The organism is Neisseria sp. 27098_8_112 (genome assembly GCF_041433235.1).
In the GTDB taxonomy this organism is placed as follows: Bacteria; Pseudomonadota; Gammaproteobacteria; order Burkholderiales; family Neisseriaceae; genus Neisseria.
The window spans coordinates 114,143-206,056 of sequence record NZ_JAPWBB010000002.1 but is presented as its reverse complement, the minus strand read 5'-3'; the positions used below and the strand labels follow the sequence as shown (position 1 = coordinate 206,056).

At 49.0% G+C, this 91,914-nt stretch carries 86 protein-coding genes, 2 tRNA genes and 2 riboswitches (1 of these 90 running past the window's edge); of the genes, 41 read left to right on the top strand and 47 right to left on the bottom strand.

Annotated features, from left to right (window positions below; translation table 11 throughout):
- The 3 genes from O3682_RS02585 to orn form a co-directional block, all read right to left on the bottom strand.
- Positions 1 to 156, bottom strand: a 156-nt coding sequence (locus tag O3682_RS02585) for a DUF1304 family protein (protein WP_371508246.1), incomplete at its 3' end; no start/stop codon positions are given.
- A 73-nt stretch (positions 157 to 229) separates the two neighbouring features.
- A complete protein-coding gene (gene queD, locus O3682_RS02580) occupies positions 230 to 652 on the bottom strand; it encodes a 6-carboxytetrahydropterin synthase QueD (protein WP_003748900.1) in 423 nt (140 codons plus the stop codon).
- Between the two features lie 63 nt (positions 653 to 715).
- Positions 716 to 1,273, bottom strand: coding sequence for an oligoribonuclease (gene orn / locus O3682_RS02575; protein WP_371508233.1), 558 nt, complete (start codon positions 1,271 to 1,273; stop codon positions 716 to 718).
- Positions 1,274 to 1,406: 133 nt separating this feature from the next.
- Between orn and dxs the strand changes: the two genes are divergently transcribed.
- From dxs to O3682_RS02560, 3 genes are read left to right on the top strand one after another with little or no spacing between them, the layout of a single operon-like run.
- Entirely contained in the window at positions 1,407 to 3,296 is a 1,890-nt protein-coding gene (dxs, locus tag O3682_RS02570; RefSeq protein ID WP_371508232.1) for a 1-deoxy-D-xylulose-5-phosphate synthase, read from the top strand.
- Positions 3,297 to 3,331: 35 nt separating this feature from the next.
- Positions 3,332 to 4,342 carry a glycosyltransferase family 2 protein gene (locus tag O3682_RS02565; RefSeq protein WP_371508231.1) on the top strand — a complete coding sequence of 337 codons (1,011 nt, stop codon included), beginning with the start codon at positions 3,332 to 3,334 and terminating at the stop codon, positions 4,340 to 4,342.
- Positions 4,343 to 4,377: 35 nt separating this feature from the next.
- Positions 4,378 to 5,778, top strand: a complete 1,401-nt coding sequence (locus O3682_RS02560; protein ID WP_371508230.1) for an L-serine ammonia-lyase — start codon at positions 4,378 to 4,380, stop codon at positions 5,776 to 5,778.
- A 79-nt stretch (positions 5,779 to 5,857) separates the two neighbouring features.
- Here O3682_RS02560 and O3682_RS02555 read toward each other — a convergent pair whose 3' ends face one another.
- On the bottom strand, positions 5,858 to 6,079 hold the full coding sequence (locus tag O3682_RS02555; RefSeq protein WP_004519529.1) for a hypothetical protein: 222 nt from the start codon (positions 6,077 to 6,079) through the stop codon (positions 5,858 to 5,860).
- Positions 6,080 to 6,087: 8 nt separating this feature from the next.
- Positions 6,088 to 6,717 carry a C40 family peptidase gene (locus tag O3682_RS02550; protein ID WP_128582693.1) on the bottom strand — a complete coding sequence of 210 codons (630 nt, stop codon included), beginning with the start codon at positions 6,715 to 6,717 and terminating at the stop codon, positions 6,088 to 6,090.
- A 260-nt stretch (positions 6,718 to 6,977) separates the two neighbouring features.
- Here O3682_RS02550 and hslO point away from each other — a divergent pair, with 260 nt between their 5' ends.
- Positions 6,978 to 7,874: an Hsp33 family molecular chaperone HslO gene (gene hslO, locus O3682_RS02545; RefSeq protein WP_371508229.1), complete on the top strand. Its 897-nt coding sequence runs from the start codon at positions 6,978 to 6,980 to the stop codon at positions 7,872 to 7,874.
- 171 nt (positions 7,875 to 8,045) lie between these two features.
- Here the strand turns inward: hslO and tyrS are convergent, their stop codons facing one another.
- From tyrS to ppc, 5 genes are all read right to left on the bottom strand, one after another.
- The gene (gene tyrS / locus O3682_RS02540) at positions 8,046 to 9,341 is read right to left on the bottom strand and encodes a tyrosine--tRNA ligase (RefSeq protein ID WP_063069041.1); all 1,296 of its coding nucleotides are present in this window, start codon (positions 9,339 to 9,341) and stop codon (positions 8,046 to 8,048) included.
- A gap of 75 nt (positions 9,342 to 9,416) precedes the next feature.
- A complete protein-coding gene (locus O3682_RS02535; protein WP_285071401.1) occupies positions 9,417 to 11,276 on the bottom strand; it encodes an acyltransferase family protein in 1,860 nt (619 codons plus the stop codon).
- A gap of 484 nt (positions 11,277 to 11,760) precedes the next feature.
- On the bottom strand, positions 11,761 to 12,852 hold the full coding sequence (gene ychF, locus O3682_RS02530; protein WP_107857353.1) for a redox-regulated ATPase YchF: 1,092 nt from the start codon (positions 12,850 to 12,852) through the stop codon (positions 11,761 to 11,763).
- Positions 12,853 to 12,976: 124 nt separating this feature from the next.
- Positions 12,977 to 13,366 (bottom strand): hypothetical protein, encoded by a 390-nt coding sequence (locus O3682_RS02525; RefSeq protein WP_314511115.1) that lies wholly within the window; start codon positions 13,364 to 13,366, stop codon positions 12,977 to 12,979.
- 355 nt (positions 13,367 to 13,721) lie between these two features.
- The gene (gene ppc, locus O3682_RS02520) at positions 13,722 to 16,424 is read right to left on the bottom strand and encodes a phosphoenolpyruvate carboxylase (RefSeq protein WP_308881722.1); all 2,703 of its coding nucleotides are present in this window, start codon (positions 16,422 to 16,424) and stop codon (positions 13,722 to 13,724) included.
- A gap of 187 nt (positions 16,425 to 16,611) precedes the next feature.
- On the opposite strand from ppc, the gene O3682_RS02515 reads away from it, so the two are divergent.
- From O3682_RS02515 to O3682_RS02490, 6 genes are all read left to right on the top strand, one after another.
- Positions 16,612 to 17,076: a cyclic pyranopterin monophosphate synthase MoaC gene (locus O3682_RS02515; RefSeq protein ID WP_004519536.1), complete on the top strand. Its 465-nt coding sequence runs from the start codon at positions 16,612 to 16,614 to the stop codon at positions 17,074 to 17,076.
- A gap of 49 nt (positions 17,077 to 17,125) precedes the next feature.
- A complete protein-coding gene (locus tag O3682_RS02510) occupies positions 17,126 to 17,872 on the top strand; it encodes a HesA/MoeB/ThiF family protein (protein ID WP_371508245.1) in 747 nt (248 codons plus the stop codon).
- Positions 17,873 to 18,058: 186 nt separating this feature from the next.
- Complete coding sequence (locus O3682_RS02505) at positions 18,059 to 18,403, top strand: CidA/LrgA family protein (RefSeq protein ID WP_049343552.1); 345 nt, start codon at positions 18,059 to 18,061, stop codon at positions 18,401 to 18,403.
- Positions 18,403 to 19,101: an LrgB family protein gene (locus O3682_RS02500; RefSeq protein ID WP_371508244.1), complete on the top strand. Its 699-nt coding sequence runs from the start codon at positions 18,403 to 18,405 to the stop codon at positions 19,099 to 19,101. The genes O3682_RS02505 and O3682_RS02500 overlap by 1 nt, the downstream gene beginning before the upstream one ends.
- 42 nt (positions 19,102 to 19,143) lie before the next feature.
- Positions 19,144 to 20,364, top strand: a complete 1,221-nt coding sequence (gene argJ / locus O3682_RS02495; protein ID WP_070460366.1) for a bifunctional glutamate N-acetyltransferase/amino-acid acetyltransferase ArgJ — start codon at positions 19,144 to 19,146, stop codon at positions 20,362 to 20,364.
- A gap of 77 nt (positions 20,365 to 20,441) precedes the next feature.
- Positions 20,442 to 21,812 (top strand): chloride channel protein, encoded by a 1,371-nt coding sequence (locus tag O3682_RS02490; protein ID WP_371508243.1) that lies wholly within the window; start codon positions 20,442 to 20,444, stop codon positions 21,810 to 21,812.
- A gap of 74 nt (positions 21,813 to 21,886) precedes the next feature.
- Here the strand turns inward: O3682_RS02490 and ubiB are convergent, their stop codons facing one another.
- Positions 21,887 to 23,398 carry a ubiquinone biosynthesis regulatory protein kinase UbiB gene (gene ubiB, locus O3682_RS02485; RefSeq protein ID WP_371508228.1) on the bottom strand — a complete coding sequence of 504 codons (1,512 nt, stop codon included), beginning with the start codon at positions 23,396 to 23,398 and terminating at the stop codon, positions 21,887 to 21,889.
- A 207-nt stretch (positions 23,399 to 23,605) separates the two neighbouring features.
- Positions 23,606 to 23,703, top strand: a riboswitch (glycine riboswitch).
- Positions 23,704 to 23,913: 210 nt separating this feature from the next.
- On the opposite strand from ubiB, the gene gcvT reads away from it, so the two are divergent.
- From gcvT to O3682_RS02400, 17 genes are all read left to right on the top strand, one after another.
- Positions 23,914 to 25,014: a glycine cleavage system aminomethyltransferase GcvT gene (gcvT, locus tag O3682_RS02480; RefSeq protein ID WP_371508227.1), complete on the top strand. Its 1,101-nt coding sequence runs from the start codon at positions 23,914 to 23,916 to the stop codon at positions 25,012 to 25,014.
- A 147-nt stretch (positions 25,015 to 25,161) separates the two neighbouring features.
- Positions 25,162 to 25,701, top strand: a complete 540-nt coding sequence (locus O3682_RS02475) for a hypothetical protein (protein WP_371508242.1) — start codon at positions 25,162 to 25,164, stop codon at positions 25,699 to 25,701.
- Between the two features lie 36 nt (positions 25,702 to 25,737).
- Positions 25,738 to 26,136: a glycine cleavage system protein GcvH gene (gene gcvH / locus O3682_RS02470; protein ID WP_036492952.1), complete on the top strand. Its 399-nt coding sequence runs from the start codon at positions 25,738 to 25,740 to the stop codon at positions 26,134 to 26,136.
- Between the two features lie 107 nt (positions 26,137 to 26,243).
- Positions 26,244 to 26,795, top strand: a complete 552-nt coding sequence (locus tag O3682_RS02465; RefSeq protein WP_371508226.1) for a DNA-3-methyladenine glycosylase I — start codon at positions 26,244 to 26,246, stop codon at positions 26,793 to 26,795.
- 54 nt (positions 26,796 to 26,849) lie between these two features.
- Positions 26,850 to 29,702: an aminomethyl-transferring glycine dehydrogenase gene (gene gcvP, locus O3682_RS02460; RefSeq protein WP_371508225.1), complete on the top strand. Its 2,853-nt coding sequence runs from the start codon at positions 26,850 to 26,852 to the stop codon at positions 29,700 to 29,702.
- 224 nt (positions 29,703 to 29,926) lie between these two features.
- On the top strand, positions 29,927 to 30,736 hold the full coding sequence (thiD, locus tag O3682_RS02455; RefSeq protein ID WP_371508241.1) for a bifunctional hydroxymethylpyrimidine kinase/phosphomethylpyrimidine kinase: 810 nt from the start codon (positions 29,927 to 29,929) through the stop codon (positions 30,734 to 30,736).
- A gap of 111 nt (positions 30,737 to 30,847) precedes the next feature.
- Complete coding sequence (locus tag O3682_RS02450) at positions 30,848 to 31,267, top strand: OsmC family protein (RefSeq protein ID WP_003679886.1); 420 nt, start codon at positions 30,848 to 30,850, stop codon at positions 31,265 to 31,267.
- Positions 31,268 to 31,527: 260 nt separating this feature from the next.
- A complete protein-coding gene (locus O3682_RS02445; RefSeq protein WP_004519550.1) occupies positions 31,528 to 32,241 on the top strand; it encodes a GntR family transcriptional regulator in 714 nt (237 codons plus the stop codon).
- A gap of 72 nt (positions 32,242 to 32,313) precedes the next feature.
- Positions 32,314 to 33,093, top strand: a complete 780-nt coding sequence (locus O3682_RS02440; RefSeq protein ID WP_063068458.1) for a DeoR/GlpR family DNA-binding transcription regulator — start codon at positions 32,314 to 32,316, stop codon at positions 33,091 to 33,093.
- 105 nt (positions 33,094 to 33,198) lie between these two features.
- On the top strand, positions 33,199 to 34,887 hold the full coding sequence (locus O3682_RS02435; protein ID WP_371508224.1) for a glutamine--tRNA ligase/YqeY domain fusion protein: 1,689 nt from the start codon (positions 33,199 to 33,201) through the stop codon (positions 34,885 to 34,887).
- Between the two features lie 74 nt (positions 34,888 to 34,961).
- Positions 34,962 to 35,717 carry a BPSS1780 family membrane protein gene (locus O3682_RS02430; protein ID WP_070460349.1) on the top strand — a complete coding sequence of 252 codons (756 nt, stop codon included), beginning with the start codon at positions 34,962 to 34,964 and terminating at the stop codon, positions 35,715 to 35,717.
- A 57-nt stretch (positions 35,718 to 35,774) separates the two neighbouring features.
- Positions 35,775 to 36,677: a DMT family transporter gene (locus tag O3682_RS02425; protein WP_371508223.1), complete on the top strand. Its 903-nt coding sequence runs from the start codon at positions 35,775 to 35,777 to the stop codon at positions 36,675 to 36,677.
- Positions 36,678 to 36,921: 244 nt separating this feature from the next.
- Positions 36,922 to 38,181 (top strand): transcription termination factor Rho, encoded by a 1,260-nt coding sequence (gene rho, locus O3682_RS02420; RefSeq protein ID WP_003680905.1) that lies wholly within the window; start codon positions 36,922 to 36,924, stop codon positions 38,179 to 38,181.
- Positions 38,182 to 38,237: 56 nt separating this feature from the next.
- Complete coding sequence (locus tag O3682_RS02415; protein ID WP_049336415.1) at positions 38,238 to 39,596, top strand: deoxyguanosinetriphosphate triphosphohydrolase; 1,359 nt, start codon at positions 38,238 to 38,240, stop codon at positions 39,594 to 39,596.
- Positions 39,597 to 39,728: 132 nt separating this feature from the next.
- Positions 39,729 to 39,805: transfer RNA gene (locus O3682_RS02410), tRNA-Arg, on the top strand.
- A gap of 12 nt (positions 39,806 to 39,817) precedes the next feature.
- Positions 39,818 to 39,892 (top strand) — tRNA-Glu (locus O3682_RS02405).
- Positions 39,893 to 40,284: 392 nt separating this feature from the next.
- On the top strand, positions 40,285 to 40,842 hold the full coding sequence (locus tag O3682_RS02400; RefSeq protein WP_371508222.1) for an ACP-like domain-containing protein: 558 nt from the start codon (positions 40,285 to 40,287) through the stop codon (positions 40,840 to 40,842).
- Between the two features lie 83 nt (positions 40,843 to 40,925).
- Here the strand turns inward: O3682_RS02400 and O3682_RS02395 are convergent, their stop codons facing one another.
- From O3682_RS02395 to O3682_RS02385, 3 genes are all read right to left on the bottom strand, one after another.
- A complete protein-coding gene (locus O3682_RS02395) occupies positions 40,926 to 42,236 on the bottom strand; it encodes an NCS2 family permease (protein WP_371508221.1) in 1,311 nt (436 codons plus the stop codon).
- Positions 42,237 to 42,464: 228 nt separating this feature from the next.
- Positions 42,465 to 43,787 (bottom strand): tRNA (N6-isopentenyl adenosine(37)-C2)-methylthiotransferase MiaB, encoded by a 1,323-nt coding sequence (gene miaB / locus O3682_RS02390; RefSeq protein ID WP_371508220.1) that lies wholly within the window; start codon positions 43,785 to 43,787, stop codon positions 42,465 to 42,467.
- A 75-nt stretch (positions 43,788 to 43,862) separates the two neighbouring features.
- Complete coding sequence (locus O3682_RS02385) at positions 43,863 to 44,258, bottom strand: hypothetical protein (RefSeq protein WP_049333912.1); 396 nt, start codon at positions 44,256 to 44,258, stop codon at positions 43,863 to 43,865.
- Positions 44,259 to 44,456: 198 nt separating this feature from the next.
- On the opposite strand from O3682_RS02385, the gene hemL reads away from it, so the two are divergent.
- A complete protein-coding gene (gene hemL / locus O3682_RS02380; RefSeq protein WP_371508219.1) occupies positions 44,457 to 45,740 on the top strand; it encodes a glutamate-1-semialdehyde 2,1-aminomutase in 1,284 nt (427 codons plus the stop codon).
- 78 nt (positions 45,741 to 45,818) lie between these two features.
- Here the strand turns inward: hemL and O3682_RS02375 are convergent, their stop codons facing one another.
- A complete protein-coding gene (locus tag O3682_RS02375) occupies positions 45,819 to 46,283 on the bottom strand; it encodes a universal stress protein (RefSeq protein WP_003680896.1) in 465 nt (154 codons plus the stop codon).
- Positions 46,284 to 46,469: 186 nt separating this feature from the next.
- Here O3682_RS02375 and O3682_RS02370 point away from each other — a divergent pair, with 186 nt between their 5' ends.
- The 6 genes from O3682_RS02370 to rpmG all read left to right on the top strand — a co-directional run bounded on the left by O3682_RS02370 (position 46,470) and on the right by rpmG (position 50,713).
- Positions 46,470 to 47,246 (top strand): tRNA threonylcarbamoyladenosine dehydratase, encoded by a 777-nt coding sequence (locus tag O3682_RS02370; RefSeq protein ID WP_371508218.1) that lies wholly within the window; start codon positions 46,470 to 46,472, stop codon positions 47,244 to 47,246.
- Positions 47,247 to 47,256: 10 nt separating this feature from the next.
- Positions 47,257 to 47,724, top strand: a complete 468-nt coding sequence (locus O3682_RS02365; protein ID WP_371508217.1) for a hypothetical protein — start codon at positions 47,257 to 47,259, stop codon at positions 47,722 to 47,724.
- A gap of 92 nt (positions 47,725 to 47,816) precedes the next feature.
- Positions 47,817 to 48,713: a segregation and condensation protein A gene (locus tag O3682_RS02360; RefSeq protein WP_371508216.1), complete on the top strand. Its 897-nt coding sequence runs from the start codon at positions 47,817 to 47,819 to the stop codon at positions 48,711 to 48,713.
- Position 48,714: 1 nt separating this feature from the next.
- Positions 48,715 to 50,043, top strand: a complete 1,329-nt coding sequence (gene brnQ / locus O3682_RS02355; RefSeq protein WP_371508215.1) for a branched-chain amino acid transport system II carrier protein — start codon at positions 48,715 to 48,717, stop codon at positions 50,041 to 50,043.
- 250 nt (positions 50,044 to 50,293) lie between these two features.
- Entirely contained in the window at positions 50,294 to 50,527 is a 234-nt protein-coding gene (gene rpmB / locus O3682_RS02350; RefSeq protein WP_002216391.1) for a 50S ribosomal protein L28, read from the top strand.
- 30 nt (positions 50,528 to 50,557) lie between these two features.
- Positions 50,558 to 50,713 carry a 50S ribosomal protein L33 gene (gene rpmG / locus O3682_RS02345; RefSeq protein WP_003684373.1) on the top strand — a complete coding sequence of 52 codons (156 nt, stop codon included), beginning with the start codon at positions 50,558 to 50,560 and terminating at the stop codon, positions 50,711 to 50,713.
- Between the two features lie 224 nt (positions 50,714 to 50,937).
- Here rpmG and nqrM read toward each other — a convergent pair whose 3' ends face one another.
- From nqrM to O3682_RS02255, 18 genes are all read right to left on the bottom strand, one after another.
- The gene (gene nqrM, locus O3682_RS02340; protein WP_003680888.1) at positions 50,938 to 51,159 is read right to left on the bottom strand and encodes a (Na+)-NQR maturation NqrM; all 222 of its coding nucleotides are present in this window, start codon (positions 51,157 to 51,159) and stop codon (positions 50,938 to 50,940) included.
- Between the two features lie 17 nt (positions 51,160 to 51,176).
- Complete coding sequence (locus O3682_RS02335) at positions 51,177 to 52,244, bottom strand: FAD:protein FMN transferase (protein WP_371508214.1); 1,068 nt, start codon at positions 52,242 to 52,244, stop codon at positions 51,177 to 51,179.
- A gap of 132 nt (positions 52,245 to 52,376) precedes the next feature.
- Positions 52,377 to 53,594, bottom strand: coding sequence for an NADH:ubiquinone reductase (Na(+)-transporting) subunit F (gene nqrF / locus O3682_RS02330; RefSeq protein WP_371508213.1), 1,218 nt, complete (start codon positions 53,592 to 53,594; stop codon positions 52,377 to 52,379).
- 13 nt (positions 53,595 to 53,607) lie between these two features.
- On the bottom strand, positions 53,608 to 54,201 hold the full coding sequence (gene nqrE, locus O3682_RS02325) for an NADH:ubiquinone reductase (Na(+)-transporting) subunit E (protein WP_003684365.1): 594 nt from the start codon (positions 54,199 to 54,201) through the stop codon (positions 53,608 to 53,610).
- Positions 54,202 to 54,204: 3 nt separating this feature from the next.
- The gene (locus O3682_RS02320; protein WP_371508212.1) at positions 54,205 to 54,831 is read right to left on the bottom strand and encodes an NADH:ubiquinone reductase (Na(+)-transporting) subunit D; all 627 of its coding nucleotides are present in this window, start codon (positions 54,829 to 54,831) and stop codon (positions 54,205 to 54,207) included.
- Positions 54,831 to 55,607 (bottom strand): Na(+)-translocating NADH-quinone reductase subunit C, encoded by a 777-nt coding sequence (locus O3682_RS02315; protein WP_004519571.1) that lies wholly within the window; start codon positions 55,605 to 55,607, stop codon positions 54,831 to 54,833. The genes O3682_RS02320 and O3682_RS02315 overlap by 1 nt, the downstream gene beginning before the upstream one ends.
- On the bottom strand, positions 55,600 to 56,832 hold the full coding sequence (locus tag O3682_RS02310) for an NADH:ubiquinone reductase (Na(+)-transporting) subunit B (RefSeq protein WP_371508211.1): 1,233 nt from the start codon (positions 56,830 to 56,832) through the stop codon (positions 55,600 to 55,602). Before O3682_RS02310 ends, O3682_RS02315 begins: the two co-directional genes overlap by 8 nt.
- A gap of 2 nt (positions 56,833 to 56,834) precedes the next feature.
- Positions 56,835 to 58,178 (bottom strand): Na(+)-translocating NADH-quinone reductase subunit A, encoded by a 1,344-nt coding sequence (locus O3682_RS02305; protein WP_371508210.1) that lies wholly within the window; start codon positions 58,176 to 58,178, stop codon positions 56,835 to 56,837.
- Between the two features lie 337 nt (positions 58,179 to 58,515).
- Positions 58,516 to 59,934, bottom strand: coding sequence for a sodium:proton antiporter (locus tag O3682_RS02300; RefSeq protein WP_371508209.1), 1,419 nt, complete (start codon positions 59,932 to 59,934; stop codon positions 58,516 to 58,518).
- Between the two features lie 442 nt (positions 59,935 to 60,376).
- On the bottom strand, positions 60,377 to 60,736 hold the full coding sequence (locus O3682_RS02295; protein ID WP_070632654.1) for a YbaN family protein: 360 nt from the start codon (positions 60,734 to 60,736) through the stop codon (positions 60,377 to 60,379).
- Between the two features lie 14 nt (positions 60,737 to 60,750).
- Positions 60,751 to 61,347, bottom strand: coding sequence for a DUF1415 domain-containing protein (locus O3682_RS02290; RefSeq protein ID WP_371508208.1), 597 nt, complete (start codon positions 61,345 to 61,347; stop codon positions 60,751 to 60,753).
- Positions 61,348 to 61,464: 117 nt separating this feature from the next.
- Positions 61,465 to 61,947, bottom strand: a complete 483-nt coding sequence (locus O3682_RS02285; RefSeq protein WP_003684427.1) for an Lrp/AsnC family transcriptional regulator — start codon at positions 61,945 to 61,947, stop codon at positions 61,465 to 61,467.
- Between the two features lie 390 nt (positions 61,948 to 62,337).
- Positions 62,338 to 62,796: a pilin gene (locus O3682_RS02280; RefSeq protein WP_371508207.1), complete on the bottom strand. Its 459-nt coding sequence runs from the start codon at positions 62,794 to 62,796 to the stop codon at positions 62,338 to 62,340.
- A 119-nt stretch (positions 62,797 to 62,915) separates the two neighbouring features.
- A complete protein-coding gene (locus O3682_RS02275) occupies positions 62,916 to 63,419 on the bottom strand; it encodes a pilin (RefSeq protein WP_371508206.1) in 504 nt (167 codons plus the stop codon).
- A gap of 790 nt (positions 63,420 to 64,209) precedes the next feature.
- The gene (gene glnD / locus O3682_RS02270) at positions 64,210 to 66,771 is read right to left on the bottom strand and encodes a [protein-PII] uridylyltransferase (protein ID WP_371508240.1); all 2,562 of its coding nucleotides are present in this window, start codon (positions 66,769 to 66,771) and stop codon (positions 64,210 to 64,212) included.
- A gap of 16 nt (positions 66,772 to 66,787) precedes the next feature.
- A complete protein-coding gene (locus O3682_RS02265) occupies positions 66,788 to 67,084 on the bottom strand; it encodes a helix-turn-helix domain-containing protein (RefSeq protein ID WP_003680870.1) in 297 nt (98 codons plus the stop codon).
- 438 nt (positions 67,085 to 67,522) lie between these two features.
- Positions 67,523 to 67,963 carry a TIGR01244 family sulfur transferase gene (locus O3682_RS02260; protein ID WP_371508205.1) on the bottom strand — a complete coding sequence of 147 codons (441 nt, stop codon included), beginning with the start codon at positions 67,961 to 67,963 and terminating at the stop codon, positions 67,523 to 67,525.
- Positions 67,964 to 68,041: 78 nt separating this feature from the next.
- Positions 68,042 to 69,793, bottom strand: a complete 1,752-nt coding sequence (locus O3682_RS02255) for a M61 family metallopeptidase (RefSeq protein ID WP_371508204.1) — start codon at positions 69,791 to 69,793, stop codon at positions 68,042 to 68,044.
- Between the two features lie 332 nt (positions 69,794 to 70,125).
- On the opposite strand from O3682_RS02255, the gene ccoN reads away from it, so the two are divergent.
- Genes ccoN through ccoP form a run of 4 tightly spaced genes read left to right on the top strand, consistent with a single transcriptional unit; the run spans position 70,126 to position 73,743 of the window.
- On the top strand, positions 70,126 to 71,559 hold the full coding sequence (gene ccoN / locus O3682_RS02250; protein ID WP_188209933.1) for a cytochrome-c oxidase, cbb3-type subunit I: 1,434 nt from the start codon (positions 70,126 to 70,128) through the stop codon (positions 71,557 to 71,559).
- 24 nt (positions 71,560 to 71,583) lie between these two features.
- Positions 71,584 to 72,195: a cytochrome-c oxidase, cbb3-type subunit II gene (gene ccoO / locus O3682_RS02245; RefSeq protein WP_063075589.1), complete on the top strand. Its 612-nt coding sequence runs from the start codon at positions 71,584 to 71,586 to the stop codon at positions 72,193 to 72,195.
- Between the two features lie 4 nt (positions 72,196 to 72,199).
- Positions 72,200 to 72,397: a cbb3-type cytochrome oxidase subunit 3 gene (locus O3682_RS02240; protein ID WP_003748776.1), complete on the top strand. Its 198-nt coding sequence runs from the start codon at positions 72,200 to 72,202 to the stop codon at positions 72,395 to 72,397.
- Positions 72,397 to 73,743 carry a cytochrome-c oxidase, cbb3-type subunit III gene (gene ccoP, locus O3682_RS02235; protein ID WP_371508203.1) on the top strand — a complete coding sequence of 449 codons (1,347 nt, stop codon included), beginning with the start codon at positions 72,397 to 72,399 and terminating at the stop codon, positions 73,741 to 73,743. Before O3682_RS02240 ends, ccoP begins: the two co-directional genes overlap by 1 nt.
- A 152-nt stretch (positions 73,744 to 73,895) precedes the next feature.
- Here ccoP and ubiT read toward each other — a convergent pair whose 3' ends face one another.
- The 12 genes from ubiT to O3682_RS02175 all read right to left on the bottom strand — a co-directional run bounded on the left by ubiT (position 73,896) and on the right by O3682_RS02175 (position 86,722).
- Positions 73,896 to 74,342 (bottom strand): ubiquinone anaerobic biosynthesis accessory factor UbiT, encoded by a 447-nt coding sequence (gene ubiT / locus O3682_RS02230; RefSeq protein ID WP_036493042.1) that lies wholly within the window; start codon positions 74,340 to 74,342, stop codon positions 73,896 to 73,898.
- Complete coding sequence (locus tag O3682_RS02225; RefSeq protein ID WP_049330725.1) at positions 74,329 to 75,246, bottom strand: U32 family peptidase; 918 nt, start codon at positions 75,244 to 75,246, stop codon at positions 74,329 to 74,331. Before O3682_RS02225 ends, ubiT begins: the two co-directional genes overlap by 14 nt.
- A 10-nt stretch (positions 75,247 to 75,256) precedes the next feature.
- Positions 75,257 to 76,264 (bottom strand): ubiquinone anaerobic biosynthesis protein UbiU, encoded by a 1,008-nt coding sequence (gene ubiU / locus O3682_RS02220; protein ID WP_003748766.1) that lies wholly within the window; start codon positions 76,262 to 76,264, stop codon positions 75,257 to 75,259.
- A gap of 334 nt (positions 76,265 to 76,598) precedes the next feature.
- Complete coding sequence (locus O3682_RS02215) at positions 76,599 to 77,219, bottom strand: DUF2238 domain-containing protein (protein ID WP_371508239.1); 621 nt, start codon at positions 77,217 to 77,219, stop codon at positions 76,599 to 76,601.
- 108 nt (positions 77,220 to 77,327) lie between these two features.
- A complete protein-coding gene (locus O3682_RS02210; protein ID WP_371508202.1) occupies positions 77,328 to 78,317 on the bottom strand; it encodes a phosphatidate cytidylyltransferase in 990 nt (329 codons plus the stop codon).
- Positions 78,314 to 79,021: a lysophospholipid acyltransferase family protein gene (locus O3682_RS02205; protein ID WP_371508201.1), complete on the bottom strand. Its 708-nt coding sequence runs from the start codon at positions 79,019 to 79,021 to the stop codon at positions 78,314 to 78,316. Before O3682_RS02205 ends, O3682_RS02210 begins: the two co-directional genes overlap by 4 nt.
- Positions 79,022 to 79,084: 63 nt before the next feature.
- On the bottom strand, positions 79,085 to 79,459 hold the full coding sequence (locus tag O3682_RS02200; protein ID WP_371508238.1) for a hypothetical protein: 375 nt from the start codon (positions 79,457 to 79,459) through the stop codon (positions 79,085 to 79,087).
- A 2-nt stretch (positions 79,460 to 79,461) separates the two neighbouring features.
- On the bottom strand, positions 79,462 to 80,748 hold the full coding sequence (locus O3682_RS02195; RefSeq protein WP_371508200.1) for a dual specificity protein phosphatase family protein: 1,287 nt from the start codon (positions 80,746 to 80,748) through the stop codon (positions 79,462 to 79,464).
- A gap of 65 nt (positions 80,749 to 80,813) precedes the next feature.
- Positions 80,814 to 82,556 carry a bifunctional alpha/beta hydrolase/class I SAM-dependent methyltransferase gene (locus tag O3682_RS02190; RefSeq protein WP_371508199.1) on the bottom strand — a complete coding sequence of 581 codons (1,743 nt, stop codon included), beginning with the start codon at positions 82,554 to 82,556 and terminating at the stop codon, positions 80,814 to 80,816.
- Positions 82,557 to 82,669: 113 nt separating this feature from the next.
- Positions 82,670 to 84,613: a DUF262 domain-containing protein gene (locus tag O3682_RS02185; RefSeq protein WP_371508198.1), complete on the bottom strand. Its 1,944-nt coding sequence runs from the start codon at positions 84,611 to 84,613 to the stop codon at positions 82,670 to 82,672.
- Complete coding sequence (locus tag O3682_RS02180; protein WP_371508197.1) at positions 84,600 to 85,928, bottom strand: DUF262 domain-containing protein; 1,329 nt, start codon at positions 85,926 to 85,928, stop codon at positions 84,600 to 84,602. Before O3682_RS02180 ends, O3682_RS02185 begins: the two co-directional genes overlap by 14 nt.
- 41 nt (positions 85,929 to 85,969) lie before the next feature.
- Positions 85,970 to 86,722 (bottom strand): PP2C family protein-serine/threonine phosphatase, encoded by a 753-nt coding sequence (locus tag O3682_RS02175; protein WP_371508196.1) that lies wholly within the window; start codon positions 86,720 to 86,722, stop codon positions 85,970 to 85,972.
- 231 nt (positions 86,723 to 86,953) lie between these two features.
- Here O3682_RS02175 and O3682_RS02170 point away from each other — a divergent pair, with 231 nt between their 5' ends.
- Positions 86,954 to 87,238, top strand: a complete 285-nt coding sequence (locus tag O3682_RS02170; RefSeq protein ID WP_371508195.1) for a PepSY domain-containing protein — start codon at positions 86,954 to 86,956, stop codon at positions 87,236 to 87,238.
- A gap of 154 nt (positions 87,239 to 87,392) precedes the next feature.
- The gene (locus O3682_RS02165) at positions 87,393 to 89,255 is read left to right on the top strand and encodes a Pycsar system effector family protein (protein ID WP_371508194.1); all 1,863 of its coding nucleotides are present in this window, start codon (positions 87,393 to 87,395) and stop codon (positions 89,253 to 89,255) included.
- Between the two features lie 125 nt (positions 89,256 to 89,380).
- Here O3682_RS02165 and O3682_RS02160 read toward each other — a convergent pair whose 3' ends face one another.
- A complete protein-coding gene (locus O3682_RS02160) occupies positions 89,381 to 89,980 on the bottom strand; it encodes a CDP-alcohol phosphatidyltransferase family protein (RefSeq protein WP_371508193.1) in 600 nt (199 codons plus the stop codon).
- 71 nt (positions 89,981 to 90,051) lie between these two features.
- Positions 90,052 to 90,097: riboswitch (PreQ1 riboswitch) on the top strand.
- Positions 90,098 to 90,100: 3 nt separating this feature from the next.
- Here O3682_RS02160 and queC point away from each other — a divergent pair.
- The gene (gene queC / locus O3682_RS02155; protein WP_070712246.1) at positions 90,101 to 90,760 is read left to right on the top strand and encodes a 7-cyano-7-deazaguanine synthase QueC; all 660 of its coding nucleotides are present in this window, start codon (positions 90,101 to 90,103) and stop codon (positions 90,758 to 90,760) included.
- A 95-nt stretch (positions 90,761 to 90,855) separates the two neighbouring features.
- Here the strand turns inward: queC and O3682_RS02150 are convergent, their stop codons facing one another.
- Positions 90,856 to 91,914, bottom strand: partial view of a L,D-transpeptidase gene (locus O3682_RS02150; RefSeq protein WP_371508192.1) — the 3' portion only. The gene runs 3 nt beyond the window's last position; 1,059 of the gene's 1,062 nt are visible here — the last part of the coding sequence; its start codon lies beyond the right edge, outside the window — the gene reads right to left on this strand; it ends in the stop codon at positions 90,856 to 90,858.

Genomic DNA, 91,914 nt, shown 5'->3' with positions numbered 1-91,914 from the left:
AAACAGGGTTTGTACGCGTTTTTGTTCCATAAATTCGTAAGGCATATTGAACAGCTCTGACGCTTTTTCGCTTGGGATTTGCGTCATTTCGAGCCAGGCGATGTAGAAATGTTCGACAGCGACGAAGAGGACGAGGAGGGTGGAGATGATTTTCATGAAGATTCCTTTTGATGTTTAGCGGATGGGCGTGTTTGGGGAACAGGCCGTCTGAAAAATACAAAATGCCGGTTTATTCCCCTTCATATTCCGCACACGACGTCGGCGTTTCCCATAATTTTACGCTGCATACTTTGACACCGGCGTTTTTCAGACGGCCATACATTTCTACGCTCATGTTTTCGGCGGTGGTGCGGCAGGGCAGGCGCAGGGTTTTCATGTTCCAGCCTTCCAAAAGCGCGGCGATTTGGCTTTCGCGTTCGTTGTTGCCGTGATAGATGAAGGCATGGTCGAACGGGTCGGTGATGTGTTGTTTGACAATGGCTTTCAGGTCGGTAAAGTCCATCACCATGCCGTCTTTTGCGCCGCCTTGGATAACGGGAGCGGAGACGGTGATTTCGAGTTTGTAGGTGTGGCCGTGCAGGTTTTGGCATTTGCCGTCATGCCCATCGAGCATGTGCGAAGAATCGAAGGTAAAGATTTTGGTGATTTTCATGAGATGAGGGAAGCCGATGAGGCCGTCTGAACGGTGTAAAACCGGTTTCAGACGGCCTTGGAATTATTGTTCGGAAGGGAGTTTGAGGAAATGCTCGCGATAATGGCGCATTTCTTCGATGCTTTCGAGGATGTCGTCCAATGCCTTGTGCGAACCGCGTTTGACCACGCTTTTGGCGACGGCCGGATTCCAGCGTTTGGCCAATTCTTTCAGCGTGGATACGTCTAAGTTGCGGTAGTGGAAATAGGCTTCCAAATGCGGCATGTATTTGACCATGAAGCGGCGGTCTTGATGGATGGAGTTGCCGCACATGGGCGTGGATTTCTCGGGTATCCATGCGGACATGAAGTCCAACAGGTTTTGCTCGACTTCGGCTTCGGTCAGTTTGGATTCGCGCACGCGTTGGGTCAGGCCGGTGCGGCCGTGGGTGGCGGTGTTCCACTCGTCCATGCCGTCGAGCAACTCATCGCTTTGATGGATGACGTAAACGTCCGATTGCGCCAGTACGTTCAAATCGGAATCGGTAATGATCATGGCGACTTCGATAATGCGGTCATGTTCCGGGTTGAGGCCGGTCATTTCCATATCGAGCCAGCAGAGATTGTTTGCGTTTGGGGTCATTTCAGACGGCCTTGTGTTTTTAGTTGGCAGTATTATAAAGGATAAAGGTTCGGGCCGTCTGAAAGCATTTGTAACAAGTTGTGCAATCTCTTGATATAATCGTCCGTTACACAAAAAATCACCGCCAAAAATCATGAACCCAAGCCCTTTGCTCGATATTATCGATACGCCTCAGGATTTGCGCCGTCTGGAGAAAAAACAGCTGCCGCAAGTCGCCGCCGAATTGCGCGAATTTCTGTTGGATTCCGTCGGTAAGACGGGCGGCCATTTCGCCAGTAACTTGGGCGCGGTCGAGCTGACGGTGGCGCTGCATTATGTGTACGACACGCCAGAAGACCATTTGGTCTGGGATGTCGGCCATCAAAGCTATCCGCACAAAATCCTCACCGGCCGCAAAAATCAAATGCACACCATGCGCCAATACGGCGGTTTGGCCGGTTTCCCGAAACGCAGCGAGTCGGAATACGACGCGTTCGGCGTAGGCCATTCTTCCACATCCATCGGCGCGGCATTGGGCATGGCCGTTGCGGACAAACAGTTGGGCAACAACCGCCGCAGCGTCGCCATCATCGGCGACGGCGCCATGACGGCGGGTCAGGCGTTCGAAGCCCTGAACTGCGCAGGCGATATGGATGTCGATTTGCTGGTCATCCTCAACGACAACGAAATGTCGATTTCCCCCAATGTCGGCGCGCTGCCGAAATACCTTGCCAGCAACGTCGTGCGCGATATGCACGGCCTGTTGAGCACCATCAAAGCCCAATCAAGCAAAGTATTAGACAAATTGCCCGGCGCGATGGAGCTTGCCCAAAAAGTCGAAAACAAAATCAAAACCTTGGCAGGCGAAGCGGAACACGCCAAACAGTCGCTGTCTTTGTTTGAAAACTTCGGTTTCCGTTATACCGGCCCGGTGGATGGCCACAACGTTGAAAATCTGGTGGACGTATTAAAAGACTTGCGCGGCCGCAAAGGCCCTCAGTTGTTGCACGTCATCACCAAAAAAGGCAACGGCTACAAATTCGCCGAAAACGATCCTGTCAAATATCACGCTGTTGCCAAGCTGCCGAGCGAAGTGCCTGCGCCGGAAGTGAAACCTGCCGCGGCCAAACCGACTTATACGCAAGTGTTCGGCCAATGGCTGTGCGACCAAGCAGCGGCGGATGAGCGTTTGGTTGCCATCACGCCTGCCATGCGCGAGGGCAGCGGCTTGGTTGAGTTTGAACAGCAATTCCCCGACCGCTATTTCGACGTCGGCATCGCCGAGCAACACGCCGTTACCTTTGCCGGCGGTTTGGCATGCGAAGGCATCAAGCCTGTCGTGGCGATTTACTCCACTTTCCTGCAACGCGCTTACGACCAGTTGGTACACGACGTTGCCTTGCAAAACCTGCCTGTTTTGTTCGCCATCGACCGTGCCGGTATTGTCGGCGCAGACGGCCCGACCCATGCCGGTTTATACGACTTGAGCTTTTTGCGTTGCGTTCCGAACATGATTATTGCCGCACCAAGCGATGAAAACGAATGCCGCCTGCTGCTCTCAACTTGCTATCAGGCAGACTCTCCGTCTGCAGTCCGTTATCCGCGCGGTACAGGCACGGGCGCAACCATTTCAGACGGCCTGGAAACCGTTGAAATCGGCAAAGGCATCATCCGTCGCGAAGGCGGAAAAATTGCCGTTATCGCCTTTGGCAGCATGGTTGCCCCATCATTGGCCGCTGCCGACAAGCTGAACGCGACCGTTGCCGATATGCGCTTTGTCAAACCGATAGATGAAGAGCTGATCGTCCGTCTCGCCCGAAGCCATGACTACATCGTTACTGTCGAAGAAAATGCCGAACAAGGTGGCGCAGGCAGCGCGGTGTTGGAAGTGTTGGCGAAACACGGCATCTGCAAACCGGTATTGCTGCTGGGTGTAGAAGACAAAGTTACCGAACACGGCGACCCGAAAAAACTCTTAGCCGATTTGGGGCTGAATGCCGAATCCGTTGAAAAACGGATTGCCGGTTGGATAGAGGCCGTCTGAAAAATATTAAAATATCTCAATACATTGCGTAATTTATGGGAAAAAAATTAATCAGCATCAGTATGGTGCGCAACGAAAACGACGTTATCGAATCGTTTGTCCGTCATAATCTCAAGCTGATGGATGAAATGCACATCATCGATCATGGCAGCAGCGATGGCACAAGGGAAATCCTGATTCAATTGAAAGAAGAAGGTTTACCGGTATTTATCTATCAATATCAAGCGCTCAAGTTCAATCAAGACCAATTGGTAAACCTGCTTATGAAGCAGCTTGTAGCAAAAGATGAAGCGATAGATTTCGTTTTTCCGCTGGATGCGGACGAATTTATTTCATGTCCTAGCCGTACCATGCTGGAACAACTCTTGGATGTCATCGGCGAAAACAGGATCGGCATGTACCTTTGGCGCGGCTATTTGCCGACATCGTTGCAATACAACCCCGATTTCACCACACAATTTACCGAGCAACGCCTCGAAACGCTCTTTACCCCCAAAGTCATTATTCCCAGATGGGCTGCCGAATCTTGCAGCGTGATTATCGGCTGCCATTACATGTTGGATAAAGATGGCAACAAGGTTAAATCAACCCTGTTTCATTCGCCGGATTATCGAGGTTTACATTCCTGGTTTATCGAGCAGTTTTCCGCCCAATTTGCGGAGACCGATTTGTTGTGGCTGGGGCATTTCCCAATCCGCTCCTTGAACCAGCACATCAAAAAAATCCTCGAAAAGTCCATCTTGATTGCCATTAAAGACGGAAGCAACGATATTGCCTGGGAAAACCAGTTGCGCGAATTGCTGGACAACGGCATGAAGATGGACTTGAACGATTTACGGCTGTTGGCATACAGATACCGCGCCGGTTCTACAAGTTTGGAAGACCCGCATTGTAAAGTCAGCCATTACGAACCCTTGCGTAAAAAACCGCTGACGCTGAAATACACATCGCCGGAAGCAGGCGATCCTTTGATGACTGTCGGACATTTGGTACTTGCATTGGCAAGCGGTGCAAAAGATTCCTCTTTAGGCCTTAAGGCCGTCTGAAAAACACAGCCCGTGCACACAATAATAGGAAAGTTATGATCAGCATCTTTGATATTTTCAAAATCGGCATCGGCCCGTCCAGCTCGCACACCGTCGGCCCGATGAAGGCCGCGGCCGCTTTTGCTGATTTGCTGAATGCCGAAAACTTGGATACACAAGTGGCGCGCATTGTCATTGAAGTGTACGGCTCACTTGCTTTGACCGGCATCGGACACGGTACATTCGACGCATTATTGCTCGGTTTGGAAGGCAGCCTGCCGCACGATATCCCGCTTGCGGACATCCCTCAACGCTTGGAACGTATCCGCACGCAGCACGTTTTAAAACTCAACGGCCGTGAAATGGCCTTCAATCCTGAAAAAGATTTGGATATCCGTGGCGACAAAGTGTTGCCCAAACATCCGAACGGTTTGAACTTTATCGCCTACCATTCAGACGGCCAGAAGCTGAAAGAGCAGATTTATTATTCGGTCGGCGGCGGTTTTATCGTAACAGACGAAGGGTTTGCACAAGAGGCGCAGGAAAATGCCGATGTGCCGTATCCTTACAAAAACTGCGACGAGTTGTTGGCACAATGCCGTCTGAACCAGTTGAATATTTCCGAAGTTGTGTTGGCCAATGAAGCAGCGTTGGCAGGTTGCGATGAAGGGGAAGTGCGCCGCCGTGTGGCTGCCGTGGCCGATGTGATGGAAAACTGCATCAAACGCGGCTTGGGTGCGGAAGGGCAGCTGCCTGGCGGCTTGAACGTCCGCCGCCGCGCGCCGCAGTTGGCAGCCAAACTCAAAGTCCTGCGCGAGAGCGAAATCGTCAATACCCAACTTTGGCCGATGGTGTACGCCATGGCGGTCAACGAAGAAAATGCCGCCGGCGGACGCGTTGTAACCGCGCCGACCAACGGCGCGGCAGGCATTATCCCTGCCGTCTTGCACTATTTCCGCAAATTTAATCCGCACGCCAACCAATCGCGTGTCGAGGACTTCCTGCTGACTGCCGGCGCCATCGGTATTTTGTATAAAACCAATGCGTCGATTTCCGGCGCGGACGTCGGCTGCCAAGGAGAGGTCGGCGTAGCGTGTTCCATGGCGGCGGGTGCATACGCCGAAGTTATCGGCGGCACACCTAAACAAGTGGAAAACGCCGCCGAAATGGCCATGGAACACCACTTGGGTTTAACCTGCGATCCTGTCGGCGGTTTGGTGCAAATCCCCTGTATCGAGCGCAATGGCATCGCCGCCGAAAAAGCCCTCAAGCTCGCCACCCTTGCGCTTTTGGAAGACGGCACAGATAAAAAAGTTTCACTCGATGAAGTGATTCAAACCATGCTGCAAACCGGCCGCGACATGAAGGCAACTTACAAAGAAACCTCACTCGCCGGCCTGGCTATCACCTTGCAGAAAAAAGCCATACCGGTATCCGTGCGCGTGGTGGAATGTTAGCAATAGGGTAGGGGATCTGCCCGATAAAAAAGGCCGTCTGAAAAACTTTCAGACGGCCTTTTTTGTATGGATTGAAGAACTAACCGTTTTTTTGATAAGGGTTTTCCAGCCCGGCCATTAAGTCGCGAAAGTATTCGCGCAACTGTTTTTCAGAGCAACCCATCAGCAGCGCGTCTTCAAATGCGTCCTGCGCTATTTGGTACAGTTCGTTCAAGTTTTCGGTCATGACTTTGACTTTTTCGGTGCAGGAAACGATCTGACCGTCGTCGTCATACCATTTGGGCATTTGCGGCATTGCCATAGCTCACCTTAATTTAAGAAACGGGAAGGGTCGTTTTTCTTCACACGGCGGCCGAAGGCGTATTTCGCGCTCCAATATTTGTGGCCGAGGCTGGTAATTTCGATACGTTTCCCCGTTCTCGGTGCGTGAATGAAATTGTTGTTGCCGATGTAAAGGCCGACGTGGGAAATACGGCCGCGGCCCATGGTGCGGAAAAATACCATGTCGCCCGGCTGCAATTCGGAACGACTCACGGCAACGCCCATTTGCGCCTGTTCGGCAGAGGTGCGCGGCAGGTTTACGCCCATGGCGCGTTTAAAGATGTGTTGCATGAAGCCGCTGCAGTCAAAGCCGGTAGAGGCTGATGTGCCGCCGTAGCGGTAGGCCACGCCGAGCAAGCCCATGGCGCTGCCGATTAACTCATCTGCATTGCCCGAAGGTGCGCGTGTATTGTTGCTTGCGGCAGGATAGGTATTGGTGGGATGGACAGGGGTTGCCTGACGCGTATTGCCGTAAACGTTGGCGTTGTCGTTGAATTGGTTTAAAACACGCTGACGGGTGGTAATCAGGTTTTCCAAATCATCGGCGTAAGAAAAATTGACGCTCGCGAGCATGGCGACCGAAGTCCAAACTGCTGCGAGCCGGAGTAAAAAATTCATTATAAAAACTTCCGTTTCAGAAGGCATTCCCTGCCGATTGCAGGCACATTGCCGGTTTCTGAGATGTTATCCCGTATCATTCTCTTGTTATCTGCTTGATTGTATTCAAAAACCGTCTTTTTGGCAAAAAAACTGCTGTTATTTTGCGTTAAACCCTTGTTTCCAAACAAACTAGAAAAACATCAAAAGCGGTTTCGCTTGATTTATCCGACGCTGCAACCATATAAGCGGCATTCATTGATTTATTTTCAGAGACTGACATGACACAAAATCACAGCGATATCCGTACACGCTTTATCTTCGACAATATGCCTATCCGCGGCATGCACATCCGCCTTGAAAAGGTTTGGCACCACATTGTCAACCAAAAACATTATCCTGTCGCCATCCGTCGTGCATTGGGCGAATTGCTGGCTGCCGGTTCTTTATTGTCTGCCAACCTTAAAAACGAAGGCACGCTGATTGTTCAGGTTCAAGGTCAGGGCCGTCTGAAAATGTTGGTGGTGGAAGCGACTTCTGAAAATACTGTCCGTGCCACCGCGCGTTGGGACGAAACTGCTGAAATCCGTGATGACGAAAGCCTGACTGCGCTGTTGGGCGAAAACAGCGTGTTTGTTTTGACCCATCAGCCTAAAGATGCCGATCCATGGCAAGGTGTTGTCCCACTGGAAGGCGACAGCATTGCGCAAATGTTGGTCAACTATATGAAACGTTCCGAGCAGCTTGATACCTATATTACGCTTGCCGCTGACGATCAAGCCGCAGGCGCATTATTGCTGCAACGTCTGCCGGAAGAAGAATTGGATGATGCCGCTTGGGAGCATGTGACCACGCTTGCGCAAACGCTTACTCCGCAAGAATTGACCGGTTTGGATGCGCATCACGCCCTTTACCGCCTTTACCATGAAACCCCGTCCCGCGTTTTTGAACCGGAGGCCATCGAGTTTGCCTGCACCTGCTCTCGCGGCAAAGTCAGCGATATGCTGTTGATGCTTGGCGGTCAGGAAGTCGGCGGCGTGGTGGCAGAACAAGGCAGCATTCAAATCGATTGCGATTTCTGCCATAGCAAGTATGTGTTTGATGAAACCGATGTCAACGCTTTGTTTGGCGCGGATGTGGTAAATGCCGTCCGTCAAGAAAATGAGCGTTTGCAGTAAGCAGGGGATAAAAGTTTCTTAAGGAAATTGGCTTTATAGAAGGGCAGGTGTAATACCTGTCCTTTCTTTTTGGGAAAACTGAATATCATCAATAGAAAATGCCGTCTGAAAAAAGCGTGGCTGATTTCAGACGGCATGATTGTTTTAAACGATGCATTTAATGTTTAAAGATTATTTCCAAACCAACAAAGCGTGGTTGCGTTTGCCGCGGCGGACGATGGTGTATTTGCCGAAACGTTTATGTTCATCGGTCAGCATATAGGCATCGTCAGGTTTTTCAGCGGCATGGTTCGGATTGTTGGCTTCGGCAGGTTTGCCGTTGAGCAAAACCGCTTTGCTGTTTACAAAGCCGCGCGCTTCTTTGTTGGAAGACGCCAAACCGGTTTTTACCAAAGTCTCAACTACGTTGAGGCTCTCGGAAACTTCAAAAGTCGGCAGGCCGTCGAGTGCCAGCTGCTCGAAGTCGCTTTCGGTGAGATGGCTTTGGTCTTCGGCAAACAGGCTTTCAGAAATACGTTGGGCGGCGGCAAGGGCTTCTTCGCCGTGAATCAGGCGGGTCATTTCCTCGGCAAGAATGCGTTGCGCTTCTGGCTTGGTGCCGCTGGCTTTGTCTTTGGCTTCGATGGCATCAATTTCTTCGATAGACAGGAAGGTAAAGTATTTCAGAAATTTATACACATCGGCATCGGCCACTTTCAGCCAGAATTGGTAGAACTGATACGGAGAAGTTTTCTTCGCGTTCAACCATACCGCGCCGCCTTCGGTTTTGCCGAATTTGGTGCCGTCTGATTTGGTTACCAAAGGCAGGGTCAGGCCGAATACTTGTTTTTGGTGCAGACGGCGGGTCAAGTCGATACCGGCAGTGATGTTGCCCCATTGGTCGGAACCGCCGATTTCCAAAACTGCGCCATGGCGTTTGTTCAATTCGGCAAAGTCGTAGCCTTGCAGCAGGGAGTAGGCGAACTCGGTAAAGGAAATACCCACATCGTCGCGCTCGATACGCTGTTTGACGGACTCTTTGTTCAGCATGGCATTGACGGAGAAATGCTTGCCGATGTCGCGCAGGAAGTCGAGGCAGTTCATGCTGCCGAACCAGTCGGCGTTGTTCGCCATAATGGCTGCGTTGTCGCCTTCAAAGCTTAAGAAAGGGGTCAGTTGGTTGCGGATGCTTTCAACCCAGCCGGCAACGGTTTCGGCAGAATTCAAGCTGCGTTCGGCGGCTTTAAAGCTTGGGTCGCCGATCATGCCGGTCGCGCCGCCTACCAAAGCAATCGGCGTATGGCCAGCTTGTTGGAAACGGCGCAATGCCAATACAGGCAGCAAGTGGCCGATGTGTAGGCTGTCGGCTGTCGGGTCAAAACCGCAATAGAGGGAAATTTTTTGTTCGTTTAGCAAAGCGTCTAAGGCTTCGATGTCGGTAGTTTGGGCGATTAAGCCACGCGATTGTAGGTCTTTGATGACGCTCATTGTTATCTTCCAAAAAAATTAGCAGTTTTACAAACTGCTAATTGTAACAAATTTCATCGGATGAATGGCTATGGCTTACTGAAGAAGCGTGTGTTTTTCAGAAAAACGCTTGGCCAGTTCTCTGCCGCCGTAAGGGTTGATGTGGTCTCTATCGGAATAAACCGGCAATCCGTTTATTTTGAAGTTCTCCGGAATATAGGCAGTGGCATCGACAATGTGCACATTGGCATATTTTTCCGCCAAATTTTTGATGCGTTCATTTCCTTTTGAAGTAACTGTTTCATCAATGGCAAGATTCTGACTAAATCCCGGTATGCGGTAAGACAGGATATAGGCGCGCAAGCCGTTGTATGACAGATTAGGGTTGTCTATCATCAGGTAAACCGCTTGTTTTTCCGAAGAAAGTTTTTGCAACATGAGGTCGAATTTTTTGAAAAAATCGGCATCGTAAGCAAGGGAGTGGCTGTTTTCAGGCATTTGGCTGCCCCAGCGCATGGCCAAAAGCACTTTTGAGTATTGGGGCAGATGCTCTTTGGCGTACTCATAAACGGCACGGCAGGAGGCGTTTTGCTTGAATACGGGCGCGGCATAATCTTCTACATAGGCACAACTGTCCGCAGAAACCATCGCTGCCGACCAGTTTTCTTTTTTGCCGACGGTATCAAAAAACGTTTTATATTGGTCGGCATGCGAATCGCCTAGAATCAGTAATTCCGGCTGTTTGTCGGTATCGCCCCAAATACACTGTTTGTCGGTATTGTTGTGACAAGAAGTGTAGGAACGTGCCAATCCCATACGGTCGTATTGCTGCATAAACGGGAGCTTCATGGCAAGAAAAGGCGTAATGGCCAAAACAAGCATGGGGACGGCATAAACCCATGTCACAGATTGGGCAAAAGAGCCTTTCCAGTTTTTAAACGGCTTCTCGACAAAATAATAAGAAAGCAGAGAGAGTGCAAACATTAAGACAATCGCGACCGCAGTCGAATAAGAAGGCAGATTATTTGAACCGATGTATCTCATAAAAGCCAATACAGGCCAATGCCACAGATACAGTGAATAGGAAATCAAGCCTATGCCGACAGTAATCTTCCATTGGAAAAATTTTTTCAGCCGGTGTTCAAATTGATTGAAATAAATGAATGCGGCGGCGGCCAAACAAGGAATCATGGCGGCAGGCCCCGGGAAATAGGCAGTTTTTTCTGTATAGGTAAACAGGCAGGCAAACAGTACGCATAAGGAAAGTAATGCGCCTGCCGCCGCATATTGTTTGCCGGTATCCAGCCCTTGTTGTTGCCGATATTGCATCCACACTGCCGTCAACGAGCCGATCAGCATTTCGCAGGCGCGCAGATGGGGAAGGTAATATTTATCCAGTGCAGTCGGCATAAAAGAAGCCAAAATACTGAATACGCATAGCGTGATGAGGAAGGCAAACTGGGTGCGCCAGCTTTTGCGGACAACCAATAACAGCAATATCGGGAAGACGAAATAATATTGTTCTTCGACCGATAAAGACCAAATGTGAAGCAAAGGTTTTTCTTCTTGTATGGGATCGAAATAGCCCTGACCCTTGGCAAAAAAGATATTGGAGATGAACCCCAAGGTGGACAGGGCTGTCCTCCATAAAAGGGAAAAATCATCTTTGGTGAATAAAAGAAAGCCGCATATCAGCGTTACCGTCAATACGGTAAAAAATGCGGGCAGTATCCGCTTGATACGGCGGATGTAAAACTTTTTGAACGAAAAAATCCCACTGCTCATTTCACGATGGATAATCATCGTGATCAGAAAGCCGGAAATAACAAAAAAGATATCAACACCAAGAAAGCCGCCAGGCAGCCAGTTTTTTTCAATATGGAAAATGACAACGGATAGAACAGCAACGGCACGCAATGTATCAATATCTGGGCGGTAAGATAAAACTTTGCTCATAATATTTTGATTTTAATTAGTTTATTTTAATGGCGTCGTCTGAAAAGTGATTCCTGCCGAGAATGGCAGCATTTCGGAGGTCGGCCATCGTTTGTCAGTACTGGGCAGTTTGTTTGCCTTCTTAGAATGATTGCTGATGATATGCGTTTGAATAGTAATAGATTAGAGTAGGGATACAGTTGATAGTTTCAACATAATATTTAATATGTTGTTTTTATAATGAATCAATACGATGTGGTATTGTTTAATTTTTTATTGTCATATCAGTGGTATTGTTATTGATGATGTAACCTTGCGCTATTTTTAGGTGAAGCGTCGATAAGAAATGGGAGATTTTAAGAGAGAAAAATTACGGACCATGCCCGCATTTATTATGGAGATGATGTCTTGTTTTGTTGATATTTCAAGACATGAGGCCGGCTGAAAATAAATTCAGACGGCCTTAATCTTAGAAAAGGCCGTCTGAAAAGGCGTTTTGCTGGGTTTAGACGTTAAAGAGGAAGTGCATCACATCGCCGTCTTGTACGACGTATTCTTTGCCTTCTACACGCATTTTACCTGCTTCTTTGGCTTTGGCTTCGCCGCCTAAAGCGATGAAATCTTCGTAGGAGATAACTTGGGCGCGGATGAAGCCGCGTTCAAAGTCAGTGTGAATCACGCCGGCGGCTTGTGGGGCTGTGTCGCCTTTGTGGATGGTCCAAGCGCGGACTTCTTTGACACCGGCGGTGAAGTAGGTTTGCAGGCCCAAGAGGTCGTAGCCGGCACGAATCAGGCGGTTCAGGCCCGGTTCTTCCAAGCCCATTTCAGCGAGGAATTCGGCTTTTTCGTCGTCTTCCAATTCAGCGATTTCGCTTTCCATTGCAGCGCATACTGCCACAACCGGCGCGTTTTCTTTTGCAGCCAATTCTTTCAGGCGGTCGAGGTGCGGGTTGTTTTCAAAACCATCTTCGGAAACGTTGCCGACGTACATGGCGGGTTTGGCAGTCAGCAAGAACAGCGGCTTGAGCATGGCGAGTTCTTCTGAGTCCAAACCGAAGGAGCGTACAGGCTTGCCTTCGTCCAAATGCGGCAGCAGTTTTTTACACAGATCGACCAGTTTTTGCGCGTCTTTGTCGCCTGAGCGGGCGCGTTTTTCTTCGCGGACAATGGCTTTTTCGACGCTGGCCAAGTCAGCCAGTGCCAACTCGGTGCCGATGGTTTCGATGTCGGCGATCGGATCGACTTTGCCTGCAACGTGAACGATGTTGTCGTCGTCAAAGCAACGCACGACGTTAACAATTGCGTCAGTCTCGCGGATGTTGGCGAGGAACTGGTTGCCTAAGCCTTCGCCTTTGCTCGCGCCTGCAACTAAACCGGCAATGTCGACAAATTCGACGATGGCGGGCTGCATTTTTTGCGGATTGACGATTTTTGCCAATTCGGCCATACGCGGATCTGGGACTTCAACGATGCCGACGTTGGGTTCGATGGTACAGAAAGGATAGTTTGCCGCTTCGATACCCGATTGGGTCAGCGCGTTAAAGAGGGTGGATTTGCCGACGTTGGGCAAACCGACGATGCCGCATTTCAAGCTCATGGTTTTTCCTGAAAAGATAAAAGTTTAACGGCGGATTATAGCATATTGTGAAGGTACTCAAAACAGCCGCAATGCTGGTGTGTTCTTATGATAAAAGGCCGTCTGAAAAAAGAGGGGTAGACATTCAGCTTATTGTTCTTCCGAAGAATGAGTAAATGAATAAAGCCGTTAAATAAAACAATTTTTCAGACAGGAGGCTTAAGATCAAACCCAAAAGAATGCCCAGTACCCAATAAATCATCTGCCGGTATTTCGGGTCGGATGCGGTACGCAACATTTTAAAATACAAAACCAGACAGCCGAACATGCAGATTGTTTGAAACAGAATGAGGGGGAGGCTGTCAATGGCTCCGGAAATCGAATCATGAACGATGATTGTTCCTATGCGTATGCATAAATAAATTAAAGCCGAGCCTGCCGCCGAATGCCCAAAAGGGACGGGCGTGTCGGATGAATCGGGCGTTTTGTGGGGCTGAAGCCTGCCGAATAACAAGATAAATACAATGTCAAACATATTGATAGTTGCCTTGGTGTGAGATGTTTTTGTTTTTCAGACGGCCTCAGGGTTGTCTGAAAGCTTATTGTGCGGCGATATGGGGCAGTGCCGCGGTAAGGTATGTCAGTAGGTCAACCATCCACCATGCTGAAGTGGTTGCCATAATTAAGTTAATAATTTGATTTTTCAGTGTATTATCTGCTGTTGCCAGTAATGGTTTGAAATACAGGGCAAGTTAAATGAATAGAGGGGAAGAGGGGTAAGTAGGTTGAAAAACGGTATGGGGTTTCGTGGGTAAAGCCTTTGCCGTGGTTCGCAGTTAATTTAAAGGCCGTCTGAAAACTGTTTCAGACGGCCTTTTTTCCGTACTGCCTTAACCGGTATTACGCAAACCTTGCGCCACGCCGTTGATGGTCAAGTGAACCATCAGCAGGGCGTGCGGATTGTCGGGCTCTTTGCGCAGGCGTTTGAGCATGGCGACTTGCAGGCCGTTGAGGGCGTTCAGGTATGGAATCCTCAAGGCAAGCGAACGGGCGAGGCTGCGGTTGTCGCGCAGGAGCTCTTCGGTTTGCAGCAGGTCGAGCAGTGCTTTGCGACTGCGTTGGTATTCTTCCTTGATCATGCCGAAGATGACTTTTGCTTTATCGGGCGATTCGCTCAAGCCGGCATAGTTTTCCGCCAAAGTGATGTCGGTTTTCGCCATCACTTGCTCCATATTGGAGAGCATGGCTTGGAAGAACGGATTGCTTTGAGCATGTTCGCGCAGGGCGGCCAGTGTGTCGGGATTACCTTCGCACAAGGTTTCCACTGCGCTGCCAAAACCGTACCAAGCCGGCAGCATGAGGCGGTTTTGCATCCATGAGAATACCCACGGAATCGCACGCAAGTCCTGAATCCGCGCCAAGGTTTTGCGGCTGGCGGGGCGGCTGCCGAGGTTGAGGGTGGCGATTTCCTGAATCGGGCTGGTTTGCAGGAAGTAGTCGATGAAGTCGGGGTGGGTAATCAGTTCGCGGTAGTATTTGAACGATACGTCCGACAAATCCTGCATCAGTTTGGCATCAGGGTCTTTTTTATCCGGCAGGATGCTGGCTTCCAAAGTCGCGGCAACCAAGGTTTCCAAGTTGCGTTGGGCATTGCCCGGGTCGGCGTATTTGGCGGTAATGACTTCGCCTTGCTCGGTAATGCGGATTTGTCCGGCAACGCTGCCTGCAGGTTGAGCCAAAATGGCTTGATAAGATGGGCCGCCGCCGCGACCTACGCTGCCGCCGCGGCCGTGGAACAGGCGCATGCGGACATCGTATTTTTTGAAGAGTTCGACCAAGCCCAATTCGGCCTGATACAGACACCATGAGCTGGTAACGTAGCCGCCGTCTTTGTTGGAGTCGGAGTAGCCCAGCATGATTTCTTGGATATTGCCGCGGCTTTCGAGCAGGGCGTCATACCAGTCGAGGCGGAACATGGTTTCCATGACCGGACAGGCATTTTCGAGTGCTTCGATGGTTTCAAACAGAGGCACGATATTGATGCGGCTGTGCGGTTTGCCGTTTTCAACCACCAATAGGCCGCTTTCTTTCAGCAGCAATGCCAAGGCGAGCAGGTCGCTGGGTTGTTCGCAGTTGGAAATAATGCTTTGTGTAACGGCATCTTCGCCAAATTCGTCTTTGATTTTGCGCGCTTCGTTGAAAATCGCCAGTTCGTGGCGGGTATGGTCGCTGTATGTGATAAACGGGCTGTACAGCGGACGTTGATGGCTCAATTCGCGCAACAGGGCGGTTTGTTTTTGCTCTTCGTTCAGGCTGTTGTAGTCTTCCAAGCCTGCGTGTTGGAAAAGCTCGGCAACCACATCGGCGTGTTTGCCTGCGTGTTGGCGCAGGTCGAGCGGCATCATGTGGAAGCCGAACACGGATACGCTGCGGATAATGTCGGCCAGACGGCCTTCTGCCAGCAGTTGGCTGCCGTTCTCGTGGAGCGAGCGTTGCAGTTTTTTCAGGTCGTTGAGGAACTCTTCGACCGTGGCATAAGGCTCGAGGAAGCCGAATTTGCAGCCCATGCCCAAACCGAGTGAGCGTGCTTTGCCCATGGCGCGTGCCATGATGTAGGCGATGGCGCGGCGGTAGGGTTCTTCGGTGCGGGCGATTTCTTCGTCAGGCGAGAGGGCGGCCAGTGCCATCACATCGTCGTTGACTTTGACGCGGCGGATGGAGAGTGGCAATTCGCGGTAAAGTTTGTCGAGTTCGCCGCGATAGAAACGGAACACTGCGTCGGCATGCCGTCTGAACGCAAAACGCAAGGTTTCGGCAGAAACGAATGGGTTACCATCGCGGTCGCCACCGATCCAGCCGCCGATTTTAAGGATATTCGGAACGCGGACGCCGGGATAAGCCGTCTGAAAATCGCGTTCCATTGTGCGGTAGAGTTTAGGCAGGGCTTCAAAGAAGCTCATTGGGAAAATGGATACACCGTTGTTAATTTCGTCGTTGACGCTGAGTTTGTGGCGGCGCGTTTCGCTGGTCTGCCACAAGCCCAAAAGCACGGTGTCGATTTCGCGGCGCAACTGAGCCAGCGCATCAGGATTGGTGCAGCGTTCGCGTTGCGGCAGCAGCGCGCGGATGCGGCGGTTGAAGCTCAAGACGGTTTGGCGTTGCACTTCGGTCGGGTGCGCGGTCAAAACGGCGGTAACGACTGTATTGTCCAGTTGTTGTTGCAACGCTTTGCCGTTGACTTTTCCGGCTTTGAGTTTACGCACGGTTTCCGTCAGGCTGCCTTCGGCACTGTTGTGTCCGGCCTCTTCGTGGATTTGGCGGCGGCGTTCGTGGTGCACGTCTTCGGCGATGTTCAAAATCTGTGCGAACAGGCCGCAGGCCAGGGTTAAATCGTGGGTTTGTTGTTCATCTAATTGCGGCAACACCTTTTCAATCAAGGCAGCGCTGTCGTCTGAAGTCGATAATAACTTAACGGTTTCGACCACCAAAGGCGACGCTTCCTCATGCAGCAGATTGAAAAGAGACTGTTTTAAAAATTCCGCATCCGCCGCCAGAGCGGCATCTTTTGGATTATTTAAGATATGCAGTTGCATGATTTTTCTCTTATTTAAATGTTAATTTGGGTGTATCGTGAATCCATTGTATAGCAAATTTTTGTAAACTGCCAATGCTGCCGTCCGATACATTTCAAACCGGAAAACAGCCGTCCGTATCCGCTGCGTGGTCGCTGTCTGTAAAATGCCGTAAAATATTGCCCATCAAAACAGAGGCGAGAAACCCATGATTGAATTTCCCAACCAGCCCGATTTTCCTGAACAACACACCGCCGTCGCCGTCGGCACCGTCAACATGAGCCAGCAGGCGATACGGGTGTTGATAGAGAATGCCACCGAAAAGGCAAGTATCCTGACCATCGCCCGCGTTGCCGCCATTCAGAGCATCAAACAGACCGCCAACCTGATTCCGCTGCACCTGCCTGGTCGCATCATCGGCGTGCAGGTTGATTTCGATATTAACGTCGAGCTGGCCTGCCTGAAGGCCACGCTGACCGTCCAAGCGAACAGCAACGGTAGCATTGCCACCGAAGCCCTGACTGGCCTCAATTTGGCGCTCTTGAGCGTTTACGACATGATGAAAGACGTTGACCGCAATATGATGCTCAGCGGCATCCGCCTCGAATCCGAGACCAGCAGCGAAGGCCGTCCTTTCCTGTTTGACAACGCCTACGAAAATATTAATTTCTAAATCACTCAGGCCGTCTGAACATTGGGTTTCAGACGGCCTTATTGTTATGATGAACGATCAACAACTTTTGCGGTTCAGCCGCCATATCCTGCTTGATGAAATCGGTATTGAAGGCCAAGAAAAACTTTTGGCCGCCCATGCGTTCGTTGTCGGTTGCGGCGGGCTGGGTGCGGCGGCCTTGCCGTATCTTGCCGCCGCCGGCATCGGCCGCCTGACGATTGCCGATGCCGATACCATCGACGAGACCAACCTTCAACGCCAAATCACGTTTACTGAAGCCGACATCGGCAAAAACAAGGCTTTGGTCATGCAAGGCCGTCTGAAACAAATCAACAGCCAAACACACATTGCCGCCATGGCCGAATTTCTCGATGAGGCCAAGCTTGTCGAATTGGCAAACACCACCGACATCATCCTTGATTGTTCCGACAATTATCCCACGCGCCAGGCGGTCAACCGCGCCGCCGTTGCCACGCGCACGCCTTTGGTTTCCGCCGCGGCCGTCGGCTTTGACGGACAAATCGCCGTGTACCGTCCCGATCTTCCCGATACGCCCTGCTATGCCTGCCTGTTTGACGGCGAACAAGCCAGCGACGGCGCTTGTGCATTGTTCGGCGTTTTTTCGCCCTTGGTCGGCGTTATCGGAACGACCCAAGCCGCCGAAGCGCTTAAAGTGCTGCTCGGTATCGGCACGCCGTCGCACGGCAAACTTTCTACCTACAACGCGTTGAGCGGAAAATGGCAGCAATACGGGGTGAGACACAATCCCGAATGCCCGGTTTGTGGCGGCTGTTAAAGACAAAAAGCAGGGTAGGGGTTTCGACATTGCCTAAGCCAATCCGCTAGAGTAATCATACTTATCTTTCATTAAACTTGTAGGAAGGCGTTTCTTCCCTTTTCAGACGGCCTGTGGCACGATATGATTCAATGATTAATAAATTTTTTAAGGCCGTCTGAAAAAGGATAAGGAGAAACCGGCTTAATGAATATTATTCGTGCCTTATTGGTGGTATTGGGTTGCCTGGCTTTGGGCGAGGCAACCGTTTGGATTTTGGGGTTGAAGCTGCCGGGCAGTATTGTCGGCATGGCTTTGCTGTTTGCCGCGCTTCAGGCCGGCTGGGTCAAATTGTCTTGGGTGGGAGAGCTGGCGGACATTTTGATGGCGAACCTGACTTTGTTTTTGGTGCCGCCTTGCGTGGCCGTCATCAGCTATTTGGATGTGATTGCAAACGACTGGTTTTCGATTCTGACGGCCACAATCGGCAGTACGATCTGCGTATTGTTGGTGACTGGCAAAGTGCATGAGTGGGTCAGGAGGTGGATGTGATGAATATAGACGGGCTGTTGCGCATGCCCTCGGTCATGCTGTTCCTGACTTTGGCCGTATATGCTTTGGCAGTGCAGATTCGGGCGCGCACGGGGAATGTGCTGTGTAATCCGGTATTGATCAGTACGCTGGTGTTGATGGGGTATTTGAAGGTATTTGCCATCGATTACGAGCTGTACCATTCTGCTTCGCACTTTATTGATTTTTGGTTGAAACCGGCAGTCGTGTTGCTGGCCGTGCCGCTTTATCGCAATTGGGACCGTATCCGCAGCCAGTGGTTGCCGGTGGTGTTGTCGCAGTTGGCGGGCAGCGTGACAGGCATTGTTACAGGCGTGTATTTTGCCAAATGGCTGGGCGCTTCGCGCGAAGTGATTCTGTCGCTGGCTTCCAAATCCGTGACGAATCCGATTGCGATTGAAATCACGGCGTCTATCGGCGGTATTCCGGCGATTACGGCGGCAACGGTGATTATCGCCGGACTTTTTGGACAGATGGCCGGATATAAAGTGTTGAAAGGGGCGTTGTATATGCCTTCTTCAGTGGGAATGTCTTTGGGTACGGCCTCACATGCGATGGGTATTGCGGCGTCTTTGGAATACGGCCGCCGTATGGCCGCATATGCCGGCTTGGGTTTGACGCTCAACGGCGTGTTGACGGCGATATTGGTACCTATCTTGATTCCCTTATTGGGCGTATAGCGTTTAGGCCGTCTGAAAATAGTGTAAACAGGAGAAAATGATATGGCTGTAAATTTGACTGAAAAACGTGCAGATGAATTGTTGGAAATCGACGGCATCCGTCTGTTTACAGGTCGTGCCGGCATCAAGCAACAAGACCGCGACGATTTAACGCTGATGGTGTTAGGCGGCGGACATACGGTGGGCGCGGTGTTTACGCAAAACCGTTTCTGCGCCGCACCGGTGCATATCGCCAAGTCGCATCTGTTTGACCAAGACGGCGTGTGTGCCTTAGTCATCAACACGGGCAATGCCAATGCAGGTACCGGCGCACAAGGCCGTCTGGACGCGATTAAAGTGTGCGCGGCGGCGGCGGAACAGGTCGGCTGCCAATCCAATCAGATTATGCCGTTTTCGACCGGCGTGATTTTGGAGCCGTTGCCTGTGGATAAAATTGTGGCCGCTTTGCCGCAAGTGCGCCCTGCATTCTGGTCGGACGCGGCGCGTGCCATCATGACGACGGATACTGTACCGAAAGCCGCTTCACGCACAGGCTTGGTCGGCGAGAAACACACAGTCCGCGCCACCGGCATCGCCAAAGGCTCGGGCATGATTCATCCGAATATGGCGACCATGTTGTCGTTTATCGCTACCGATGCCAAAGTGTCCCAACCGATTTTGCAGCTGATGACCCAAGAAATCGCAGACGAAAGTTTCAATACGATTACCGTGGACGGCGATACCAGCACCAACGACAGCTTCGTGATTATGGCGACAGGCCGTTGCGGTCAGAGCGAAATCGACAATACTGCCGATCCGCGCTATGCGCAGCTCAAAGCCTTGCTCGGTTCGCTGGCTTTGGAGTTGGCGCAGGCGATTGTCCGTGATGGCGAGGGTGCGACCAAGTTCATCACGATTGAAGTGCAAAATGCGAAAACCCGCGAAGAGGCGCGCAAAGTGGCTTATGCCGTCGCCCATTCGCCTTTGGTGAAAACCGCTTTCTTTGCCTCCGACCCGAACTTGGGCCGTCTGTTGGCAGCAGTCGGCTATGCCGGTATTGAAGACTTGGACGTCGATGCTTTGAAAATGTGGCTGGATGACGTGTTGGTGGCTGAAAACGGCGGCCGTGCGGAAAGCTATACCGAAGAAGCAGGACAAGCCGTGATGAATCGTCCGGAAATTACCGTCCGCATCGATTTGCAACGCGGCGATACGACGGCGGCCGTCTATACCTGCGATTTGTCGCACGAGTATGTGTCGATTAACGCGGATTACCGTTCTTAAAAACCTTTATCCTTGTTTTCAGACGGCCTTTGAGAAAAGTATCAAGGCCGTCTGAACACATTGACTGCGTGTTTATGATGAAATTTCCCCAGACTTGGGCGGCGCGCCTCGCCCACAAAATCCGCCAAACCAAACGCCTGTCCAAAAAGAGCATTGCCTTTCTGTTTTTGCTGGCAGGATCGGCACTGGTTGCCCTGACGGCTTTGATGTTTGCGTACTTGGCGGATTTGGCTTTGGAATGGAACGCTTTGTTGGTGGGAAAATATCCGTGGTTCGCATGGGTGGCTTTGCCGCTGGGTTTGCCGCTTTTGGCATGGTTTACGCGTAAATTTGCGCCGTACACTTCCGGCAGCGGTATTCCGCAGGTCATCGCTTCATTGTCTTTGCCTTATGGTGCGCAGAAAACCCGTCTGATTCGTTTGGGCGAAACCTTTTTTAAGATTCCGCTGACGTTTTTGGGCATGATTTTGGGGGCGTCAATCGGCAGGGAAGGGCCGTCTGTACAAGTGGGCGCGGCGGTCATGAACGCTTGGGGCGCGTGGTGTAAAAAGCACGGGCTGGCGTTTAGGGGCATGCAGGAAAACGATTTGATTGCCGCAGGCGCGGCCGGCGGTTTGGCGGCGGCGTTTAATGCGCCTTTGGCCGGCGTGGTCTTTGCCATCGAAGAGTTGGGGCGCGGCGTGATTTTGCGTTGGGAACGCCAAATCTTGATGGGCGTGTTGGCGGCCGGTTTCATTCAAGTGGCGATACAGGGCAACAACCCGTATTTTTCAGGGTTTCAAGGGCATGAGCTGCCAAACATGCTGATGTGGGCCGCGGTGTCGGGCATTGTCTGCGGCGTGGCAGGCGGATTGTTCGGCAGCTTTTTGTATCGCGGTGCGGCGGCATTCGCACCGGTACGCTGGCGCAGTTTCATCCGCCGTCATTTGTTGGTGGTCGCTTTTGTGATGGGTATCTTGCTGGCGCTGCTCGGTACGTTTTATCAAGGCAAAACCTATGGCACGGGCTATCACGAAGCCGCAGCCGCTCTTAAAGGCGCGTATGAAGCGCCGTTCGGCTTGGCCGCCGCAAAATGGGCGGCAACCGTGTTCAGCTATTGGGCAGGCATTCCCGGTGGCATCTTCACGCCGTCGTTAACCATCGGAGCGATGATAGGTGAACACATGGCTTCTTTCGCGCAACTGGGCGACGCGTCCAATGTCGCGGTTTTGCTCTGCATGGCCGCATTCCTTGCCGCCGCGACCCAATCGCCGTTGACCGCCGCTGTGGTGGTAATGGAAATGACGGGCGGACAGAATTTGTTGTTTTGGATGCTGCTGACGTGCATCTTCGCTTCGCAAGTCTCGCGCCAATTCTCGCCGCATCCGTTTTACCATGCCGCAGGTTTGCGCTTCAGACGGCATATCGAAGCCGAAAGCGGACATGTTCAGCACGAGAAAAAAGAATAGGTCGGCATATAAAAGGCCGTCTGAAAATCGATTTCAGACGGCCTTTATTATGTCGTTTAAAGCTGTATTTCAGTTTACTTAAACAGCAAAATCAGCAACAAAACAACCGCAATCACACCCAGCCACAGGCTTTGGCGTTGCTGTACTTTGACCAGATGCACATAGGCATCGCGCATTTCCTGTTGGCGGTTTTCATCAACCAGCGCGCTGATTTTGCGCGGCAGGGAAGGGATGATTTGCGCCCAGTCGGGGGCTTCGTTTTTGAGATTGCGCCAAAGGGCTTTGGGGCCGACCTGTTCGTTCATCCAGCGCACCAAAAACGGTTTGGCGGTTTTCCACAAGTCCAAATCGGGATCAAGCTGTCGTCCCAAGCCTTCGATGTTGAGCAGGGTTTTTTGCAGCAACACAAGCTGCGGTTGGATTTCGACATTGAAGCGGCGGCTGACTTCAAACAGGCGCATCAGTACCAAGCCGAAGGAAATTTGCGAAATCGGTTTGTTGAACACAGGCTCGCACACGGCGCGGACAGCCGCTTCCAATTCTTCCGCCCGCGTGTCGGCAGGTACCCAGCCCGATTCGATGTGGGCGGTAGCGACGCGGTGGTAATCGCGGTTGAAGAATGCGAGGAAGTTGATGGCGAGATAGCGTTTGTCGTAGTCGGTCAGCGTGCCGACGATGCCGAAGTCGAGGGCAATGTAGCGGTTGTCGGCGGCGACCAAAATATTGCCGGGGTGCATATCCGCATGGAAAAAGCCGTCGCGGAAAACTTGCGTGAAGAAGATTTCCACACCGTAATCGGCAAGTTTGTGCAAATCAATGCCGTCGGCTTTGAGTTTGGCAATATCGGATACCGGAGTGCCGTCCATCCATTCGATGGTCAGCACGTCGCTGGTGCAGTAGTCGTAAAACACCTTCGGCACAATCAGCATATCGCTGTTTTGGAAATTGCGACCGAGCTGGCTGGCATTGGCGGCTTCGCGCATCAAGTCCAATTCGTCGTGCAGGTATTTGTCAAATTCGGCCACTACTTCGCGCGGCTTCAAACGCTTGCCGTCTGAAAACAAACGCTCCACCCAGCCTGCACCAAAGCGCATCAGCGACAAATCCTGTTCGATAATGGGCAAAAGGTTGGGGCGCAAGACTTTCACTGCAACCTGTTCGCCCGAATGCAGGCGGGCTTTGTGTACCTGGGCGATAGACGCGCTGGCGACAGGCTCGGTTTCAAATTCCGCGTATAAAATGTCGATGGATTGACCTAGCGATTTTTCGATTTGCGAGCGCGAAAGCTGCGCGTCAAACGGCGGCACTTTGTCTTGCAGCCTTGCCAATTCGACCGCGTAATCATGCGGAATCAAATCGGGACGCGTCGATAATACCTGTCCGAATTTGATGAAAATCGGCCCCAGGCTTTCCAACGCCAAACGCAGGCGCACGGCAGGCATCTCGTGTTTGAACTTGGACGACTGCGGCAGCATATTGAGGAAAGTCCGCGCCCAACCCGGACGGACCAGCGAGGCAATCAGCTCGGCAAGGCGGTAGCGGTAGAGTGTGCAGAGGATGGTTTTAATGCGTTTGAGGCGGTTCATGATGGACGCAGATAAATCGAAAAAACAGAATTATATAGGAAAAACGGGTAAGGGCTTCAGACGGCCTGAGACTTTTGCAAAAAACATTTGCCGCATAGCTAACAATTTTATAAGGGCTCAGGTTTTGCCGCCCCAATAAAAAGACGGATATTCACATCATAAATATTCGTCGGCTACTTGCCCAAACTGCCGATTCAAGACATAATCGGGAAATGTGCAGGAGAGTGTTACACCCAACTACAATGTAACCACCGAAGGCGCAGACACCCTTAAATCGCTCAGGTATCAGGGACTGCACATTGAAACAAACAATCTGGAGAGCGGCGTTAGAATAACGTCCACCGAAGGGGAGAAGGCCGTCTGAACCACCATTCAGACAACCGCGCAAAGCAGTGAGCAGACTGGTTTGTCATCATGCGGATACGGCCGAAAATCTCAGGTTCAAGGACAGATAGGGTCATCCGCGCACAGGTGCGCGGGCGGCATCTGAACAAAAAATCCGGAGAAACTTGAGAATGACTGCTCTGAAAACCACCCCATTTCATCAAGCCCATCAAGATGCAGGCGCGAAGCTGGTAGATTTTGCCGGCTGGGAGCTGCCCATCCATTATGGTTCACAAATCGCCGAACACGAAGCCGTGCGCACCGACGCCGGTATGTTTGACGTATCCCATATGCTCGTTACCGACGTAGCAGGCGCAAATGCCAAAGCCTTTTTCCGCAAATTGATTGCCAACGATGTCGCCAAACTCGCTTTTGTCGGCAAAGCCCTTTATTCCGCTTTGCTCAACGACAACGGCGGTGTGATTGACGACTTAATCGTTTACCGCACCAATGAAGCCGAAACCCAATACCGCATCGTGTCCAACGGCGCGACCCGCGAAAAAGACACGGCGCAATTCCACAAAGTTGGACAAGAGTTCGGCGTTGCCTTCAATCCGCGCTACGACCTCGGCATGCTCGCCGTACAAGGCCCGAAAGCCATCGAAAAACTCCTGACCGTCAAACCTGAATGGGCGGACGTGATTCACAGCCTCAAACCGTTCCAAGGTGCAGACTTGGGCAATGACTGGTTTGTCGCCCGTACAGGCTATACCGGTGAAGACGGCGTCGAAGTCATCCTGCCGGGCACTGAAGCCGTCGCATTCTTCAAAGCCCTGCAAGCAGCAGGCGTACAACCTTGCGGTCTCGGCGCACGCGACACCCTGCGCATGGAAGCCGGTATGAACCTCTATGGCAACGATATGGACGATGAAACCAGCCCACTCGAAGCAGGCATGGGTTGGACGGTTGACTTGAAAGACGAAAGCCGCGATTTCGTCGGTAAAGCCGCATTGGTGGCATTGAAAGAAAAAGGCGTTGCCGTCAAACAGGTTGGCTTGTTGCTCGACAAAGGCGGCATCCTGCGCGCGCATATGGAAGTGTTGACCGACAAAGGTCAAGGCGAAACCACCAGCGGCGTATTCTCTCCAAGCCTGAAACAATCCATCGCCATCGCCCGCGTACCGAAAGATTTTGACGGCGATACCGCCAAAGTGCTGATGCGCGGAAAAGAAGTGGACGTACGCGTACTGAAGCTGCCGTTTGTGCGTAATGGGCAGAAACAGTTTGATTAATATCGGTTCAGACGGCCTTTATTTGTTAAGGGCCGTCTGAAAGCAGGTTTTAAGGAATTGTTGTTTCCTATGAAAGCAACCTTTGGCAGTTTATTGTTGTTATTGATGTTATCGGCTTGCGCTTCGTCTGCCGGCGAGCGCGGATTGATGTTTTTCGATACAGAAGGAAAATCCCGTACCGCAACATTTATGAAAACCGTTGGCGGCAATGGAAAGATGGCCGGCGAGGTGACGATAGATGGGGAATATGCTCTTGATATTATCCGCATGAATGATGATTTGAGTATTGCCGTGCAAGATAGTAAGGGTAGAAGCCGTGCTTCCAACCTGAAATCATTGTCGCAAGCGAAATCATTTACCCTGTTTGCGTTCAGCCGTTATGCAGGAACAGTTGAAGTGGATAAAGTATCGGCTGTTACAGGCATTTGTGCAGATTACCGCAGCAAGGGTCTGAAGGTTGCCGTTGCAGACAATATGAGGTCCAAACAAGGAATCGTTGTATTCCGCGCAAGCGGCGTAATGGCAAGTAACAAGCGCAAGATAAACGAAGCATATTTGGATTATTCTGCATCCCCTAAACTTCCTTCCGCCCAAAAGCAAAAATTGGAACAAGATAAAAACAATATGATTGCCGTCCATTACGGACGCTTGGAAGAATTAATCGCACGAGGTATCTGTGCACGCTAAGCTGAGCAGATGCCGTCTGAAAATAACCCCCTATCAATGGAGTATCAAACCATGAGCAACATCCCAGCAGAACTGAAATACGTTGCCAGCCACGAATGGCTGCGCCTTGAAGAAGACGGTACCATCACCGTCGGCATTACCCATCACGCGCAAGAGCTGTTGGGCGACATCGTGTTTGTCGAGCTGCCTGAAGTCGGTGCAAACCTGGCTGCCGAAGAGCAAGCCGGTGTGGTTGAGTCTGTGAAAGCAGCGTCCGACGTGTACGCGCCGATTGCAGGCGAAGTCGTTGCCGTCAACGAAGATTTGCCAAGCGCGCCGGAAACTGCCAACAGCGACCCTTACGGCGCAGGCTGGTTCTTCAAAATCAAACCTGCCAACCCTGCCGATTACGACGGTCTGCTGACTGCCGAACAATACGCAGGCGAAGTAGCTTGATTTTTGCAAACATCCAAACAGGTTTTGCGCCTGTTTGATATTGCAGGTCTTAGGTCGTCTGAAAAATGCTTTCAGACGGCCTTTGTTTCAATTTTTCCTCAGCAAACATGAATTACTGCGAATTTGTCGACACGCTTCCCGACGATACGGACAACCCCAACAAACATTATCACGACACGCAATACGGTTTTCCGATTGAGGACGACAATGAATTGTTTGAGCGGCTGGTGTTGGAAATCAATCAGGCAGGATTGAGCTGGACGCTGATGCTGAAGAAGCAACAGGCATTTCAGACGGCATTTAAAGGTTTCGATATCGATACGGTCGCCGCATTTGACGAAGCCGATATTGAGCGGCTGCTTGCCGATGCAGGCATCGTCCGCAACCGCCTGAAAATCAACGCAGCCATCTATAACGCGCGACAAATTAAACGAATACAGCAAGAATACGGTTCATTCAAAAACTGGCTGGATACACACCATCCGCTCGACAAGGCTGAATGGGTGAAGCTGTTTAAAAAACATTTCAAATTTGTCGGCGGCGAAATCGTCGGCGAATTTCTGATGAGTACCGGCTACCTGCCCGGCGCGCATGTGGAAACCTGTCCGGTTTATAGGGAAATATTGGCATGTCGTCCAAAGTGGGCGGAGGCCGTCTGAAACAACATCTGCAAGAAAAACAGTGTTGATATCGATAACACCGAAGGAGTAGAAATGAAACTATCTGAATTGTTCAACCCGAACGAATTTTCCGCGCGCCATTTGAGTTTTGGCGACGAGGCTGCGCTTTTGGAAGCGCTCGGCGAGAAGAGCATGGACGAATTTGTCGGCAATACCGTGCCGCAAAGCATCCGTATGCCGTCCGAACTCGATTTGCCCGAGGCTTTGACCGAGGCGGACGCGTTGGCGAAATTGAAAGGCATCGCGTCGAAAAACGTGATCAACAAATCCTATATCGGTTTGGGCTATTACCCGACCCGCGTGCCGAACGTGATTTTGCGTAACGTATTGGAAAATCCGGGCTGGTACACCGCCTACACGCCGTATCAGGCGGAAATTGCCCAAGGTCGTTTGGAAGCTTTGTTGAACTTCCAACAAGTGTGTATCGATTTGACCGGTTTCCCTGTGGCAGGCGCGTCTTTGCTGGACGAGGCGACTGCCGCCGCTGAAGCGATGGCGATGGCGCACCGAGTGGGCAAAGTGAAATCCGAGCGTTTCTTTGTGGATGCGCGCGTGTATCCGCAAACTTTGGACGTGATGAAAACCCGCGCCAAATATTTCGGCTTTGAACTGGTGGTCGGCGATTTTGCCCAAGCCGACGAGGGCGAATACTTCGGCGCGCTGTTCCAATACGTAGGCAAAGACGGCGACGTGCAAGACTTGCAGGACGTTGTTGGCCGTCTGAAAGCAAAAGGCACAATCGTGGCTGTTGCCGCCGACATTATGAGCTTGGTTTTGCTGAAGTCTCCGGCTGAACTGGGCGCAGATATTGCTTTGGGCAACACCCAACGCTTCGGCGTGCCTATGGGCTTCGGTGGTCCGCACGCCGCTTATTTCGCGTTTAAAGATGAGTTCAAACGTTCCGCTCCGGGCCGCATCATCGGCGTATCCAAAGACGCATCGGGCAAACCTGCCTTGCGCATGGCTTTGTCCACCCGCGAACAACACATCCGCCGCGAAAAAGCGACATCCAATATTTGTACGGCACAAGCATTGCTGGCGAACTTGGCCGGTATGTATGCCGTTTACCACGGTCCTGAAGGCGTGAAACGCATTGCCAACCGTATCCACGCGCTGGCTTCTGCTTTTGCCGATGCGCTGGTTTCAGACGGCCTGAATGTGGTTCACAAAGTCTTCTTCGATACCGTTACCGTCGATTTCGGCAGTAAAGAGAAAGCAGACCAAGTGTTTGCCGCTGCTCTGGAATCGGGTTACAACCTGCGCCGCGTCAACGATACTCAAGTTGCGGCTGCATTCCATGAAACATCGGTATACGGAGATTTGGTCGATTTGTACCGCGCATTTACCGGCAAAGATACATTCACATTTGCCGATGATGTCAAAGGTCGTCTGAATGCCGAATTGCTGCGTCAGGACGACATTCTGCAACATCCTGTGTTCAACAGTTACCACACCGAACACGAAATGTTGCGCTACCTGAAAAAACTCGAAGACCGCGACTTGGCGATGAACCGCAGCATGATTTCATTGGGCAGCTGCACCATGAAACTCAACGCGACTGCGGAAATGTTGCCGATTACTTGGGCTGAGTTCACCGACATCCATCCTTACGCTCCCGAAGCGCAAACCGCCGGCTACCGCGAATTGCTTGCCGATATGGAAAACAGCCTGAAAGCCATCACCGGCTTTGACGCGATTTCCTTCCAGCCCAACTCCGGCGCGCAGGGCGAATACAGCGGCATGCTCTCCATCCGCCGCTATCAAGAAGCCAACGGCGAGGGACACCGCAACATCTGCCTGATTCCCAAATCCGCCCACGGCACCAACCCTGCGACTGCCGCTATGCTGGGTTTGAAAGTCGTCGTTGTCGATACCGACGAACACGGCAACGTCAACATCGACGATTTGAAAGCCAAAGCCGAGCAATACCGCGACGCTTTGTCCGCCATCATGATTACCTACCCGTCCACCCACGGTGTGTACGAAGAAGGCATCCGCGACATCTGTCGCATCATCCATGAAAACGGCGGACAGGTTTACATGGACGGCGCCAACCTCAACGCCCAAATCGGCATCATGCAGCCTGCCGAAGTCGGCGCGGACGTGTTGCACATGAACCTGCACAAAACCTTCTGTATCCCTCACGGCGGCGGCGGTCCGGGCGTCGGCCCTATAGGTTTGAAAGCCCACCTTGCCCCGTTTGCACCGGGACACGCTTTGACCGACACCTACAGCGCCAGTGCCGACCAAACCGCCGTTGCTGCTGCGGCCTTCGGTTCTGCGTCCATCCTGCCGATTACTTGGATGTACCTGACCATGATGGGCAAACAAGGCATGGAGCAGGCGACACGCTGGGCATTGCTCAACGCCAACTACGTTGCCAAACGTCTGAGCGAAGACTATCCGATTCTGTATACAGGCAAAAACGGCCACGTCGCGCACGAATGTATCGTTGATTTGCGTCCGCTCAAAGCCGAAAGCGGCATCACTGAAACTGACATCGCCAAACGCCTGATGGATTACGGCTTCCACGCGCCGACGGTTTCCTTCCCTGTTGCCGGTACGCTGATGATTGAGCCGACCGAGAGCGAAGGCAAAGCCGAACTCGACCGCTTCATCGCCGCCCTGAAACAAATCAAACAGGAAGTGCTGAAAGTCGAGCGCGGCGAATGGCCGAAAGAGGATAATCCGCTGGTGAACGCTCCGCATACAGCAGCAGATGTAACCGGTGAATGGGCGCATCCGTACTCCCGCGAAGAAGCCGTCTTCCCATTGCCGTTCGTTCGCGAACACAAATTCTGGCCGAGCGTCAAACGGGTAGATGAAGTGTATGGCGACCGCAATCTGGTTTGCTCCTGCTTGCCGATTGACGCATACGAAGAATAAGCCTGAATAGGTTTAAAATTGAACAGGCCGTCTGAAAATGAAAATAGTTTTCAGATGGCCTTTTGTTTGTTAAGATATTCCGCCCGAGAACGTACGTTTGTTTTTGGTAAAACAACAGATAAGGCATTCGGAAAGATAGACGGCGAATGCCTTTGTTTGTGGATAAAACCAAAACAGCTTCCCATAACGATAAGCAAAAGGCCGTCTGAAAACAGGAGGATATGATGGACGAACTTTTTATTCAAACGCTGACGATTGCCGGCTCCGATTCCGGCGGTGGCGCGGGCATACAGGCGGATTTGAAGACATTTCAGATGCGCGGTGTGTTTGGCACCAGCGTACTGACAGCGGTTACCGCACAAAATACTTTGGGCGTATCGGCAGTGCATCCGATACCGACCGACATGATTGCCGCGCAAATTGCCGCGATTCAGGAGGATTTCCAAATCCGCGCCTATAAAATCGGCATGCTGGGTACGGCGGAAATCATCGAATGTGTGGCAGAACAAACTGCCGAATGCGATTTCGGCAAACGCGTGTTGGATCCGGTCATGATTGCCAAAGGCGGAGCGCCGTTATTGGAAAATTCAGCCGTCGAAGCCATGAAACACCTGCTGCTGCCGCATACGGACGTATTGACCCCCAATCTCCCCGAAGCGCAGGCATTGACGGGTATCAATATTGAAAACCGCCAAGATGCGGAACGCGCCGCCAAAATTCTTCAGGATTGGGGCGTGAAAAATGTGGTGATTAAAGGCGGTCATCTTGCCGGCAGCCAAAGCGAATATTGCACCGACTGGCTGTTTACGCCATACGAAACCATCGGGCTGAACAGCAAACGTTTCCCGACACCGCATACACATGGCACAGGCTGCACGTTTTCTGCCTGCATTACTGCCGAGTTGGCAAAAGGGTTTAGCGTTCCTGAAGCTGTACAAACGGCAAAAAGCTATATTGCCGCCGCCATTTCCCATCCTTTGGGCATCGGGGCAGGGCATGGGCCGGTCAACCATTGGGCGTATCGGGACGAATAATGCGTTCAGACCAATTGTAATTGATTGTATTTTTCAGACGGCCTGACTAGGTTTATCACTTGAAATTGTTTACAATATCGGATTAATGCTTTTACGGATAAAAAAGACACCATGCAAGTTACCTCAAAATGGATAGACGGAATGTGCTTCGTCGGAACAACGGCAAACGGACACAGCGTTGTGATGGAAGGCGCGGCGGCTGAAGGCGAAGTCAAACGCGGCCCCAGTCCGATGGAAATGCTGTTGTTGGGTGTAGCAGGCTGCTCCAGCATCGATGTCGTGATGATTGCCGAGAAACAACGCCAAAAAATCACTGACTGCCGTGCCGAAGTGACTGCCAAACGCGCCGACACCGCGCCGCGCGTGTTTACCGAAATCCATATCCACTTCAAAGTGTATGGTCGGGATTTGCAAGAAAGCGCGATTGAACGCGCCGTACAGATGTCTGCCGAAAAATATTGTTCCGCATCGATTATGCTGGGCAAAGCTGCAAAAATGAGCCACAGCTTCGAGATCGTCGAAACAGAATAGGGCGGTTTCAGGGTGGGAGTATCAGAGCGTGAACTGGCTACCCACAAAAAAAGCAGATATATTCACGCATTAAATGAATATATCTGCTTGCTTTTTATTCCTTTTTCTCTCTCTCTATCAGCCTTTATAACTTGGCTTGTTGATCTCATTGTGCAAGTTTCGTTTAACATTGTCAACAATTTTTAATTATATTTTAAACACCCCCGAAAGCTGCAGGTTTGTAAACGCTTGTGCCTTAATACGGATACTGGGGAAACATTATGGATTACGAAAATAATACCAACGTTGCGCCTGCAACTTCATCGCTTATTTTGGAAGAGCGTCACGATTCGGAACTCTTCCGCGTGTACGCATTGATTTTGGACGGCATTACCGACCATCTGCTGCTGCCGGGCAAAAAACTGACCGAGTCCGAGCTTTGCCGACAAATGGTTTGCTCGCGCAATACCGTGCGTGGCGCATTGTCACTTTTGGCGCACGACAAAATCGTCGATTTGCAGCCTAATCGCGGCGCATTTGTCCATGTGCCAGACTTGAAAGAAATGAAAGACGTGTTCAACACGCGTATCGAAATGGAAAGCATGATTTTGAGCGTCCTTATCGATATGCCTGATTTGGAAACGCGTCTGCAACCGCTTTACGCCATGATTGAGCAAGAGGGCGCAGCCTCCGAAAGCGGCGACCGCGTGGGTTGGAACCGCCTGTCCAATGCCTTCCATGTCGAATTGGCGCGGCTGTTGGACAACGATGTCCTGTTTGAAATCATGAATACCTTATGCGCGCGCTCTTCATTGATTGTGGCTGTTTCCGATCCGCTTCGCAAAGAAAAGCGCAACATCGATTCCAATTCGCACCATGAACACCGAGAAATCCTCGATTTGTTGCTGGCAGGCAAGCGCAACCGTGTGACCAAAGTCATGCGCCGCCACTTGGGCGCGTGTATGGAACGCTTGGAACAGAAACTCGAGATGTAATCGGTTTGACAATAACAAGGCCGTCTGAAATATTCAGACGGCCATTGGTTTATCCCTACAAAACGAAACGCCATGAAACCCAAAATCCAAAGACACGAACATATCCTCACCCTTGTCCGCGAACATAACTTTATGACGGTGGAAGAATTGGCGGCAAATTTGGATGTTACGCCGCAAACCATACGCCGCGATGTACAGGAGTTGAGCGAAACCGGACAGCTCAAACGCTATCACGGCGGCGCATCTTTGGGCGACGTTTCGGTTGTAACGGCAGGGCAGGAGCGGCGCAACCATCAGCAGCAGGAAAAAAACGCCATTGCCCGGCTGATTGCTTCCACTATTCCCGACAATGCCTCGTTGTTTATCAGTATCGGCACCACCATGGAAGCCGTCGCCGCCGAGTTGGTCAGACAGCGTAAAAACCTGCGGATTATCACCAACAACATCTACGCCGCTTCCATCACTGCGGCGCGTACCGATTACACAGTCATCATCGCTTCCGGTGTGGTTCGCCCCTTGGACGGCGGTATTACCGGCGTGGCGACTGTCGATTTCATCAACCAATTCAAAGTTGACTATGCCATCATGAGTACCCACGGCATAGAAAACGACGGCTCGCTTTTGGATGACGATTACAAGGAAGTCAGCGTCATGCAGGCGATGGTGAACAATGCCCGCGTGCGCTATCTCGGCGTCGACCACAGCAAATTCAACAGCAATGCCTTGGTCAGACTGGGCGATATCGGCGCATTCGATAAGCTGTTTACCGACCGCCCACCATCCGCTGCCATGCAGAAAACCCTAAACGAACGCGGAGTGGCGTGGCAGGTTGCCGACCCTGTATCAAAGTAGCCAAGTCGGGTACAATTGAGCCATCATTCCATTCCTTTCAGACGGCCTGATTGAATGCTCAGGCCGTCTGAAAACAGAAAATTATTTTCCCATCAAAGAAATATTATGTTGAATAAAGACCAATTCGCGGACAACCACTTTATCCGCACTATCATCGAAGAAGACCTCAAAAGCGGTAAACATACAGCCATCCAAACCCGTTTCCCGCCCGAGCCGAACGGTTATTTGCACATCGGCCACGCCAAATCCATCTGCTTGAACTTCGGTTTGGCGTATATTTACGATGGCTTGTGCAACCTGCGTTTTGACGATACCAATCCTGAAAAAGAAAACGACGAATACGTCAACGCCATCAAAGAAGACGTTGAGTGGTTGGGCTTTCATTGGGCAGGTGAGCCGCGTTTTGCCTCCAACTATTTTGACCAGCTCTATGATTACGCCGTCGGTTTAATCAAAGACGGCAAAGCGTATGTCGATGATTTGACGCCCGAAGAAATGCGCGAATACCGTGGCACACTGACCGAAGCAGGCAAAAACAGCCCTTACCGCGACCGTAGCGTCGAAGAAAACCTCGACTTGTTCACACGTATGAAAAACGGCGAGTTTCCAGATGGCAGCAAAACCTTGCGCCTGAAAATCGACATGGCTTCAGGCAATATCAATATGCGCGACCCCGTCATCTACCGCATCCGCCGCGCCCATCACCACAATACCGGCGACAAATGGTGTATCTACCCGATGTACGACTACACGCATTGCATTTCCGATGCCATCGAAGGCATCACGCATTCCTTGTGTACGCTCGAATTTGAAGCACACCGTCCGCTGTACGACTGGGTGTTGGACAACATTCCTGCGCCGCACGCCACACGTCCGCGCCAATACGAATTTTCTCGTTTGGAACTTCTGTATTCCATCACGTCCAAGCGCAAGCTGAACCAACTGGTTTCAGACGGCCACGTTGCCGGCTGGGATGATCCGCGTATGCCGACCATTTCCGGTATGCGCCGCCGCGGCTACACGCCCGAAGGCCTGCGCTTGTTTGCCAAACGCGCCGGTATTTCCAAATCTGAAAACGTGGTCGATATGAGCGTGTTGGAAGGCGCGATTCGCGAAGAGCTGGAAAACTCCGCGCCACGTCTGATGGCGGTGTTGAATCCGCTCAAAGTGACCCTGACCAACTTTGAAGCTGGCAAAACCCAAAGCCGCCGTGCCGCGTTCCATCCGAACCACGAAGAAATGGGCGATCGCGAAGTACCTATTTCCCAAACCATCTACATCGAAGCTGACGACTTTGCCGAAAATCCGCCTAAAGGCTTCAAACGCCTGATTCCCGGCGGCGAAGTGCGCTTGCGCCACGGCTATGTCATCAAGTGCGATGAAGTAGTAAAAGACGAAGCAGGCAATGTGGTTGAACTCAAATGCAGCATCGACCACGATACCTTGGGCAAAAATCCCGAGGGCAGAAAAGTCAAAGGCGTGATTCACTGGGTTTCTGCCGAACACGCAGCCGAAATCAAAGTCCGCCTGTACGACCGCCTCTTTACCGTCGAGCGTCCCGATGCCGTGCGCGGCGAAGACGGCAACTACCTGCCGTTTACCGATTTCCTCAACCCTGAATCCATTAAGGAAATCACCGCCTACGCCGAGCCTGTCGCAAAAGATTTGCCGGCGGAGAGCCGTTGGCAGTTTGAACGCATCGGCTATTTCGTCACCGACCGCAAAGACCACAGCAAAGACACACCGGTGTTTAACCGCACTGTGACACTGAAAGATTCTTGGCAGGCAAAATAATTGGTAAGAAGGCAGTCAGTATGCACTGGCTGCCTTTATTGTGTTTAAATTTTTGATTTTATAATAGGAATTTTATGGAAAACCAAATACCCACTTCACAGGAAGTTCGATATCACGAACCCAAACGCCTTCCTGCTTCTGCAGGCATCAAGTGGATTACCGACGCTTTCGGTATTTTCAAACTTCATCCGTGGAAATGGATGGGCGTATTATTGGCTTATATGATCGTAGGCTTTGTGGTTTCTATTATTGACTTACTAGGAATTAATGCGCTTTCTAGTTTAAAAGGTATTGTATTCAGCTGGGTGGGTTCATGCTTAGTAGGCGGAGCTATGTATGTTGCTAACAATATCAATAATGGAAAAGCATTTGATGTGAAAGATTTTTTTATTGTTTTTTTAGATAAAAAAATGAGTTTTTTCATTTTATTGTTACTTCAGGTGCTGTTCAGTATAGCTGTTAGTTTGCTTATCATTCCGCTATATTTTGCAGGTCATTGGGCAATGATGATAGGTGTTGTATTGATTGTTATTGTCCTTTTGTCTATATTTTTATTAACCCCCGCTTTGATTGTTTTAGATGGTCTGAAGCCATGGGAGGCTATTAAAGCTAATGTTAAAGCGGCTATGTGTAATATTCCTGCAATATTAGTTTATGTTGTAGGTGTGGCTCTCTATTCTTTTATGTGGGGCGTATTAGGCAGCATGTTAGGCCAGTGGATTATCATGATCATACTTTTACTATTCCTACCTGTCAGCGCAGTTTTACTGCTGGCTCCTTATATTGCTTACCGCAGTATTTACCCTAATGGTCGTATTGTAAAATCCTAAGTGGATAAAGGCCGTCTGAAACATTTTCAGACGGCCTTTGTCGATAAAAGGAATGAGATGGAACGTTATTCTGTACATTTGAAACTGCTGGGGATGGCGGTGCTGTGGGGCGCGTCTTGGCCGATGGGGCGGATGCTGGGGCAGTCGCTGCCACCGCTGACGGGCGGGGCGGTTCGGTTTGTACTGGCTTCGGTTTTGTTGTTGGGCTGGTTGTTTGCGCGCAGCAGGTTTGCAACTTTAGCAGCTTTATCGGCGCGGCAATGGCTGGGTTTGACGGTGGCCGCTTCCGTCGGGGTGTGCGGCTATGCGGTGTTTTTTATGCTGGGTTTGCAGACTATGCCGGCAGGCAAGGCGGCGGTGGTCGTGGCGGTGAACCCCGTGTTGACGCTGCTGTTGGCAACTTGGTTTTTCGGCGAGCGTTTAAATGCGAAGATTTTGGCGGGTATGCTGCTGGCGGTCGGCGGTGCCATTATGGTGGTAACGCAAGGGCGGCCGTTGACGGTGTTATCGGGCGGCATCAAGGCAGGAGAGTGGCTGATTTTCGGCTGCGTGGTCTGTTGGGCGGCTTATACCTTAATTGGGCGCGCGGTTTTGCGCGGGATAGATGCGCTGACGGTAACGACGGCAACGTCGTTCATTGGTGCGTTGATGTTGTCGGCGGTGGCGTTGTGGATGGATGGAATGCCGTTTGAGGCAATAGCGGCAATGGATGGGCGAGGCTGGACAGCCTTAGCGTGGCTAGTCATCGGCGCGACGGTATTGGCCTATGCGTGGTATTTTGAAGGCGTGAAGACTTTGGGTGCAGGCAGCGCGGCGGCGTATATTACGCTCGTGCCGATTTTCGGTGTGCTGTCTTCGGCGTGGTTTTTAGGCGAACCGCTACATATTTCTCTGGTTGCAGGTTGTGCGGCGGCGGTAGGCGGCATGACGCTGATGCGGTACGGGCAAAAGGCCGGCTGAAGTTGTGCAAATACTCGGATTTTTGATAATAAGATTGCGGTTGCCACGTTACTTCCAGCCGTAATCTTATTGCAGGATAAGATCAAGCCACGGCTTTAGTGTTCGATTTAAAAATTTGACACCCTGCCTCCAACTGCCTAAAATTCAACTTTCTCAAAAATCTACCGTATCCTGCGGCACGATTTCATACTTTCAGACGGCCTTTGTGCCATCTCTCTGATACCATTCAAAATATATCAATACTATGCACGTTTCAGAACTCCAAACCCTCCACATTTCCAAACTCTTGGAAATGGCAGAAGAACATGGCATTGAAAACGCCAACCGTTTCCGCAAACAAGACCTCGTTTTTGCTATCGTCCGCCAGATGATGAAGCAGAATGTCAGCTTTACCTGTTCCGGTACACTTGAAATCCTGCCTGACGGCTTCGGTTTCCTGCGCAGCGCAGATACTTCTTACCTTGCCGGTCCTGACGATATTTATGTTTCGCCCACGCAAATCCGCCGCTTCAATCTGCACACCGGTGACACCATCGAAGGCAGCGTGCGCGTACCTAAAGACAACGAGCGTTATTTTGCGCTTGTCCGTCTCGACACCATCAACGGCGATCAACCCGAAGTCTGCAAACACAAAATCCTCTTTGAAAACCTCACGCCTTTATTTCCAACCGAACAATTCAAACTCGAGCGCGACATCAAAGCCGAAGAGAATCTGACCGGCCGCGCCATCGACTTGGTTTCCCCAATCGGTAAAGGCCAACGTGCATTGTTGGTGGCGCCACCTAAAACCGGTAAAACCGTGATGTTGCAAAACATTGCCCACGCCATTACCGCCAATTATCCCGATGTCGAACTGATTGTCCTGTTGATTGACGAGCGTCCGGAAGAAGTGACCGAAATGAGCCGTTCTGTACGCGGCGAAGTGGTTTCCTCTACGTTTGACGAACCTGCGCAACGCCATGTACAAGTGGCCGAGATGGTGATTGAAAAAGCCAAACGCATGGTCGAACACAAAAAAGACGTGGTCATCCTGCTGGATTCGATTACTCGCTTGGCGCGCGCCTACAATACCGTCGTGCCGACTTCGGGCAAAATTCTGACCGGTGGTGTCGATGCCAACGCTTTGCACCGTCCGAAACGCTTTTTCGGTGCGGCGCGTAATGTGGAAGAGGGCGGTTCGCTTACCATTATTGCGACAGCGCTTGTTGAAACCGGCAGCCGCATGGACGACGTGATTTACGAAGAGTTCAAAGGCACGGGCAATATGGAATTGCACCTTGACCGCCGTATGGCAGAAAAACGCCTGTTCCCGGCCATCAGCATTAATAAATCCGGTACGCGTCGCGAAGAATTGCTGGTGCCAAACGATCAGTTGCAACGCATGTGGCTCTTGCGCAAATTCCTGCATCCTATGGACGAAATCGAAGCGACCGAGTTTTTGGTAGGCAAACTCAAAGACTCCAAAAACAATGACGATTTCTTTGAATTGATGCGCGGTAAATAAGCATAAGGCCGTCTGAATATGTTTCAGACGGCCTTTACTTTGCTTGAGGAACCTTTATGACCATCCGAATGAATTGGCAAAACTTATTGTCCACCCAACGCTTCCGTACAAAAAACGGCGAAATCGTGCCGACCGTTACTCCTTCGACTCAGGAAGGTGCTGATGCCTTGCGTACGGATTTTCACATCGACTACGACCGGGTTGTTTTTTCCGGAGCCTTCCGCCGTCTTGGCCGTAAAACGCAGGTGCATCCGCTGGCGCAGCACGACTTGACGCACAACCGCCTGACGCACAGCGTTGAAGTTGCCAGCGTGGGCAGGAGCTTGGGCAACCGCGTGGGCGTGATGTTGCACAATGGCGGTTTTCTGCCGCAGGGCAATACGCCCAGCGATATTGGTGCCGTGGTGCAGGTTGCCTGTTTGGCGCATGATTTGGGCAATCCGCCGTTTGGCCATACCGGCGAAGATGCTTTGCGCGATTGGTTCAGACGGCCTGAACATCAAATTTATCTGAACACATTAAACGAAGCGGAGCGCAACGACATTCAAACTTATGAAGGTAATGCGCATAGCCTGCGTATCGTTGCCAGCCTTGAAATGTATCCGGAGGCGGGCGGAATGCGTCTGACTGCGGCAGCCATCGGCGCATTGCTGAAGTATCCGTGGACAACTCAACATCCGAATGGCAGAAAGAAATTCAATATTTATCAAACAGAGTTGCCGTTTATCCGTCAAGTTGCCGACGAATTGGGGCTGGTTTCCGCAGGAGTAGACAGCTGGGCGCGCCATCCTTTGTCTTATTTGATGGAGGCTGCCGACGATATTTGTTACGCCTTGCTGGACTTGGAAGATGCCGTCGAATTGGATTTGCTTACGGATACGGAAGTGGAGAGTATCTTGTCCGAGCTGACTTTTGCCGAAAGCGCATGGCACGCCAGCTCTAGCCGTCAGCGTTGCGCCATGTTGCGAGGTATTGCGATTGGCAAGGCGATTGATGATGTTGCGCAAACCTTTATGCTGCATCAGTCCGATTTGTTGGACGGAACATTCAAAGGCAAAGACTTGCTTGCTCTGTGTAGCCCGCAAGTGCAAAACACTTTGGCAAAAGCGAAAGAATTGGCGCAAACACGGATTTTTCGTCATCACACCAAGCTCTTGACCGAGATTGCCACGTTCCCATGCTTAGGCTCCATTTTGGATTTGCTCGTCCCTGCCGCCTATGCCCTGATTGCAGAAAAACAGTTGGCAACGCGTCAGTCTTTGGCGTTGGAGTTGTTGAAAAAGCACAATCCGATTCTTCCTGAAGACAGTCTGTATCAGGCTTATATGAAAATTTTGGATTTTGTCGGCGGTATGACCGATAATTCCGCCGCCAAAATGGCGCAGGATTTGTCAGGAGTAGGGATTTTACGTTAATTTTATATTGTTTAATTTCAATTAGTTAAATAAAAATATAAAAAATTTCTGTGAAAAAAGTAGACAGGTTTCAGTAAAGCCTATATTATTCGGTCTTCTTGATTCACAACGCACTTGCGAAGTGATAAGGATGCACCCGTAGCTCAGTTGGATAGAGTATCTGGCTACGAACCAGAGGGTCGGGCGTTCGAATCGCTCCGGGTGCGCCACAAGATTTATCCGCGCCCATCGTCTAGCGGTTAGGACATCGCCCTTTCACGGCGGTAACCGGGGTTCGATTCCCCGTGGGCGTGCCAGTTTCCAAAAAACGCAATCTGTTTCAGATTGCGTTTTTTTATTGCATTTACTGTTTGTATTCTAAGGCTGTCTGAAACGCTCAGCAACTCAAGAGACAGAAGTATGTAAAATAAATTGCCCAGACTTTTGTCATCTATATGCGCTTTTCAATCTCATTTTACCATTGTCAACCCCCAATTTATTGACAACAGTATTCATCTTAAAAATTCCCAAACCTGAATTTACATGATTTCATATTTATAATTTATTGATTTTAGAAGATAAAAATATACATTTAAACTTTTCTTAAAAAATGCCGTCTGAGATAAAGACAAGACGGAATATCTCTGTTAATGTGTAAATGTCAGCCGGCCTTTGCTGGTTTTTTATTGAAACCATTTGGGAGTCAATTATGAATATGAATGTTAAATTAATCGTTCCTGCCGTTTTGGCGGCTGTTGCCCTGACTGCATGTAGCAGCGGTTCTAAAGCTAAACCTGAAGCTAAAGCTGCGCCTACTGCGCAACAACAAACCCAAGCTCAGGCTCAACAAGCTCAAGCTCCAGTACCTAATACTTTGAAAGTAGACTCTATCGACGGTAAAAAAGAAGTTCACTACAAATGCGGTAAAGACGGCAAAGAGCCTTTGAGCGTAATGTACGGCTTCAAAGGCAACGAAGTTGTTGCTGCACAAGTAAAATACAAAGGCCAATTAACTGAAAACCTGTTCCGTATCACTGACAGCAGCAAAGACGTAAACGCATTCTGGGGCGGCAATGTCGCTTGGGTTGCTGAAGCAGCTACTGCAGCCAACGTAGACAAAGTTGACGGCAACATGCTGACTATCCGCGGTACTACCGAAGTAAACGGCAAACAAGAAGTGGTTGATCAAATCGTTACCCGCTTCTGCACATTGGACAAAGGCGCGAAAGCTGCCGCTAAACCAGCCGCTAAAAAAGTGAAAAAATAATCTTTTGCCGACAGCTTTAAACGCTGGGTAAAATAAAACAGGCCGTCTGAAAAGTTTTCAGACGGCCTGTTCTTTTGAGTGATTTAACCCAAGAACCAGAATTTCAGTGCCCACAATACGGCGACAATCCATACCATAGGCGGTACGTCTTGGGTGCGGTTGCACAAGAGTTTGATGAGTGCGTAGCTGATAAAGCCAAACGCAATACCATCGGCAATCGAGTAGGTAAACGGCATGAAGACGATGGTCAGGAATGCCGGTGCGGCTTCGGTCATGTCGTCCCAATCGATTTCGCGTGCGCTGCGCAACATTTGCGCGCCAACATAGAGCAGGGCGGGTGCGGTAGCAAATGCAGGAATGCTTTGAACCAGTGGGGAGAAAATCAGACAGGCCAGCATCAGTACGCCGACGGTAACGGCAGTCAGGCCGGTACGGCCGCCAGCAGAAACGCCTGCCGCGCTTTCAACGTAAGGGGTTGTAGAAGAAGTACCCAAGGCGGCGCCTGCAACGATGGCGGTTGAGTCGGCAAGCAGGGCACGTTTTAAACGCGGCAGTTTGCCGTCTTGCAACAGGCCTGCGCGGTGGGAAACGCCGACCAATGTGCCGGTAGAGTCAAACAGGTCAACCAGGAAGAATACAAAAATCACGCTGACCATGCTGACGGTGAACAAGCCTTTAAAGTCCATCTGCATGAAGGTTGGTGCAATGCTCGGAATTTCGCCGACCACGCCTTTGAACTCGCTCAAGCCCAAGATGGTGGAGATGGCGGTCAGTGTCAGAATGGTAATGATGATGGAGCCTTTAACGCGGAAGTGGCCAAGTGCAACCACCATGACAAAGCCAGCCATCGCCAGCAGGGCGGTAGGCTGGTGGATGTCGCCCAAACCGACCAATGTGGCAGGATTGGCCACAATCACGCCTGCGCCTTTGAGCGCAATCAATGCCAAGAAGAGGCCGATACCTGCGGCAATCGACATTTTCAAGCCCATAGGCAGGGCGTTGACCAGCATTTCACGCACTTTAAAGAAGCTGAACAGGATGAAAATAATGCCTGAAATGAAAACGGCACCCAAAGCCACACGCCAGTCCACGCCCATGCCTTTGACGACGGCAAAGGTAAAGTAGGCGTTCAAACCCATGCCCGGAGCGAGGGCGATCGGGTAGTTGCCGACAAAGCCCATCACGAAACAGCCGATGGCGGAGGCGATACAGGTAGCCACAAATACTGCGCCCATATCCATGCCGGTTTCGCCCAAAATCAGGGGATTGACGATGATGATATAGCACATGGCGAGGAAGGTTGTCACACCGGCCATGATTTCAGTGCGGACGTTGGTCTGATTGGCACTCAGGTTGAACAATCGTTCCAAAGCGCTTTGATTTGAAGAACTCATTTAAAAATATTCCTTTTGGGAAAGCCGCTTACGGGACGGCATCGTCGGATTGGTCTGCAAAAGTTTGGTTTTTGGCCTTAACTTCTCAATAGATAAGGGAATTTTCGGGCGGTATTATACTGAAAAGCCTTTTGTTCGGGTAATAAAAATACATGAATCAGATAATGCCGGGCCGAACCAAGATAAAGGCCGTCTGAACAGTTTCAGACGGCCTTTGTTTGTGTGTGCTTATACCGGTTTACCTTTCAGGGAGAAAGTGTAGGCTTCGGTGATTTCCAAATCGATCATTTGGTTGATCATGTCGGGTGTGCCGGTAAAGTTGACCACGCGGTTGTTGGCGGTACGGGCTTGCAGTTGGTCAGGGTCTTTTTTGGAGATACCTTCAACCAAGCAGCGTTGAACCGTGCCGACCATGGTTTGGTTGATACGTGTGGTTTCTGCTTCGATGACTTCGTTCAAAGCTTCGAGGCGGCGCACTTTTTCTTCGTGCGGCGTGTCGTCGTGCAAGTTGGCGGCAGGCGTGCCAGGGCGCGGACTGTAAATAAAGACGAAGCTCAAGTCGAAGGCAATGTCTTTGACCAGTTTCAAGGTTTGCTCGAACTCGCGCTCGGTCTCGCCCGGGAAGCCGACGATAAAGTCGGAGCTGAGGCACAAATCAGGACGGATGGCGCGCAGTTTGCGGATGATGGATTTGTATTCCAAGGCGGTGTAGCCGCGTTTCATCGCGCTCAATACGCGGTCGGAACCGCTTTGAATCGGCAGGTGCAGGTGGGAAACCAGCTTCGGCAGGTCGCGGTAGCACTCGATAATTGCGTCGGTAAATTCGCGCGGATGGCTGGTGGTAAAGCGCAGGCGTTCGATGCCCGGGATTTCGTGGACGATGCGCAACAAGGTGGCAAAGTCGCAGATTTCGCCGTTTTCCATTTCGCCGCGATAGGCATTGACGTTTTGGCCTAAGAGGTTGATTTCTTTAACGCCTTGTTGCGCCAAACCGGCAATCTCGGTTAATACGTCGTTGAGCGGGCGGGAGAATTCTTCACCGCGGGTGTAAGGGACGACGCAGTAAGAGCAGTATTTGGAACAGCCTTCCATAATGGAAATGAACGCCGAACCGCCTTCTACGCGCGCAGGCGGCAGATGGTCGAATTTCTCGATTTCGGGGAAGGAAATGTCGATTTGAGACAGGCCGGTGGTTTCTTTGTCAACGATGAGTTTGGGCAGGCGGTGCAGCGTTTGCGGGCCGAAAACCACGTCCACATACGGAGCGCGTTTGACGATGTTTTCGCCTTCTTGAGAGGCAACGCAGCCGGCAACGCCGATGATGAGGTCGGGATTTTTTTCTTTGAGCGGACGTACGCGGCCTAAGTCGGAGAAGACTTTCTCTTGCGCTTTTTCACGCACGGAGCAGGTGTTGAACAAGATGATGTCGGCGTCGTCAGGTTGGGTAACCTGTTCGATGCCGCCGTGTTCTTCGGCGAGGACGGACAGCATTTTTTCGCTGTCGTACTCGTTCATTTGGCACCCGAAGGTGCGGATAAATACTTTTTTCATGGTTTGTTTTGATTGATTTGCTTGTTGTAAAAGGGTTCTCAGACGGCCTGTGCAATACTCTGGCCGTCTGAAAAATTATTCTTCCGCCTTTTTCTGCTTTTTGGCGTGTTCGATGAACCTGTCGGCTTCGGCGTCGGTCAAAATCCAGATTTCGCGGACGAGGCGGCTTTCTTCATTGTATTTGAACGCAACGGCTTTGCCGGTTTGATTCAGCAGGCGACCCATCGGAATGAAACGGTCGTTTTCATCGTGGATTTTGGTGAAGCGGGTGATTTGCAGTTTGGCTGCATTGCCGTCCACAATGCCCAAGGTCAGCAGGCGCGTCCAAGAAAAACCGCCTTTGCTGACTTTCAGATAAGGCAAATCGACAGTTTTTAAAACGGCCACGTCCATATCATCAGGCAGGCTGCGTTGTGCATGGACGAGGGAGGACGCCAAAAGGGCGAGGCTGAGTATGAATCCGCGTAACATGATGCTTTTCTTTTATTGTTTCAATAGGTCGCGGATTATAGCACAAGCAGGAAAAATGTGGATAGAGTGTTTGTTTTTAAAGAATAATTTTGATTTTGCGCCCGATTCTTATTTTGAAGCTTGGGCCGTCTGAAAAGGATTTGGTGTTAAAATGGCATCAATTTGATTTTCAGACGACCTCTTACGAAAGAATTGACCATGAACCGTAATGAAAGCTTGTTCAACCGCGCCAAAGCCATTATTCCCGGCGGCGTGAACTCTCCTGTGCGCGCATTCGGCAGCGTCGGCGGCGTACCGCGCTTCATCAAAAAGGCAGAAGGCGCGTATGTTTGGGACGAAAACGGCACGTGTTATACCGACTATGTCGGCTCTTGGGGCCCTGCGATTGTCGGCCATGCCCATCCTGAAGTCATTGAAGCCGTGTGCGAAGCAGCATTGGGCGGTTTGTCGTTTGGTGCGCCAACTGAAGGCGAAATTGTCATTGCCGAAGAAATCGCCAAAATCATGCCGTCCGTCGAGCAGCTGCGCCTTGTCAGCTCCGGTACGGAAGCAACGATGACCGCCATCCGTTTGGCACGCGGTTTTACCGGTCGCGACAAAATCATCAAGTTTGAAGGCTGCTACCACGGCCATTCCGACAGCCTGTTGGTGAAAGCAGGCAGCGGTCTGCTGACGTTTGGCAATCCTTCTTCCGCCGGTGTGCCTGCCGATTTTACCAAACACACTTTGGTGCTCGAGTACAACAATATCGCCCAACTGGAAGAAGCCTTTGCCCAAAGCGGCAATGACATTGCCTGCGTGATTTTGGAGCCTTTTGTCGGCAATATGAATCTGGTTAGGCCGTCTGAAGCCTTTGTCAAAGCCTTGCGCGAATTGACTGAAAAACACGGTGCCGTGTTGATTTACGACGAAGTGATGACCGGTTTCCGCGTGGCGTTGGGCGGCGCGCAATCTTTGCACGGCATTAAGCCTGATTTGACCACCATGGGCAAAGTGATCGGCGGCGGTATGCCTTTGGCGGCGTTCGGTGGTCGTAAAGACATTATGGAATGTATTTCCCCGTTGGGCGGCGTGTATCAGGCAGGTACATTGTCCGGCAATCCGATTGCGGTTGCGGCCGGTTTGAAAACGCTGGAAATCATTCAGCGTGAAGGCTTCTATGAAAACCTGACTGCCTTGACCCAACGCCTCGCCAACGGTATTGCCGACGCGGCTAAAGCGCATGGCGTTGAATTTACGGCGGACAGCGTGGGCGGCATGTTTGGTTTGTATTTTGCCAGCCACACGCCGCAAAACTACGCCGACATGGCGCGTTCCAATATCGACGGTTTCAAACATTTCTTCCACGGTATGCTCGACCGCAATGTCGCATTCGGCCCGTCAGCTTACGAAGCCGGTTTTGTTTCCGCCGCGCATACGCCTGAGCTGATTGACGAAACCATTGCTGTGGCACACGAAGTGTTCAAAGAAATGGCAAAATAAAAGCTGAAGCTGTCATGTGAAAAAAGGCCGTCTGAAAAATATTCAGACGGCCTTTCGCTATTTTAAATCAATGCTTGATTATGCTTCTTCAGCTTTGCTGCGGATAATCAGCAGAGGCAGGTGGCTTTGACGCATTACGGTCTCGGCGAAGCTGCCCATCAGCAAGTGCATCAGGCCGGTGCGGCCGTGTGTACCGAGTACCAGCAGGTCTGCACCGTTGTTGTCGGCGTAGTCAACCAAGTCTTGCGCCATTTCGCGCGCGCCTTTGTTGGCAACCAACAGATGTTTCACGATGTTTTCAACGCCGCTTTCACGCGCTGTTTTTTCTGCGAAATCCAAAACTTCGTTGCCTTGAGCCACTGCGGCAGCTTCGTAGCTTTCGTGTTGCAGGAATTCAGGAGCCAAAGCCATGTATTCGGCAGGGTTGGCAACGTGAACCAAAGTCAGTTGGGCTTTGTTGAGGCTTGCCAGTTCGGCGGCGTGTTTCAATGCATTGAGGGAGGTCTCGCTACCGTCAACGGCTACAACCAGATGTTTGTACATATTTATTCTCCTTTTGCGCCGAGTAGCGGCACTTTCGTTTAATATGAAATCAGAACTTGTCTGAATGTGAAACGATTATAAACTCTTTCGGGCGGGTACAACAGCCCATCTGCTTTCAAGTATAATGTCAGTCCGATTCGCCTGTCGCGTTTTTCATTAATTTATTGATATATCACAAGGTTACTTATGCAGGACGCCGCTTTTCTTTCTTCGCGCCGCTTTGGCGGCATTGCCAGACTTTACGGAGACGAAGCATTGGCGCGCTTTTCGCGTGCGCATGTGTGCGTGGTCGGTGTCGGCGGCGTCGGCTCGTGGGCGGTGGAAGCTTTGGCGAGGAGCGGTATCGGTCGTTTAACGCTGATTGATTTGGACAACGTTGCCGAGTCCAATGTCAACCGCCAGTTGCACGCTTTGACCGATGATTTCGGTAAGGCAAAAGTTACTGCTTTGCGTGAACGCATTGCCCAAATCAATCCGCAATGCGAAGTGACGGAAATCGAAGATTTTGTTACCGAAGACAATCTGGACGAACTTTTCAGACGGCCTTTTGACTTCGTCATCGACGCCATCGACCAAATCCGTGTCAAAGCGGCGATGGCGGCGTATTTCGTGCAACATAAACAACCGTTTATTATCAGCGGCGGCGCGGGCGGACAGAAAAATCCGGCTTTAATCCAAACTGCCGATTTAAGCCGCGTCACCCACGACTCGTTGCTTTCCAATTTGCGCTATACCTTGCGCAAACGCTACGGCTTCAGCCGCAATACCAAAGAAAAAATGCGCGTGCCTTGCGTTTATTCAACCGAGAATATTACGCCGCCGCAATCCGGCGAAGCGTGTTCGACCGATGTCGCGCCGCAAGGTTTGTCCTGCGCGGGCTATGGGGCGAGTATGCTGGTAACGGCTTCGTTTGGGCTGTATTGTGCGCAGGCTGCGGTGGAGCATATCGCAGGGCGGAAGTGAGGGGTAGGAAATGGGTAAGAGCCGATTTTTTAAAGCCTACTTTATTGCTAGTCTGATTTATGCGGTATGGTTCGGCGTATTGATGTATGCCGTCGATCCGATGTTTCTCGATGTGATGGAATGCAATACGTTGCCCGGCGATTATTTGTGTGTGCAAAGCGGTTATACCCGTCCATTCACCACTTTTCTTTATCCGTGTCTGTCAGTCGTGATATTCAGCCTTTTGCACGCCGGTATCATGAAATGGCGCAAACGCCGTTCTGTTAAAATGATTTGGCTTTTGGTCGGCTGCGAAAGTTTGCTGTTGTTGGCTTTGATGGTGGCTATGCTTGCGAGGGATGGTTTTGTATTGTCCCGAGATATCGGTTCGGTACTGACGGGTTCAGTTTTTGCCAGCCTGCCCCTGTTGGGTATGGCCTTGGCTCAGACCTTTGCCATTGCTATTGTTTCTTTGCAAATCAATCGTAAAAAACGTTGATTTTTATATTAAAAACGGGTCGTCCTTGTTTCAGACGGCCTTTTGTTGATAAAACTTCTTACTAAACTTAAAAAGAAAAAGACCCTTTAACCATGTCTTCAGAACACCTTATTTCTTCTACTGCTGCAACGCCGTCTGAACATACCGTTGCGTGGGTGTTCGGTCAGCCTGTTACCGATGTGCCGCAGGATTTGTTTATTCCGCCTGATGCGTTGAAGGTGGTATTGAGCAGCTTCCAAGGGCCGTTGGATTTGCTGCTGTACCTTATTCGCAAGCAAAATATCGATGTCCTCGATATTCCTATGGTGAAGATTACCGAGCAGTATCTGCACTATATTGCCCAAATGGAAGCATATCAGTTTGATTTGGCAGCGGAATACCTGCTGATGGCGGCGATGCTGATTGAAATTAAATCGCGCCTGCTTCTGCCGCGTCCTGAAGAAGTTGAGGATGAAGAGGCGGATCCGCGTGCCGAATTGGTGCGCCGTCTGTTGGCTTACGAACAGATGAAACTGGCGGCTCAGGGCTTGGACGCATTGCCGCGTGCCGGACGTGATTTCGCTTGGGCATATTTGCCGTTGGAAATTGCGGTCGAAGCGAAGTTGCCGGAAGTGTACATTGCCGATTTGACGCAGGCTTGGTTGGGTATTTTGTCGCGTGCCAAGCATACGCGCAGTCATGAAGTAGTGCGGGAAACCATTTCCGTGCGCGCGCAGATGACGGCGATTTTGCGCCGTTTGAACGAAAGCGGTATCAGCAAGTTCAGCGATTTGTTTAAGCCGGAGCAGGGCGCGACATATGTGGTGGTCAATTTTATTGCATTGCTGGAATTGGCTAAAGAAGGCTTGGTGCGTATCGTACAGCCGGAAAATTATGGCGAAATCGAAATCAGCCTGAAAGACGGTTTGGAAACAAACGAAGCCGAAATGCTTTCAGACGGCCTTGAAGCAGATAAAACCGATAACGAAAATTTGAAAAAAGAGAACTAAAATGAATTCGACAACAAGTCATACCAAAGCTTCTTTATGGGCGGTGGGCTTAATGCTGTTTGCCCTGTTTTTTGGGGCGGGGAACCTGATTTTTCCTGCTTTTTTGGGACAGCAGGCCGGTGAAAACTGGCTTTCGGCCATGTTCGGCTTTCTGCTGACCGGGGCGGGTTTGCCATTATTGGGCGTGATTGCCGTCGGCTATTCCGGTTCGCGCGATGTGGAGGCACTGGCTTCCCGTGTTGCGCCTTGGTACGGCGTGACTTTTGCCACGGCGCTTTATCTGGCAATCGGCCCTCTGTTTGCCATGCCGCGTACGGCGACAGTGTCTTTTGAAACCGCGATTTCCCCTTTCATTGATGAATCTTGGAAAAATATCGCATTGGCCGTATTCAGCCTGGTGTTTTTCGGCATGACTTATTGGCTGTCGATTTCTCCAGGGAAGCTGGTTGACCGTATCGGTAAAATTCTTACGCCCGTTTTGTTGCTGGCAATTGCAATATTGGTCGGCTATGCCGCTATTAACCCGATGGGCGTGCCGCAGGCGGCGCAAGGCGATTTTGCCACTCATCCGTTGGTTAAAGGTATTTTGGAAGGCTACGGCACCATGGACGCCCTGGCTTCGCTGGTGTTTGCCATTATCGTCATCGATGCCGTTCGCGCCATGGGTGTGGACAATCGCTCGGACTTGCTGAAGACAACGACGATTTCGGGCGTGTTGGCAGCTTCTTGTTTGGCAGTGGTTTACCTGTTTATCGGCTATATGGGCGCGACAGGTGTGGCCGGTATCGGCTTACAGGAAAACGGCGCGTCGGTTTTGTCTAAAACCGCACAGAACTATTTCGGTACGGCCGGTATTGTGTTGCTTGGCGTCATGGTGTTGCTTGCCTGTCTGAGTACAGCGGTTGGCTTGATTACTTCATGCGCAGAATATTTCAACCGTCTTTGCCCGGGGATTTCTTATAAAATCTTTGTGATACTGAATACGGTGGTGTCTATCCTGTTGGCCAACAAAGGCCTGTCAGCGATTTTGCAGTTTTCCATCCCTATGTTGATGCTGTTATATCCGCTGACCATCGTCATCATTTTGTTGGCCTTGACAGATAAACTGTTTGGCGGCGGCCGTATTGTCTATTTCTGCACCATGATGGCGGCCCTTATGGTCGGCTTGCTCGATGCCTATAAGGCCGCGTTTGGATTTGATGCCGAAACCGTGGCTGCCATCGAGCGCGCATTGCCGTTTTACAATATCGGTTTAGGGTGGGTTGTTCCCTCTTTAGCCTGCTTTATACTCGGCTGCATTTTGAATGCGGCGTTGAAGAAAAAAGCATGACGATAAACAGGCCGTCTGAAATGTTCAGACGGCCTGTTTATTTCGCCGGCCACGCAAACGACAGATGATTTTTTTAAAGAAATCCGTTATAATTGAAAAGTTAAGGCTTTGCGAAATACCGTTTCGCAGATGCAACATATTGAGAAGATTTATTTCCACAAATCCCGTTTTTTCAGTAAACGACTTGAACTGAAGGCGGATTTCGTGGTATAAATCGCGTTTTACTATTTTAGAAGTTTGGAGACTAACCATGGCACGAGTTTGCAAAGTGACCGGTAAGCGCCCGATGTCTGGCAATAACGTATCACACGCCAACAACAAAACCAAACGTCGTTTTTTGCCTAACTTGCAATCACGTCGTTTCTGGGTAGAAAGTGAAAACCGCTGGGTTCGCCTGCGCGTTTCTAACGCTGCATTGCGCACCATCGATAAAGTAGGCATTGATGTCGTATTGGCTGATTTGCGTGCTCGCGGCGAAGCTTAATTTAAACACCATTAATTAAGGATTACTGCAATGCGCGATAAAATCAAACTGGAGTCCAGTGCTGGTACTGGTCACTTCTACACAACTACTAAAAACAAACGTACTATGCCTGGCAAACTGGAAATCAAAAAATTTGACCCAGTAGCCCGTAAACACGTTATTTACAAAGAAACTAAATTGAAATAATCCGGTTTCTTCCAAGAAAAAGCTCCTGTTTTGCAGGAGCTTTTCTTTTTTCTCGATTGGTTTGAAGTGTTTTGTTTTAAACGGGTGTGCAAGATATGGTTGGATTGCTTTGGAAGAGGCAAAATAAAAGAGCGTGTATCCATTGGGATTACGCTCTTTTATTTTTCAGACGGCCTGATAGGGGATAAGCAGCCTTAAATCACTAATAAACATTCAACAACGACTTAATGATCGACTTTGATGCCTTGGTTGTCGGAATGTTGTTTTTTATCCAGCTCTTTTTGCAAGGTATCGCATGGCGTGTCGCAATCGCACATTTTCTTCATGCCGAGCGAGGAAATGCCGCCGCAGCTGCCTTTGATGGTGCGTTTGGAGAAAATATAGCCGACTGCCATGCCGAGGATGACAATGATAAAGATGCCGAAAGTCAGAAGAAGGGTTTTCATGTGTGTATTCCTGAAGGTTAGTTTAATAATTTCTTGAATGCGCTGGACATTTTAGTATGGTAGCCGCCTTGCGGGGTCCGGATGATAAGGAAAACGGCGAGATTTTCTTGCTCGGCAAGTTTAAGCGCTTCTGTTTCTCCGAGGACGAACAATCCGGTTGAAAGGCCGTCTGCAAGTGTGGCGTTTTCAGCTACTACGCTGATGGAAGCAAGGTTGTGGCTGATGGGTTGTTTGGTTTTAGGGTTGATGATATGGGAAAGGCGGCGGCCTGACTTATCGACATGGAAAATGCGGTAGTCGCCGGATGTGGCCAGTGATTTATTGTCCAATGGAATGGTGATTTGGGTTGCGCCGCCTTGAACGATATTGGGCTGCTCGATGCCGATACGCCAAGGGTTGCCTTGCGCATTGTGGCCTTTGCCATGCAACTCGCCTCCGATTTCTACCAAATAATTGCCGATATTGAGTTTTTCAAGTTCGGCGGCGGTTTTATCCACGCCAAAGCCTTTGGCGATGGAGGATAGGTCTAAATAGACTTCGGGATGGGTTTTGGCGAGGGTAGGCTGCTGGCCGTCTTGGGAAAGTTTGAGTTTGTCCGTACCGACCATTTCTGAAGCATGTTGGATTTCTTGGGCAGTCGGTTCGTGCGTGATTTCTTTTTGCGGGCCGAATCCCCAAAGGTTGACCAAAGGGCCGACGGTTACGTCCAGTGCGCCGTGCGTCAGTTTGTTTAAACGCAAGGCTTCGCCGGTCACATAGGCAAAGTCTTGGGAAATGGGCATAGCCTGATTGACGGTGCGCAGCTGGTTGAATTGGCTGATTTCGGAATCGGTCTGGTAGGTAGACATTTGCCGGTTGACTTCTTTAAGCGCATTATCAATGCGTTTTTGTATTTCGGCAGGGGAGGGGAGTTTGTCTTGGCCGTCTGAAAGGTATTTGACGGTATAGGTCGTGCCCATGGTCTCGCCTTGCAGGGTGATGGTTTGTTGTTTTTCAGGTTGGCAGGCAGAGAGCGTGAGTGCGGAAACGATGGCAACGGTGCAACCGATTATCGGACGGTAAAACGAATTTGAAAGAAACGGCATAAGGGATTTGCGGATTATTTTTTGAAGCCTTTATTGTATCGTAAAAGAAAGGTTCAGGCCGTCTGAAAGTATGGTTTTCAGACGGCCTGGCAATAAAAAAGGAAGAAACCGAAGTTTCTTCCTTTTTGTCTGTTAACCGCCGAAATCGTCCAAGAGGATGTTTTCGTCTTCCACGCCCAAATCTTTGAGCATTTTGATCACGGACTGGTTCATGATCGGAGGGCCGCACATGTAGAATTCGCAGTCTTCCGGTGCTTCATGGTTTTTCAGGTGGTTTTCGTAAACCACGTTGTGAATGAAGCCTGTGTAACCGTCCCAGTTGTCTTCAGGCAATGGGTCGGACAGGGCGACGTGCCATGTGAAGTTCGGGAATTCTGCTGCGAGTTGGTCGAAGTCTTCGACATAGAACATCTCGCGTTTAGAACGAGCACCATACCAGAAAGTAATCTTACGTTTGGAGTTCAAACGTTTCAGCTGGTCGAAAATGTGGGAACGCATCGGCGCCATACCTGCACCACCGCCGATAAATACCATTTCGGCATCGGTATCTTTGGCAAAGAACTCACCAAACGGACCGGAAATCGTTACTTTATCACCGGCTTTCAGTGACCAAATATAAGATGACATTTGTCCCGGAGGCGCGTCAGGTACGCGAGGAGGAGGCGTAGCGATACGAACGTTCAGCATGATGATGCCTTTTTCTTCAGGGTATGAAGCCATAGAGTAGGCACGCAAAATCGGCTCATCCACTTTGGAAACGTATTGCCACAGATTGTATTTGTCCCAGTCTTCGTGGTATTCCTTAGGAATATCGAAGTCTTTGTAGGCAACAGTGTGAGGAGGGGCTTCAATTTGGATGTAGCCACCGGCGCGGAAAGGAACTTCTTCGCCTTCGGGAATGGCAAGCTTGAGCTCTTTAATGAACGTTGCTTTGTTGTCATTGGAGATGACGGTACATTCCCATTTTTTCACTCCGAATACTTCTTCCGGTACTTCGATGTCCATGTCGGTTTTGACGTTGACCTGACAAGACAGACGGCAGCCTTCGCGCGCTTCGCGTTTGCTGATGTGGGACAACTCGGTTGGCAGAATGTCGCCACCGCCGCTTTTCACGACAACGCGGCATTGGCCGCATGAGCCGCCGCCACCGCAGGCGGAAGGAACGAAAATACCTTGGCTGGCAAGCGCACCCAGCAGTTTGCCACCGGCAGGCATCGTCAGCTCTTTTTCGTTATTGATTTTGATGGTGATGTCGCCTTCGCTCACCAACTTGGATTTGGCAAACAGAATCATCAGTGCCAAAACCAAGACGATGAGGGTAAACATCACGATACCTAAAATAATCTCCATGCCGATTCCTTTCTTATAACTGGATGCCGGAGAACGACATAAACGCCATTGCCATCAGGCCAGCAGCGATAAAGGTAATGCCCAAGCCTTTGAGGCCTTTAGGGACGTCCGAATATTTCATTTTTTCGGTAATGCCCGCCAAAGCGACAATAGCCAAAAGCCAGCCCAAACCTGCACCGAAACCATATACAACGGACTCGCCGAAGTTATATTCGCGTTGCGCCATAAACGATACGGCACCGAAAATCGCGCAGTTTACGGTAATCAGGGGCAGGTAGATACCCAATGCGTTGTAGAGGGCAGGGACGAATTTGTCCAAGAACATTTCCAAAATCTGCACCAAAGCGGCAATTACGCCGATGAAGGTGATGAATTTCAGGAAGGTCAGGTCCACGCCTTCAACCAGCGCGCCGTCTTTTAACAGCGAGTAAACCAGTTGGTTGGCTGGGACGGACAGGCCGAGTACGAAAGTTACGGCAACGCCCAAACCGAATGCAGTGGATACTTTTTTAGATACCGCCAAAAATGTACACATCCCCAAGAAGAAGGAAAGTGCCATGTTTTCCAGAAAGACGGATTTTACAAAGAGGCTTAAGTAATGTTCCATGTGTTATTTCTCCGCCTGTTCAGGTTTCCAAGTGCGCAGACCCCATACCAAGAAGCCGATGATGAAGAACGCGCTAGGAGCGAGCAGGAACAAGCCGTTGGTTTGATACCAGCCGCCATCTTGTACGGTTTGGAAAATGGTGTAGCCAAAGAGCTTGCCTGAGCCGATCAGTTCGCGGATGGTTGCGATGATGATCAGCATTAAGCCGTAACCTGCACCGTTGCCGATACCGTCAACCAAGCTTTCCAGCGGTGGCTCTTTCATGGCGAATGCTTCGGCACGGCCCATCACGATACAGTTGGTAATAATCAGGCCGACGAATACGGACAGCTGTTTGGACAGCTCATAAGCAAAGGCTTGGAGCAGTTGGTCAACCAGCGTTACCAAGGAAGCAACAATCGCCATTTGCACAATAATACGGATGCTGTTGGGGATGTAGTTGCGTACCAATGAGATGAAAAAGCTGGAAAAACCGGTTACCAAACTCACGGAAATACCCATCACGATGGCCGTCTGAAGTTTGGTGGTAACCGCCAAAGCCGAACAAATACCCAAAACCTGCAAGGCAATCGGGTTGTTGTCGATAAAGGGTGAAAACATCAAATGTTTCAAGCGTTTCATGTCAGCCATTATTGTGCTCCTGCTGATTTCAATTTGTTCAGGTAGGGGATATAGCCGTTTTCGCCGAACCAGTAGGCGAACGAACCTTGCACGCCTTTAGATGTCAGCGACGCGCCGGAGAGGGCATCTACGCCGTGTTCTTTGTCCGAACTTGCGCCTTTGCCAACATGCAGGGCGAGTTTGCCTTGTTCGTCAAACAGTTTTTTGCCGACGAATTTTTGTTGCCACAACGGATTACCGATTTCGCCGCCCAAGCCCGGGGTTTCGCCTTGGTCGTAATAGGTAATGCCGTTGATGGTGTTGCCGTCGGGTTGGATGGCGACAAAACCGTACATGACAGACCACAAACCGTTGCCGTGCATAGGCAGGATGATTTGGCTGACTTTGCCGTCTTCGCCTTTTACCAAGTAAACCTCAGTGTATTTGGCACGGCTTTTGATGCCGGCCAAATCGTCTTCGGGTTTGATTTGGATGCTTTGGGCAGGGTCTTTGCCTGCGATGCGCGCGCTGAAGTCTTTCGGCGCGTCTTTCACGTATTCGCCTGTTGCCAAATCGACAACGCGTTGCTCGATACGTTCGGCAAAGGTTTTGCTGATGTCGGTGTTTTTATCCATCAAACCGGCTACGCTCAAGATATAGCCTTGTTTGTCTTGGAGTTTTTGTTTCTCTTGGATTGGTTTCAAGCCGACGACCGCACCAGCAACGATGATGGAACAAATCAGGCTGACAACCAATACCACAATCAGCGTGCCACTGAAGCTGTCTTTATCGAATTTCTTAGCCATTGCTGCGCGCCTTTCTGCGTTTGATGTTCGCTTGTGCGACGAAATAGTCGAAAATCGGGGCAAACAGGTTGGCAAACAGAATCGCCAACATCATGCCTTCGGGGTAAGCAGGGTTGACCACGCGGATCAATACGCACATTACACCGATAAGCGCGCCGTACCACCATTTGCCGACATTGGTAAAGGAAGCGGAAACAGGGTCGGTCGCCATAAACAGCATACCGATGGCGAAGCCGCCGACCACCAAGTGCCAGTACCAAGGCATGGAGAACATGGCGTTGGTGTCCGAACCGATGAAGTTAAACAGTGAAGACATGGCAATCATACCGATCATCACGCCGGCAATAATGCGCCAAGAGGCAATACGGGTGAACACGATAAACGCGCCGCCGATTAAGAGCGCCAAAGTGGATACTTCGCCGATTGAGCCGGGTACGTTACCGATAAACGCATCCATCCAAGAGATGTTTTGACCGGTTACAGCGTTTTTCAGGCCATCTGCACCGTGTGCCGCCCATTGCGCCAAAGCAGTGGCACCGGAATAGCCGTCAACTGCAGTCCAGATGGTATCGCCGGTAATGTTGGCTGGGTAGGCGAAGAACAGGAACGCACGGCCTGCCAGAGCAGGGTTCATGAAGTTTTTACCTGTACCGCCGAATACTTCTTTCGCAACCACAACGCCGAAAGAAATACCCAAAGCCGCTTGCCACAAAGGCAGGGTAGGGGGAACGATCAAAGCAAACAGAATTGAAGTTACGAAGAAACCTTCGTTGATTTCGTGTTTGCGTACAGTGGCGAACAAAACTTCCCAGAAGCCGCCCACAACAAATACAGTCGCGTAAATCGGCAGGAAGAAAATCGCGCCGAACAGCATTTTGCCCAACACACCCGCTTCAGACGACATATTGATGCCCAAAGCGTTGGCAAGGGCGTAATGCCAGTCGTTGGCGATATTTTGTTGCAGCAAATCAGGCGTTAATGCACCGAATGCCTGTGCGCCGACGTTGTACATACCGTAAAACATGGTAGGGAACAAAGCCAGCCACACCAAAATCATCATGCGCTTGGAGTCGAGCGCATCGCGGACGTGGGCCGCTTTGCGCGTTACCGCGCCGGATGTATAGAAAATCGTCGCCGCAGCTTCGTAGAGGGCATACCATTTTTCATGTTTGCCGCCCGGCAGGAAGTGCGGTTCGATTTTTTCCAGAAAATGTTTCAAGCCCATAATCAGCCTTCCTTCTCAATGGTTTCCAGCACCTTGCGCAACAGCGGGCCGTATTCGTATTTACCCGGGCAGACGAAGCTGCACAAAGCGAGGTCTTCTTCGTCCAATTCCAAGCAACCCAGTGCCTGAGCGCTGTCGGTATCGCCGACGATTAAATCGCGCAAGAGCAGGGTAGGCAGGATATCCAAGGGCATTACGCGCTCATAAGTGCCGATTGGTACCATGGCGCGGTCACCGCCGTTGACGGCTGTGTTGAACTTGAAGAGTTTGTTTTTCAGGAAATGGCCGAGAGTGGTGCGCGTGATGGAGTATTTGTCCGGTTGTGGCGCAACCCAGCCGAACAGCTCTTTGCTGCGGCCTTCTTCGATAACGGAAATCTGATTGTGGTAGCGGCCGAGGTAATCGTGCGCGCCTTGTGCAATCGCGCCGTTCAATACTGAGCCGGAAATCACGCGGTTGTCTGCATCAACCAATTCGCCCGCAGTAATTTGCGATACTTTCGCACCCAAAACGGTACGCAAGAGGCGCGGTTTGTTGACTTGAGAGCCACCCAAGGCAACAACGCGCTCGGTGTTCAGACGGCCTGTTGCAAACAAACGGCCAATGGCAATCACATCTTGATAATTGATGGTCCAAACGGTTTTGTTCGCACCGACTGGCTCGATGAAATGAATGTGCGTGCCACTCAAACCGGCAGGATGCGGGCCGCCAAATTCATGTGTTTCGATGTTGGCAGCGTTTTTAGACGGCACGTCTGCGCCTGCTGCTTTACACACATGGATTTTACGCTCAGTCAGGCGGCTCAATACCAACAGGCCGCGTTTGAAGTCTTCGGCGGCTTCTTTGATGATGACCGTAGGATCGGCAGCCAGCGGATTGGTGTCCATCGCATTAACGAAGATGGCGAACGGCTCGGCATCGACGGCAGGGATTTTGCTGAACGGACGGGTACGCAGCGCAGTCCACAAACCGGATTGGATCAGGCTGCGGCGCACTTCTTCGCTGCTCAATTTTGCCAGCGCTTCAGGTGCGTAGCGTTCGAACTCGATTTCGTCGTTGCCTTCAACGGCAATCACGACTGACTGAAGTACGCGCTTTTCGCCACGGTGAATCGCGGCGATTTTGCCTGAAGCCGGAGCGGTAAATACTACGCCCGGATTCTTTTTGTCTTCAAACAGCACTTGGCCTTTTTTGACGGCTTCGCCTTCCTTGATTTTCATCGAGGGGCGCATGCCGACATATTCTTCGCCAAGCAACGCGACTTCGGTAATGGCCGGGCCGTCATAAATGACTTGCTCCGGTCTGCCTGCGATAGGCAGGTCTAAGCCTTTTTTTATCTTAATCATAAGGATGCGTTACTTTTTGGTGGGTTGAGATTCGGATGTCGGATTGTTTTTTCAGACGGCATGTAATGCTTTGAAACAAAGAATGGGCTGTCTGAAAAAAGCAGAGGTTTGCTATAAAAACAACGAATAAACGCAAACAACAAAGCTTTAGATTTTATCAGGTATAGGCTGCTTTATGTCAGTTTTACGCTTATTTTTACGGGAAAAGTGGGAAAAAAGTAGGAATATGTAATCGAGTGTTAAGAGAAATAATTTTTAACTGATTGATATTTAAACGCTATGTTTGATGATATAGCTGAAAATAAAAGGCCGTCTGAATTTCAGACGGCCTCTAAGTTTAAAAGAGCTGCCAAACGAAGAAAATCATCGTATGCAGGGCAAACAGCGGTACCAATACAATCACCGACCATGCCATGTAGCCGAAGAAGGAAGGCATCGGTACGCCGCGTTGTTCGGCAATGGCTTTGACCATGAAGTTCGGCGCATTACCGATATAAGTGAGCGCACCCATAAATACGGAACCCATGGATACTGCCAGCAGCGAATGGAACAGATGGCCTGTCATCAAGGCTTGGGCATCGCCACCGGCCATATTGAAGAACACCAAATAAGTCGGCGCGTTATCCAAGAATGCCGACAAAATGCCGCTCATCCAGAAATACATCACATTAATCGGATTGCCTGCCGAGTCGTGAACCAGAGAAACAACGGAAGCCAATGCACCTGTTTCGCCGGCTTTCAAAATTGCCAAGACGGGGGAAATGGTAATGAAAATACCCAAAAACAGTTTGCCCACTTCGGCAATCGGCTCGAAGTTGAACTCATTGCCTGCGCGTACCTGTTTGGGTGTAATAATCCAAGATACGGCGGTCAAAGCCAGCAAAATGCCATCGCGCATCAGGTTTTGCAAGGCGTAATGGCTGCCCAAGATTTCAAAGCCCGGATGATTTGGTTTCCACAAGCCGGACAATAAAACCGCGCCGACAACACCGGCCAGTAACAGGAAATTCCATTTGCCGTAAATTTTGATTTTTTCTTCTTTATCGGAAGGGGCGGGAGCAAGGTGCTCGCTTTGTTCACGGTTGAAGTGTCGGCTGTCGATGATGTAGAAAACGGCCAGCAAAACCACAGAACTGATCAATACAGGCATCAGCATGTGTTTGACCGTCCACATGAAATCTACGCCTTTCAGGAATCCTAAGAACAGAGGGGGATCGCCTAAAGGAGTCAGACCGCCGCCGATATTCGCTACCAAGAAAATGAAGAAAATCACAATGTGAACGCGGTAGTGGCGTTTATGATTGGCTTTCAAAAGCGGACGAATCATCAACATAGCCGCGCCTGTCGTCCCCATGATGGACGACAAAGCCGTGCCGACTGCCAACAGGGTTGTGTTCAATTTAGGCGAGCCGTGCAAATCGCCGCTGACAAAAATACCGCCTGAAATGGTATAGAGCGCCAAAAGCAGCAGGATAAAGGGGATATATTCTTCAACCAACGCATGGGCAACGGTATGCACGCCGGCTCCAAAACCAAAGGTTATGATAAACGGCGTTAAAAACAGCAGCGTCCAAAACGCTGTAATTTTGCCGAAGTGATGGTGCCAAATACGGGAGAAAAACAGAGGTCCGAGTGCAATGGACAAGAGAATCAGTGCAAACGGCAGACCCCAAAGCAGGCTTGCGGATGAGCCGTCAAAATCAGATGCCGCAGCAGGAAAGGCGGCAAGAAGCAGTAAAAATGAGAGAGAGCGCATAGTATTTCCTTTTTATTCTGTTGCGCCGTGAGGAACTTCGTTGAGAAAGCACGGCGGTGAAATATTCAGGCCGTCTGAAAATATCCAGACGAACTGCGCGGTTGTGCCAGGGGAAAGTATAACGCAAAGCAAGTGTTAAGGGACGGTTTAGAGTGTTGGAATCAAAAGAAATGTTGATACAAATAAAGAAATAAAAGCGATGGGCGTAGTTGGAAGTAGTAAAAAAATGTTTTTGAAACAGGAGTTTAAAATATCGAAAATAATACTATCGAAAAAATGCTTTGAATTAATTTTAGCTAAAATTTACATTTGATTGAATAAATGGAGGCCGTCTGAAAAATGAGGGTTGAATAGGGTGTTTTGGTTCTTACTGATTGTTTTAATGGATAAATTGGGTGTGAAAATAAAAAACAGGTAAGCGAAAATGCCCACCTGTTTTATTTTATGCCTCCGGCCGTAACCACATCCACACTGCCACGCAACTACAGAAGACTGATGATACGGCACCAATCCACCAGCGTTCCGGAAATTGCCAAAACATAAACAGGCAAGAAAGGGCCATCATGCCGATAGCGAAGAACTTTGCCTTGCGTGGCACGGCGCCGTTGTTTTCCCAGTTTTGTATGATCGGACCGAAATGGCGGTGATGATACAGCCAATTGTGAAAGCGCGGCGAGGCTTTTGCCCAGCAGGCGGCGGTCAATAAAATGAAAGGCGTAGTCGGCAGTAATGGCAGGAAAATGCCGATAATGCCCAAGACGAGTGACAATGCGCCGCAAAAAATCAATAAATAGCGAACCATCTTCCCATCACCAATTATTTGTTTTCAGATGGCTTGTGATGCGGAAATGGACAACGCGGAATGTCTAATTTATCCCAGCCCTCATGCCCCATTTTTTCCAGCAGCGCGATATTGCGGTCAAAAATTGCCGAGGCATCGGGAAATGCTTCAGCCGCTTTGGCAATGCTGTCTTCACGAATCAGGTGCAAGGTCGGGTAGGGCGAGCGGTTGGTGTAGTTGCTGATGTCGTCGGCTTCTGTGCCTTCAAATTGAAAATCAGGATGGAACGGCGCAATTTGGATAACGCCTTCCAATTCGTTTTCTACAACCGCATCATCGGCAATTTCCAGCATTTGGTTGAAGGTTTCAAAATCAGGGAATAGCGTCGGATGAACCAGTAAAGTGGTTTCCAATTCCGAAGCGGGCGTATTGCCCAGAAGCTGCAATTCACGATCCAAGTCCTCAAGGAAACCGTCTAAATGACGGGCTTCGCTGACAACGATGCGAACCAGGTTTTTAACGTGCGGCGCTTTGGCAAACGGGCAAAGATTCAGCCCGATAACGGCTTTTTCCAACCATTGTTTGGTATGTTCTGAAACAGTATTGGTATCGAGATGGGCGGTGTCTGTCATAGTAAAAGCTTATGTGAATTATTCTTAAAAAGTATACAAGTGTATGGGCTTGAAAGCAAACCATTGGAATTTAAAAGGCCGTCTGAACAACAGACGGCCTTTATCAGTTTCAAATCATTAATCCTGAACCAAATGAACCAAAGGCAGAGCGGTCGTGTTTTTAATTTCTTTCAACACAAAACTCGATTGCGCATCTTGCACACCGTGGTGTGAAAGCAGCGTGTCCAAAACAAAATGGGAAAACGCGTTCATATCGGTAAAAAATGCATGGAGCAGATAGTCGGTTTCGCCTGTTAAAGCAAAGCAGCTCAATACTTCCGGCCAAGCGCGGACAGATTCGGAAAAATCCTCGCGCGCATCTTTTGCCTTGCTAATCGATACACGGATAAAAGCCTGCAAACCCAAGCCCAAAGATACGGGAGAAAGCTGGGCGGCATATTTTTGAATAATGCCTGCATCTTCAAGCTGCTTGAGACGGCGCAGGCAGGGAGAAGGGGAGAGTGCCACCTTTTCAGAAAGCTCAACATTGCTCAACCGCCCATTTTCCTGCAAAACCTGCAGAATCTTTAAATCCGTTTTGTCCAAGTTTAGATGAGGCATGTTGGTTCTCCCAATGTAGGCAATGTATGTTTTAAAAATGAAAAATGCTTAAAAATAAAGACTTGTATGGTTAAATTATATATTGAGTTCAGATGTGCGACAAATTGTCTTATAAGGAGTGTTGCGAATTTGTTTTATGTAGTTGTGAAAAGATGAAGGCCGTCTGAAACTAATCAAGATCAAAGTTTTATGTCATATTGTGATTAGGTATAAAGAGGCCGTCTGAAAATGAATTTCAGACGGCATTTATTTTCGTAATGTGATCATTCAGGCTCTTAATGACCTTGTTTTGGAGAGTTTTGTTCTTTTGATTTGTTCGTTTTCCGCGTTTGTATTTGGCTTTGTTTGGGGTTTTCTTCGCAATGTATTTTTGTGTTTTGGGAAATAAGCTTACAAGCTTTGTTTGCAGGATACGGGAAGGAAGTGTGTATCCATGGTGCCACCGCAAGACCAAACTGTTGTGCCTTTGGTATTACCTGTTTTTGCAAAACTTGGTGTCAGGTGGATTTCGGTATTCTTCACAGGTACAGCGGCTTGATTACCGATGGCGGCAACAATAGTGCCGTTATCTTCAATACGGACAATCTTTACATAGTTGCCGACTTTATTGTCGTCTGAAGCGAGTTGCTTGATATTGAGGTCAAGCGGCAAGCTGCCTTTATCCGCATAGGCTTCTTCAACATAGCTTTTCATACTGCCTGCCAACAAAATGCCTTCTGCTACTTGTGCTCTGGCAACATAGTTTTGGTATGCAGGAAGAGCCGCTATTGCCAAAATGCCGATAATGCCGATAACAATCATCAACTCAATCAGGCTAAAGCCGGTTTGGGCTTTGCGTAGTTTTTTCATTTTTGAGTATGTCGTTTTCTTATTTTTATTTTATAAAGCAAATCCCATAATTATTATGGGATTTGCTTCGAGTCGAATATCTTTTGTTAGATATTTAAATTAGATTAGCTAGCTTATTTTTACGCAGCTGGTTTTTTCTCATCTGGACGGCAAGAGGAAGGCAAGAATTTTGTAGCTACGCCATCAGTTGCACCTGGTTTACAAGTCCAAGTGAAAGATCCGTTGCCAGTTGTTTTGGCATCGTTACCTTCTCCTGTAGTTGTAGTTGCTGTTGGAGTAAGTGATACGGTTTTATTTTTAATTTCGTTATTGACGTTTGCTTCTTTCATTGTGGCGGTAATAACACCATTAGCTTCGACTTTTACTTGTTTAACATATTTCCCCTCAATGCTTCCCTCGTCTGCAATACCCGCTTCTTTATTGCTAGTAGGCCATTTGCCTTTATCTGCATAGTATTCAACAATAGCAGACTTTTGACCTTCCATCAAAGTGATGGCTTCAGAAACTTGGGCACGTGCAGTGTAGTCTTGGTATGCAGGCAGGGCGATAACTGCCAAGATGCCGATAATCGCGATGACGATCATCAATTCGATCAGGGTGAAACCTTTTTGGATTGCTTTCATTGATTAAAACTCCAGTTTGAAAGTGTGAATAATTATGTTTAAGTAAAAAGTCCGTAATGTGCTTGGCACTATGTATTATGAGTAAACCATAAAGTAAGAAGGAATATACAGCTTCCGTCGGGCTTGCTGCTTTGAGGCTTGGGCCTTACCGGACGTGTTGTTTCAAGCAGTCGGTGTGCCAAGTATGGGAAATAGGCTGAAAATTTTATTTTTTATTTTTTATTTGTTGTTTTTATTGGGATTATTTTTTAATTTTTAAATTTTGTGAGGTTTTGTTTGAAAGTTTCAGGATTTTTGGGAAATTAGGGGGTTGACGTTTTTTGTCAGTTTTGTGTTTTTTGTGACAGGGAAGGGAGACAAGTTTGGGCGTGTGACGTTTTTGTCAGAAATTAAGCTTGTTCAATAATATGTTAATTGATTTAGATGGACGGTATCTTTATGGATTAATCGGTGAGTTTAATATCTTGTGATTTTATTTTTTTGTTTTTTATGGATTTTATTTTAAATGCGTATTTTGTTTGAATATGGATGAGGAGAAAATTTGGAAGGAAGGATTTTTAAAGAGGGTTTGGTGTAATAGGTGAATGAAAATTTGTTATTAGAATTATATTCATTTTAGTTATGATTTTGGAATGTAGTTTTATGTCAGAAGGAAGTTCTGGTTTAGAATTTTAAGGCTTTGGATTTCTTGAGTGTTTTAGAAGGATATATTCAGGATGTTTATAATTTGGATGTGATTAGGGTGAGCAAAAAATGCTCACCCTATGTTTTTAAGATGTTCAGACGGCCTTTATGGGGTCAAGACTTCGATTAATGCCTGTTTTAGGGTGTTTTGGGTTTGCGGGTCTTGTAGGGATGGACTGTAGGTGATGAAGCTGTCCTCAATGCGCTGATCCAAGGTGGTGATTTTGGCGTAGCGCAGGCTGATGTTGTGTGCGAAGAAGGTCTCGGCGATGTCGGCGAGGAGGTGGGGGCGGTTGACGGCGGTGATGTCTATGGTGTGCCAGCCGGGATAATCTTCTTCGGGGGTGATGATTACGGTAGGCGGAATGGGGATGTGGCGGATGCGGCGGCTGATGTGCGGGCGGCCGCTTTGTTTTTGGATGGTGGTGTTGCCGTGGATGAAGCTGTTGAGTTCGGCTTCGAGTGCGCTTTGGCGGTCGGGATATTCTTCAGGCGGGAGATTGTCGGGAAGTTGCAGGATAAAGGTGTCGAGGATGTAGTCGTGTTCGGTAATGAAGGCGCGGGCGGCTTGGATGTCGAAGCGGTGGCTGCTGAAGATGCGGCAGAGGCGTGCGAAGAGGCGGTCGCCATTGGGCATGAACACCATGACTTGAAGGCTGTTGCTTTGGGGAAGGATACGGCTGCGGACGGCCGGACTTTGGGTGTCGTAGGCGAGGTTTGCGGTGTGCCAGAGGATTTCCCGCGTCTGATGGCGGACGTAGTATGCACTGCCGAGTATGCGGCGGAGTTTTTGTTGGTTTTTGAGGGGAACGGCCGCGCACGTGAGCTGATCGGTCGAGGCTTGTTCGCGTCGATTTGGGAGGCGTTCGGGATCGTGGTTTTTGCTGTTTAAAACGGCGGCGGTGCTGTGGTAGAGGGTTTGGAGCAGACTGGCGCGCCATGTGTTCCAAAGTTTGGGGTTGGTGCCGCGGATGTCGGCAATGGTAAGCAGGTAGAGTGCGTCGAGGTATTCGCGTGTGGGAATACGGCGGCAAAAGGCTTGGAGGACATGCGGGTCTTGGATGTCTTCTTTTTGGGCAACAGTAGACATGAGCAGGTGGTTTTCAACCAGCCATGCGAGGAGGTGGCTTTCTTCTTCGGTGTAGTAGTGGTTGGCGGAGAATTGTTGTGCGTCTTTGATGCCTTCTTTGGCGTGATCGCCGCCACGGCCTTTGGCGATGTCGTGCAGCAGGGCGGCGGTGTAGAGGACATGCGGTCGTGGGTAGGCCTGCATGATGGCGCTGGCCTCGGGCATTTCGTGGCTGTGGGTTTCGATGGCGAGACGGCGCATATTGCGGACGACGGTCAGGATGTGGTCGTCTACGGGGTAAATATGGAAGAGGTCGTGTTGGAGCAGGCCGGTGATTTTTTCCCATGCGGGGAGATAGCGGCCAAGTACGCCGTAGAGGTTGAGAAAACGGAGGGTTTGGGTAAGGCCGGTACCGTGTTTGAAGAATTGGATAAAGCGGCGGCGGTTTTCTGGGTTTTGGGTGAAACGGGTGTTGATTTTTCGTGTGGCCGCCCACCATGCACGCAGGGTTTGAGGCTCGATGGTGGTGATGTTTTGCTCCTGCATGGTTTGGATGATGGTGAAGATGTGTTCGGGATTTTGCTCGAACAGGGCAAGGTCGTTGGCGGCGATTTGGTGGCCGATGCGTTTGTAGCGGCTGTCGATAGGGTGGATATGTTGGGGGCGGCTGGAGGTTTGATGGTTTTTGAGAACCGGAATAAGGATGCCGTTGAGTTGTTTGATGGCTTTGGTGGCTCGGTAGAAGGTGTGCATCAGGGCTTCGCTTCGGCCGCGGATGTCGGGTTGGGTATAGCCTAGGCTTTCGGCTACTTGGGACTGGTAGTCGAAAAGCAGCCTGTCTTCGGGGCGGTCGGCGGTAAGGTGGAGATGAATCCGGATGTTGGCGAGACGGCGGTAGCCATGGGCCAGCATGCCGGCTTCGGTGCGTGTGAGGACGCCGGCGGTAACGAGGGTGGTGGGGTTGCTGTCTATGCCTTGTGCTTTGGCTGTCCAGATAAGGGTGTGGATGTCGCGCAGGCCGCCGGGGCAGGTTTTGATGTTGGGTTCGAGTTGTGCGCCTGTGCCTTGGGATTTGGTATGGCGTTGCTCCATTTCGAGGAGTTTGGCTTCGATAAAGGCGGCTGTGTCGCGGCGTGTGTTGAGTTTGTTTAGAAGTTGGGCGGTAAGGTTGGCATTGCCTTGGAGATGGCGTGCCTCAAGAAAGGCGGTTTCGCCGGTAATGTCGTTTTGGGTACTTTGGAGGATTTCTTCTATGCTGCCGCTTTTGATGGCCGGATTGAGGCGTGCGTCCCAAAGGGTTTGGATAAATTGGGCGGTTTGTTGTTGCAGGCCGTCTGAAAATGGGACCGAGGAAATAATCGCTAAGTCCCAGTCAGAATGGGGGTAGAGTTCGCAACGCCCGAAGCCACCGATGGCAATCAGACTGATGTCGTTGCTGTCGGGGAAGTGGATTTGCCAGAGGGTTTGCAGCAGGGTTTCGGCAGCGGTGATATGGTCGCGGAAGTAAACGGTAGGACGGTTGTTTTGGCGGTAGGCAGTTTCTGCTGCGGCTTTTTGCTGCTGGTAGGTTTGGATGGCTTGTTGGGCGGTGGTCATGATGGTGTCTGGCTGTGAATTAGGCTTGGGTATCGGCAGGTTCGGTCATTTGGCGGAGCATTTCTTGTGGCGGAAGGAGGAGTTTGTAAGGGGCGATTTTAAGCGCGGATGCGATTTTTTCGATGTTGGAAAGGGCGATGTTCCAGCGTTTGCGCTCGACGGCGGAGACGTAGGTGCGGTCAAGTCCGCATTGGCGCGCCAGTTCTTCTTGCGACCAGCCGTGATTAACGCGGTAGAGGCGCATGTTGTAAGCGATAACGGCACGGAGGTCTTGCGGATCGGGCAGGCTTGGAGGGGGAGTGAGTTTATTGACCATGGTATTTTGAGTTTGTGGTTTGAACGATAAGGGGATTTTATACTATTTTTGTGAGGGGAAAGGAAAGGCCGTCTGAAAGTTTTCAGACGGCCTTAAAGAGGGTAGGTATAAAAAAAAGGGGGTGGCTTTCGGCCACACCCAAACACACACACATCAAGAGGAAAGAAAAATCATTTAATAAGAGAGCTGGCTCTTATAGAGGAAAACTGGAGGATTCGGGCTTGGCCCTGAAGCATCGAAAGGCATTATAAATGAAAATAGGGTCAGGGTATTGATACAGGTCAATTCGGGTTTGATTTAGAAAATATATTTTTAGAATAGTGGAAATAAATTAAAAATAAGGTTTGATTGTGAATAAAAGTCATTAGGCCGTCTGAAAGAATTGGTTTCAGACGGCCTGATTGGTTTGAAGGCTACTACTTATATATAAATAAAGTATTAAGCCAAACCTTTATCTTTGGCTTCTTGCAGGCGGGTTTCAAAGTTGCTGAGATTCACGCCTGCCTGTTCGGCTGCGGCAACTACTTCGGCTACAGATGCGCCGTGTTGCACTTGATGATAACCCCAAAGCAGGGAGCAGCGAGTGCCGGTGCGGCAGAAGGCAAGAATGGGAGCCGGAGATTGTTGCAACAGATTTTGGAAGGCTGCGACATCGGCTGCATTGATTTGAGGCGCAACGACGGGCTGGTGTGAGAATTGGTTGATGCCGGCCTCTTTAAACCAGTTTTGTACTTCGGCAAAAGCCGGTTGGTTTTCTTCTTCGCCGTCCGGGCGGTTGCAGATGACGGTTTGGATGCCGAGACGTACGGCTTCTTGGACATCAGCTTCGGTCAGCTGGGGGGCGATATAGAGGGTGTCGGTCAGTTTACGGATGGGCATAGTTTTTCCTTTCTTTATATTAAATGGGTATGTTGATTTCAGACGGCCTGTGAATTAGCAGGCCGTCTGAAGTTTTATTTAATGATTGTACAACCAGTTTTCGAGTTTTTGTCGATCGGTAATGTGCAGCAGGGCGGTATTGGCTTCTGCTGCTTGAACTGTGATGCTGGTTTCACGCAACAGGCCTTGGCGGAAGAAATGGATGGTGGTGCACGTGCCGATAGGCAGTTTGCTCCACTGCGCTGCAAGGTCGTTGCAGGCATAGCCGCCTAAGGCGATGATTTTGTCTTGCGGGCAGAGTCCGGCATTTTCTGCGCTACCGCCATTAAATACATGAGTCAGGATGGCATGATCGCTGCTTTGTTTGAAACGTGCACCGAAATCGTTGGCGGGGGCAACCGATTGGGGTTCGCTGGCAAATGCTTCGCCGTGCTGGCGTGGTAGGGGAATAAAGTCGAGTTTGACACCTACGCTTTGCAGACATTCCGCGAGCGGAATGTCTTCGGTGCTGTATAAGGCCGTCTGAAAGAAGGTTTCTAAATCTAAACCGGTCATTTCTTGGCAACGGGATTGCCAGTGTTTTTCGGGTATGCCTTGATGGGTGTTGCACCAGTCGCGATAGTGTTGCTGCATTACGTTGTTGAGGTTGTATTTGCCTTGGCTTTTTTCACGGATGATGAGGTCGAGGCAAAGTGCGGCCAGTGCGCCTTTTTGATAGTAGCTGACGATGGCATTTGGGCTGTTTTCGTCTTGTTTGTAGAACTTGTCCCATGCGCTGAAGCTGGATTGGGCAAGTGTTTGTTTCAGACGGCCTTGTGTCTGCTGTACGCGTGTGATGCTTTGTGCAAGCAGGGTAAGGTAGGCTTCGGGGCTGATGGTTTTGCTTCGGGCTAGAAAGAGGTCGTCGTAGTAGGAAGTAATGCCTTCGAATGCCCAAAGTTGCTCGGTATAGTTTTCTTGGTCGAGATTGTAAGGTGCGAAGACGGCCGGTTTGATGGATTTAACGTTCCATGCGTGGAAGTATTCGTGGGAGAAGAGGCCGAGCAGTTCGGTATAGGCTTTGTCGGCTTCGCCCATATCGTAAGATGGCAGACTGTGGCGGTCGGCGAGTAGGGCGGTGCTGCTGATGTGTTCCAGTCCGCCGTAGAGGTTGTCGCCCAGATGTAGTAGAAAAAGGTATTCGGTAAACGGGGCAGGGGAGGGGAACATCGCCAACTCGGTTTCGCAGATTTTTTGAATATCGGCGAGGAAGCGGGCGCGGTCGAAATCGGGGTAGATACCGCTTAATGCAATACGGTGGGGAATACCTTGTGCTTCAAAGTTGAGGAATTCGATGATGCCTGTTTCAACAGGGTGATCAATAAGCTCGGCATATGAGGCCGTCTGAAAAGTGGTCGCCGAAATTTGTGGCAGGGTTGTGGCTATCTGCCATGTGTGTGGCAGGGTAGGAAATTCGACTTGGTGCGGTTGTTCCTCTTGTCCGTGTACTTTTAAGAAGAGGCATGCGCCGTCGAAAAAGCCGCGCTCGGTACTGAGGAATGAGCCGCGTACAGACAAGTCGAATGCGTAGACGGTGTAGTAAATTTCCCACGCTCCATTGAGGGCAGGGATTTGCCAATGGTTTTTGCTGGTTTGCGTCAGCGGCTGGGCTTTGCCGTTGCAACGCGCACTGATGTGTGTGATGTGGCGGGCAAAGTCACGGATGAGGTAGCTGCCGGGAACCCAGTTTGGCAGGCTGATTTCTGTTTCAAAATCATTGGGTTGAGTGAATGATAAGGTGATGTGCCATTCATGAGACAGAAAGTTAGGGGTAATTTTGTAATTAATCATAGCTATTGTATAGTTTGCTAAAGTTTATTAAGGATAAGTGTTTTTAAAGGTTAGGTTTAATCTATATCAATAAATTTGTACGAAAAAGGGGGCTTGAAAAAATGCTGTGTCCGATTTATTGGATATGTTTAAATAATTTATTGATTATAAAAGAAATGAGATTATCTCTCACTAAAGGTTTTATGCAATATGGAATGTAATTTTGCTTGGCATGTTGTGGTGTCTATGTTAAATTTAGAAAAATTTGAGCCTTAGCCGTATTGCGCTTTTCATAAACGTAAGGGTTGGGGTGAGATAAAAATTTTTTATACCCATAATTTATGGAGACTTCCATGGACACACAAACTTATAACTACAAAGTGGTGCGCCAGTTTGCCATCATGACTGTAGTTTGGGGTATTGTGGGCATGTTGGTCGGTGTAATTGTAGCCGCCCAATTATTTGCTCCATCCCTTGATTTATCTGAAATTGGACCTTGGTTCCACTTTGGTCGCCTGCGTCCGCTGCATACCAATGCGGTTATTTTTGCATTCGGCGGTTGCGGTTTGATCGGCACATCATACTACGTTGTTCAACGTACATGTAATACCCGTCTGTTTGGCGGTTGGCTGCCTGCATTTACCTTCTGGGGTTGGCAGGCCGTTATCGTAGCTGCGGCCATCAGCTTGCCTATGGGTTACACCCAAGGTAAAGAATACGCCGAGTTGGAATGGCCTATCGACATTTTGATTACGCTGGTGTGGGTTGCCTACGCCATCGTATTCTTCGGTACGATTGCCAAACGTAAAATCAAACATATTTACGTTGCCAACTGGTTCTACGGCGGCTTCATCTTGGCTGTTGCGCTGTTGCACATCGTCAATAATATCAGCATCCCTGCCGGTTTGATGAAATCTTACCCGGTTTACGCTGGTGCGATTGATGCGATGGTTCAATGGTGGTACGGCCACAATGCAGTAGGCTTTTTCCTGACAGCCGGCTTCTTGGGTATGATGTACTACTTCGTGCCAAAACAAGCAGGCCGTCCTATTTACTCTTACCGCTTGTCCGTTGTTCACTTCTGGGCTTTGATTTTCACTTATATGTGGGCAGGTTCTCACCACTTGCACTACACCGCATTGCCTGACTGGACTCAATCTTTGGGTATGGTATTGTCTTTGATCCTGTTCGCTCCTTCTTGGGGCGGTATGATCAACGGTATCATGACTCTGTCTGGTGCATGGGACAAACTGCGTACCGACCCTATTTTGAAATTCTTGATCGTATCTCTGTCCTTCTACGGTATGTCTACCTTCGAAGGCCCGATGATGTCTATCAAAACTGTTAATGCTCTGAGCCACTACACTGACTGGACTGTTGCACACGTTCACGCCGGTGCATTGGGTTGGGTAGGCTTTGTAACCATCGGTTCCGTTTACTACATGATCCCTCGCCTCTTCGGTAAAAACGAAATGTACAGCACCAAATTGGTTGAAGCGCATTTCTGGATTGCAACCATCGGTGTGGTTCTGTATATCGCCGCGATGTGGATTGCCGGTGTGATGCAAGGCCTGATGTGGGGTTCTTTGAACGAAGACGGCACACTGACTTATTCCTTTGTCGAATCTGTAAAACGTACCATGCCTTACTACATGATTCGTTTCACCGGCGGTCTTCTGTACCTGAGCGGTATGTGCATCATGGCATATAACGTTTACCGTACTGCTATCAGTGGTAAAGCAGTTGATGCTGAGATTCCTGCGGTTTCTCAAACTCAACACCACTAATGATAAGAAAGATAGGCTACCAAAATGAAATTACAACAATTAGCTGAAGAAAAAGTCGGTGTACTGATTGTATTCACCCTGCTTGTAGTCAGCGTCGGCCTTCTGATCGAGGCCGTCCCGCTGTTCTTCTCCAAGGCAGTTACTGAACCTGCGCCAGGCGTGAAACCATACAACGCCTTGCAAGTGGCTGGTCGTGATATTTACGTACGCGAAGGCTGCTACAACTGCCACTCTCAAATGATTCGTCCATTCCGTGCAGAAACTGAACGTTACGGCCACTACTCCGTTGCTGGTGAGTCTGTTTATGATCATCCGTTCCAATGGGGTTCTAAACGTACCGGTCCGGATTTGGCTCGTGTCGGCGGCCGTTATTCCGATGAATGGCACCGCATCCACCTGCTGAACCCGCGCGACGTTGTGCCGGAGTCCAATATGCCTGCATTCCCATGGCTCGCACGCAATAAAGTCGATGCCGAGGCAACTGTGGCGCATATGAAAGCCCTGCGTAAAGTGGGTACACCTTACAGCGATGAAGAAATTGCCAAAGCACCTGAAATGCTGGCCAACAAATCAGAGCTGGACGCTGTTATCGCCTACCTGCAAGGCTTGGGCTTGGCATTGAAAAACGTAAGGTAACATCATGGACGCTAACTGGGCTCGCTCGCTCTTTACTGTTTGGGTATTCATCAGCTTTATTTTAGTCCTCTATATTGTGTTCAATAGACGCAATAAGAAAAACTATGATGATGCAGCCAGCAGTATTTTCGATAATGACGAACAAAGGCCGTCTGAAAAGGACGATCAAGCTCAGTCAGTCCGTGATCACGGAGCAAAATAATGAACACAACATCCCAATTTACCAGTAGTTTCTGGAGTATATATATTGCCGTTATCGTCGTGCTCAGCTTCATCGGCCTGGCTTGGCTTCTGCTTTCGCAAAACGTTGTGAAACGCCCTAAAAAAGGCGAAGAAGTAAAAACCACAGGTCATGAGTGGGACGGCATTTCGGAGTACAACAACCCTCTGCCACGTTGGTGGTTTTGGCTTTATGTCTGCACATGGCTGTTTGGCGTCGGCTACCTGATTATGTATCCAGGTATCGGCGATTACAAAGGCCTGTGGGGCTGGAGCAGCCATGGTCAATATGAAGAAGAAGTTGCCAAAGCCAATCAGCAATACGGTAAAGTGTATGCTAAATTTTCCAATATGCCGATTGAGAAAGTGGCTAAAGACCCTGAAGCCCGTGCTATTGCACAAAACCTTTTCAATACCTACTGTATCCAATGTCACGGCTCAGATGCCAAAGGCTCCAAAGGCTTCCCGAATTTGACCGACGACGATTGGTTGTGGGGTGGCGAACCTGAAAAAATTCAGGAAACCATTGAAAAAGGCCGTACTGCCTCTATGCCGGCATGGGGTCCTGCTTTGGGTGAAGAAGGCGTGAAAAACGTAACACAGTATGTTATGTCCCTTTCTAAACCTAAAGGCCAATACGACGAGGAACGCGCCGAACGCGGTAAAGCCCTGTTTAGCGGCCCACCTGCCAACTGTTTCACTTGTCACGGTGACAAAGGTCAAGGTATCCAAGGCCTCGGCCCGAATCTGACCGACGATGTATGGTTGTGGGGCGGTACTCAAAAAGCGATTACCGAAACCATTACCAACGGCCGCAGCAGCCAAATGCCTGCTTGGGGTCACTTCCTCGACAAAGATAAGCTGCACATCATGACCGCTTATGTTTGGGGTTTGTCCAACAAAGACGGTAAAAAAGCTCCTGCTAAAAAAGCCGAGCCTGCTCCGGTAGCTCAACCTGCCGATGCTTCTGCTCCAGCAGCTGCTTCAGTTCCTGCTGCCGATAAAGCTGCTTCAGATGCTAAAGCTGCTCCGGCTGCTGAAGCCAAACCTGCTGAAAAAGCCGAAGCGGCTCCGGTTAAGGTAGACGGCAAAGCTGTTTTTGAAGCCAACTGTAAAACATGTCATGGCGGTATGATTCCGGGCGCACCTGCTGTCGGTAAAAAAGACGACTGGGCTCCTCGAATTAAGCAAGGTAAAGATACTTTGCACAAACACGCGCTTGAAGGTTTTAATTCAATGCCTGCCAAAGGCGGCAACAGCAGCTTGAGTGACGATGAGGTTAAAGCGGCTGTAGACTTTATGGCAAATGAGTCCGGTGCAAAATTCTAATTTTGAGTCGGATTGAAAAAAGCGTACCTAACAAGGTACGCTTTTTTATATTTGATAAAACCAATAAGAAAAAACATATCAAAAAGAGGCGAAATATCTAAAGCCGTCTGAAACATTCAGACGGCCTTTGTTCTTGGTTCAACCAAAATTAATCAATCCAAAGTGGACGTACTGCGTTTCAGGAACCATTCGCTGAAAGGCCACTCGACGCTATCGAGTAAGTTTTTGGTAATTAACCCCAGTTCCGTATCGCCTTCGATTTGCAATTTACGGTTGAAAAATAAGGTATCGGGATCTTCCTCGCGCATCATCATGCGCATGAAGTCTATACCGTTGGCGGCCAGCCTCAGATCGGGGGCACCGCTGAAGTTGTCGTCCAGGAATTTTTCCGTATCGGCACTAAACCGCACTTTGATACCGGCATCCAAAACTTCGATTTCGAATTTTCTTCCGGCAAAAAGTTCCATATCGGCAGGCAATAAACCTTTTTTCAGCATGGTATTCAATACGGAGACCAAAACAAAGCGTGGAGGTTTGCCGGGAAGTTTGGTACCGATTTTTGTCATCCATTTGGGTAGTATGATTTCAGGCAGCGCCATAATATGCCTCCTTCACGGTTTCAATACCGGGCTGACCGCGCCAATAGCCGTCAACCAGTGTTCCGGTAGTCAGTCGTTCCAACTCGGGGCGGACATCTTCCCATGTGGCTTTTCCGTCCAATACATCGCGGTGAATTTGGATAATTTCAGCCATGCTGTGCATTTGTGGCGACAGTCTGAGCATATTCACGCCGATTTTATTCAAGTCTTCATGATGGGGCAGTAGGTTTTGGCAGCCGTAAGACATGGTTTGGATGCCGTTGATGGTGAGAAACGGCTGGCCTTCTCGCGTATTCATGGCCATACCGTGCTCGTGGTCGAGGCAGCGGAACTCACAACTGTCTTTATTCAGATTGTAATGGCGGGCGGTAAAGCAACGTGATGAATAGGCGAGCGGCATTTTACCCCAAGCGAAGAGTTCGGTTTCAATGCCGTCTGAAGCCTTGATGATTTCGGCAACCTTATCGCGGCTCAGCTCGGACGGTGCAATCCAGCGGAATGCCCCTAATTTTCGGAATACATCCAAAGTGGTTTCGTTGTAGATATTCAGGCTTGCACCGGCAACAAATGGGATGCCATGTTCGCGTGCCAATTTGACCGCACCCATGTCGTTGGCTTCAACTTTAAACTTTCCCTGCTCCGTGATTTTGCGCAGGCGTTTCAGATCGGATTCGCTTTCGAGCAGGACTTGTGAAGAAAGAATAATCTCCTTACCGCTTTCCGCCAAGTCTTCGGCCAGTCCGAACCAGTCGGCAAAGCGCATTTTCTGACGGCGTGAGCAGACTACCTCGCCCAAATAGACCGTATCCAACGGCGTATCCAGCATGGAAACGTAAAATTCCAGTAGGGCTTCTTTTTGCCAGAAAAATAAAATAGGGCCCAGCGACAATTTCAATGAATTCATTTTCTTCCTCTTATTTCCATGGGCGGTTGTATGCGCCCAAAGTTGTCTGATGACCTTCCGAAACTTTGCTCAAGGCATTGTTCCATGACGGATTGACTTTGAAATGCGACGGGTCGGCTGCGGCTGCATCCAGTGCTTGGCGCAGGGATTTGGTTACTTGCGCCGTATACATCGGACTGCGTTGGCGTCCCTCGATTTTGATGGCGGATACACCGATTTTGATGAGTTCGGGCAACATTTCCAAAACATTCAGGCTGGTCGGTTCTTCCAAAGCATAGTAGGTTTCATCATTGACTTCAAAGCGGCCTTTGCACAAGGTTGGATAACCTGCCGGTTCATTGGGTTTGTATTGGTCTATCAATACCTGGTTTAGACGTACGTTCATGCGGTCGGGCAGTTGTTCCCAGCGGACGGATTTTGCCGGAGAGCAGACACCTTGCATATTGGGCGATTCGCCTGTTGCATAGCTCGACAAGATGCAACGGCCTTCCACCATTACACACAAACTGCCGAAGCCAAAGACTTCAATTTCCACATCAGTATTGTCAATCACATGTTTGACCTGATCGATGGTCAGCACGCGCGGCAAAACGGCACGACGGATGCCGAACAGCTCTTTCATCATATTGATGGCTTCGTAATTGGTGGCCGAACCTTGTACCGACATATGCAGGCGTAAATTCGGATGTTTGTCTGCCGCATACGCCATGATGGCGGGGTCGGCAACAATAATCGCATCGGCACCCAAATCCGCCGCCGTATCCACAGCAGCGTGCCAACGCTCCACTTGCCCGGCTTGTGCGAATGTATTGATGGCCATCAGTACATTGCGCCCGCGCGCATGGGCGTAAGCTACGCCTTCCCGCGCAGATTTCATATCGAAATTCAGTCCCGGAAAGTTTCGTGCATTGGTCGCATCTTTCAAACCCATGTAAACCGTGTCCGCACCGTTGTCCACAGCGGTTTTCAGTGCAGGCAGGTTGCCGGCGGGGCAGACCAATTCTGGAATTTTCTGCATTTTGTGTTCCTCGTCTTGATGATAACCTCTATCGGGTTAATCAATATTTTGTAGAATTCCGAATATTTTATGGATTAATGACACAAGATATGCTGACTTAAATCAAATCGAAAAATTCAGGTTGACGTAGACATATTGTTTACAAAATCTTAACAGACGTTGTTTTTTATATATTTCATGTGCTTAAAAATTTTGATGACGGATTTTGTTTCAAAATCGGCTTATGTTTTTAACTATCGCATTTATTAATTTTTACAATAATGGCGATAGAAAAATGAAAAAAGGCCGTCTAAAAATCTGGTTTCAGACGGCCTTGTGCTTTAAAGGGATATATTTAAGAGAAACCCAAACGTTTATCGGGTCGGGTAAACACAAAAATAAACAGGGAAGTTAACGCGCCCAAAGTATCGGCAAGCATGTCTTTTTGCGCGTCCCAAATATCGCCTTGAGAACCCAAGAATTCCAGCCCGGCCTCTCCACCATCGATGACGGCATATTGCCATTCGATGATTTCATAGGCGGCAGCCACGCTCATGATGAAGAACAGACCGAAAAACAAAGCCAGCGGCCAAGAGCAGAGTTTGCGGCGCAGCAGCCACTCAGCCATTGGATAGGCGTAGAAGCCGATGATGTAATGGGCAATACGGTCGTAATGATTGCGGTTTTCGCCCAAAATCGGTTCAACAAAGTGGTTGATGGATTCAAACGGTACATCTGCAAAAGTATAGTATGCACCGATTGAATGCATGATCAGCCAGAAACTCATGAATAAGTAGGCCAGGTTGCTGAAGCGAAAAATGCGGTAGGTGCCAACCAGAAGGAAGAATACGGATGCTACGGGGATAATTTCGGCGTACCAGACCGCGCGGTCATGAGGATTAATGCCTGACCAAACAATGAGGGCGAAGATAATCGTAGCAAGAAAAATGGGAAAGATTGGAGAAGGTTTATTCATGTTGTGTGTATGTAGTAATAATGGTTGCGTATTGTATAACGAACCGGCAGGGCTGGCAGTTTTAGACATTCAAGGCCGTCTGAAAACAGCTTTCAGACGGCCTGAAGTTTAGCCGTTCCAGAAATAACGGGTGATGTGGAAAAACATGGGTGCGGCAAAACAAATCGAATCCACGCGGTCAAGCATGCCGCCGTGGCCACGTATCATATTACCCCAGTCTTTGACACCGTAATCGCGTTTGATGGCAGACATAACCAGGCCGCCAAAGAAGCCCATTAGGCAGACGATAAAGCCGATAATGGCCGCTTGGTCGTGGGAGAACGGCGTAATCGGCGCCATCAGCGCGGCAATGGCTGTAGCCGACAAAATGCCGCCGACTGTGCCGGAAATGGTTTTAGACGGGGAAAGCGAAGGCATGATTTTTGCACCGCCAATCAGTTTACCCCAAACGTATTGCAACACATCTGATATTTGCACTACGCCAATCAGGAAGATCAGCAACAGGATATTGTTGCTGTTATCGAAGCCGTCCAAATCTAGAAACATCAGCGCCGGAACATGGGACAGACAGAAGATGCAAATCATCGCCATCCATTGCGTTTTGGCGGCGCGTTCCAAAAAGTGCGCGGCTTGGCCGCTGAGGCTGGCAATAATCGGCAGTATCAAAAAGCCGTAAACCGGAATAAAAATGCTGAACATGCCGTACCAGCCGTCATAGACGAAATAGTATTGCACCGGCAGCAGCAGGTAAAAGCAGACAACCATGCTGTAATAGTCGCTGCGGCGGCGATAGACGAGGGTCATAAATTCGCGTAGTGCGGCAAATGAAATCAGGAAAAACAGTACAACTGTCCCGATTTTTCCGAACCAAAACGCGCCCAGCAACACCAGCGTCATCAGCCACCATGCGTAAATGCGGGCGTTAAGGTTGGCGATGGTGGCATTATCTGCGCCATTTTTGCGCTTGAGCCATTGTCCGATGATGCTGGCAAAACACAATACGGCAAATACGCCGACAAAAATATAGCTGGCTTGCGGAGTCAGATGAGCGGCGGCCTGTTCGACAATGATTTGTTGGGAAGTCGTAGAAAGGCTCATGCTTGTCCTCCTTTATTTTGATGAACTTCAGATTCATTTTGGCGAAGTTCGCTGCGGTCGTTTTCAGACGGCCTGAGTGCCAGCAACGCTTCACGGCTGCGTGTCAAAAAGCTGTCTTTGTCTTCGTTTTCCTGCAAGGTAAGCGGCTGTCCGATATGGACTTCACACAAAAGCGGGATAGGCAGGATTTTGCCTTTGGGCAGTACGCGGCTGATGTTGTCTATCCAAATCGGCACAAATTCGGTATTGGGTTTGCTTTTCGCCAGATGATAAATGCCGGACTTGAACGGCAGCAGGATAGTGTTGTCGTCAGTATTACGCGTGCCTTCAGGGAAAATAATCAAAGAGTCGCCTGCGTTTAGCGCGTCTCTCATCTGTTCGGTAATTGCTTGCGGATTATCGCTATGGCGCGGAATCAGCAAGGCGTTGAAAACGTTTTGAATGATGAAGCGTTTGAGTTTGCTTGTCAGCCAGTAATCCGAACCGGCGACTGGGCGCGTGGACAAGCGCCAGCGGCGGGGTAGGGAAATCCACACCAGCACAAAATCGCCATGGCTGCCGTGATTGGCATAATAGACCTTTTGGTGCTGATTGAATGTCAGCTCGCGCGGACTTTTAGGACGGACGCCCGTAAGAAAAGAGACCGACAGACACAAGGCTTGGTCGGTCAGCCAGGCAAGTTGTTTTTTGAGGAAGTTTTTCATTGTTTCTGCCTTTGGGAGTGAGATACCGCTAAAGATTTGGTTTGGGTAAATCAGCAAAAATAATCAAATGCTTTGGATAAGCAAAATTAAAAATTGTGCGGCGGTCAGGTATAAGCTTTTGCGCCATAAGGAAAGTGCGCCGTTTATCCGTTGGGTCAACGTACGGCTGCCTGAAATTTGATGTAAACCGTTTTGTTGTAAGGATTGGTCGAAGTCTTCAGGAGAGTAGCGGTTGTCGGCAAAGTCTTGGAACACGCGGTGGTCGAAGTGAATGCGGATATGGCAGTACAGCAAAACCGCAGCCAAAACAAGTTGCACCGCAAACCATGCGCCGCCATATTTTACCGACAAGGCGAGCAGTAAGGCGTTGCAGGCGGCAACATAATGTGCGGTAGAGAGCAGGTGGGCAATAATACGGCTATCGGTTGCGTTGTCCATCATTATCCTTGTTTTAAACGGTTGGCCGCAGCTTCGACTGTTTGGGCAGTGGCCGGCGATAATACCATTTGCGGTCGAGCCCGTTTGAGTTCGGCCTTCGCTTGCGCCAAGTCTTTACAGCCACCATAGACCAGCAGCCACGTCAGCACCACTGCGGCACTTCTTCCATAACCTAAAGCGCAACATACCAGCACTTTGCCGTGTTTTTGGCGCAAGGTTTCCAATATCAAGGCCGTCTGAACCAAATCGCTTTCAGACGGCGTTACCATATCCAGTAAAGGCAGGGAGCGATATTCGCCTTGATAGCTACGGCAGGGATATTCGGCACATACATCCAATACGGCAGGCAGATGGTTTGAAATCCCCAAAACGCTGCCAATCAATACATCATGGCGGACTGGTGCCGTTTTCGCTTTACCGCGTAACCAATACGCCATGTTTAGCCGTACGCCCACCAGATAAGGCAACAGTAAAACCGTCGCTGCCGCCGATAATTTACCGTTAGCCTGTTTTTGGAATACGTTTGCATTTCCAGTCAAATAGGCAAAGGCCACCATCAGCAAAGACACGCTCATCCATATCAACCACAGCCATGCACCACCCAGTAGCGCGGGTAACGCCGTCAAACACGCACCAAGCAAATACAGAAGCGCAATCTTTCTTGAGCGTACATCATGCGATCCCAGTCTTAACGGCGAAGTCATCTGATGCGGGAAAGCCCACAACACCAGCCAGCCAAGCAATGCTCCGGTCGGCACGTCAATAAAATGATGTTGATAAGTCGTCAATACCGACAAGGCAATCAGGCTTTGCCATAAGAAAAGCGGCAGGCGGATTTTGGGAAAGCGCGTCCAATAAAATGCACCCACGATAATCGCCAACGCGATATGCAAAGATGGCGCTTGGTTGTACGGCAAATCAAATGCAGCCAATGAATCAAACAGCCAGCCTGATAGCCCATCGGCAGGCGGTTTAGGCCACCCGAAACGCAGCGGAAACAGCACAAAGCAAACAGTCGCAATCAGTTGGGCGGCTACAAGGTGCGCTACATATCGGTTTTGTTCATGTGTATCACGGCAAAGAAAAAATGCCGCAGCATACATCAGGTTCAGCGACCAATAAGGCACAATTGTCCATGCCCAAAACGGAATATTGCTCTCCCATGCAAAAGCGATTTCAGGTACATAGTCCAGCGATGCCGCGTAATGGTTGGAGAGGCCGTAGCTGGTGTAAAACAGGATACCGACTAAGATCAGCTTGAGTAGGGAGGTTTTGAGAGAGGGTTTCATGGATAGGTACATGGTTTAAATAAGGCCGTCTGAAAGTTAAAAAATTGTTCAGACGGCCTTTATTTTTATTTCTTCACTGCCAAGCTCACGGTGAAAATACCGTCTTCGTCTATCCATTGATGGATTTTTTCAAAACCGGCTTTTTCAACCAACTGATCCATTTCCTGCTGACTGCGGCGGCGCATTACCCAATTGGGGCTGCCTGCTTTGTGGCTGGTCAGCGCACGGGCAATCATTTCGAGCTGCGGATGCCAAGGCTGGCCGGTGTAAATCAGGTAGCCGCCGGTTTCGATGGCTTCGCCGAAGCCGTAGAGTGAGTTCAAAATCAAATCGTTGTCGGCAAACAATTCGTGCAGGCCGGAGACGATGCCCAACGTTGGACGCGGCTGCAAATCGTGATAATTGGCGCGGTCGTAGGCATTGACTTCATTGAAGGTTACCGTGTTTTGCAAGCCGCGCTCGGCAATCAGCTTGCGTCCGGCTTCGACATTAATCGGGCTGTAATCGCGCAAGCGTACGGAATCAGGCAATGTGTCGGCAGTCAGGACATCCAATACATAGCGGCCATGACCGGACGCGATATCCAAAACGTGTACAGGTTTGCCTGCTTCATGCAATTTAGCTGAGGCCGTCTGAATGGCTTTGCCGATATTGACTTTGCGTTGACGGATACCGCGCCAGCCGATGGCGTTGAGATAGTATTTGTCCACCCATACACCGAAAGCATTGCTGCCTTGCGGTTGATTGCGGTAGACGTAATCCAGTGTACTGCCCGAATCAAAACCTGTTTCTTGACCGATTCTCAAGCCCTCACTCCAGCGCGAACCCAGTTTGAGCGAGGCGCGATATGTTGCCCAAAATGCGCCGCGAGGCGTACAAACAGGCAAAGGCGTAGCCAGTTCGTCGGCTTCGCGACGGCTGTCTCCAAATAAGTGCGCTTGAGTCAGATCGACTTGTTGTAAAGGCTGATTGAAACGCTCGCGGATAAAACGGCGCATTTCGACAAACGCGATTTCACGGTCTTGCTCGCCTAACGTATCGTGGTAGAAACCGGGCAGGATATGGCGCTCTTTAATATGGCTGCCTAAGCGGTTGTAGAAATCGTGTTGCGGTTTGTGATGAACAACCCAATCGCTGCCTGAGATCAACAGTTGTACAGGCGTAGTAATCGCTTGCGCATCGGCAACGACGCGTTCGGCCGCTTCATATAAACCCAGCAGGATGCGCACAGAAATAGCGCGGGCAATAAGCGGATCATTGTCGTAGCTTTTTTGACGCTCGACATTGTGGGTCAGATAGTGGGCTTTGACGTAGCTGTTGACAAAGAAATTGCCACTCCATTTTTGCATCATTTTCAAACCGGTACGGGCAAACGGAACATAGAGTTTGACTTTGAACGCAGGTGAAGCCAATACGGCGCAACGGATTTTCGGCGCGTAATCGTGCAACCAAGTAGAAACCAATACCGCACCGACACTTTGCGCAATCACGCAAATGTTTTCAGGTTTGATGCCGTATTCGTTTTGGATGTGTCGGATAAAATCATCTACGTCTGCAACCGAAGTGCCGATACTCGGACTATCGCCTCGTTCACCGGGGCTGTAACCATGACCGCGCGCGTCCCAAGCGAAATAGGCAAAATCATCAAAACCCAGCTCATCCGCCACAAACATCATCCGGCCGGAGTGCTCATGTCCGCGATGGAACAGCACAATGGCTTTGTCGGAAGAACCATCGGCAGCAGGGCGATAGCGGTAGAAAAGCGAAGTACCGTCTTGGGTAGAAAAGTATTTTGGCTGTTCGGACATGAGAAACTCCTAATAGTCATGTTTTTTGAACAGTATCATGACATATCGAATAAATGCAATGATTATCCGATAGACGGACGAATGCAATGATGGAGAGATATGTTAAGTGCCGATTATGGTTGATACAATGAGTCAGTTAGTGGTTCATTTAAGATTTCTAGCATTTTTTTCTCATGATCTTTTATCTCGCTTTCTGTCCAGTTTTCGTAACTCATCATAATAGCTTGTTTTAAGCTATCATAAGTATCCTTTTCTTTGTAATACTGCCGTTTCCAATCTGGAAGTTTATTACTGAAACTGGAATTTTTACTTTGAGATAACAAATATAGATTGCCAAAATTATCTAAGACATTTGTATCTAATTTATCTAGGCCAAAATCTTGAGAGGGATTTTGTGGGTAGTGGTGCTCAACCGAGCTTCTAAAACTAAATCTAAAATTTTTCCAGATAGATTGTTTAGATTGGTCAATAGCTGAAAAGACCTCTACCTTGTCTTGATATTTCCATAATTGATAATCCAATCGATTAAATACAAAATTTGGGACGTTTACTCCATCATTCCAAGTCTTATGTACTGAAGGGGTGGTGTAATTATCATTTAAGATAATTTTCATAAAATCCCTGTTTCCATTGCAGTTGTTTTCAAAATAAAATTTATCACAAAGATTTTCAAGAAATTGAATATATGTCTCTTGAGTAATACTTTTCTTATTCGCGAATAACCAACGCAATGTAGCATATAGCCAGTTTTTATAGATTCGGGATGGATTAGAAACATGAAACATAGAAAGCAACATTATTACGTTCTTAGTTTTATCATTAGTTTCTTCAGTATCATCGTAATCATTATTATCGTCACTAAAAACATTTTTATAGTAATACTTATTTGATATTTTTTTAATTTTCTGTAAAGACCAATGCTCATTTTCTGAACGTGGTGAATTTGACTTAATAATATATTTATCAAATAAATATCGACAAGATAGCAATGTATCTATGAAATTTACAATCTTTTCTTTGTTCCAGTCTTCATTGTGAAAAGCATGCAAAAGTTCTTTTTCATCCAGAGGAATCTCTTTAAAGAGAATTTTATTAATGCCAGTAGGAAATTTTTCTAGATAAATTTTTAAGATATGCATCAAAAAGTTAGGGAAATCAATAACGGAATTAAAACGCCCATCTGTAAGCTCGTTTGTTTTTTCTTGGGAGGAGTGGATATCCCCATTATCGGCGGTTATTAATTGAAGAATTGATTGTTCTTCATTTGCGGAGCCGTTATCTGAATGTTGAATTTTTTCTGCATCAGCAATATTCTCAATAATGCCATTGAATTTTTTTGGAATAGTATTTTCGCAATTCTTGCCAAAAATATTTTCTCTAAGTGGCGAATCAATTCCCATTACAACATATCGGCTCATGTCAGAACACGCATCCCAAATTTTGGCGAAAATAGAGCGTTCACTATCTGTGTCTAAAACCTCCATTAAAGCAGCCTTGATAATCTCATGTTTTTCTAGTTGCTCTCCCCGCGTATTCATAATTTCAAAGTAATGATTGAGGTCGGTGTCTTGGGGTACTTCGGTTCTAATAATTTTGACATTTTCTTGTAAGAACTCTGCCAAACTCATTCTCTCTTCTTTTGTCCTATCTGTTTCCCAATATTTTTTTATTGATTTTAAAGCATTTTTAAAAACATCAGGTATAGAGTCGGAGTCAAGATCTCCTAAGGCATCGTCGGAGTCATGTCTATGCTCAAAGTATACATTACTAACAAAGGTATCTGATTTTAAGTAGTGCATGATTAAAGTCAGTGTGGTCAATCGTTGTTGTCCATCTATGACTTCTAAATATCCATTTTCTCTTTTATAAATGACTAAGCTGCCAATATAATAATTATTCTTATTTTTTGCATTCCATAGGTCTTGGATAAGAAGGCTGATCTCATCATCTCCCCATGCGTAATTACGTTGATAAATAGGAATAATATATTTGTCTTTATTTAAATTTAATAATTCATTTATGGTTAATGTTTTTACGTAATCATTATTTGTTTTCATCTTTAATTTCCAAAATCTCTTTTATTTTAGGGTCTACATGTTTTGAAAAATTGACTTTTCCGGTTTGTTGAATAAAACGCATGACTTGTTCGGGTGTGATGGATCTTTCAATATAAGAAATTAATCCAGCTTTATCATGAACTTTATCATGAACTTTATCATGAACTTTATTTTCAATGGTCTTAAAGGTAATACGCTGATATTCTACCCGAGTACGGTAAGCCCATAGAAAAGCTTTGGTTATAAATTCTTCAAAATGGCTTTCTCCAAATTTATCAAAGTAGAACAATACGGTACATTCAAATAAATTTCTAATGTATTTATCACCAGTTCGATAGCTGTATTTATGATTGTTTAAAAAATCCATTACTCCTTTTTCTAAATCAATTCCATTAATAGAATGAATTTTATCTAACAATCCATCCTTTTCTTTGAATAGTTTTTCATAGGTGGCTGTATAATGTTCAATGTAATCAAAGAAATATTTTCCATTGATTAACACTTGTGTGGCCTGAAATGCTGATATTGATCGATATAAAAATGGATTTTCATGTAATAATTTTTGTATGGTATGAGTAGCTAATATTCCGTGTAAGTAAGGATAATCAACTTTTTCATGAACGCCTTTAAATGTATCTAATTCATCTGATGTAAATATTTCTGCATTCTCTTTGTAATGCCAGCGGCGAAGTCTAAATAAGATATAATTGATAATTTTATCTAAATTATTTATATCATTAGACATTGCAGATTTCTCCCAGCGTTCGACACATTGGTGAATAATCCGCTTGTCTTTATCTCTCATGTCTCTTAAATGATAGGCTTTTAAGAGGTCATAAGATTCTAAAGGTTTGCCTCTGGCATTTTGTGAATCAAAAAATTGAAAAGCCTCATCTAAGTCATTTAATTCAATACAAACCATTTCACACGTGCTAAGGAGGTAATCCTTAAATTCATTTGTGAAATTATAGTTTTTAAGAAAATTATAGTTCGTTGTAATATTATTTTTGCTGATGCTATGATTCGGTTTTTCCTTTAAAAGAGACACATCCTTCCCCAGCTTATGAAGCAATAACGAGAGTGTAATAAGCCGCTGTTGGCCATCTACTATTTCAGAACAGTCGTTATTTTTATTTAAAACAATTGTTCCGATGCGGTATATTTTTTTCCCCTCCCTAAAATTTTGGAGCAGGTCATCGATTAATTGTTGTACATTTTTAATTGTCCATTTGTATGGTCTTTGATAATTAGGGATACTCAAATTTAATTTAAATATGTCATCAATCTTGAGTATTTCTGCTTTTTCTATGCTCATATAGATACCCCTTAGTATGAAAAATAGGTAAACATTATAGACTACAATCGGCAAACTACTACCGACATATCATCATAAACTCTTTGTTTCGCAATTAATTTACGAAATACAGTCAGACGGGACTTATCGTTATCATATTGTTGCCAAATTTTTTCTCTTATTTCTTCTGAAAGAGCGTCGCTTAGGCCGTCTGAACAAAGCAGCAGGCTTTCTCCTGCTTTAAGCGTAAGTTCGATATGACACATTTTGTCTTGGAATCCGGAATAATCTGCTGCTAGATAAGAAGAAACGCCGCCATATATGGTGGCGAACTCTTCTTCTTTTTTATCCAACAAACCATCCAGCAATTCGGAGAGTATCGAGTGATCTTGGGTCAGTTGCTTCCATTTTCCTTGTGTATCAATCAAATAGGCGCGACTGTCGCCTACGCTGATGATTTTGGTTTTGCCGGTGGTTTGGTCGATTTCTGCGGCAACAAAAGTGGTTGAGGAACCAAAATAATCTTCTGCCAACTCTTTAGATAAAGCGGCTTGTATATGATTGATGGTTTGACGGCTGAGTTTGGCTGTACGGCTTAATAGGTGCATGGCTAATTTGCTGGCCTTTTCGGGACGGTTGCTATTGGAAATGCCGTCAGCTATCCCGATGATAAAGCGTGGACGGGTTTCAAGACGTGTTTCAGCGGTTTTGAGTTTATATTGAAACACTTGTTCGCCGTTAAAAAGGGCATCTTGGTTGTGTTGTTTGTTGCTGCCGATTTGTTGGCAAAAGGTGATTTCGCAAAATTTGTTCATGATTTGTCTGTTTGTTGGGTGAATATTCATTGCAGGCTCTTCATTTTTTCTAACCCTCCGGATTTACACTTGGGTAATACGTTTGAAATTTGATGATTAAGGTTAAAGGACGTCTGAACAGTTTTCAGACGGCCTTTACTGCGTTTAACCAAGCACTAATTAACTGCTAATTTTGTCATGTTTTAATACATCCATCGAAACCCGAATATACATTTGAAAAGGAAATCAAACATGAAAAAATTCTTATTGACCGCCATCGTTGCTTTGTCTGCCGCTACTGCCGGTGCCAGTGATTATATCGAACACAAAATCTACAGCGACAAAAACTTCGAGCAAAATCGTGCTAAAGCCGTAAAAATGTTGGAACAACGTGGCTATCACGTTCACGATGTTGAAGCCGATAGCCGTCGCGGCCAGCCTGTGTTGGATATCGAAGCTTTTAAAGATGGTCGTGAGTACGACATTGTTTTGTCTTACCCTGATTTGAAAATTATTAAAGAACGCATCGATTATTAATATTTCGATATAAAGTGGATTGTCGCAGGGCTTTTGGTCCTGCGACAGTTTGCTATTTAGGCATTTAAAGAATGTAAATTATCTAAAATAAATGAACTAAATATGCTTTTTATTTTCCATTTAATTCAAAGTGTTTGATGTTGGGAGTCATGATATGAGTTTGAATGATTGGAAGGAAGATGGTCAGCCGAAGCTGGTAGGCGACCAAGAAAAACCTTTAAACGATAGCGCAGCTGCCGAATCCCAACAGGATGTTGATTTTTGGGATCACAATCAAAACGGTGTTTCTGAAAACGAAGTTGAGGCTGTGGCTGACGCGGTAGAAATTCAGGAAACGGTAGAAGGTCAGGGAGTGGTTGAACATCCTGAAATGCCGTCTGAAAAAAACGAGAAGAAGGCCAAACGCAAAAAAGACAAGGCAAAGAAGAAAAAAGATAAAGCCGAGGATTTAAATGCGTCTGATCTGTTGGGTACGAATAAGGGCGTGGAAACCATGTTCCGCAACGCCGTACGTTCGGAGATGGAATTGTTGGCGCTGGCGGCAACCAAAGCGAACATTATGATTTCGCTGAATGGTTTTATTGTTTCTGCACTGATGATTTCGGGTGCGTTTATTTTTTCATCGTCGCCCGAGTTTTTGATTCCAGCCAGTACGTTTATGATTACTGCCGCCGCGTCTATCGTGTTTGCGTTGCTTTCTGCTTCGCCGGAACGTATCGGCAAAATGCAGGCGGCACGGACATGGTTTAAGGATTTTATCCGTGGCCGTTCTAAGCTGCGGGATTTGAAAACCCGCCTCAGTAGTACCGAAACGCGTTTTTTTGGCGGCAGCCAACCCAATATTTTGATTTATGAAGACCGTGTGAAGCTGCAAAAAGATCAATATTGGGAAATGATGCAGGAGATTATGGGCGACCGTAAACAAATCTATGAAAAGATGAGCGATCATCTTTACTGGCTTGGTTTGTTGGCGGATAAACAGTTCAAATACATTAACTTATCTTACGCGGTATTCCGCTGGGGTTTGCTGGCTTCGTTGGCGGCATTTATCGGCGTGAAAACATTGCCGTCATTGCTGATGCCTCCGGCCAACAACGCGGCAGAGCTGCGTTCGCTGGGTATCAATATGTTTAACGGCGTATTTGAGCCTTCTGCCGTACAACAGCTCCCGGATGGTAAGTTGCTGATCGCGGAAGACGAACCCAATCATGCGTTCAGTATCATCAGCATTGATAAAACCGGCAGGTTTGTGGAAGACGAGGCATTGGATACGCGCGTGATTACCGGTTTCAAACGTCGTCTCAGCGACTTGGAGGCTTTGGCACGCGACGATGAAGGCTTTATCTACGCGCTGACTTCACACTCGCGCACCCGTAAAGGCAACCGCTCGCCTGACCGCGAACACCTGATGCGCTTTAAAATCCAAGATGGTAATGTGTTGGGGCTGACCAGCTACGACAATCTGACGCAGGTTTTGGAAACTGATCACAAGCTGCATGATTTGATTCGCGAGCGAACTAAGGCTGAGGTTTCTTTTGAAGAAATCAATATTGAGGGCATGGCGTTTGATCCGGTGAAAAAACGTCTTGTTTTGGGCTTTCGTGATCCTGAGTTCAATAACATGGCTTTGGTCGCATTTATCAGCAATCCGAAAGATGTGTTCGAGCGTAATGCCAAACCTGAGTTTGATGAAGTGGCAGTGATTGATATTGATGGTGGCGGTATCCGTTCCCTCAACTATGATCCTGTGTTGAAAACTTACGTGATTGCCAATGAAGTGAAGGATGAGAATGGACAGAAATTCTCACAACTGTGGACTTGGAGCGGTAATCCGACCGATGAACCGCAAAAAATCTCTCTGCCTAATCTGCAACACATTACCAACGTTGAAGCCGTCGATTCGATCACTGTTAACGGCAAGCCGCAGATGATTCTGATGGGTGACGAAGGCAATGCTTCACAGAAAATTACTGCCAAGTATATGTTGGTAGATTACAGTCAGTTGGGCAAACAGTAAGTTATCTTGGCTGTTGAATAAAAGGCCGTCTGAAACCGATAGTTTATGGTTTCAGACGGCCTTTTTTGTTTTCAGTAAAACAGGGTGATGGGTTTAAATAATTAACCCAAGAATGTAGACAAGTTTCAGACGGCCTTCAAGCCATTGATGACACGTTTGTAGCAGGTATAAACCAATGCCGCGCAGGCCAGCCACATAAGGATATAGAAAGTCGGATGGAAGCTGCCGGCGATTGCATACCATACTGCCAATGCGCCGATAAAGAATGCGCGGTCGCTTTTGCCGAATGGCCCGTCATAACGTCGGCCGTTGCCATGAACTTGTCCCAAAACTCCGCAAAACTCAGTCATTGCCGCCAGCCAAATAAACAGGGCGATTTGCACGCCGCCGAAGGGTGCGATGAAGGCAAAAGGCAGATACAAAGCAGCATCGGCGGCAATATCGGTGATTTCATTCAAATAGCCGCCTAATGCCGATTGCTGACCGAACTCCCTTGCCAACATGCCGTCCATTGCATTCAGTGCCATACGGATAAACAACCAGATCGGCAAAAGCCAGAATAATGTGGATACACCTGCAAACAATGCTAAAAGCAAACCGATCAAAATGGAAACGGCGCAGGCAAACAGAGTGACCTGATTAGCAGTAATGCCTTTTTGATACAGTCGCTTAACAATAGGGCGCAACAGGTTTTGAAATTTTGGTTTCAGGGCGTAGATGCTCATAATTATGCTATATAAAAGAAAATGAAGTGCCGTGATTATAGACGAAATCCGTTATAATCCGTCAATCTTCGAATCACGCGGTTCGCAAACCTCCCGCGTTAACAAAACTAGGAATTTACTATGGAAAAACAGCAGGCCCTCGTTATTTTTTCGGGCGGGCAGGATTCAACAACCTGCCTGATTCAGGCAATTCAAACATATGGCCGTGAAAATGTGCAGGCCATCACTTTTCAATATGGGCAACGCCACGCCATCGAATTGGAGCGAGCGCGTTGGATTGCCCAAGATTTAGGCGTGAAGCAGACAGTACTCGATTTGAGCCTGATGCAACAGATTACACACAATGCCTTGATGGATGATACGGCATCCATTGAAACAGCTTCAGACGGCCTGCCCAATACATTTGTAGATGGACGCAATGCTTTATTTTTGCTTTATGCCGCTATTTACGCCAAAGGACAGGGGATACGCCATATCATTGCCGGCGTGTGTGAAACCGATTTTTCTGGTTATCCCGACTGCCGCGATGTGTTCGTCAAGTCGATGAATGTTACGTTGAACTTGGCCATGGATTACGCTTTTCAAATTCACACGCCCTTGATGTACTTGACCAAAGCGCAAACATGGGCGCTGGCAGATGAAATGGGTGTGTTGGATTACATTCGCGAGCGCACGCATACCTGTTATAACGGCGTGGTCGGTGGTTGTCATGAATGTCCGAGCTGTATTTTGCGCGAGCGCGGTTTGTCAGAATATTTGGAAAGTAAAAAGGCCGTCTGAATTAAGAGGGGTATATATTTCCAATATCCAGTTGTACGAAAAGGCCGTCTGAAAAATTCATTTCAGACGGCCTTTGGCTATGTATTTTGTTCTGCTTAGAACAGTAAATCTGCCGGTTCGCTGCTTGCCGGAGCATCTTTCACAGGAGCAGAGGCTGGGGCAGTAGCTGGTTCGGAAGCGGCGTTAGGTGCAGAAGCAGGAGCATTGGCCGGAGTGGTTGCCGGTTTGGCAGCCGGTTTTGCCGGTTGCACCGGAGTCGGACGAACGCTTTGTTTCGGTTCGGATGCTGCCTTGTTGGTATCGTCGGTAGAATCGACTTCGATTTCAGTTCCTTGAGGCAATACCACATCTTTAGCCGGAGCCGGTTTCGGTATGACTTTAGGTTTGCTGTAAGCATCCGTGCCGCTGGTCCATGCCAAAGATTTCAAAGGAGATTTGAGTTTCACGCCTTTGGCGCAGGTCAGACAGTTTGCTGCGCCGGTGCGTCCTTTCAGGATTGCATCTACACGTGCGGCAGGGATGGTTTTACCGTGCGCTTTTGCCCAGGCAGTAATGCTTTTTTTCAGGGCAGCCGTATCAAGGTTTTTCTTGTCATACGGGTCACGATAGGCAGCCAGCCACAAGTTTTGGTTGGCATCTTCGTTCAGGCTTGCCATTTGGTAGATAACGGAAGCAGGGGAACCTGTTGCGATGGTTTTAGCGAATTCCAATGCGTCAGGCGATTTCATGCGCACGCAACCATGGCTGCGGACGCCGGGTACGCTGGCAGGGGCATTGGTGCCGTGAATGCCAAGGCTTAATTTAGGGTCGCCAAGACGGACAAATACCGGGCCCAGCGGGTTATTCGGGCCGGCCGGTACGCTTTTAACTCCGTCATTGCGTTCTTTTTGGATGGATTTAGGGATATGCCAAACCGGGTTGTAGGCTTTTGCGCCTATTTTATGTTCGCCCAGATTGGTTTGGGTCATGGCTTTGCCGACGGCAACAGGATAAATTTTGCTCAGTTTGCCGTTGTCGTAGAGGAACAAACGCTGTTGCGTAATATTGATAACGACGTGTTGTCCGGAAGAGGCGGGGGAGACGTCTGGAATAAGTGTGTTTGCAGCAGCGGCTGAAGTTAAAAGGGCGGCTGTCAGGCCGAACAGTATTTTTTT

Bases quoted from the DNA above. Each gene is read 5' to 3' on its own strand.
- queD (WP_003748900.1), bottom strand. From the start codon at position 652: ATGAAAATCACCAAAATCTTTACCTTCGATTCTTCGCACATGCTCGAT.
- orn (WP_371508233.1), bottom strand. From the start codon at position 1,273: ATGACCCCAAACGCAAACAATCTCTGCTGGCTCGATATGGAAATGACC.
- dxs (WP_371508232.1), top strand. From the start codon at position 1,407: ATGAACCCAAGCCCTTTGCTCGATATTATCGATACGCCTCAGGATTTG.
- O3682_RS02565 (WP_371508231.1), top strand. From the start codon at position 3,332: ATGGGAAAAAAATTAATCAGCATCAGTATGGTGCGCAACGAAAACGAC.
- O3682_RS02560 (WP_371508230.1), top strand. From the start codon at position 4,378: ATGATCAGCATCTTTGATATTTTCAAAATCGGCATCGGCCCGTCCAGC.
- O3682_RS02555 (WP_004519529.1), bottom strand. From the start codon at position 6,079: ATGGCAATGCCGCAAATGCCCAAATGGTATGACGACGACGGTCAGATC.
- O3682_RS02550 (WP_128582693.1), bottom strand. From the start codon at position 6,717: ATGAATTTTTTACTCCGGCTCGCAGCAGTTTGGACTTCGGTCGCCATG.
- hslO (WP_371508229.1), top strand. From the start codon at position 6,978: ATGACACAAAATCACAGCGATATCCGTACACGCTTTATCTTCGACAAT.
- tyrS (WP_063069041.1), bottom strand. From the start codon at position 9,341: ATGAGCGTCATCAAAGACCTACAATCGCGTGGCTTAATCGCCCAAACT.
- O3682_RS02535 (WP_285071401.1), bottom strand. From the start codon at position 11,276: ATGAGCAAAGTTTTATCTTACCGCCCAGATATTGATACATTGCGTGCC.
- ychF (WP_107857353.1), bottom strand. From the start codon at position 12,852: ATGAGCTTGAAATGCGGCATCGTCGGTTTGCCCAACGTCGGCAAATCC.
- O3682_RS02525 (WP_314511115.1), bottom strand. From the start codon at position 13,366: ATGTTTGACATTGTATTTATCTTGTTATTCGGCAGGCTTCAGCCCCAC.
- ppc (WP_308881722.1), bottom strand. From the start codon at position 16,424: ATGCAACTGCATATCTTAAATAATCCAAAAGATGCCGCTCTGGCGGCG.
- O3682_RS02515 (WP_004519536.1), top strand. From the start codon at position 16,612: ATGATTGAATTTCCCAACCAGCCCGATTTTCCTGAACAACACACCGCC.
- O3682_RS02510 (WP_371508245.1), top strand. From the start codon at position 17,126: ATGAACGATCAACAACTTTTGCGGTTCAGCCGCCATATCCTGCTTGAT.
- O3682_RS02505 (WP_049343552.1), top strand. From the start codon at position 18,059: ATGAATATTATTCGTGCCTTATTGGTGGTATTGGGTTGCCTGGCTTTG.
- O3682_RS02500 (WP_371508244.1), top strand. From the start codon at position 18,403: ATGAATATAGACGGGCTGTTGCGCATGCCCTCGGTCATGCTGTTCCTG.
- argJ (WP_070460366.1), top strand. From the start codon at position 19,144: ATGGCTGTAAATTTGACTGAAAAACGTGCAGATGAATTGTTGGAAATC.
- O3682_RS02490 (WP_371508243.1), top strand. From the start codon at position 20,442: ATGAAATTTCCCCAGACTTGGGCGGCGCGCCTCGCCCACAAAATCCGC.
- ubiB (WP_371508228.1), bottom strand. From the start codon at position 23,398: ATGAACCGCCTCAAACGCATTAAAACCATCCTCTGCACACTCTACCGC.
- gcvT (WP_371508227.1), top strand. From the start codon at position 23,914: ATGACTGCTCTGAAAACCACCCCATTTCATCAAGCCCATCAAGATGCA.
- O3682_RS02475 (WP_371508242.1), top strand. From the start codon at position 25,162: ATGTTTTTCGATACAGAAGGAAAATCCCGTACCGCAACATTTATGAAA.
- gcvH (WP_036492952.1), top strand. From the start codon at position 25,738: ATGGAGTATCAAACCATGAGCAACATCCCAGCAGAACTGAAATACGTT.
- O3682_RS02465 (WP_371508226.1), top strand. From the start codon at position 26,244: ATGAATTACTGCGAATTTGTCGACACGCTTCCCGACGATACGGACAAC.
- gcvP (WP_371508225.1), top strand. From the start codon at position 26,850: ATGAAACTATCTGAATTGTTCAACCCGAACGAATTTTCCGCGCGCCAT.
- thiD (WP_371508241.1), top strand. From the start codon at position 29,927: ATGGACGAACTTTTTATTCAAACGCTGACGATTGCCGGCTCCGATTCC.
- O3682_RS02450 (WP_003679886.1), top strand. From the start codon at position 30,848: ATGCAAGTTACCTCAAAATGGATAGACGGAATGTGCTTCGTCGGAACA.
- O3682_RS02445 (WP_004519550.1), top strand. From the start codon at position 31,528: ATGGATTACGAAAATAATACCAACGTTGCGCCTGCAACTTCATCGCTT.
- O3682_RS02440 (WP_063068458.1), top strand. From the start codon at position 32,314: ATGAAACCCAAAATCCAAAGACACGAACATATCCTCACCCTTGTCCGC.
- O3682_RS02435 (WP_371508224.1), top strand. From the start codon at position 33,199: ATGTTGAATAAAGACCAATTCGCGGACAACCACTTTATCCGCACTATC.
- O3682_RS02430 (WP_070460349.1), top strand. From the start codon at position 34,962: ATGGAAAACCAAATACCCACTTCACAGGAAGTTCGATATCACGAACCC.
- O3682_RS02425 (WP_371508223.1), top strand. From the start codon at position 35,775: ATGGAACGTTATTCTGTACATTTGAAACTGCTGGGGATGGCGGTGCTG.
- rho (WP_003680905.1), top strand. From the start codon at position 36,922: ATGCACGTTTCAGAACTCCAAACCCTCCACATTTCCAAACTCTTGGAA.
- O3682_RS02415 (WP_049336415.1), top strand. From the start codon at position 38,238: ATGACCATCCGAATGAATTGGCAAAACTTATTGTCCACCCAACGCTTC.
- O3682_RS02400 (WP_371508222.1), top strand. From the start codon at position 40,285: ATGAATATGAATGTTAAATTAATCGTTCCTGCCGTTTTGGCGGCTGTT.
- O3682_RS02395 (WP_371508221.1), bottom strand. From the start codon at position 42,236: ATGAGTTCTTCAAATCAAAGCGCTTTGGAACGATTGTTCAACCTGAGT.
- miaB (WP_371508220.1), bottom strand. From the start codon at position 43,787: ATGAAAAAAGTATTTATCCGCACCTTCGGGTGCCAAATGAACGAGTAC.
- O3682_RS02385 (WP_049333912.1), bottom strand. From the start codon at position 44,258: ATGTTACGCGGATTCATACTCAGCCTCGCCCTTTTGGCGTCCTCCCTC.
- hemL (WP_371508219.1), top strand. From the start codon at position 44,457: ATGAACCGTAATGAAAGCTTGTTCAACCGCGCCAAAGCCATTATTCCC.
- O3682_RS02375 (WP_003680896.1), bottom strand. From the start codon at position 46,283: ATGTACAAACATCTGGTTGTAGCCGTTGACGGTAGCGAGACCTCCCTC.
- O3682_RS02370 (WP_371508218.1), top strand. From the start codon at position 46,470: ATGCAGGACGCCGCTTTTCTTTCTTCGCGCCGCTTTGGCGGCATTGCC.
- O3682_RS02365 (WP_371508217.1), top strand. From the start codon at position 47,257: ATGGGTAAGAGCCGATTTTTTAAAGCCTACTTTATTGCTAGTCTGATT.
- O3682_RS02360 (WP_371508216.1), top strand. From the start codon at position 47,817: ATGTCTTCAGAACACCTTATTTCTTCTACTGCTGCAACGCCGTCTGAA.
- brnQ (WP_371508215.1), top strand. From the start codon at position 48,715: ATGAATTCGACAACAAGTCATACCAAAGCTTCTTTATGGGCGGTGGGC.
- rpmB (WP_002216391.1), top strand. From the start codon at position 50,294: ATGGCACGAGTTTGCAAAGTGACCGGTAAGCGCCCGATGTCTGGCAAT.
- rpmG (WP_003684373.1), top strand. From the start codon at position 50,558: ATGCGCGATAAAATCAAACTGGAGTCCAGTGCTGGTACTGGTCACTTC.
- nqrM (WP_003680888.1), bottom strand. From the start codon at position 51,159: ATGAAAACCCTTCTTCTGACTTTCGGCATCTTTATCATTGTCATCCTC.
- O3682_RS02335 (WP_371508214.1), bottom strand. From the start codon at position 52,244: ATGCCGTTTCTTTCAAATTCGTTTTACCGTCCGATAATCGGTTGCACC.
- nqrF (WP_371508213.1), bottom strand. From the start codon at position 53,594: ATGGAGATTATTTTAGGTATCGTGATGTTTACCCTCATCGTCTTGGTT.
- nqrE (WP_003684365.1), bottom strand. From the start codon at position 54,201: ATGGAACATTACTTAAGCCTCTTTGTAAAATCCGTCTTTCTGGAAAAC.
- O3682_RS02320 (WP_371508212.1), bottom strand. From the start codon at position 54,831: ATGGCTGACATGAAACGCTTGAAACATTTGATGTTTTCACCCTTTATC.
- O3682_RS02315 (WP_004519571.1), bottom strand. From the start codon at position 55,607: ATGGCTAAGAAATTCGATAAAGACAGCTTCAGTGGCACGCTGATTGTG.
- O3682_RS02310 (WP_371508211.1), bottom strand. From the start codon at position 56,832: ATGGGCTTGAAACATTTTCTGGAAAAAATCGAACCGCACTTCCTGCCG.
- O3682_RS02305 (WP_371508210.1), bottom strand. From the start codon at position 58,178: ATGATTAAGATAAAAAAAGGCTTAGACCTGCCTATCGCAGGCAGACCG.
- O3682_RS02300 (WP_371508209.1), bottom strand. From the start codon at position 59,934: ATGCGCTCTCTCTCATTTTTACTGCTTCTTGCCGCCTTTCCTGCTGCG.
- O3682_RS02295 (WP_070632654.1), bottom strand. From the start codon at position 60,736: ATGGTTCGCTATTTATTGATTTTTTGCGGCGCATTGTCACTCGTCTTG.
- O3682_RS02290 (WP_371508208.1), bottom strand. From the start codon at position 61,347: ATGACAGACACCGCCCATCTCGATACCAATACTGTTTCAGAACATACC.
- O3682_RS02285 (WP_003684427.1), bottom strand. From the start codon at position 61,947: ATGCCTCATCTAAACTTGGACAAAACGGATTTAAAGATTCTGCAGGTT.
- O3682_RS02280 (WP_371508207.1), bottom strand. From the start codon at position 62,796: ATGAAAAAACTACGCAAAGCCCAAACCGGCTTTAGCCTGATTGAGTTG.
- O3682_RS02275 (WP_371508206.1), bottom strand. From the start codon at position 63,419: ATGAAAGCAATCCAAAAAGGTTTCACCCTGATCGAATTGATGATCGTC.
- O3682_RS02265 (WP_003680870.1), bottom strand. From the start codon at position 67,084: ATGGTCAATAAACTCACTCCCCCTCCAAGCCTGCCCGATCCGCAAGAC.
- O3682_RS02260 (WP_371508205.1), bottom strand. From the start codon at position 67,963: ATGCCCATCCGTAAACTGACCGACACCCTCTATATCGCCCCCCAGCTG.
- O3682_RS02255 (WP_371508204.1), bottom strand. From the start codon at position 69,793: ATGATTAATTACAAAATTACCCCTAACTTTCTGTCTCATGAATGGCAC.
- ccoN (WP_188209933.1), top strand. From the start codon at position 70,126: ATGGACACACAAACTTATAACTACAAAGTGGTGCGCCAGTTTGCCATC.
- ccoO (WP_063075589.1), top strand. From the start codon at position 71,584: ATGAAATTACAACAATTAGCTGAAGAAAAAGTCGGTGTACTGATTGTA.
- O3682_RS02240 (WP_003748776.1), top strand. From the start codon at position 72,200: ATGGACGCTAACTGGGCTCGCTCGCTCTTTACTGTTTGGGTATTCATC.
- ccoP (WP_371508203.1), top strand. From the start codon at position 72,397: ATGAACACAACATCCCAATTTACCAGTAGTTTCTGGAGTATATATATT.
- ubiT (WP_036493042.1), bottom strand. From the start codon at position 74,342: ATGGCGCTGCCTGAAATCATACTACCCAAATGGATGACAAAAATCGGT.
- O3682_RS02225 (WP_049330725.1), bottom strand. From the start codon at position 75,246: ATGAATTCATTGAAATTGTCGCTGGGCCCTATTTTATTTTTCTGGCAA.
- ubiU (WP_003748766.1), bottom strand. From the start codon at position 76,264: ATGCAGAAAATTCCAGAATTGGTCTGCCCCGCCGGCAACCTGCCTGCA.
- O3682_RS02215 (WP_371508239.1), bottom strand. From the start codon at position 77,219: ATGAATAAACCTTCTCCAATCTTTCCCATTTTTCTTGCTACGATTATC.
- O3682_RS02210 (WP_371508202.1), bottom strand. From the start codon at position 78,317: ATGAGCCTTTCTACGACTTCCCAACAAATCATTGTCGAACAGGCCGCC.
- O3682_RS02205 (WP_371508201.1), bottom strand. From the start codon at position 79,021: ATGAAAAACTTCCTCAAAAAACAACTTGCCTGGCTGACCGACCAAGCC.
- O3682_RS02200 (WP_371508238.1), bottom strand. From the start codon at position 79,459: ATGGACAACGCAACCGATAGCCGTATTATTGCCCACCTGCTCTCTACC.
- O3682_RS02195 (WP_371508200.1), bottom strand. From the start codon at position 80,748: ATGAAACCCTCTCTCAAAACCTCCCTACTCAAGCTGATCTTAGTCGGT.
- O3682_RS02190 (WP_371508199.1), bottom strand. From the start codon at position 82,556: ATGTCCGAACAGCCAAAATACTTTTCTACCCAAGACGGTACTTCGCTT.
- O3682_RS02185 (WP_371508198.1), bottom strand. From the start codon at position 84,613: ATGAAAACAAATAATGATTACGTAAAAACATTAACCATAAATGAATTA.
- O3682_RS02180 (WP_371508197.1), bottom strand. From the start codon at position 85,928: ATGAGCATAGAAAAAGCAGAAATACTCAAGATTGATGACATATTTAAA.
- O3682_RS02175 (WP_371508196.1), bottom strand. From the start codon at position 86,722: ATGAACAAATTTTGCGAAATCACCTTTTGCCAACAAATCGGCAGCAAC.
- O3682_RS02170 (WP_371508195.1), top strand. From the start codon at position 86,954: ATGAAAAAATTCTTATTGACCGCCATCGTTGCTTTGTCTGCCGCTACT.
- O3682_RS02165 (WP_371508194.1), top strand. From the start codon at position 87,393: ATGAGTTTGAATGATTGGAAGGAAGATGGTCAGCCGAAGCTGGTAGGC.
- O3682_RS02160 (WP_371508193.1), bottom strand. From the start codon at position 89,980: ATGAGCATCTACGCCCTGAAACCAAAATTTCAAAACCTGTTGCGCCCT.
- queC (WP_070712246.1), top strand. From the start codon at position 90,101: ATGGAAAAACAGCAGGCCCTCGTTATTTTTTCGGGCGGGCAGGATTCA.